The sequence below is a fragment of the Flavobacterium sp. GNP001 genome (assembly GCF_054343775.1).
Genome location: NZ_JBTGUX010000001.1, coordinates 2,652,889 through 2,768,231, shown reverse-complemented (window position 1 = coordinate 2,768,231; position 115,343 = coordinate 2,652,889). Strand labels below are relative to the sequence as shown.

The window sequence follows — 115,343 nt, the reverse complement described above, 5'->3', positions numbered from 1 at the left end:
TCAGTTCTGGCTCACTCTCTGCTTCAAGCTCAACGATTGATGGTTCTTCTTCAACTGTTTCTTCGATCGTTTTCTCGATTTCTGATTCTTGTGTCGTTGGAATTTCCTCTTCAACAGTAGTTTCAATTGCAGTGGCTTTTTCCTCAAAAATTGTTTCCAATTGCTGAGTTAATTCAGATAGACCAATAGTAGGTTTTACCTCGCTAAAGTGGTTTTCTACAAATTGTAAAACCGTTAATTTTTCATATAACTTTTGCGTTTCCAGATACAATTGATTGATGTCAGATTTATTTTTGAGCTGTAATATTCGATGCGCAATGCTGATTAAATCGGCTTCCAATTTTTTTTTCATAACAATTTCAATTATAAGAGGTTAGGCGGAAAATTTTTATTTTGATTTGATTGTATAAATGGTCTGATAATGAGGGATGTTGCTTTTGGACTTTTATTTTTTTTGAAATAAGTCTCAGCTAAACCTCGTTTTGATTTAATTTTTATACTTTTGAAACGACGTAAAAGTATAAAATTTTTAGGTCGTTTATACAGTACAAAGTAATAAAAACTATTCATTTTTTAAGTCAGAAAAATACAAAATGTTTCTCGAAAATACAGTAAATCACAAAGAGCAGTTTGGTTGGATCGAAGTCATTTGTGGCTCGATGTTTTCGGGTAAAACCGAAGAATTAATTCGTCGTTTGAAAAGGGCGCAATTTGCTAGACAACGAATCGAAATATTCAAACCAGCAATCGATACGCGTTACGACGAGGAAATGGTAGTATCACATGATTCGAGCCAAATTCGTTCTACACCCGTTCCAGCTGCTGCCAATATCTCAATTTTGGCGCAAGGTTGTGATGTAGTTGGTATTGATGAAGCGCAGTTTTTTGATGATGAAATTGTAAAAGTGTGCAACGATTTGGCCAACCAAGGCATTCGTGTTATTGTCGCAGGATTGGATATGGATTTTAAAGGAAATCCTTTTGGGCCTATGCCCGCTTTGATGGCCACGGCAGAATATGTTACAAAAGTACACGCGGTTTGTACTCGAACTGGAAATTTGGCGCATTATAGTTTTAGAAAAACTGATAATGATAAACTAGTTATGCTTGGTGAAACTCAGGAGTACGAACCTTTGAGCCGAGCGGCGTATTATCATGCGATGCGGAAAGATCAGGAGAAAAAATAAAGGTAATTATACTCTCATAAAAAAAGGGAAATTTGTACTGAAACAAATTTCCCTTTTTTATTTACTTTAATTTAAAACCTTACATCTTCTTCCTCATTCTCGCTACCGGAATATCGAGTTGTTCTCTGTATTTTGCAATGGTTCTTCTCGCAATTGGATACCCTTTTTCTTTAAGAATTTCGGCTAGTTGATCGTCTGGCAATGGTTTTTTCTTGTCTTCTTCTTCAATAGTGTTTTGTAGAATTTTCTTGATCTCCAATGTCGAAACGTCTTCTCCTTGGTCGTTCTTCATTGACTCTGAGAAAAATTCTTTAATCAATTTGGTGCCGTACGGAGTCTCTACATATTTACTGTTGGCTACGCGTGAAATGGTCGAAATATCTAAACCTACTAAATCGGCAATGTCTTTCAAAATCATTGGCTTCATTTTAGTTTCATCACCATCAAGAAAAAATTCTTCTTGGTAATGCATAATCGCATTCATGGTTACAAACAAAGTTTCTTGACGCTGACGAATGGCATCAATAAACCATTTAGCCGAATCCAGTTTTTGTTTGATGAATTGAACAGCTTCTTTTTGTTGTGTAGATTTGTCGCGAGAATCCTTATAGGTTTGCATCATTTCCTGATAATCTTTTGAAACGTGCAGTGATGGTGCGTTACGACCGTTTAGAGTCAGTTCCAATTCACCATCTATAATTCGAATGGCAAAATCAGGAACTACATTTTCGGTTACTTTATTGTTTCCTGTAAATGAGTTGCCTGGTTTTGGATTTAGTTTCTCAATCTCGTGAATGGCTTTTTTCAATTGTTCATTTGATACGCCGTACTTTTGAAGCAGTTTATCGTAATGTTTTTTTGTAAAAGAATCAAATTGATTTTCGATAATATCAATAGCCAAATCTACCGATTCCGTTGGTGTTTTGTGCTTTAGTTGTAACAACAAACATTCTTGCAAATCTTGTGCGCCTACACCTGCAGGCTCTAATTCGTGAATTACATGAAGCATTTTTTGCACCATTTTTTCGTCGGTGTAAATGCCTTGTGTAAATGCCATATCATCAACCATGTCTGGAATACTACGACGAATGTAACCCATATCATCAATACTTCCTACCAGGAATTCAGCAATTTCGCGCTCATCATCATTCAAGATAAAAGTGTTCAACTGATTGATTAAATCTTGGTGAAAACTTATTGGCGCAGCAAAAGGTGTTTCGCGATCCTCATCATCATCGCTATAATTGTTGGCCTGAGTTTTGTAATCAGGTGTTTCGTCGTTGCTCAAATACTCATCTATATTGATGTCTTCAGCGTCAATTCGCTCTGATTCGGCATCATCATAATCATCGTAATCTTCATTTTCAAACTCGTCCTTATCGTAATCATCTTCTTCTTTACCGGATTCTAGTGCCGGATTCTCGTTCATTTCTTCGAGTAAACGTTGTTCAAAAGCTTGCGTAGGCAATTGAATTAACTTCATCAGCTGGATTTGCTGTGGAGATAATTTTTGTGATAATTTTAAATTTAAGAATTGCTTTAGCATTTTATATTTTGTTGTTTTTGTTTAATGTTTAAAGTTTCAGGTTGTTGAACTTGAAACTTTAAACCTTGAACTTGAAACTTTTTTTAGAATTCTGCATTCATTGGTGTTCTTGGGAAAGGAATTACGTCACGAATATTAGTCATTCCAGTTACAAACAATACCAATCTTTCAAACCCAAGTCCAAAACCAGAGTGAACCGCTGATCCGAATCTACGAGTGTCTAAGTACCACCACAATTCTTCTTCGTCAATTCCTAAGGCTTTCATTTTTTCGACTAAAACATCAAAACGCTCCTCACGCTGAGATCCACCTACGATTTCTCCAATTCCAGGGAAAAGGATATCCATCGCGCGAACAGTTTCTTTTCCAGGTTCTGTATTGTCATTCAAACGCATGTAAAATGCTTTGATATTAGCTGGATAATCAAACAAGATTACCGGACATTTAAAGTGTTTTTCAACCAAATAACGCTCGTGCTCACTTTGTAAATCAGCACCCCATTCGTTGATGATATAGTTGAATTTTTTCTTTTTATTTGGTGTTGAATCTCTTAAAATATCAATAGCTTCTGTGTATGAAACGCGTTTGAAATTGTTCTCTAAAACAAAATTCAATTTTTCTAGCAAAGCCATTTCACTGCGTTCTGCTTGTGGTTTTGATTTTTCTTCTTCTAATAAACGACCTTCTAAGAATTTCAAATCCTCTGGACATTTGTCCAATGCATATTTAATCACGTACTGAATGAAATCTTCAGCTAAGTCCATGTTGTCATTCAAATCATTGAACGCCACTTCTGGCTCAATCATCCAAAATTCCGCCAAGTGACGCGAAGTATTTGAGTTTTCAGCTCTAAAAGTTGGTCCAAAAGTATAAATCTGACCCAAAGCCATGGCAAAAGTTTCTCCTTCTAGTTGTCCCGAAACTGTCAAGTTGGTTTCTTTACCAAAAAAATCTTCTTTGTAATTTACTTTTCCATCCTCAGTTCTTGGAGTGTTGTCAAATGGCAAAGCCGTAACTTTAAACATTTCACCAGCACCTTCAGCATCAGAACCTGTGATGATAGGCGTATTCACATACACAAAACCTTTCTCTTGAAAATAGCTATGAACAGCATAAGATAGTACAGAACGCACGCGCATAATAGCACCAAAAGCATTCGTACGTACACGCAAATGCGCATTTTCACGCAAGAATTCTAGCGAGTGTTTTTTAGGCTGCATTGGGAATTTCTCTGGATCAGAGTCGCCTAAAATCTCCAATTTAGTTACCTGAATTTCAAATTTCTGTCCAGCTCCCTTGCTTTCAACCAAAGTTCCAGTTACTGAAACCGCAGCTCCGGTTGTAATGCGTTTTAAAGTTTCGTCTGGCGTATTTTCAAAATCCACCACACATTGTATATTGGCAATGGTCGAACCATCGTTTAAGGCAATAAATTGATTGTTTCTAAAAGTTCTCACCCATCCTTTTGCATTTACTTCATGAAGCGTCGTGGTGCTGTTTAGCAAGTCTTTAACTTTTGTATGTCTCATTTTAGGTATAGAGTTGATATTAAAATTGGTATCGTAATCGAACTGCAAATATAAATCATTTGTTTGTAATTGCATTGTGACAATTCAGGGAATCAGGAGCTATTTCCCGCTATCCATTGCAATCTTATTGTTTTTGGCAAGCAAAACAATAAGGATTTCCATTTCTATCGGGACTAGGGAGCAAGTGTCAGGACTTATTTTTGTTTACAATTTCGAAGTTTCCTTTTTTTGAAGCTGTTGAAAAACTTGGCCAAACGCACAACACTTTGTACTTTTGCGGCATGAACGATAATTTTGTAACAGAGTATTTCGGTATCGGAATTCAAAATGGTAAAACCCCTGAAAATTTGGGTGTATTGTGGCGCACCGCACAAAACTTGGGTGCGAGTTATATTTTTACCATAGGGAATCGATATGCTAAGCAAGCTTGTGATACGCACAATGCTGTAAAATCTTTACCGTATTTTCATTACGAAAATTTTGAGGATTTTTACAATAACTTACCTAAAGGCGCTCGCTTAGTAGGCGTTGAATTGGATGAGCGCGCTACCGATTTAGAAACATTTGAACACCCAAGGCGCTGCGTATATTTATTAGGAGCCGAAGACAATGGCCTATCTAAAGCGGCTATGGCCAAATGCCATCATTTGGTAAAATTCAAATCAGAGAAAAGCTTAAATGTGTCGGTTGCAGGAAGCATCGTTATGTACGATCGAGCATTGCCTAAACCAAGATCATAAAACTAAAAATTCCCGCAATTAGCGGGAATTTTTATTTATAATAAGTTTAGCTATTGCTTTCCATTTCTAAAATTAAGTTTGCAATCAAAGCCGTCCAGCCCGTTTGGTGCGAGGCACCTAAACCGCGACCCGTATCTCCATCAAAAAACTCATAAAATAAATGCTGATTTTTGAACTCTTCTTCATTGGTGAACAATTGGTTATGGTTTTCTGAATGGTAGCGGAATTTACCATTATCATCACGTTCAAACAATTTGATAAGTCTTTTGGTCAACTCATTTGCAATTTGATTTAAATTCAGTTTATTACCCGATCCTGTCGGAAATTCATAACGGTATTTGTCACCATAAAAAGTGTAATATTTGCGCAACGACTGTATAATCATATAATTAAGTGGCATCCAGATAGGGCCGCGCCAATTTGAATTGCCTCCAAACATACCCGATCTGCTTTCGCCAGGTTCGTACTGAATTTTATGATGCCCATTATTGCCAAAAACAAAGGGGTTGTCTTTGTGGAATTTAGAAAGTGATCGAATACCAAAGTCGGATAAAAATTCATTTTCATCCAAAAGACGAATTAAAAGATGCTCCAATCTAAAGCCGCGCATGATCGAAAACATAAAGTTTCCGTCTTTGTTTGCTGTTTCTAAATTTGAAATTAAGGAAGCCAAATCAGGTCGTGTACGAATAATTTCATTAGCTCTTTTTTGGAAATCTTTTAGCTGTTCAAACAACTCTTTGTTCATTATTTCGACAGCAAATAGCGGAATCACTCCCACAAGCGAGCGTACTTTTAAGCGTTCGGAGCCGCCATCTGAGAGTTCAACCACATCGTAATAAAAATTGTCTTGATCATCCCAAAGCGATAGATCTCTTTTACCAATGTGGTGCATAGCCCAAGCAATATTTAAAAAATGCCTGAAAAACTTAGCCGATATGTCTTCGTAAATTTTGTTGGTTTTGGCCAGTTCTAAACTCATGCGCAACATGTTTAGCGAAAACAGCGCCATCCAGCTAGTGGCATCGGCTTGTTGCATTTTTTTGATGCCTTCGGGCATGTGGTTGCGGTCGAAAACACCAATATTATCTAGGCCAAGGAAACCGCCTTCAAATAAATCGGTGCCGCTCGTATCTTTTTGATTGACCCACCACGTAAAATTGACATTCAGTTTTTGAAAAGCCGTTTCTAAAAATTCTGTGTCGGCTATTCCGGTTCGTTTGAGGTCTTTTTCGTAAACCGTCCACACGGCCCACGAATGTACGGGCGGATTCACATCGCTAAAATTCCATTCGTAAGCAGGAATTTGTCCGTTGGAGTGCATGTAACTTTCTTGCAGTACTAAGAGTAGTTGTTGTTTGGCAAAACGCGGGTCAATTTCTACAAATGATGCCATATGAAAAGCCAAATCCCAAGCGGCATACCACGGATATTCCCATTTATCAGGCATGGAAATGACATGACGGTTGGTTAAATGTTTCCAGCTACTATTACGTTTGTCGTGACGGTTAGGTGGCGTTTCACCTGGTCCGCCGTACAACCATTTAAACACATCATAATAATAAAATTGTTTGGTCCACAATAAACCTGAGAAGGCACTTTTTGCAATGGCCTGCTGCTCTTGCGGCAAATTCGAACTAATTTTAGAGTTGTAAAACGCCTCGCATTCTTGTTTTCGAGCATTCATAACTGCGTCAAAGTCGGCCCATGGTTCGGCTTTTGGTGTTTTACTCAAACGTATTTTGATGCTTTTTTCTTCGCCTGCTGCTAAATTAAATTGTTGCCAAATAGCAGCTTTGGTTCCAAATAATTCTGGGTTTACAGTAGGTTCAGCATGAATAACGTGGTTGTTGATACCGTCTTTTACATAAGGATATTCGTTGGCAACCCCGTAAATACGTTCGTTATTGGTTTCGTTTTCACAAAAAAGTTGTGTTCCTTCCTCATGGTATAAATAATAGGTTTCAATGCGCGAGCTTGCTGTTTCGATAGTATTGTTTCCTATACTTTTCATTGATGGGCGCGGATGCCTGTCGTTGTGTTTCCAGAAATTGCGGTACCAAAGATGCGGCAAAACGTGAATTTGAGCTGTTTTTGAGCCTCGATTTACGATGGTTACTTGCATCAAAATATCATCGACATCGGCTTTGGCATATTCAATGAAACAATCAAAATAAGCATTGTCGTCAAAGCTATTGGTATCCGTAATTTCGAATTCTGTTTCTTCGCGGCTGCGTTGGTTTTTTACAATAAGTTCCTCGTACGGGAACTCGTTTTGTGGGTATTTGTACAAATATTTGTTGTACGAATGCGAAGGTGAAGCTACTTGATGAAAATAAAGTTCTTTGACATCCTCGCCGTGGTTACCTTGATTGTTGGTTAAACCAAAAAGACGTTCTTTGAGAATAGGATCTTTTCCGTTCCAAAATGCGGGAGCCAAGCAGAGTATTTCGCGAGAGTCGCAAAACCCACCGATGCCTTCTTCGCCCCAACGGTAAGCGTTACTTCGGGCTCTGTCGTGGTTGATAAAGTTCCATGCATCCCCGTTTTGGCTGTAGTCTTCGCGAACTGTTCCCCATTGTCTTTCGGCTAAATACGGCCCCCATTTTTTCCAATTGCGGTAGTTATCAGGAACGGCTAATTTTTGTTCTTCGGAAAGGTGCTGCGACATAGTAAAAAATCAAATTAGTAGTGTGTTTCAAAAAAAGTAAAGGATACTTACAAGAGATTGCGAGCATTCTTTTTTTGAAAATTGTGTTGGGTAAAAATAAGATTTATTTTGTAACCGAACGAAATCAGGGGTTTACTATTGTTTAATTGCCCGCTATTGATGGGTTTCTTTAGTTATCTCGTAAAATTAAGCCGACGAATTTATCTATTTTTATTGAAGTGCTAAAAAAAACAGAAGGACTGAAAGCGTCAGTGTTAAAAATGGTTTTACAGTAGACTTGATTCTGTTTTAGTAAACAACCTTTTCTAGCGCAAGTAGTGTACAATGCAACAGTTCCTAGCCCGGATAGCAGTGGAAATCCTTCCTGTTTTTGCTAAAAAACAGGAAGATTGCAACGTATAGCCGGAAATAGCTCCTGACTGATTTTATTTTTTTGAGGTTAAATCGTCAATTTCTTCATCGGTTGGTTCGATAATATCAATTTTTGGTTCGATAAAATCTTGCTCGTTGGCCAATGTTTTGTTGAGTGTGAGTACCAAGGCAGGCAACAACATTAAATTGGATAACATTCCGAATAACAGTGTCAACGAAATCAATCCTCCAAGGGCAATTGTCCCGCCAAAACTAGACAGCATAAATACTGAAAACCCAAAGAAAAGCACGATTGAGGTGTAGAACATACTCAGGCCTGCATCTGTAAAGGTGGCGTAAACTGATTTGCGAATTTTCCAGTTATTTTTCTTCAATTCTTCTCGATACTGAGACAAGAAACGAACGGTATCATCGACTGAAAGTCCGAACGCAATTCCAAAAACTAATATCGTTGACGGCTTAAGCGGAATATCTAAAAAGCCCATCAGTCCTGCAGTAAGCATGAGCGGCAAGAGGTTTGGAATGATAGAAACCAGTACCATTTTGAAGGAACGAAACATAAACGCAATTAAAAGCGCGGTGAGTAAAAAGGCAAAAGCTAGCGATGACAATAAGTTGTCTAGCAAATACCCGGTTCCTTTCTGAAACACAAGAGCTTTGCCGGTAACGGTGACGTTGTATTGGTTTTCAGGGAAAATTTTAGCTGCTTTTTTCTTGATTTCGGCTTCAATTTTAGCAATTTTATCGCCGCTTTCGTCTCGCATAAAGGTCGTAATTCGGGCAAATTGACCAGAATTATCTACATAACTTTTCATGAGGTTGTCCTTTGAATCTTTGGTCGCATTTTTGGCATACGATAAGATAAAGGATTGCTCTTGCGATGATGGTAATTCGTAATACGCGGGATTGCCATTGTAATACGCTTGCTTCGAATATTTAATCAAGTTTACAATAGAAATGGGTTTTGATAATTCAGGAATTTCATCAATGGCTTGTTCGAGTTCGTCCATTCTTCGCAGGGTTGAGAGTTTCATTACTCCTTTCTTGCGTTTGGTGTCAATCATGATTTCGAGTGGCATGACACCATCAAATTCTTTTTCGAAGAAAACGATGTCCTCGAAAAAGGCTTCTTTTTTAGGCATGTCTTCGATGAGGCTACCAGAAATACGCATTTCGTAAATGCCAATAATACTGATTACCAATAATGAAATAGCAACCACATAAATAGAGAAACGGTTGTACTTTACGTTGCGCAAAATCCAGCCCATGAATGATTTTACATAGTCTCGATCTAAGTGCTCGATGTGGCGCTCTTTTGGTGCGGGAATATAACTGTGAAAAATAGGAATCACAATAATACACAAAAAGAAAAGTGCCATAATGTTTATGGAAGTCACCACGCCAAACTCTAACAACAATTGATTATTTGACGCTACAAAAGTTGCAAAACCAATGGCTGTGGTAAGGTTAGTCATTAGCGTTGCCATACCTACTTTGGTCGTAACACGTTGTAAAGCCTTCGCTTTATTGTGGTGAATTTTATATTCTTGATGGTATTTATTGGTCAGGAAAATACAATTTGGGATACCAATTACGATGATTAGTGAAGGCACTAAAGCCGTTAATACAGTAATTTCATAATGCAGCAGTCCTAAAAACCCGAACGACCACATTACACCAATAATCACAATAATCATAGAGATTAAAGTGGCTCTAAAACTCCTAAAAAAGAAAAAGAAAAGCAAAGAGGTAACCAAGAGTGAAGCACCAATAAAGATGCTAATTTCGTCGGTGATCGTTTTTGCATTGAGGGTTCGAATGTATGGCATACCCGATACACGAAGGTCGATTCCAGTTTCTTTCTCGAATGTTTCAACGGCGGGAACGAGTTTGTCTAAAATAAAATCTTTTCGAGCGGCAGTATTTACAATTTTCTTATCCATGTAAATGGCAGAACGAATACTTCCAGAACGCTTGTTAAACAGTAAACCTTCGTAAAAAGGGAGGTCGTTAAATAGTTCTTTTTTTATTTTCTGGAGATAGGCTGGGTCAAGAGTTTTTGATTGCTCAACAAAGGGAATTAATTCAAAAGTTTGTAGCGAGTCGTTTTTTTGTAATTTTTTTAAATCATTCAAAGACACGACCAAATCAACGGCTTTGTCGCCTTTAAGAGTATTCATCATTTTACTCCAAGCGGCAAAAGCTTTTGGGGTAAAAATGGCTTTGTCTTGTACGCCTATGATGACAAGATTTCCTTCTTCGCCAAATTTGTTGAGAAAGGCATTGTACTCAATATTAACAATATTATCGTCAGGTAATAAATTAGCTTCGGTAAAAGTAAAATGGATGTTTTTCCATTGTGAGGCCAAAAGTGCTGTTATTACAACTATAATAGACAGCATTAAAATTCTATTTCGAAGGACTACACGGGCAATTAATTCCCAAAATCCCAAACTAAACCACTTGATCATAACTTACATTTAACGGGCGCAAAGGTAGTTAAAACCACTTTGAATCGTTAGTTTAAGGTCAAAGATTTGCTTGTTTTACCTAAACATTAAGTTTTTATTTTGTTTCTATTTTAAAAAATAGAATAAAATAATAATGATATATTTGACTTAGATGTGGGGTGGTAAAAACAAACCCATAAAACTATTTTTTTTGCTATGAAGAATTATAAAAACACTATTTTCTATCTGATTGTAACAGGTTGTTTTTCAGTACTGATGTATTGGATTATTACACAAGGAAAACTGTTAGAAGCAACAGAAGTCATTGACAAACCCGCTAGTGGTAAGGGTTCGTGGGCTGATTTTTTGATCTCGATGCAGCATAGTTTTCAGGAACCTTTGGCTATTTTATTGGCACAAATTGTAACCATCATTTTAGTAGCTCGTTTTTTTGGATGGGTTTTTAGAAAAATAGGACAACCTTCTGTGATTGGTGAAATCATTGCAGGAATTGTGTTGGGGCCGTCTTTGTTAGGAATGTATTTTCCGGAATTTTCGGCGATTTTATTCCCCGTTGCTTCTTTGGGTAACTTAAAGTTCTTGAGTCAAATTGGTTTGATTCTTTTCATGTTTGTGATTGGGATGGAACTGGATTTGAAAATATTGAAAAACAAAGCCAACGAAGCCATTGTCATTAGTCATGCGAGTATTATAATTCCTTTTGCACTCGGTATCGGATTAGCCTATTTTGTTTACAATCAGTTTGCTCCTGAGGGCGTGACCTTTTTGTCGTTTAGTTTGTTCATGGGTATTGCTTTGAGTATTACTGCTTTTCCGGTTTTGGCTAGAATTGTACAAGAACGAGGCATTCATAAAACTAGGTTAGGAGCTATAGTAATCACTTGCGCTGCCGCCGATGATATTACTGCGTGGTGTATCTTGGCAGTTGTAATTGCCATTGTGAAAGCAGGTAATTTTGTCAGTTCATTATACATCATCTCGCTTGCGGTGTTGTACGTGGTGGCAATGATTTATGTTGTAAAACCGTTTTTAAAACGTATTGGTGATTTGTACGGTTCCAAAGAAAGCATAGTAAAACCAGTTGTTGCTATTTTCTTTTTGGTACTTATTATGTCATCTTATGTTACCGAGGTTATCGGGATTCATGCCCTTTTTGGTGCTTTTATGGCGGGTGTTATTATGCCTGATGTTCCAAAATTCAGAACTATTTTTATCGAAAAAGTAGAAGACGTTGCGCTGATACTGTTGCTTCCGTTGTTCTTTGTATTTACAGGTTTAAAAACTGAAATTGGACTTATCAACGATCCTTATTTATGGAAAGTTACAGGCTTTATTATTTTGGTAGCTGTTGTTGGTAAATTTCTTGGCAGTGCTTTGGCAGCAAAGTTTGTTGGGCAATCGTGGCGTGATAGTTTTACAATTGGCGCTTTAATGAACACCAGAGGATTGATGGAGCTGATTGTTTTGAACATTGGTTTGGAACTGAAAGTGCTGACTCCAGAAGTTTTTACTATGATGGTAATTATGGCCTTGGTTACGACTTTTATGACTGGTCCAGCGCTCGATTTGATTAATTTTATTTTTAAAACTAAGGATAGCACAGAAGTTTTAGAGCCTATAAACGATAATAAATACCGCGTTTTGATATCTTTTGGTAATAACGAAAAAGGAAAATCCTTGTTGCGATTGGCCAATAGCTTAACCAAACGACAAAAAAATACCTCTAGTGTTACCGTGATGCACTTGTCTTTAAGTGATGAGGTGCATACCTTTAATATGGAAGACAAGGAAAAAAACAGTTTCCATCCTATTGTTGAGGAGTCTCAGGTGCTCAAACAAGAGATCACTACGATTTTTAAAGCCACTACAGATATTGAAACTGAAATTGCCGATGTAGCCAATCAAGGAGATTATGATTTGCTGTTGGTAGGACTTGGAAAATCTATTTTTGAAGGTACTATTTTGGGTAAAGTAATTGGTTTTACTACTCGAATTATAAATCCGGATCGCTTAATTGATAAATTTACAGGTAAGGAAGGTTTGTTCGAAAACTCTCCGTTTGATGAGCGAACGAGACAAATTATTTCTAAAACCAAAATGCCAATTGGGATTTTAATTGACAAAGATTTACAAGAAGTACAAAATGTTTTTGTGCCTGTTTTTAGCACCGAAGATGCTTTTGTACTTGATTACATTCAAAAACTGATTTACAACAACAACTCTAAAGTGATTATTTTAGATGTAAATGGTCATGTGGCTACTAATTTTGTAATGAATAGTGCCGTAGATTCTTTAGAGCAAAAACATCCAAACAATATCAGTTTGATTACTGAAAAAACCATCAAGAAAGAGTTTTTGGCTCAACAAAATTTGATGTTAATTAGTCTCGAAAGCTGGAAACAGCTGGTTGATTCGCGTAGTGTTTGGTTGAGTGGCGTACCATCAGTATTAATTGTAAAACAATAATATGAATTGGATTTTGTTGATTATTGGAGGCCTGTTCGAAGTTGGTTTTGCAACTTGTTTAGGTAAAGCCAAAGAAAGTACCGGTACGGCAGCGACATTATGGTTGCTCGGTTTTTTAGCATGTTTAACAATAAGTATGGTATTGCTTTATAAAGCTACGCAAACTTTACCAATAGGAACCGCATACGCAGTTTGGACCGGAATTGGAGCAGTGGGAACTGTGCTGGTGGGTATTTTTGTATTCAAGGAGCCGGCTGATTTTTGGCGTCTGTTTTTTATTACCACTTTAATTAGTTCTATCATTGGCTTGAAATTCGTTTCAAGTCATTAGAGATAGTTGTATTTTTATTGTTTTAAAATTGGTTTATTTTGGATAACTTATTTTAAGTACAATGTAATTTCTGCATGACACTATGACTAACCAATAATAAACCAAAACGATTATGATTCTAACCACAACTAACTCTATCGAAGATTATAAAATTCTCGAATACAATGGCATTGTCTCAGGTACTGCTATTAATATGCAAAAAATGGGTTTGACTTTTAGCATGCAAAAATACTACGATGGTATTGCTGAAAGTATTGCAGAAGTAAGAGAAAAGGCATTTGCCAACCTAAAAGTAAATGCTGAAAAAATGAATGCCAACGCAGTTGTAGGAATTCAAGTAGATGTGGAGCTCAAAAGCGGCGAAGGGTTAATCACTGTAATGATAACAGGAACTGCGGTGAGTATTGTAAAGCGTTAGAACATTGCTTTTTTTCTAAACTAGTATAGCATTAAATATGTCGAACGACTGGATACTTAAAACCACAAAAAAACCGCCTCGTTTTCTTAACAAGGCGGTTTTTAAAATATTGATATTAGCTGTGTGGGACTTTAGAAATCTTTTTAGAGTGATATTTTATTTATTTTCAATAACTCTTGCAAATTTTAACCAAGTTAATTTGTGGTAAATATCTGACTATGGCAATAATCTCTACTTTGGAAAAGCGATTTACATCAATGCATTTCATTATTCCGACACTGGACAAACGTTCATAGAATTAACTTCATATAACACAACATTCCCTTTTTTCTTTTCAGTAAAATCAATAATATAAAACACTTTCAATTGTGTAAACAGCTGACATATAATGTTATTCTGTTCGTATTTTTTTAAAAAATTTATTCCAATTGTATGTTCTTTATTTTTTTTTAAAAATGCTTTATTTACTTTTCTCACTTCAGAAATTATATTTGCATTCTTTTTTTCCCAATTTTTAAACTCTGGGTGTTGAAAGTAAAGTGCTAATTTTCCGGGTACTACAAAGCTATAAGCCCTCTCATCAAAATTATTTGGTTTAAAGTTAGTATCAATAGAGTATTTCCTTTCGTTGATTTTTCCTTTGAATTCAATATAAATAGTGTCGGACTCTTTGAGAGAATCATAGTTTTGGCTGAACAGTTTTATTGCAAAAAGCAGCAATAGGAACAAGTATTTTTTCATGTTATTATGATTTAGTTTTTAAACCAATATTTTCCGCTCGTAAACATAATCTAGATTGTTTGATGCTTTAATTTTTCAATGCTAGCTTAAATTAAGTTAAATTTTCATCCATAACAGGCATCACGAGCGGGACGCGCGCGCTTTAAGAGCAAGTTTGTTCTGCAGTTAATGTTTTGCTTTAGTAACAAAAATACTATTTTACTCTCCCATCATATATGAACTTGATATTGATACTTCATAAATAGGAATTTGTCCATTTTTCTCCTCTGATCTGTCAATTATGTATATTACTTTACATTTTTCAAACGCTTGATAATAGCTCTTGAAAACGCCATATTTTTTAAAGAAATCCACTGAGATAGTCTTTTTTTTATTTCTCCTTAAGTATGATTTTTCAACCAATCTATAATCTGATTTAATACCCATCTCTCTTCTTTTAGAGGAGGGATAATCACTTACCCAAAATTGTAAATATTCATCCTTATTTTTTTCTTTAAATTGTATAATATACCATCTTTTAAATCCTGGATTATCTTTAGGTAAAACGGTCTTAATTTGCATAGCACTTTCTTTGAAGTCTACATATGCTGTATCTAAGTTTTTGATTAAAGAGATGTTTTGGCAATAAATATTACCTGTGATAAATAATAGTATTAGGTATAAATTTTTCATATTTTTATCTGTCTAGTTCTGATTTTCCGGCGGTTATATATTGATTTAAGAGCGAACGTGCATCACTGTTTTTGGGAAAATCCTGTTTAAAACAGTTAGCTTCGTCTAATCCGCTGAAGCTTATGTATTAATAAAATTCTATCCAGCTAAAAGGAGTAGAAGGTAATGGATTGGCAGTTGGATACATTTTATACGTTTCCAAGATATTTCTTTTTGGTTCGGTCGTTACCAAATCTCTTATTTCTCCTAGCACTTTTTGCATTGTAGGAATCATTTTGTCGTACATAAAATCGTGCTGTTCGTTAGGAGTAGGATACATGGTGTTTAAAATTGTAACAAAATTTGCCCCAATGCTAAGCTTAGCAGCTTTTGAAAAAAGATACGCATGAATGCATTCATGTAATATTGTTTTTGCATTTTCAATATTGGTTTGGGATCTTGCTGTGCCTAAGATTACTATTTGTTTACTTATTTTTATTGTCAAATTTTTGGTGACTGGATCTTCACTTGTAGTGGCGTTAACTTCTGGTTTAGAAGTATCATTATCTGTAAATACTCGATCGGCTATCTCAAATTTAACGTTTATTCGGCTTTTATCTCCATCAAATAGGTCAATAAAAAGTTTTTTAAACTCTGGTGAAGTTTTTAATGCATCATATATTTTATTAAACTTTTTATCCTCTTCGGTAACATCTTTTATTGATGATCTATCAATATTGAATGGTGAATTGAAAGAAGATTCGAGATCTATATTTAATGATGGATTAAGATTGATTGCTTTTAATATCTCTGACGTAAATAGAATTTCATCGGGATTTTGAATCATAAAATTAACCACATTATTAACAACTTCAATTTTTTCTAAAGTAGTTATTTCATTCAAAAGACTTTTCTGTGTCAAAGGATCAAGTTTTGACAAAAATTCTCCATGAAAGAGTAGGAATTGAAAGGTACTGAACTTAAAATTGTTAATGGCGTTTAGTTCATAATTAGTGCCATTATATTGGTTGAATAAAGTTGGTATAGCATTATAAGTAAATGTCAATATATTTTCATTTGCAGGAGTTAAGCCCCATTTGAATTTATCCAATAATTGGTATACGCTAAAAGCCACTCTGTAGAATTAACGACATTACTTATATCGTTACTACTAATATATAAATTAGTTAAGAATTGATTTACTTTAATCCAGTTTTGCACAGCAGGGTCACTTAAATCGGCACCTTCAAAATAATTTGGGATAAAAATGTTTTGAGAAGGGTTTTCTTCGCTACCGCCAATTCCTGTGTTTCCACCATTATTGGAATTTTCCGCGTAGGGATTGTTATTTGTGTTTTGATAATTTTGCCATTGAGTAGCAAGTGGGATAAAATCAGTAGGGCCAGCGCTGGTACTACAAGCGCTTTCAATTACTTTAAAAACTTTAATTGTAGCTTTTGTTATACCGTCACTCTCATAACAGCGTGGTCTTGTATCTAGTTCGTTTTGGCACACTTCAACATCATCGTAATAGCCTACTTGTAAGCAACCCCCACCAGTTGTTGTCCTGTTGGTTTTTAAAGGATTATCTATTTTGTTAATAGTTGAACTTTTTACGGCGCGAATAAAATCAGTACTACCGCTAATTTGATTTAGCCTTTTAGTTAAATAATAGGTTATTAAGTATGCTTGAGGTTTTTCATTTTTTTTACATTCAAGAACAATATTTTGTTGAAAAGTTGCTGTAGGAACTTGAAAGATACGAAAAGAGAATGTTTCGTCATCATTTACTGTTTTTACATATTGAATATTTTGTAAATCTATATCGTAATTAGATGATGAGTTTGATGTTTTATTTTTATCATTCGATGCAACTTTTTTCAGTTTTGCAGATTCAATAAATACAAGGTTATTTATTTTTTTTAATTCTAAAAAATCTATCTTTTTAAAGCTATAATCTCTCGATTTAATCATGGATTCATTTTGTAGTATCACCTCCTCGGGACTACAGGATTGAAAATTGAACAATAAACAAACCATAATTAAAGCGACTAAATTCTTCGCTGTGTAAGGTATTTGTTTGTTTGTTTGTTTGTTTGTTTGTTTGTTTGTTTGTTTGCATATTTTTTTTGGTTAATGAATAATTATAAAAATAGCAACACTCTTTAGGTTTTACAATACCCACTTTTGGTGATATTTAACATAAAAAAACCGCCTTGTTTGAACAAGGCGGTTTTAAAATATTTGTCAGATAGGTTTACACCTTCATGATTTCGGCTTCTTTTACCACTAACAATTCATCAATTTTTTTGATAAAACTGTTGGTTAAGTTTTGTACTTCTTCTTCGGCACTTTTACAAATGTCTTCTGAGGTACCGTCTTTCTCTAATTTTTTGATTTCGGTGTTGGCATCTTTACGAGCATTACGAATTCCAATTTTAGCATCTTCAGCCTCTGCTTTGGCTTGTTTAGCCAATTCTCTACGACGATCTTCTGTCAAAGGCGGAACACTAATGATTACTACATCACCATTGTTCATTGGGTTAAAGCCCAAATTAGCTATCATAATAGCTTTTTCAATCGGGTGAAGCATGCTTTTTTCAAACGGCTGCAACGTAATTGTTCTAGCATCTGGCACACTAATTTTTGAAACTTGTGACAAAGGCGTAGCTGCACCGTAATAATCAACAAAAACACTTCCTAACATAGCAGGCGATGCTTTTCCGGCACGGATATTTAAAAATTCTTTTTCTAAATGCGCAATAGAACCCGCCATTGATTCTTGTGTGCTATCTAATATAAAATCAATTTCTTCAGTCATAATTTTAATTTTCAGTTTTTAGCAACAGTTTTCAGTTTTAGCCGCTTTGCGACTGTAAACTGTAACTGTTTACTATATATTTACTACAGTTCCTATATTTTCGCCTTGGCAAATTTTAAGTAAGTTACCCACTTTGTTCATATCAAATACTACAATAGGTAATTTGTTTTCTTGACTTAGGGTAAAAGCCGTTGTGTCCATTACATTCAGTCCTTTTTTCAATACATCTTCAAAAGAGATAAAATCAAATTTTACTGCTGATGCATTTTTTTCTGGATCAGAATCATATACACCATCAACACGCGTTCCTTTTAAAATTACATCAGCATTAATTTCAATTCCTCTTAAAACCGCTGCAGTATCTGTTGTGAAGTATGGATTTCCGGTTCCAGCACCAAAAATTACAATTCTACCTTTTTCAAGATGTCTGTCGGCTCTCCTTTTAATGTAAGGCTCAGCGATTGACTCCATTTTCAAAGCCGTCTGCAAACGGGTTTTCATTCCTTTTTCTTCAAGAGCGCCTTGCAATGCCATTCCGTTGATTACGGTAGCAAGCATTCCCATATAATCGCCTTGTACACGATCCATACCTGCACTTGCGCCTGCAACTCCTCTAAAAATATTTCCACCACCTATTACAATGGCAATTTCTACTCCTTTAGCGTGAATTTGCTTAATCTCGTCAGCATATTCAGCTAGTCTTTTAGGATCAATTCCGTATTGTAAGTCGCCCATTAAGGCTTCTCCACTTAATTTCAGTAGAATTCTTTTGTATTTCATGTGTGTGTTGCGTTGATTGGTGCAAATATAGAATTTTCTTTTTTTTTAAAATAATCTTGACTCTATTTTATAAAGCTAGTTTTTCATACGAATTTTTGGCTGCTTGATAGCCAATTTGGAACACCTGATCCATCTTTAGTTTGCTGGTTTCAAAGGTGCTATAGATACAGAGTTCTTTGGGTTCAATGACCCAATCGCACATATTAAATTTATGAATATTGGAGTTGGCCGATAACAAATCAAAGGCGCGCGTTGTCACTGCTTTGATTGAGTTTAAATCAGAAGCTTCAATTTTTTGAATTGGGCTCACATAAACTCCTATAATTGTGTCGCACTGTCCTAATAAAATGTCAGTAGGAAAGTGGTTCAGGATTCCACCATCACTATAAATATTGCCATCGATGGCATAGGGCGAAATTATTCCCGGAAAAGCAGATGAGGCTAAAACGGCATCAACGACCTTCGTACCGGGATGAAATATTTTTAATTTCCCGCGTACCATATCAGTGGCGGTTATCTGCAATGGAATGTTTAAATCGGCCAAAGTTGCTTCTTTAAAAATGGCTTTAAAATAGATTTTAAACGATTCAGAATCGATTAAACCCGCTTTTTTAAAAGTTAAATGTTTCCAGTTAAAAAGATAAATGGATTTAAAAAAAGCTAAAATTTCATCAGGTGTTTTACCACAGGCATACAATGCGCCTACTATTGATCCAGCGCTAGTACCCGCAATTATACTTGGTTTAATGCCTTTTTCTTCTAAAAATTTAATTGCACCAGCGTGAGCCAAACCTTTTGAGCCACCACCAGAAAGCACTAATCCAATCGATTTTGTGTGTAAGTCCATTTTGTTTATTTGTGCTAAAATTACTTATTTTTTTTAAGTAGGATTGTTTCCGATGAATTAAAATTCTAAATATACCTAACTTTGTATTTCAAAAATGCAGCTCATGAAACAAGAAATTGAACAAGCTTTGGCTAAAAGTTATACATACGATGGCTACAAGCAGTTGATTACTAATTTGCTATCGGATGGTAAATCAACCGGACATATACAGAGCGAAGATTTAACGCACTACAGTCAGCTCAATGAAACACGCATGAAGCGTTTGGATAAAACAATTGTGATTACTGAGTCGGTTGCGGCCCAATTGAAAAGTATTAAACAGAACTACTTATTTTTGGTTATTTCTGAGGGATGGTGCGGTGATGCAGCCCAAATACTACCAGTTATCAATAAAATGGTGAATTTGGCGCCTACCATTGATTTGAAGATTGTTTTGCGTGATGATAATGAGCCGCTCATGAACTTATTTTTAACGAATAATGCCAAATCTATTCCAATTTTGATTTGTATAAATTCTGATACAAATGAAGTGGTAAATAGTTGGGGACCAAGACCCAAACCTGCTGTGGAATTGGTTGAAAATTACAAAAAAGAGCATGGAGTTATCGATGCCACGCTAAAAACCAACTTACAAAAATGGTATCATGACGATAAGGGTCTTGCTACGCAGAGTGAAATCTTACAAATTCTGTTGAGATAAAACTATTTACAACAAATAAACAAAAGAAAATTCTGAAATAAAATACTGAATCTATCGACGAATAAACTAAAAAGTTCGCTCAAATACATCATTTTATGTTTTATATTTCTTTTAAGAAAAATTAATTTTTTAAATTTAAAAATATACGTAACTTGCTCATATATAGCCAAATCTATTAATTTATTTACTTTTTTTATACATGTTTCGCATTGTTTAACAATTAAAAAAACAGTATCATGAAAAATTTATTTGAAAGATTGTATGATTATTTGTCTCTGGTTTTATTTGGTGGAAAAAACATTCCTCATTACTAATCGTAAACTAAACCCAGAAAGAGTAAAAGTATGAAGTGAAAATTACTTTTTACCTTTAGAAAAAACACATCGCAAATTTCAGTTTGAATTTGTCATGTGTTTTTGTCTTTTATAAGGCAATCAAAACCTATAAAGTGTCTTGAATTCAGTTGTTAGTGATTTTATTTTGCAGTTAGACTTTCTTCAAAATCAAGAACATTAATTCCGTTTTTAACATTGTAATCTCCAATTTTTGTTCTTCGTAAAACGGTCAAATGAGAGCCGGATTGCATGGCTTTTCCAAAATCATATGCTAGAGAACGAATGTAAGTTCCTTTACTGCAAACTACTCTAAATTCAATTTCAGGCAATGCAATTCGGGTGATTTCAAATTCGTGTATGGTAGTTTTGCGACTAGCAATTTCGATACTTTCTCCTGCGCGAGCGTGTTCATACAAGCGAACGCCATCTTTTTTTATTGCTGAAAAAATAGGAGGTATTTGGTCAATTTCACCAAGAAATTGTTTCACGGTTTCATGAATCAAGCTTTCGTTTATGTGTTCTGTTGGGAAAGTTTGGTCAATCTCTGTTTCTAAATCATAGGAAGGTGTTGTGGCTCCAATGAAAAAGGTGCCTGTATATTCTTTGGCTTGACCTTGAAGCTCAGCAATTCTTTTGGTAAACTTTCCGGTACAAACTATTAATAAACCACTTGCTAGTGGGTCTAAGGTACCGGCGTGACCAATCTTGAATTTTTTGGGCAATCCAACTTTATTAATCAAAGCATATTTTAGCTTGTTTACAGCCTGAAAAGAACTCCAATTTAATGGTTTGTCAATAAGTAAAATTTGTCCGTTTTGGTAGTCTTCGACTGTCATCGCTGGAATTTATTTAAAGTATGAAAAGTAAATCAGTAAAAAGATCCCAACTATTATTCGGTACCAACCCCAAGGTTTAAAACCGTATTTTTTGATGATTTCAATAAAAAATTTTATTGCAATAATGGCAACTACAAAGGCTACAATGTTACCAATTATAAAGAGCTGAATGTTTTGATCTGATTTTAAAATGAGTTCATAACCCTTCATCTGTGAACTTTCGTAGGTCTTTAAGAATACAGAGTAGCAGGTAACGGCCATCATGGTTGGAACTGCTAGAAAAAATGAAAATTCGGCTGCAGCATGGCGAGATAAACCCTGTTGCATTCCTCCGATAATTGATGCGGCAGATCGACTAGTGCCAGGCATCATGGCCAAACACTGCCAGAAACCAATGGTCACGGCTTTTTTTATAGAAATATCCTCTTCTTTTAAAATGGTAGGGTTTTTAAAATAGTTGTCAATAAAAAGTAGAACAACACCGCCTAAAATAAGAACTATGGCAATAGGGATAGGATTTCCTAGAACAGCTTCTATTTTGTCATCAAATAGTTTACCTAATACGAGTGCAGGTATAACAGCGCAAAATAGTTTGAGATAAAAATTAAATTTGGAAAAATCAAAGAATTTTTTCCAATACAAAGCAACAACCGCCAAGATGGCACCAAATTGTATGGAAACTTGAAAAAGCTTAACGAAATCATCTTCTTGTATCCCGTAATACGAACTCAAAAAAACCATGTGAGCCGTTGATGAAACCGGTAGGTATTCTGTCAATCCTTCGATGATGGCAATCAAAAACGCTTGTAATGTATTCATTTATGCGTTTTTGGGATTCTTAAGAATGGCATAAATAGTAATTCCAAAACCGATTAAAACAGTTGTTGGTGCCAATCTAATTCTTCTAAAATTGAATATATCTTCGCTAAATACATTAGGGTCTTCGCTACCGCCACCAGACATTAAAATAAAGCCTAAGGCTATCACGCCAAGTCCAATCAATAGAATTTTGTAGTTTACTTTCTCAAACAAAAATTCGTTTTTTTTATCTTTTTCTTCCATTTGTAAATGCTGTTGTTTTTACTTAATGCTGTAAGTCAGGACTGATAACTAAATACTAATAAAGATCGTCTGTGCGTAAATTCAAAAATCGTTGTGTAGCAAAGTAAGTACTCAACCAAGTGATCACAATTCCTATTGCTAATACGCCTATTAATACCAATGTAATTGATCCTTTATCATTAAATATTCCCAATAGCGGAAAGTTATTGTCAATATAAAATAATACGCCAAGTAAGGCAATTACAGCTAAACCTGCACCAATCATGCCGAGTTTAATACTGCGCATGACAAATGGTTTACGGATAAAAGATTTTGTTGCTCCCACCATTTGCATGGTTTTAATTATAAATCGATTCGAATAAATAGATAATCTAAGCGAGCTGTTGATTAATAAAACAGCAATAACAGCCAAGAAACTACTCACAATTAAAATCCACATACTTACTTTATTGATATTGTCGTTTACCAGATTAACCAATTGCTTATCATATACAATATCAGATATCATTGTGTTTTTACGTAATTGTGCTTCAATTTTGATGATGCTATCATTGACTACATAATCTCCTTTAAAGTGAATATCGTACGAGTTTTGCAATGGGTTTTCGCCAAGAAAAGTCATAAAATCTTCGCCAATAATATCGGTGTGTTCTTTTGCGGCAGCTTCTTTAGTCACGTATTTATGGGAGCGTACAAAAGGACTTGTTTTTAATTGCTGGTCAAAACTTTTCACAATACTATCGTTAGCTTCATTTTTAAAAAACACAGTCATTGCAATGTTTTCTTTAAAGTCGTTGGCTAGTTTTTTAGAATTAATGATAAAAAGCCCTAAAATTCCCAGTAAAAATAACACTAAGAATACACTTAACACTACTGAAAAATAAGAGGAAATTAAACGGCGTTTTTGGAAATTATCAAAAGAAGAACTCATAGGATGATGTAATTATGGGGTAAAAATAATAAACAATTTCTTTATTTAAAGTTAATAACGTTCAAAGTTTCAACTTTCGTACAATAAACGTAAATTTGGCATCTAAAAATAGTCATCTCAATAAATCTAAGAATCGTAGAACCTTAGTTACTCAGAACTTAATAGAAATGAAATACAATCCCAACGAAATTGAAGCCAAATGGCAAAAATACTGGCAAGAAAACCAAATATTCAAAGCCGAAAACCACTCAGATAAGCCTAAATATTACGTTCTAGACATGTTTCCTTATCCATCTGGAGCGGGCTTACACGTAGGGCATCCGCTAGGGTATATTGCCTCTGATGTATTTGCTAGGTACAAAAGACACCAAGGGTTTAATGTATTGCATCCTATGGGTTACGACAGTTTTGGGTTGCCTGCTGAGCAATACGCTATTCAAACCGGTCAACGTCCGGAGGATACAACTCGTGTGAACATTGACGGTGGTGTGGACAAAGAAGGAAACCAAATTGCGGGTTACAGAAAGCAATTGGATAAAATAGGATTTTCTTTTGATTGGAGTCGTGAAGTGCGTACTTCAAATCCAGATTATTACAAGCACACACAATGGATTTTTATCCAATTATTCAACTCTTGGTACAATAAAAACAGCGACAAAGCTGAGGATATTGCAACCCTAGTTGCCTTATTTGAAAAAGAAGGAAATGCTAGTGTAAATGCGGTTTGCGATGAAAATATCGATCCTTTTTCAGCCGAAGAATGGAACGCTTTCGCAAAAGAGACTCAGGAGAAAATCCTTTTGCAATACCGATTGACGTATTTAGCGGAGACGGAAGTTAACTGGTGTCCAGGATTAGGAACGGTTTTGGCCAATGATGAAATTGTAAACGGCGTTTCGGAACGTGGCGGATTTACAGTGGTTCGCAAGAAAATGACACAATGGAGCATGCGTATTTCAGCTTATGCGGAACGTTTGTTGCAAGGTTTAAATGATATCGACTGGAGCGAAAGCATTAAAGAGAGTCAAAGAAACTGGATTGGGAAATCAGTCGGTGCAATGGTTAAATTTAAAGTCGAAAGTCAAAAGTCGAAAGTCGAAAGTGAAAAGCAAATTTCGGACTCAGAACTAGGGACTAAGGATTCTTTCATTGAAGTATTCACAACAAGACCCGATACTATCTTCGGAGTTACTTTTATGACCTTAGCACCAGAGCATCCTTTAGTTCAGGAAATCACTACTGCCGAACAAAAAGCAGAAGTAGAAGCCTATATCGAAAAAACCTCAAAACGTTCTGAGCGTGAGCGTATGGCTGATGTGAAAACCATTTCGGGAGTATTCACTGGTGCGTATGCAGAGCATCCGTTTACGAAAAAACCAATTCCGGTTTGGATTGGCGATTATGTTTTGGCGGGCTATGGAACGGGTGCAGTTATGGCGGTTCCTTGTGGAGACGAGAGAGATTATGCATTTGCGAATTTCTTCAAGGGGCAAAACGGAATGCCAGCCATCAAAAACATCTTCGATCAGGACATTTCGGAAACAGCTTATGGAGCGAAAGAAGGATTTCAATTAGTCGATTCTGATTTTTTAGATGGATTAGATTATAAAAAAGGAACTCAGAAAGTAATTGAAGAACTAGAAAAAATAAACCAAGGAAAAGGGAAAATCAATTACCGTTTGCGTGATGCGGTTTTCTCTCGCCAGCGTTATTGGGGTGAGCCTTTCCCGGTGTATTATGTAAATGGCTTGCCGCAAATGATTGATGCGCAGCATTTGCCTATCATTTTACCTGAGGTGGAGAAATATTTACCAACCGAAGACGGTTTGCCACCTTTAGGAAATGCGGCTGTTTGGGCTTGGGACAGTGTCAACAATAAGGTGGTCGAAACAAGTTTGGTTGATGATGCAACTATTTTTCCTCTTGAATTGAACACCATGCCAGGTTGGGCGGGAAGTAGCTACTACTGGATGCGTTATATGGATGCGCACAACGAAACCGAATTTGCAAGTCAAGAAGCGCTTAACTATTGGCAAAATGTTGATTTGTATATAGGGGGAAATGAGCATGCAACCGGTCACTTGTTGTACTCTCGTTTTTGGAACAAATTCCTAAAAGACAAAGGCTTTGCACCTACTGAAGAACCGTTCAAAAAATTGATCAATCAAGGAATGATTTTGGGAACGAGTGCGTTTGTGTACCGATTAGAAGGAACAAATACTTTTATTTCAAAAAATAGTATTGCAGGACAATCAGTTCAGCCAATTCATGCTGATGTTTCGATGGTCAATTCATCTGATGAATTAGATATTGAAAGATTTAAAGCTTGGAGAGAGGATTACGCTGATGCGGAATTTATTTTAGACGAAAACGGTAAATATATCGTTGGTCGCGAGGTTGAAAAAATGTCGAAATCCAAATACAATGTGGTTACTCCAGATGCTATTTGTGAAGAATACGGAGCCGATACCTTACGTTTGTATGAAATGTTCTTAGGTCCATTAGAACAAGCGAAACCTTGGAATACAGCAGGGATTTCAGGAGTTTTTGGTTTCTTAAAAAAACTGTGTCGTTTGTATTTTGATGAAAATGGTTTAATTGTGACCAACGACGCACCGACGAAAGACAACTTAAAATCATTGCACAAAACCATCAAAAAAGTAGCTGAAGATATTGAAGGATTCTCTTTCAATACTTCGGTTTCGCAGTTTATGATTTGCGTAAACGAATTGTCTGCTCAAAACTGTCATTCTCGTGAAATCTTAGAACCTTTGGCTATTGTGATTTCGCCTTACGCGCCGCACATTGCCGAAGAATTATGGTCGTTACTAGGTCATGAAGGCTCGATAGCAGCAGTTCCTTTCCCAGTTTTTGATCCAAAACATTTAGTAGAAAGTGAGAAAGAATATCCAGTTTCTTTCAACGGAAAAATGCGTTTTACCCTAGTTTTACCTTTGGATTTAACCGCAGCTCAAATCGAGGAAATCGTAATGAAAGATGAAAGAACCATCAAACAACTAGACGGTAAAACACCAAACAAGGTGATTATTGTTCCCGGGAAAATTATTAACTTGGTGGGATAAACTTTCAATTTCAATATTTAAAAATCCAAATTTTCAACTCCTGTTGGGATTTGGATTTTTTTTAGGATTATTTAACTAATGCCAATTTGACATTTTTACAAATTGGTGCAAATTTTGCTATTTCTTTACTAACTTTAAAAAAAATTAAAAAAGAATAAGATATGTTAGGATTTAGTTTACCATCAATGATATTAATGGGCGGTATTATGCTAGCAAGTTGGTTAGTTAGCTCTAGATTAAAAAGCAAATTTGAACACTATTCAAAGTTGCATTTGCAAAACGGAATGTCAGGCGCCGAAATTGCCGAGAAAATGCTAGCCGATAACGGAATTCGTGACGTACGAGTGATTTCAACTCCAGGTCGTTTAACGGATCACTATAATCCTGCTGATAAAACAGTTAATTTAAGTGAAGCAGTGTACAACCAGCGCAATGCAGCAGCTGCGGCCGTGGCAGCTCACGAATGCGGACACGCGGTACAACACGCTGTAGGGTACGAGTGGCTTACGATGCGCTCAAAGTTGGTGCCTGTTGTAAATGTGGCATCGACTTATATGCAATGGATTTTGTTAGCGGGAATTGTAATGCTAAAAACGTTTCCAGGACTTTTATTAGTGGGAATTGTGATTTTCGCTGCGACAACTTTGTTTTCAATTGTTACTTTGCCAGTGGAGTATGATGCAAGTAATCGTGCTTTGGCTTGGTTAGAAAACAAAAGAATGCTCACGCCGCAGGAACAAGCTGGTGCGAAAGATTCTCTAAAATGGGCAGCTAGAACCTATGTGGTAGCTGCATTAGGATCAATAGCAACCTTGCTTTATTATATTTCGATTTATATGGGGGGAAGAAGAGACTAATTCTCCAACTTTCACATAACTATTTATAAAATCCAAATTCCAATCTTATGGAGTTTGGATTTTTTTTATTTCAGACTTCACATTTCACAACTCACATTTCACTTCCCACACTTCACTTCCCACAACTCACTTTTCACTTTCCTCAAAGTTGAATTTGTCGATCAATTTGCTGGTCAAGCGAAATGAAGGTTTCTGTTCGTGAAACACCTTCAATAGCTTGAATTTTGGTATTGAGTAGCTGCATCAAATGTTCGTTATCGCGACAGATAATTTTAATTAAAATAGACCAATTTCCGGTAGTGTAATGGCATTCTAAAACCTCTGGAATTTTTCTTAAATCGCGCACTGCCTCTGCATTTCGGGCAGCTTTGTCGAGATAAACGCCCACAAAAGCCATGGTGTTGTACCCAAGTACTTTATTGTTTACCGTAAATTTCGATCCCGATATTACACCAGATTGCTCCAACTTACGCAGTCGTTGGTGTATTGCAGCGCCTGAAATTCCTATTTTATTGGCAATTTGAAGAATGGGTTTTCGAGCATCTTCCATAAGGTCACGAAGAATTTCTTTATCGATACCGTCAATTTCAACCATCAGCGAATTAATTTTCATAGTATGAATTTTAAACTAAAATGAGAAATTTAGTTTTAATTAAAAATCAAATTTAAGTAATTAACGCTTAAAAGAAGTGTTAGTTCTTGTTTTTGTCACATCGAGCGCAGTCGAGATGTTTATTTGATTCTCGACTGCGCTCGAACGGACAGTAGATTAGGCAGAAGCTAATACTCAATGATAGATGGTGTACTTTATTGTAATTTATAAAGCAAGCACAAAAAAAGCCATTCTAATGAGGAATGGCTTTTTGGTATGTAATGTAATATTATTTTCCTTTATTCGCTTCGGCGATATATTTTTCTAATGCCATTGTCATGGATGGTGTAGCAGGCGTAGGAGCCAAGATATCAACTCTTAAACCATGATCTAATGCTTCTTTTTGTGTAGTACTACCAAATACGGCAATTCTGGTATTGTTTTGCTCAAAGTCTGGGAAGTTTTTGAACAATGATTTGATTCCGGTTGGACTAAAGAAAGCTAAGACATCATAATATACATCTGCTAAATCAGATAAATCACTCATAACTGTTCTGTAAAAAACGGCAGGAGTCCAATCTACTTTCAAGGCGTTTAATGTAATTGGTGCATCGGCATTCAATTGGTCTGATGCAGGAAGCAAGAATTTTTCGTCTTTGTACTTTTTGATTAGTGGAGATAAATCAGCAAAATCTTTTGGACCTACGTAAATTTTACGTTTTCTGTACACAACGTACTTTTGAAGGTAAAAGGCAATTGCTTCTGATTGACAGAAATATTTTAATCCTTCTGGTACTTTGTATCTCATTTCTTCGGCTACTCTAAAAAAATGATCGACGGCATTTTTACTCGTTAAAATAATAGCGGTGTAATGATTAAGGTCGATTTTTTGTAATCGAATCTCTTTGGCGCTAACTCCTTCTACGTGAATAAAAGGTCTGAAATCAATTTTTACTTTGTGTTTTTGTTGAAGTTCAAAGTAAGGGGAATTTTCCACTTTAGGCTCGGGTTGTGACACCAAAATTGTTTTCACTTTCATATATAACGGTTTCTAAGCACTCCCTTTTGTAAACCAATAATACATAAAATAATAGGGGGCTATTTCAAGAGCGCAAAGATATAAAATAAAATAAAACAACTTACCGAATATTATGTTTTGATAATTTTTTATTGAAATCAAATACGTTAGTACGTTGGCTATCATTATTATAGCTATGGTTGCTAGTATAAAATTTCTTGAAATACTGTCGTAATAGAACAAAATGATATTGATAGGGAGCACTAATAAACCAATATAAGTTCTGTAAGTAACTTTTTGTAAATTAAATTGCTCTGAGAATTCTTCAATATTAAAAGCCGAAGCAATTATTTTTTCGATCAAATACTTTGCTAAAATAAAAAACAGTAAAAAGGTGATGATACGAATAAATAATAGCCAATCGGTTTTTGAAGCGTATCCAAATGAGTACAGCGCAATTTGAATAAAAAATGCGAGAGAAATAACTTGTACAGTAAATAAAGCGATAGTAAAACTGCTTTTTAGATGACTGCTATCGCGGTATACTTTGATGTATTTATTTGAAAATAATAAATTAGCAAATTCTCCAAATCTATTTTCAAAGACAGATTTAGTTAAGGCAATTATGGCAAATGCCAACAAAAACAGGGCGGTAGCCCAATCCTTGTTTTCAATTATTCGCGGATGCAGTACATTTTCAATCATAACGATACAAAACTACTAATTTTTATATCATTCTTTTTATTATAATTTTATTAAGGTTGAAATGGCATAAAAAGGTTACTTTTGCGGTGAAATTAGTCCAAAATATGAATGATTGTATTGTTATAATTCCAACCTATAACGAAATTGAAAATATTGAAAGTATCATTCGTGCTGTACTTTCACAAAATAAACTTTTTCACGTACTGATTATAGATGATAATTCACCAGATCATACTGCTGATAAAGTTATAGTACTTCAAGAGGAGTTTAAAGGGCGTTTGTTTTTAGAGCAAAGGCAAAAAAAATCTGGTTTAGGTACTGCCTACGTACATGGTTTTCAATGGGCTTTAGGGCGTCAATACGAGTTCATTTTTGAAATGGATGCCGATTTTTCTCATAATCCTCAAGATTTACAAAAACTATATGATGCTTGCCATCTCGGAGATGCTGACTTAGCTATAGGTTCGCGTTATGTTACGGGAGTTAATGTAGTCAATTGGCCTTTGAGTAGGGTTTTGTTATCATACTTTGCCTCTGTTTACGTTCGGTTAATTACGGGTATGAAAATTCACGATGCTACTGCAGGTTTCGTTTGTTACAAACGCAAAGTTTTAGAGGATATAAATCTAAATAAAATTCGTTTTGTGGGCTACGCTTTTCAAATTGAAATGAAGTACCGAACTTTTTGTAAAAATTTTCAAATTGTCGAAGTTCCCATTATTTTTACAGATAGAACTAAGGGGCAGTCTAAGATGAGTAATTCTATTATTGTTGAAGCCGTATTTGGTGTCATTGCACTTCGTTTAAAGAAATTAATTAACACATTATAAAGCAGCAAGAAGATGAATCGGGTTTTAATTAAAAATGCTAAAATAGTCAACGAAGGAGTTATTTTTGAAGGTGATGTACTAATTGAAAATGATACTATTGTCGAAATTGCCGACAGTATTAGTGCTAAATTTGCAGATTGCAAAATCATTGATGCCGAAGGTAATTATTTGATGCCCGGCGCTATTGACGATCAAGTACACTTTAGAGAACCTGGTTTAACGCATAAAGGAGATATCGAATCAGAGTCGCGCGCTGCTGTAGCAGGCGGAATCACGACTTATATTGAGCAACCCAATACAGTACCAAATGCGGTGACGCAAGAAATTTTGGAGCAGAAATACCAATTGGCAGCACAAAAATCCTATGCGAATTATTCGTTTATGATGGGTGCTACTAACGATAATTTAGAAGAAGTTTTAAAAACAGATCCAAAGAATGTTGCTGGTATTAAAATATTTTTAGGATCGTCAACAGGAAACATGTTGGTTGATAATGAGGCTACACTCGAAAAAATATTTTCAAGCACCTCTTTGTTAATTGCAGTGCATTGTGAAGATGAAACTACTATACGCAACAACTTAGCGACTTACAAAGAGGAATTTGGCGATGCTATTCCGGTAACGGCGCATCATTTAATTCGAAGCGAAGAAGCTTGCTATATTTCGAGCTCAAAAGCAGTGGCTTTGGCCAAAAAAACTGGCGCTCGTTTGCATATTTTTCATCTTTCGACAGCTAAAGAAATGGAGTTGTTTACCAATAAAATTCCATTAGAAGAAAAGAAAATCACTGCCGAAGTGTGCGTACATCATTTATGGTTTACCAATGATGATTATGCTACAAAAGGAAATATGATTAAGTGGAATCCCGCAGTAAAGACAGCTAAAGACAGAGATGCGCTTTGGGCAGCTTTACTAGATGATCGTATTGATGTTATTGCAACAGATCATGCGCCACATACCATTGAAGAGAAAAGTAAAAATTATCTTGAGGCACCTTCAGGCGGACCATTAGTACAACATGCTGTTGTGGCTCTTTTTGAGGCTTTTCATCAAGGTAAAATAAGCGTTGAGAAAATTGTAGAAAAAATGTGTCACAATCCGGCTAAAATTTTCAAGATTGAAAAACGTGGATTTATCAAAGTTGGGTATTTCGCTGATTTGGTAATTGTCAATCCAGGCTTACCTTGGAGTGTGAAAAAAGAAAATATTTTAGCTAAATGCGGTTGGTCTCCCTTTGAAGGATTTACTTTTAAGTCCCGAATTACACATACATTTGTAAACGGACAATTAGTTTATAACGCATTCAAAGTAAAAGATATCAAAGCTGGAAAACGTTTGTCATTTGAACGATAATATTTAGAATATGAAACAAATCATCACCATAGTAGTACTTTGTTTTCTTTTTACGAGCTGTAAAAACGAAGTGCTTCAAGAACCTAAAAAACCGATTAGCAAAGAGGTTATGGCAGATATTATGTATGATTTGGCCATTCTTGAGGCTATAAAGTTCCAAAATCCGGTGTCATTGGATACCTTAAAAATAAACTCAAGAGATTTTATCTTCAAAAAATACAAGGTAGATAGTTTGCAATTCGTTGAAAACAATGCCTATTATGCTGCTAATTACGAAGAGTATAAACTAATGTTTGATCAAGTTACAACACGCTTAGAGCAAAAATTAAAAGCGACTGATGTGCTTATTGCCAACAAACAGAAAAAAATTAGAGCAGAAAAATTAAAAAAACTACGCGCTAAGAAAAAAGTAGATAGCACCGCTGCAAAACTATAAATTACAGTTGGCTAATTTTTTTGATATACGCCTTGACGTCAGTAAAATCGATAGTCAAGGCGTTTTTTATTTTTTGATTAGCATACAAATTACTGTTGTAGGATGCCATTGCGGATGCTCTTGAAATGCGTCTTTTTTGTCCAAAAATTGTTGCTGAAACCCAATCGAGTCTCCAAATAATTTTCATGATAAAAGGTGTAGCATGCCAGCGTGGTTTTCTTGCATTTAAACTTTCGGCCATGGTGTCGAGCACTTCTTTAAAAGTGATGTTGCTCGCAATCAAAGTAAAACGCTCGTTTGTGATATCGCTTTCTGTAAGTTTTTGTGCAATCTGTACCACATCTGTTACAGCAATAAAGCCGCTGCTGCCAAGGGTGTAAAAAGGTAATCCTCTTTTTACTTTGGTAAGCAATTGACCACTACCATTTTCCCAATCTTTGAAAGGAAGAACCGGACCAAGAATAACTCCAGGGTTTATAATGATAACAGACAAGCCTTCTTGTTGTCCTCTCCAAACTTCCATTTCGGCACCGTATTTAGATATGGCGTAGTCGCTGTGGTAGTTTTCTTGATTCCATTCGGTAGTTTCAGTAATGAAAGTTTCGTGCGGAAGTGGGTCTCCAAGTGTAGCAATCGAACTTACATAACACAATTTTTGTACCCCATAGGCAATACTAAAATTGACAATATTCGCCGTGCCCTCAATATTAATTTTGCGTAGTTGCGCTTCTTCTTTTGGGTCAAATGATATCAAAGCAGCACAATGGTAAACGGTTGTAATCCCCGGAAAAGCAAGTTCTAGTGACGGTATATCAGTAATGTCAGCTTGAATCCATTCAATTTGTGTAAAGAAAGTCGCCTTATTGTAAAGATCGAAAAGTGCTTTGGTTTTTTGTATTGCATCTTCTTTTCGGTAAATAGCGCGTACTTTTTCACTGCCAATACTTTTGGATTCAATTAATTGAAGCAATAAATGCGCGCCTACTAAACCGGTTCCTCCTGTTACTAATATCATGTTACGAAAATACAAATTATTTTTCTCGAATAACCTATTAAACAAATAACGGAATCCGCAATAAATTTTATCTTTGTGGCACAGCGCCTTTAAGGCGAAAGACCAAAGTAAATAGCATAAAAAGATGAAGAATTTTATTGAAGAAGTAACTTGGAGAGGAATGCTCCACGATGTTATGCCTGGCACAGAAGAACATTTGATGGAACAAATGCGTGTGGCATATGTGGGAATTGACCCAACTGCCGATTCATTGCATATAGGACATTTAGTGGGTGTAATGTTGTTGAAACATTTTCAGCTAGCAGGACATAAACCCTTAGCGCTTGTGGGTGGAGCAACAGGTATGATTGGTGATCCATCGGGTAAATCTAATGAACGTAATTTGTTAGATGAAGCTACCTTGCGCCATAATCAAGAAGCCATAAAAGGACAATTGGCTCGTTTTTTAGACTTTACCTCAGATGCTGACAATGCAGCTGAATTAGTAAATAATTACGATTGGATGAAGAATTTTTCATTTCTAGATTTCATTCGTGACGTGGGTAAACATATTACCGTTAATTATATGATGGCAAAAGATTCTGTAAAGAAACGTTTGTCATCCGAAGCAGCCGAAGGAATGTCATTCACGGAGTTTACCTACCAATTGGTTCAAGGGTATGACTTTTTGCATTTGTACAGAGAAAAGAGCTGTACGTTACAAATGGGCGGAAGCGACCAATGGGGAAATATTACTACTGGAACTGAATTGGTTCGCAGAATTGCCAGCGGTAAAGCGTATGCTTTGACTTGTCCGTTGATTACTAAAGCGGATGGAACTAAGTTTGGAAAATCTGAAGGAGGTAACATTTGGTTGGATTCGGCTAGAACGTCTCCATATAAATTTTACCAATATTGGTTGAATACCTCAGATGTGGATGCCGAGAAATACATCAAAATTTTTACTTTTTTATCCAAAGAAGAAATTGAAGATTTAACTGTAAAACACAGAGAGGCACCGCATTTGCGCTTGTTGCAAAAACGCTTAGCAGAAGAAATTACAATACTTGTTCATTCTACAGCCGACTTAGAAAACGCCATTAAAGCTTCTTCTATCTTGTTCGGAAATTCATCTGCGGATGATTTAAAGCAATTGGATGTAGCAACTTTTTTAGATGTTTTTGATGGCGTTCCGCAAGCAGAAATTGCTAGAAATGAGGTTGAAGCTGGACTCAATATTGTTGACGTTTTAAACGAAAAAACAGGTTTTATGAAATCTAACGGCGAAGCTCGTCGTGCTTTAACAGCGAATTCTATTTCAGTAAACAAAGAAAAAGTTACGGAAGAATTTATGGTTTCAACCAAAGATTTAATCAACAATCAATTTGTTTTGTTACAAAGCGGAAAGAAAAATTATTTTGTGGTAAGAGTGCTATAAATTATGCGGCGTTTTAACTACGCTTCATGATAATTTAAAGATCCCAATGACTCCAAAGAGCTATTGGGATTTTTTATTTCAATCCTTAAAATTGATTGGGAATTTATTAGAAGTAATCCAGCCTGAAATAAGGTTGGGAGTTTCAAGTATGTTTTTTAAATCTTCAGCGGGCAAGCTACTAGCTAATTCGTGTTTGTTGAAATACAAAAACAAGTCTAGAAAATGAACATCGTCATTGTTTAAATAATATTCGTTGTCTTCAAATTTATGGTAGCGGTTTTTGTCCCAACTCAAATTGGCTGTAAATTTTTTAGTTTCATTCCCTTGAAATTGTAGAACGCTTTCTAAAATTTCCTTACGGGTTTTTTGTTTTAAGGCATCTGTCTGTTTTGCTAAAAAATCAGCTAAATCTTTACGGTTATTTTCTAGGTCTTGCATTATTTTTTTAAGTACCGCATCACTTTTTTTAGAATCGAATATAGTATTCGTTTCTATCATGTTTTTTTCTTGAAACAGCCTGTACGAGGGTATCCAAGACGAATTGTTGTACATGTTAGATCGTAACTCCTTAGTATTTAAAACTAATGAAATAAGACTTTTTGTTTTGTTCGTAATACTATAATGAACGGTAAATAGTCGCTCATTTGGGGAAGGATCTATATGAGTAATCGAGTCTATTTGAACTCCTACCTCAGTGGTTTGCGCGCCGCTATTCCATCCAAAAAACAATAAAAGAATCAAAGAAAGAATTCGCATTTATACTTTTTAAAAGGGTTAAAGTACCATCAAATTGCACCCACGAATATCCGAATTGTCAAAGCGCCCCAAAACCTCGAAAGAGTTGTTTGGATTTTTTTTACCCAAATCCTGAGTAGCTATAAACGAACACGAATTAATGTTGGCCAAATCGATTACATTGATTCCGCCTGTTTTTCCGTTTTCTATATAAGTCAAGGCATCTTCTGTATCGCGAACCAGTATTTGCATCCAAGCAGGACACTCAAATACGCCATCTCCCAGTGAATAAGCTTGCGAAAGAAGTTCTGTCATGCCGTATTCTGAGTGTATGGCTGATACGCCAAAACCTTGGCATAATTGCTCGTGAAGCTCCTCGCGAATCATTTCTTTGCGACGCCCTTTCATGCCGCCAGTTTCCATGATAATGGTATGTTGCAATTGAAACGGAAGTTTTTCTATTAAGTCTAATAAAGCAAACGTCACACCAAACAGAATAACATTTTGCCCTTGATTATCTAGTTCTACAAGTTTAGTGATTAAGGCGTCGTGATCGTTCAAATAAAAGCCGCTATCCGCTTGGTTTGAAAGTTCAATTAAATTCTTAACCATATAAATTAACGAAGAGCCTTCGCGTTCTAAATAGGATGGGAGCAGGGCTAAAACTACATAATCTTCGATATTGCCATAAAATTCAGCAAAACCTCTGCGGTAGCTTTCTTCATAAAGGCTAACATCAGTTACCAAATGTTTGCTAGTAATCATGCCTGTTGTGCCACTACTAGTAAACGTTTCTTGAATTGGGTTGGAATTGGAAACTACAGCATGACTTTTAAAAAATTGTATGGGTAAAAAAGGAATTTGCTGTAGCGACTTTACCTTGTGTGGATCGGTTTTTAGAAATTGGCAAAATTCTTTATACACCAGATTGTTTTCGTATTGAAAACGAAATACTTTTAAAGCTGTTTTTTCAAATTGTTTTTGGCTTGAAATCGTAAAAATATCTGTTGCTGTGATCACCAATTTTTTTTACAAAAGTAATAAAAATTGTCAGGACTAGCTATGCAATTAGAGCGGAGTAGGAAAGGAAACTTTTTTATAAAAAACAAGCTCCAATTGGTATTGGAGCTTGTGTATAGATTTTTATTTGATAATTAATTTTCTAGTGGCTGACGATTCTTTCTCATTAATCCTGATGATGTATACACCAGAACTCAATGCAGAAACATTCAGCTCTTTTGAGTTCATCATGGTATGCAGTACTTTTTTACCAAGCACATCAAAGATGATAATTTCTTTATCAAGATCGTTTTTGGTGGTAATGAAAACTTTACCATTACTCACAGGGTTTGGATACAAACTCAAGCCTTCAATGCTTGTTTCTTGTACTCTTGGTGCTTGTTTTGTTTCTTGTGCAACAGCACTAAAAGAACAAAAGAAAACCAATGCAATAAGTGTATAAAAGTAGTTTTTTGCCATCATTTCAATTTTGATTAGTAAAGATACAAAAAATATTTCAAAAAGTATACCAAAAAAAATGCCTTTCAAAGTTGAAAGGCATTTTATCTATTTTAGAACTTGAATTACAATCCTACTGACCATCCAGCTGCCCATCCAGGAGCTCCAGCACCGTTTCCAGCGCCAGTTGCAGTTGCAGATTCAGATGCAATTGCTAGTGAAGCATCAGCACTAACACCAGCTGTTGCAGGTGCAACTACAGTTTTAGTACCTCTAGTTTTAGTAGGAACATCAGCTACGAAGTTAACGCTTGTAAGTTTTAAAGCAGTACCAATAAAACTTAACGTTTCGTCATGCTCGATGTCAATTCCTCTTGCCCAACCGCTCAATGCTACGTTAGTGAAAATTGCTTTAGTACCTCTTCTTAATTTGATTGCTTGGTTTTCTCCAAATGTACCAGATGGAGGAACGCTACCAGGACCTACTAAAGTGATATTTGTGATCGTTGGGTTTGCAATTGGTGTATTAGCAAAACCAAACTCAAAGTTGTCAGCTTCGATACCTCTGTTTCCTTTTCCAAATGATAATTTTCCATACCAGTTGGTGTTAGTTCCATTCCATCCTTCTGTCCAATCGTATTGGTCGTCTTCGTTACCAAATGAAATCAAATTTGAAGTGTTTACAGATCCTCCAAAAAATTCGAAACCATCATCTGCACCTTGGTAAGCCTCTACATATTCAAAAGTAGTTCCTGAACCTACTCCAAATAATGAAACTCCATTAAATTCTTTTTCACTGTTAAATGCAGCTCCAGCATATTCTACTCTCAAGTAACGAATAGATCCTGAGTTATCATTTGATGCAGTTCCACCATAAGTTAAATCTGCAACTTCTGATTGTGCTGTACTTGCTCCACCAGTTACACGGTTGATTGGTGCTTTACCACAAATTACTAATCCACCCCAGTCTCCAGCTTTTTTAGTAGCTAAACCACTTGTCATTACCACTGGATTGCTAGCTGTTCCGTTTACGTTTAATTTTCCACCTTGTGCTACCGCAATGTATGATGCAGTTCCACCAGTTCCTTCAATTTTTGTTCCTGCAGGAATGTTTAAGGTTGCTCCTGAATTTACTTGTAGTTTACCAGTAAGCTTGTATGTTTTAGATGCGTCAAGAGTTACTTCACCCTCATTGATATTTCCTTGAAAATTGTTGGCATCAACTACGAAATTAGATGAAGGCTTTTCGTTTTCTTCCGTTGTTGAACAACTGCTCACCACGGCTGCACTTACTGTTAAAATTCCAATTAGTTGTAAAAATTTTGTTTTCATGTTGTAATAGTTAATTGTTTTGTTTCTGATACAAAGGTGTAGCAATTTGCTCAAGTCTAGGTTAAGCCAATGTGAATGTTAATTTAATAAATGCTTACAATAGTATTAACTTAATGTTATGTAGGTTAAGCTAGGATCATAATAAACAAAAAGCAGCCTGGTCGGGCTGCTTTTATAATACTTATGTTGGTTTGGTATTAGAATTGGTAATTTAAACTCAATCCTAAATTGATTCCTTTTTTGTATGAAAGAACATTAATGTCTCCAGACTTGTTTTCTTGCGTTCTATTAAGTGTAGCGTCTAAAATGTTTTTTGCTATAAAGTCAATTCCCATTTTTTTGTTTAACTTCAACTTAGTTATTAAGTCAAGAGATCCATAGGCTTTGTCTACTAAATTTCCTCTGTCATTGGTTCCTAATGCATATACTCTATCCGAAAAGTAAGTGTAAGCTAACGTTGTTGTTAAATTACTTTCTTTATTATTCCAATCAGTATAGAATGAAAGATCAGCGTTTAGTAATAAATCTGATGCTCCTGTAAATTTGCTTTCTGCATCAGTGAAAACAACATTATAATCTGTTTCTCTGATAACTTTATTGCTATCTAATTCTTGATTACTGTATAAATAAGATGCATTTAAACCTCCTGTTAATTTTTTTGATTTAGACTCGTCAAAGTTAAAAATTGTTTTTCTGTACTCTAATTCAGCTCCAGCTACATATCCAAAATCACCTGTGTTGATAAAAGAAATATCATTTGTTGAAGAAGCGATTGTTACTTCGTTCATTGGATTTAAAATGTATTTACCAAATCCAGTTACAGAGATTAACTCGTCAGCACTAGGGAAAACTTCCCATTTTAGGTCAAAGTTGTAATCATCAGAAGCATATAAATCAGGGTTACCAACTTTTACTTCGTTTACTTCCTCGTATACAAATAAAGCTCTTTCTTTAAATTGTGGTAAAGTGTAAGTTTTACTGAAACCAAAACGCAAGTTTTGTTTTTCGTTTACTGTATATTTTAATGTTAAACTAGGTAAAAAAGCTATTTTTTCTAATTCATCAAAATCTCCTGCAGGATCTAATTGAGTTTCCCAAGCAATTTTTTGAAAAACATACTCTCCTCTTAATCCTAAAACTCCTGATAGTTTACCAAAATTATATTCAGTGTTCAAGAAACCTCCGTTAATAAATTGTTCACCATTATAAATTTGTGGATCTAAGGCATTTGGAACTTGGCTATTACCTCTAAAAGTAGTAATCTCAAATACGTTGCTATCTAAATTTTGTTGGTTGTAAAACAAATCTAGGTTGTTAGGGTCTACACTAATTGTTGAATTGGCAGCTGTTGTTTTGAAGTTGAATTGTCTTGCTTCAAAATCTCTATTTTTAGCTCGTCCGCTGTATCCTGCTGTAAATTTACCTTTGTATTCTCCTTCAAAATCTTTGTTGAATTTGTAGTCAACAGCTAGATTCGCAGCTACCTCAGTTTCTTGTAGTTCTTGAAAATACCTGTGGTTGTCTGGTGCAGAAATATTCGATAATTTGAAACCATCAGCCTCTTTTCTAAAAATATTTTGGTTACGGTCTGGCATCTGTCCGTCAATACTGTTCAATGAAGTTCCCCATCTTACGGCAGTACGCTCGCTTAAAGTATGTTCTCCTAAAAGTTGGTTAATCCATAAGGCGTTTTTCTTGAATTCATTACGACGAATTAATCCGTTACCATCATTTGCAATATCAACTATCAGTCCTGAAAATTCCTCTTTAGTTAAAGATGAAGTATTGATGAATACAGAGTTGAAATTAATTTTGTTGGCCTTATTTATTTTGTAACCAAGGTTTAACATTCCTGTTAAGTTTGTACTGTAAGAGTCTGATGTATATTCTTCGAAGTTTTTATTGATAACGCCGTTCCCGTTAATTGACCCCTTTGCGCTTCCATCTGCTCGAGAAGAATAATTGGTACTGTAGTTGATTGTTGCAAAAACATTCAATTTACTTTGGTTACCAATATCAAATGAATTCCCTGTTGAAATTCCAAATGAACCAGCAATAGGATTTTTTGTTTCTAAATTTAAAGAGTTGTAGTTGTATGCCGTTAAAGGGCTGCTTGGAATTTGACTTGCTTTTAAACCAAAATCATTGATACCAGTTTGTAATGAAAAGTTGTCATTGCTTACTGCATTTGTATTTACTTTTGAACCAATATCTACTTTTACAAAACCTTTTCCTTTGTAGTCTTTAGAAATAATATCAACATTTCCTCCTGCAAAGTCTCCATAAATACTTCCATTATAAACTTTGTCGATAGAAATGTACTCTACAATGTCAGTTGAAAAAATATCAAGATTTAAGTTTTTCTTTTCCGGGTCGTTTGAAGGAATTGGTAAACCATTCATCGTCGTAGAGTTGTAACGGTCTCCTAATCCACGAACAAAAATAGTTCCAGAACCTTCTTGTTTTGTAATTCCAGTTGTTTTGGTAACAGCTGTTGCTACATCGCTAACTCCTTTACGAGCTAATTCTTGTGAACCAATACTTTGTTTGATAGATACTGCATTTTTTTGATCCAGAAGCAAAGCCGTTTCTTTTTGTCTACTAACAGTTGATTTTACGACCACATCTTCAAGTTTGTAGCTACCAGAGCCTAATGCTTGATTAACTGTCACCGTTTGGTCTGCAACTACTGTCACAGATACTTCAACTGATTCGTATCCTACAAAGCTAAATTGCAATGTGTATTTTCCTGGTGCTACTTTAAGTGTGTATTTACCATCAATATCAGTATTGGTACCAATAGTTGTACCTTTGATAATTGCGTTGGCAAATGGCAATGATTGATTGTTAGCATCTTTGTCTGTTAACGTTCCTGTAATAGTTCCTTTGCTTTGTGCGAAAGAAAAAGCAGTAATTAATAACGTAAGTAATAGTAACTTGAATTTCATCGGGTTTAATTTTTGTGCAAATTAACGGCCATAATGCAAATCAGGAGTTACTGACTTGTTAACCTTATGTTGTCTTTATGTTGGCAAAAACTGTTCAATATTAAATTACGGTTAACTGCTTTTGATTACTTCAATAATGTTTACATTTACATTTCAAAAATAATTTTTGACACTCCATGAAGAAAAAACACACCAAAATTTTATTAGTCGATGACGAGCCAGATATCTTAGAAATAGTTGGTTACAATCTATCTCAAGAAGGATATCAAATTTTTACTGCAGTAAACGGTAAGGAGGCTATTGCAAAAGCTAAGAAGGAAATCCCAGACCTTATTATAATGGATGTAATGATGCCAGAAATGGACGGAATGGAAGCTTGCGAGCACATCAGGAAAATTCCAGAATTAAATAATGTTTTGATTACTTTTCTAACCGCTAGAAGCGAAGATTACTCACAAGTAGCCGGTTTTGATGCGGGTGCTGATGATTATATTACCAAACCAATCAAACCTAAATTATTGGTTAGTAAAGTAAAAGCTTTGCTACGTCGTTTAAAGGAAAAAGAATCCGAAAGCGAAACCTTAAATGTTGGTGGTATTGAAATCAATAGAGAAGAATACAAAATTATAAAAGACAATATTGAGATTGCGCTTCCGCGAAAAGAATTCGAATTGTTTTACCTTTTGGCTTCAAAACCAGGAAAAGTATTCAAACGTGACGAAATTCTCGATAAGGTTTGGGGTAACGAAGTAGTTGTTGGAGGAAGAACAATTGATGTGCATATTAGAAAACTGCGCGAAAAAATTGGAGAAGATTTGTTTAAAACCATCAAAGGAGTTGGTTATAAGTTTGAAGTGTAAATGACAATAAATTTTAAAAAAACTTACCGATTTGCAGTCAAATCGTCCTTGTATATAACCTTGTTCTCTACTTTATTAGTGAGTTTTTTAACGCACTATTTTTTTGAATTTTCCCTTAATTTCATTCTTATTTTTGCGGTTTGCATCGCCTCTTTTTCATTTTTAGTGGTGCAATATCGTGTAGAGCGTTTTATTTATAAAAAAGTAAAAAAGATTTACGATGACGTTTCCTTGTTAGAATCAAGTACGTTTAGAAATCAGCCTATTACCACTGATATGGCTACGCTTACGCGCGAAGTGAAAAAGTTCGCTACCGATAAAAAACTTGAAATTGAAACGCTAAAAGTGCGTGAAGAATACCGAAGAGAATTTTTGGGTAACGTTTCGCACGAATTGAAAACACCTTTATTTACCGTTCAAGGATATCTTTCTACTTTGTTGGATGGCGCTATGAACGATAAAACTATTCGAAAAAAATACTTAGAACGTGCTGAAAAAGGGGTAGAGCGTCTTATTTATATTGTACAAGACTTAGATATGATCTCTAAATTAGAAACAGGCGATCTAAATCTTGAAATTGCTGAGTTTGACATCGTAAAATTAGTGCAAAACGTTTTTGATTTACTCGAAATGAAAGCCTCTAAAAAGGATATTCTTTTGATGTTTGACATGCGCTACCACAAACCAATTATGGTGTTGGGTGACCAAGAAAAAATTCAACAAGTAGTCATGAACTTGGTTGTAAACTCTATCAAATACGGTAAACTAAAAGGGACAACCGAGGTAAGTATTGAAGAGTTAACATCAGATAAAGTAATTGTTCGCTTTACGGATAATGGCGAAGGAATCGAAAAGAAAAATATTCCGCGTTTATTTGAACGTTTTTACCGAGTTGATCAAAGTGGTGCACGAACCGAAGGAGGTTCTGGACTCGGCCTTTCAATTGTCAAGCACATTATTGAAGCGCACGACGAAAAAATTTATGTAGATAGTAACTTTGGCGTAGGATCGGAGTTTTCATTTACGTTAACAACATCCAAAAACGAAGCTTCTTTTGGGGTTAAAAAATAATTATTTACAAGAGCTCCAAATCATTTTATTCTTCGAATAAACCAAACAATTTCTCCCAGGCTACTTTTGAATCCGCTTTTGGCAAACCTTTATAATGATTGGCATCTTGCAAATTGGTGATACAAAATTCATCCTGAGTTACATAAGGTACTAGGCCCTCTTTTTCTAGTTTTTCGGCTAAATATTCTTGTTCAAATTGCCCAGGTGTGGGAATAAAAAATGCTTTTTTTCGCAAAACCGAAAGATCCATAATCGAGGTGTAACCAGAGCGACAAAGCACCATTTCACTTTCGTTGATGGCCTGCTCCAGTTGGGAAGTGGTCATAAAATTATAATATTCGACCTTTTCGGTTTGACTTATTTTTTGTTGCGCAACAACAGTTCCTGCAACAAAAAGAACGGTTCCTTCAAACCCTTGCAATTCTTTTAGTAAATGCGTTTCGAGCATGCTTCGTTGTGGTTCTGGACCCGAGAGTAAAACGAGTAAATCGTATTTTTTTGGCACTAACTTTTTTTGTAAGCGACTTATTGGTCCTATGTATTTTAGCTTATGATCAAAATCGTCAATATGACCTAAAATACCTGATAAATTGTTGCTGCTGGCATAATCAGGTATCCAACATTCGTTATGTTGAAAGGCAAAGTACTGATGAATTTTGCTGCTGATCCATGTTGTTTGTCCGCTTAAAACCTGAATTTGATGCGTAAGGTAGGCGCTAGGGATATTTTTATTGAATACGCCCAAGCGGTTATCCGAAATGATTCCATCAATGCCATAGGTTGTAATCCATTTTTTCACCAATGCTTTTTCTTCTCGAATTGCTTTTAAGGTTTTCCAACTGTTTTTTAACAAATGCCATTTGAAATTTTTGCCTTTGATGGCATATTCTATTTCATACGATGGAAGTTCAAGCGTTTTTAAATCTGGAAATTCCCTTTGCAGTAACAACAAAGCAGCACCGTCAGAGGCAATGATAGGTTGGTAGTTTAGCTCTAAAAGTGCTTTGATAATTGGTATGCAACGCGTAGCATGGCCTAAACCCCAGTTTAAAGGGGCAACTAAAATGGTTTTAGATTTTGAAGTCGCAATTGGTTCTGTAGGCATAAACTTGGGTTTAATGCTGGAAAGATACACAAGTTCAGTGCTTTTTTGTATTTACAAAAGTTTACCAAACTATTAATTTAATGAATTGTGTGCTCGTTGTATTTTAAAAAAAAACGAAGACTATCGGTGTTAAGATAGTCTTCGTTCTACTATTGTTTTTTGTGATTTACTCTTGAATGTAAGTCTTATTCCCGTTTGCATTGATATAGTATTTACCGCCTCTTGGACCTGTATATACTTTTTTACCATTGTATTCACCAGTTACTTTATCGGCAACTTTTGGCGCTTTTTCATTGGTTTCTTTTACTGTTTTAGTAGCTTTTGCTTTTGTTGCAATTGCTTTTTCTTTTACTGATTTTGATTTTTCAGCGACAACATCTGCTTTAGATTTGGTTAATTTGTCTTTGGCAGCAGTTGCTTTTTCTTTTTTGGCAGTAGCCTTTTCTTTAATAGCATTTGCTTTTTCTGCTTTTGCTTCAACGACTGCTGCTTTTGCTTTTGAGGCTTTCTCTTTTGTAGCTGTAGCTTTTTCTTTAGTAGCAGTTGTTTTCTCTTTTACTGTTTTAGCTTTTTCTTTTGCAGTAGCGGCTTTTTCTTCGGCTGCCTCGGCTTTGGCTTTTGTTATTTTTTCTTTGGCCTTTGCGGTTTTTTCAGTTGCCGCTTTCGTGGTTTTTTTGGCTGCAGCCGTAGTTTGAGCATTACCCATAAAAGATAGGAGTAAAGCGAAAAGAAGTAACATCGATTTTTTCATAGGTTTGATTTTTATGTTAGTAGTTTTAAAAATACAAAAAAATGTGATTGGCAATCTGTTACTTGTACATTTATTTAAAAGTAAGCTCTTAGCTGCACATTACCAGTATGAATAGTTGCATTGCGTTCGCTTTTTCGACCTTGATAATTGAAGTTAATGTCTAAGAATGAAGTAATACTTTTTTGTAACAAAGCACGCCAAGTAACGTTTTGTCCTGTTTGTAATCCTTCGAGCATTTGAAAGCCAACGGCTGAGAATTCATTGCCATTAAATTTATTTTGGTACAATGATAATTCGCCATTAAAAGTAAATTTTTTAGATCCCGCATACGAGAACGATGTTCCTAATCGATTTTGTGATAATAGTTCACCATTACCTATTTGGTTTTGTTTTTTCTGATACTCATAAAACAGCTCCCAACTGGTACTTTTCGAAAACAAATAACTGATTTTTGGAGCGACTTGATAACCCGTGATATTGAAGTTTTTCTCAATGAAATCTTCGGAGTTAACTTTGTTTTGAATGGTTTTGGTAAAAAAGCCTAAAAGCCAACTTTTTTGGTACAAATGGTTGTATTGTAGTTGATGGGAACCATTATCAGCCTCCTGTGAACCAATAGAGAGTAAACTTTTGGTTTTGTTAAGCAAGTAGGTGTAGGTAACAGAATGCTTTTGCTTGCCTCGGTTGTAATAAAGCGTATTTCTTAAACTCGAAGTTAAGCCTAACACTTCATCCGAAATGGGACTGAACGGGTTCCATTCAAAATTAGAGCCGTTATTCCTTATTTTTCGATCCAATAAAAAAACAGTTTGATTGTAAAAATAAGAAGCGAATTTTTTAAAACCTTTCTCGTTTTGCCATTGCGTAGGATTAAAAGTAAGGGCTTGCGAAAATTTATTTTGGTGGGTTTTTATAAAAATGCGGTTGGGTAAAAATACACGTATAAATTTGGCTTGATCGATAAATGGTGCTACCTCAAACTCTTGTAGTTCCTGAATACCATTGCTGTTATAGTCGTTCCAAGTATACACACCTTGACCAACAGCTACTTCGAGATATGTAAATTCTTGTTGCGGAATGCTTCCTGAGGTGGTTTCATACACTGTGTTGCTCAAAAATAGCGAGTTGAAAAATCGGTCCGAGTAGATTATGCGAGAGTTTAAAGTGCTCTCTCTTTTTCTATTATTGGCTTCAAAGTCAAGTGTTCTGTAATTAGCAACCACACTCAAATCACTAGTTTTGGTTTGGATTAATCTCGATTTTAAAATAAAGGTGTTTGATTGATTCACGCGTTGCACCATTCCGTTTTGCAAACTGTCATTGATTCTTTTTAAATATCCTAATTCAAAAAATACTTTGGTGCTATCTCCACGACCGATATGTGCGCCGTATTCAATAAATTTTTGACTTAAAATTGAAAGTTGTTGTGTGTTTTTGTTGCGTTCGCTATTGTTTTCAAGTCGTATAGAGGTACCAATCCAGTTTTTTTTGAAACGATAACGCACTTGCGATTGGTTTCGCAAAAAAGAAGAATTCAAAACGTCACTCTCACTTTGCAAGTAACTGCCTTGCTGACGGATACTCCAATTTTTTTGTTGCAAAAATCCATTAATCACGTGACGATTCCCAGTGAAATTCCCAGTAAAATCTAATTTTTCTAATTGGTAGCTTGCATTTCCTGTACTAGTGGATTTCGGATTTTGTTTTTTTTGTAGCTGCAAGCCAGTGACCAACAAACTTTGATTGCCTGTGGTTAAAGGTTCTAAATTCCAATCGCGATTGAATTCAATGTTGTTCAATCGTTCCACAGTTTTAAAGGTACTTTCAATAAATTGGTAATTGACAAATGCATTCATGTTCCAACCTTTCGAAAAGAAGCGTTGCTTACTTTTTATCTTGGCTGCTAATCCTTTATTATTGGCATCATCTAGCGCTGAAAATAAATTTTGATCGTTGTTACTTACTCCAATTTCAACATCAATATTCGTTTTTTCAGTAGGATGAAATTGACCCACGAAACTGGCTACTTGAACTTTATTTGGCGCAATTAATTGAATGATTGGTTCGTAATTTCCTTGCGGAACGCCATTAATCGGTGATACATAAGTAAAAACTCTATTAATGGTATTGGTATTGGATAAAATGTAATTTCCTGCATTGGCACCAACAAAAGAGAAGCTCACATTATATAAATCGCCATCTACGTCGGTGGTATATTCGTACACAAGCATACCGTTCACAAGAATTTGTTTGTAGAGTACTTTATTGTCGCTGTATGAGTCAAGATAGGCAGATGGTGCAGTCATTTGGCGCGTATCATTGCCGGCATTTTTAATAATTTGAACTTGTTCTTGAGAGAGATTTTGCTGAACAGGTTGATTTTTTAAATCGTTTTCAGAGTATAAATAGCCGCCAAATCGCCACTTTTTAGATTTGTGTGTTCCTCCAGCATAAGTTACAAATCGGCTGTAATTCCGGTCGGTATATTGGTATTCAATCGCAATTCGCATTTCAGAGGTTATTGTAAACAGCGGTGTAAAAATGATTTCTCCAGCATTGTAATCAATCGTATAATCTTTGTTTTCGCCACGCTCCAACAAATTGCCGTTTACAAACACGCGCTCTGATCCTGATACAATAAGCACGTACAACTCGCCATTTTGACCACGTAATTTATAGGGTCCTTGATTTCCTTCCTGACCTATGATATCACTTTTGGCGTATTGCCCTCTAACTAATGCTGCTGCGGCAAATACATTGCTCTTGTTGTTTTTTCCCTCCCAATTAAAGTTAGTAGCTATACCTTGTACTTTTTTATTAAAGTTTAAAAATTGGGTTTCTTTATTTTCTAGAAACAAGTCGCCTGCACGTATGCTCCAATTTGTGCTAAAAAGTTCCATAAAAACAGAATCAAATTGGTCTAGCTGCTGCGAGTAACCCCCATCTTGCAGTGGTATATTACTGTCTTGTAGTGAGGCTCTGATGCTTACCTTATCAGATAATTTTCCGGTGATTTGTAAATCGAGATTCGAGTTTAAAACAGCGTTTTGGTTGTTACCAATCGTGACGCCTCGTGTTATACTCCCAGAAGTGCTCAACCCGTCAAAGGGAATGTTTTTTTTGATGTTGGTGTCGGTTACGCTATATAAATTTCCTTTCCCTGCTGCATTTGAAACTACTTTACTCGGATCGTAAATGTAGTAGGTTTTGGTTAGTTCCTCAGGGTATTGCAGGTACGATACTGTGATTGAATCTCTGGGATTGCTAAAATCAGAAAGTAATAATAAAGTACTTTTTGAAAAATCAATACGGTATAAAGTACTGTCAATTGCTTTTCCTTTGGAATCTAAAATTTTAAAGAAACTGGAGTTGATACTGTTCTTTTCAAGCCGAATGGTATCTTTAGTAGGAGCTATTTTTTTGGTTTGGTAGAGCGTGCTTTTTTCCTGAGCCCAAAGTCCAGAACAATAGCATAAAACAATCCAAAAAAATATTTTTTTCCACATAAATAAGGATAACTCCAAAGTATCAAAAGTAGTATATATTAATTGAATATTTCGTTTGCCAGAAATAGGTGAGTAGTTGGTGTAGAATCAAAAAAAATGGGAATCAAAATTTTAGTTTTTGATTCCCATTGGTATGAATGTTTGGTGTTTTTAAACTTCTTTAGTGACTACTTGCATGGTTTCGCGGCTCACTTGTTTTAATAAAACGGTCTTGTTTGCTTCAACCGTCTGTGCAGCGCCGTCGTTAAAATGTCTGATGGTGTATAAAGTTACATTTTCATCAAAATCTACTTTGAATTTTTTAGATAAAATGGCATTCAAAGCAGCAAAGTTATTGAACTTATCTTCTACACAAACAGAAAAACTGATAGCTGAATTTTGAATCAAATTCACTTTAATTTTAAACTGATGGAAAAGGGCAAAAATTTCGCTGATATTTTCCTCCATGATAAAAGAGAAATCAATTGATGAAAGCGAAATCAATAACTGGTTTCTTTTCACGATAAAACAAGGAAGGTACGGCTCTAAATCGACACCTTTTGAAACACTTGTACCTTGTAAAAGTGGATTGATAAATGATTTTACATACAAAGGAATTTCCTTTTTTTGCAAAGGTTGTAACGTTTTTGGGTGAATTACAGTGGCACCATAAAAGGCTAACTCGATGGCCTCACGGTAGGAAATTTGATTTAACAAACTTGCATTTTCAAAATAACGCGGATCGGCGTTCATAACTCCCGGAACATCTTTCCAAATGGTTACGCTTTCAGCATTTAAGCAATACGCAAAAATAGCCGCAGTGTAATCAGATCCTTCACGGCCCAGAGTGGTAGTGAAATTGTTTGGATCAGACCCCAAAAATCCTTGTGTGATGTTAAGGGTTTTGCGTTTTACATTTTTAGAAATGTTGGCTTGCGTTAATTCCCAATCCACTTCAGCATCTCTATAATTGGCATCTGTTTTTACAAAATTACGTACATCTAACCATTGTGTAGCCATGCCCATAAAGTTCATGTAGTGGCTTAAGATTGTGGTTGAAATTAATTCGCCATAACTTACCACTTGATCGTACACAAAATTATAATTAGGGGATTTGTTGTGTGCTAAAAAATATTCTAAATCAGCAAACTGCTCATTTACGGCTGTAAATACTGCATTGTTTTCATCTTCGAATAAGTCTAAAAGAATTTGGATGTGGTATTTTTTTACTTCTTGTACCGCCGCATTGAGCTCAGCTGATTTATCAAAATAATGTTTGATTACTAATTCTAATGCATTGGTTGTTTTTCCCATTGCTGACACTACTAGCAACACATCTTCATAACCCACGGTTTGTAACACATGCTGCACATTTTTGATTCCTGCAGCGTCTTTAACAGAGGCACCTCCAAATTTAAATACTCTCATTTTATTGTTGTATTATGCATCTAGTTGCGTACTAACAACTAAAAAGCAATTATTATTTTATTTATTTTCGCAAAAAGTTGCGATTCCTTGCTCATCCATTTGTACCACGTACCAATCGCGCAATACTTTCGCACCTGATTTTTCATAAAAGTCAATGGCAGGAGTATTCCAATCTAATACATTCCACTCTACGCGTCGTACTTGATCTTTTTTTCCTTGTTGTAAAACGGCTGCGTACAATGCTGAACCTAATCCGGTGCCGCGCATACTTTCTTTAACTACCAAATCTTCAAGGTGAATGGTTTTACCTTTCCAAGTTGAAAAACGATAGTACCAAAGCGCTATACCTACGATTTCTTTTTCATGGGTAGCGTTTGTAATTTCGGCTACAAAGACATGAAAAAGTGGATTGGCTCCAAAACCATCTCGCACTAGATCGTCAACTGTAATTTGTACCGCATCGGGTTCTTTTTCAAAAATAGCTAATTCTTTGATGAGTCCTAAAACGGATTCCATGTCTGCTGCTGTTCCTTGTCGTATGATCATGATTGATTAAGTTTTGTTGAAATCGAGTAATTGTCACTTTGCTTTATAGCGTGAACAAGCTCGAAATAAAGTTAATTATAAACTTCGATTATCGCAAAAAATGCGGCTTCTGAGTACTCAAAATTGAACTTTTTACAGCAAATATACAATAGAGCTAAACTAAGTGCGTATTATTCAATTCATTTTCACAAAAAAAACGATATTTGTGACTTCAAAATAACTACAACGATTTCGTAATGGAAGAACGCAACAAAACACTAGGAGAATTTATTATTGAAAATCAAAATGCTTTTCAGTATTCGTCAGGAGAATTGTCCCGAATTATCAACTCAATTCGATTGGCAGCCAAAGTTGTCAATTATAAAGTTAACAAAGCAGGATTGGTTGACATTGTAGGTGCTGCTGGTGAGCAAAATATACAAGGAGAAGACCAGCAAAAACTCGATGTTTATGCCAATGAGGTTTTTATTCAAACTTTAATTAACCGCGAAATTGTATGCGGTATAGCCTCTGAAGAAAATGATGATTTTATTACCGTAGAAGGTAGTGATAATAGCCACAATAACAAATATGTGGTTTTGATGGATCCGCTTGATGGCTCTTCGAATATCGATGTAAATGTTTCGGTTGGAACTATTTTTTCAGTGTACCGTCGTGTAACTCCTATTGGCACTCCAGTTACCATTGAAGATTTTTTACAGCCAGGAATTAATCAGGTGGCAGCAGGATATGTAATTTATGGTACATCAACTATGCTTGTTTATACTACCGGACACGGAGTTAATGGCTTTACTTTAAACCCTGCCATTGGTACTTTCTATTTGTCGCACCCTAACATGCAGTTTTCACAGGATGGTTCTATTTATTCAATCAATGAGGGCAACTACATTCATTTCCCGCAAGGAGTAAAAGATTATATCAAATATTGTCAAACCGAAGAAGAAGACAGACCTTATACTTCAAGATACATCGGAAGTTTAGTTTCTGATATTCATAGAAATATGATTAAAGGTGGCATTTATATTTATCCTACCAGTTCAAAAGCACCAAACGGTAAACTGCGTTTGCTTTACGAGTGCAATCCAATGGCTTTTATAGTAGAGCAAGCAGGAGGAAAAGCTTCAGATGGATTTAGCCGAATAATGGAAATTACGCCAACAGAATTGCACCAACGTGTTCCTTTTTTCTGCGGAAGCTACAACATGGTCGAAAAAGCGGAAGATTTTATGCTTAAAGCAAAGCTGAGTAAATATTAAGACGCACCATTCAACATAAAAAATGCCCCAAATAGTGAACTACTTTTTGGGGCATTTTTATAGAACAAAAGTTTATTTATTCATGTTTTGCATTTCTTCGAAGAAGGTGTCAAAATCAACTTCTTTATCTACAAGAACCAGGGCTTTGTGTACGATGTAATTGACGTTATCAATATTAAAGCCTAAACCTACACCAATTTTGCGAAGCATTAATTCTTGCTGATCTCCTAAATGCTGGTCTACATGTACAATTCGCGCCAAATCGTACAAGCGTTCTAAACGTTGCTCGTGCAAGTAAGGCGGATTGATTGGGTAGTTCATTGGGTTTTCTAGAATTTCTTCATACTCAGCCGCCGAAATTTCAAGACGAACGGCTAACTTGTTTAAAAATTCTTTTTCTTCTGGCGAAAACTTGCCGTCAGTAAGTGCAACACGTGCAATAGAAGCAAAATGGCCTTTGTTTCTTTGCTTGAATTCGCTATCAAATAAATCTGAAAATGACATAATTATGAGTTTTATATCTAACAAAGATAAGGCTATTTTTAAAATCAGCGGCTTGTTTGATCTGGCTTTTTCAGTACTATTTGATATATAAAACTACAGTATTTGATGCTGAGTTTGTATTTAAATCAAGCAATCATTAGTTTTTATTTACTATCCGAAAGTGTTTTCATAAAGGCAACGAGCGCTTTCTGTTCTTTGTCGGTCAAATTGAGTTTGTCTGTAGGTAAGGTTTGGTTGTCAACCGCAATTCCGGTACCTGCGCCTCCACCTTCATTATAAAAAACTACCACTTCTTCTAATGATTTAAATACGCCATTGTGCATGTAAGGAGCTGTTAATGCTACATTTCTTAGTGTTGGTGTTTTAAAAGCGTGCAGTAATTGTGGCATTTTGTATTGGGCATAACGTCCTAAATCAGGATCTATTTTTTTTCCGTTTTTGATCTGCGGTGTTCCAATAACTTCTTGTTCCGTTTTTTTATAAGCAGGCGGTACCGTGCCATTAAGCAGCGGAATAAAATGGCAGGTAGCACATTTTCCTTTTCCTGCAAAAACGTTAAATCCTAATTGTTCCTCTGCAGACAAAGCAGTTGCTGGTTCTGTAAAGTGTTGATCAAATTTGGAGTTGAATTTATTTAAAGAGCGCACATAACTTGCAAGTGCGTTTTGCAGTTGCCATTCTTCTAGTTTTTTGCTCTTCGGGAATGCTTTTTGAATTAATTTTTGATAGCTAGGATTGTTGCTAATTTTGTTGATATTATCCCGAATATTGCCATGCATTTCATCTTTATTCTGAATCACATCCAAACTTTGTTTTTCTAAATCGGTTTGACGCATATCCCAAAATTGCGCATTTTGAAGTCCGGCGTAGGTTAATGTAGGTGTGTTTCTAAGTAGTTGACTTCCGTTTAATGACAAGTTGGTTTTTAGTCCGTCAGTAAAAGCCAATTCAGGATTATGGCATGAGGCACAGCTGCGGGTTCCTTCTTTTGAAAATGAGGTGTCATAAAACAACTCTTTGCCAAGTTGCGCTTTCGCGGAAGTGTATGCGTATTCTTGTGACGGAATGAACGCATCAACATTGAACACTTTTGATCCAAATAACGAACTAGCTGTTTGTAAAATAGCATTAGTTTTATCAACGTTCGCAATTTTATAATGCTGCTGAAACTCTTGTAAATTTTTTGAAATCGGGTTGAGGTAGTTTTTAATAAAAAGCGTACGATCAAAACTATTAAAATCTTTTGCGCTGTTGCAAAAAGCGGCAGCTTTACGAATGCGCTCTAATAAACTGTTTTGAATTTGCGATGGTTCTTGATGCAGCTTTTCAATTACAGAGGGTAGGGCTAACAAACTAGCTTGTGCTTCTGGGATAGAATTGTTGGCAATAGGCGAGTCAAACCCTGTAATTCCGAGCGTGATGATGCGATACATTTGCATTTTTACAGCATCAACAACATAATCTGGGCTGATAGTAATTGCTGAAACATGTTCTTTTACTTGCATGATCAATCCTTTCAAAACAGCAATTTCTCGCTGTAAAGTAGCTTTCTCTTTGGTTGAAAATGTTGGGTAAATCAGCTCTTCGATAACTTGAAAACCACTTGGATTCAAAAATTTATTTTCTTCTACCTCTAGTTCATCGAGTGCTGGACCATTTATAAATCGCGCAGGTTCAGGGGTAAAGTATTCTACAGCCCATTCAATTTTTTTGTAAGCAAGGCGGCTTTTTTCAAAACTTTGTTGTAGCTGTTTGTTGCTAACATTTTTTTCTGCCATTTGCTCAAATGCTTCTATTTCCTGATTCAATTGGGCAATCTGCTGTAATAGTTCTTCCTTTGGTCCTAAGGTTTCATATTCTTTCTGACAAGAGAAAAAAAGTAATGTAAATAAGGGAAGAATTTTTAGTAAGGATTTCATAATAAACCGAGTTGTAATAAACCACAACAACCCAAAGTGAATTTGGGTTGTTATAGTTTGGATTTTAAAGGTGTTATCTCTGTACGTTTCTAATGATAATAGTTTGACCGCCTTCTTTATTAGTGTTTAAACCGCTTCCGTCAGCATTCGAGAAAGCATCTTTTTGCCAAGTATGCGGGTGAATATTCACTAAAAAGGTGTTTGGTACTCCAATTACATCTGAGATATCTTCCATGGCACCGTACTCCCAGCTACCAAAACGCATTTCATTAGTTTGGTTGTAAGTTGTATTCCAAGCAGCGTCAGTTCTTTTGTGGTTCATTGTCAACCAAGGTTTGTTTACCTTAGATGCGATGTTGTATTGCCAGATGTAAGAATCGTGCTGAGCAGCAGTATAGTAAGAATCTCCATCCTCTTGTGTGTACACATAATTCTCAGTTACTGTAATATTATCTGGATTGATAATTCCTGTTCCTGGAGTTGAGTCACCTTCAATTACCAACTCTAATTTTCCTTTTAACGGATTAGCATCGTCTAATATCAATTTGTAAACGCGTCCCCACATAGTATAACCTGCAACTGGAGCATTAGCGCTAGCTTGTCCGGTAGCTGTAAAATACAATTCACGGTTATTTTTTGCTGATCCTTTGCGGTAATCAACATCTTCTACTCTTGAAAAACGAATGGCTCCCAAGTTGTTTACAGTAGTGTTGATTACTGCGCCAGTTAAATTTTTAGCATTCGGAATTTCAACAAATGAAACGTCAAATGAGGATCCCATTCCCATACTCATTTCGGTTTGGTTTCCGTCGTTTCTTTTCAAGGCATATAATTTTCCGTTGTTTAAATCTCCAACAGTTTCGCTCATGTACATGATCACTTGTCCTGCACTAGCGTGAGAGGTAGAGTACGACTGATCTTCGCCAATTACGATTACAGTTTTTCCAGGATAAGCTTGCTTCGTCAATGGTACTGCATTTTCCATACTTGCTTTTCCTAAAGCTGGTAAAACACGATCAGTTCTTTTTTTCATGCTGCTTAGCCCAAGCGGATCAATTCCGTGTACCATACTTTCTTCACCACTTTCTCCAGCAGTCAAAAATAATGGTCCAAAACCGTGAATAGCCGGCACAGCTAGTGTAGCCGAGCACAGACGAGTCATTCCGCCTACTGCATCAACAATATAATCTCCTTTTACTGGTTTTAAGGTTTTGTCAAAATATACTCTTGAAACTGATTTTAATATTTCGTGGTTGGTAATCATAATGTAACCGTCTCCAGCAGGATCTTTCATGAATCCAGCCCCGTCAGGTTGTGCCCCGTAAATAAAGCCTGGTGATTGTGCCAATACATCTGGGCTACTCAATAAAGAAGTAATTTGTAAGTTTTCGAATCCTTCTTTGGCAACAGCCAATGGTGGAACACTTGAAGTTGCCGCAAAATTAATAGCAGTATTTAAAGCAGGAGCTTCATTGTTGTCATCTTGACAAGCTACAACAGCAGTAAGTAATACTGATGTTAAAGCTATTTTTTTTAATAATTGTTTTTTCATGGTCATAGTGTGTTTTTGTTTGTTCGAATGCAAATCTAGACCATGAATCAAAATCTTTGTTTAGGGTAATATTGTCGAATAATCATTAAAATGTTGCCTTAGTTTTACCGAATTGTAAAGTTGTAAGGTTAAAGTAAATTTAAGATTAGCTAAAAAATTTAAGGCTTCTACAAGGTATTTCGAGTAAATACAAACCAGATGAATTTGTGCTTTTAAGCGTTTTTCTGGTGAAAAATTGTTAAGATATTGAGCTGCATTTTGCCAATCGCCAATTACTATGTTTTAGGAAGTCAATCGTGCGTGTTAGCATACATATTTGCCCTTTTAGCAGATAAATTTTCAAAAATAATCGTATGTTTACAACCCTTTATCCACCTTAAATGAATTTTGATGAATGAATTTTGGATCTACTTTCAAATAGGTTTAAAACACGTTTTAGACCTCAATGCTTACGATCACGTTTTGTTTTTAATGGCGCTTGCCGTTCCATACGCGTTTAAAGATTGGAAACGAGTAGTTTTACTTGTTACTTTGTTTACTCTTGGTCATACCATGGCTTTGGTACTGTCCGTTTTTGAAATCATTGTTATTAAAGCGAACGTGGTGGAGTTTTTAATTCCAATAACGATTCTAATCACCGCACTTTTTAACTTATTTACCGCCGGAAAAAACAATAAAAAAGAAAGTATTAATCTGGTAGTTTTTATAACCTTATTTTTCGGTATTATTCACGGTTTGGGATTTTCGAATTATTTTAAATCTATTTTGGGCGGAGATGCCGCTTCAAAAGTGTTGCCATTGGCAGAGTTTGCACTTGGTATTGAAGCCGCACAAATGATTGTTGTTTTTGTACTTTTGGTACTGTCTTACATCGTGCAAACTGTTTTTAGATTTTCTAAACGAGATTGGACTTTAGTAATGTCTGCTTTTATAATAGGTGTGGTTATTCCGATGATAATTGCAAGTGAAATTTGGAACCGATAAAATGAGCGAAAAAAAATTAAATAAATACGATAAAGCCTATTTGCGCATAGCAAAAGAGTGGAGTTTACTCTCTTATTGCAAACGCAAGCAGGTAGGTGCTATTATTGTGCGTGACCGAATGATTATTTCGGATGGTTACAACGGTACTCCGAGTGGTTTTGATAATTGTTGCGAAGACGATGAAGGTATAACCCGTTGGGATGTCTTGCATGCCGAGGCCAATGCAATTTTAAAAGTAGCGCGTTCTACACAATCTTGTGAAGGAGCTACTTTGTACATTACGCTTTCGCCCTGCAAAGAATGCAGTAAACTCATTCACCAATCAGGAATAAAAAGGGTAGTGTATCATAATGGGTATCGGGATGACTCGGGCATACAATTTTTGATTAAAGCAGGAGTAGAAGTAGAGCATATTCCAATTCTTGAAGAATAAATGAAGGTTAATTTTAAATATTTACCACTTATTTTAGGCGCAACACTTGCGGCGGGCGTACTATTGGGGAGTGTGATTCAATTGCCAGGATCGAGCAATTTGTTATCTAAAAACAATTCTAAAACTAAACTCAATAAACTAATTGATTTTATTGATGCCGAATATGTAGATGAAATCAATACCGATTCGATTGTAAATTTGACAGTAGATAAAATTTTGGCGCAACTAGATCCGCATTCTGTTTACATGCCACCAACCGAACAACAAGAGGTGGCAGAGAGTATGCAAGGAAATTTTGTGGGTATTGGAGTTAATTTTTATATGTACAAAGACTCTGTTGCTGTTATTAAACCTGTTGAAAATGGACCTTCGGCAAAAGCAGGATTGTTACCAGGTGATCGTATTTTGTATGCAGACAAAACCAAACTTTTTGGTCGAAAATTGCCAACAGACAGTTTATTTAACAAATTGAAAGGCGAGGTAGGCTCAAGCATCGAGTTGACTATTTTTAGAAAATCCATTCAAAAAAAGTTAAAGGTTAAAATCAAACGTGATATCATTCCGATCAAAAGTGTGGATGTAGCCTTACTCCTCAACCCAACAACGGGTTACATTAAAATCAATCGTTTTGCTGAGACCACTTACGAGGAGTTTATGACAGGACTCAACATGCTCAAGAAAAAGGGAGCTACGTCACTTGTTATTGACGTACGTGATAACGGCGGTGGTTATATGGAAGAAGCCATTGCCATAGCCGATGAATTTTTGCCTGATGAGCAACTGATTGTATTTACGAAAGCCAAAAACGGCACTACAACTAAAACGTATGCTACAGCAAAAGGTAGTTTCGAAAAAGGAAAAGTATTTGTTTTGGTAAATGAAAACAGTGCCTCAGCGAGTGAAATTCTAGCAGGAGCTATTCAAGATAACGATAGAGGAACTATTGTAGGTCGACGAACTTTTGGAAAAGGGCTAGTGCAACGCGAAATGAATTTTGCAGATGGTTCAGCCGTTCGATTGACAATTGCACGCTATTATACGCCAACCGGCCGTTCCATCCAAAAACCGTATTCGAAAGGGAATGAAGCTTATTTTAAGGAATCGGAAGGACGCATAGCCAATGGTGAGCTGTACTCCAAAGACAGTATAAAAGTGGCAGATACACTTAAATTTAAAACCAAAAAAGGTAAAATTGTCTACGGCGGCGGCGGGATTGTACCTGATGTTTTTGTTCCTATTGTGGCTGAACACGGTCAAGAAGAAACTGCTTATTTCCTGCAATCGGGTATTGTGGGTAATTTTGTTTTTGAACAACTTGACAATAAGAAAACAAGCTTAAAAGGATTGACTTTTGAAAAATTACAAGCCAAAATACAATCGACCACTGCTTATGTGAAAGCTTTTGAGGAGTTTGTGTTTAAAAACGGATTGGATTTAGATTTCTCGAAAAGTAAAGATTTGGTAAAAAAATACCTCACCGCTGAATTTGCCAAGCAATTATTTGGCGAGCAGCGCTATTATGAAATGCTTGTTCGTGACGACGCCATGTTGAAAAAAGTACTTCCCGTTAAAAAATAAAAAATTTTATCGAATGCTGTCGTGTGCATGTGTTTGTATGCCATCGTTCCAAAGTGTCAGAATATCTGTAGCTACAGCAGCACCACTTCCTGCAGCAATGGCTAATTGGCTTCTCCAGCCTGCCAAAGTACCAACAACATAAATGCCTTTTGTTACAAGATGGTCGTTGTTTTTTAGTTGTATGCGTTGCTTGGATTCTAATGATTTTTGGTGCGGAATTACATATTCCATCAAGCCATCAATAGCAAAAGTATTCGCTGATCCAATTCCTACTACAATTAGTTTGCTGCTGTAGGTTGCTTTGTTGGTGTGCACAATAAAATGCGGTGCAGCTCCTTGAATACACAGCACTTTTTCATTGGGAATAGTGGTAATGTGTGGGTAGGAGTTTTGCAGTTGGGTTACGCTATCTGCTAAGAGCGTAGCGCCAAGTGTACCTGCGGGAATTCCGTAAGCATTATTAAAAAGCGCCTCTTGTAAAGCGCTACTTTTTTGATGTGTAAAAATGCCGATTTTTTTATCAGTGGTAAAGGGTTTGTTTTTTGCAGATCCTAAAACAAGTGCACAAGACATCCCTGAAGCACCACCGCCAATGATCAAAACATCAAACATGCTTACAAGTTTTCTTTTGTTTTTTCTTCTATTTTTTTAGAAACTCTAAAAATTAATAAAATAAGCACAGCGCACAATGAAGCTCCAATGCCAATAAAGGCAACTACGCTATCTCCTTTAAAAGGATTGTTGAAGTCCAATAAAGTAACATTAAAGACGATTAGCGCTAGAGCTAAAAATACCAGTATGTTAGTAAAGATTTTCATAAAAAATTTTGATTTTTAAAGCATAAATAGCAATATAGCTATCTCTATCAATGATTTTGGTATTGTTTGAGTGTGTAAACTTATAAAAAAAATAGTTAAGCAAATAGACCTTTAACATTAGCAGCGAATAATTTAACAGCAATAGCTAATAATACCACCCCAAAAGTCTTTCTGATTACGCCAAGTCCGTTTTCACCTAACATTTTTTCAATTTTAGAAGACGATTTTAGAACGACGTAAACCAATATAATATTTAAAATAATTGCAATAACAATGTTGAGCGTATTGTACTGTGAGCGTAATGAAAGCAAGGTAGTCATAGTTCCTGCACCTGCAATTAGCGGAAACGCAAGAGGAACGATAGAGGCAGAGCTTGCTTCCTCGTCACGATAAATGCGGATTCCTAAAATCATTTCAAGTGCCAAGAAAAACAACACAAATGATCCTGCTACAGCAAATGAATTCACATCAATACCGATGAGGTTCAGTAATTCTTCACCTGCAAAAAGAAACACAATCATGATTATACCCGCAACGATGGAAGCTTTCTCCGATTCGATAATGCCATGTTTAGCTCGTAAATCCACAATAATTGGAATAGATCCAACAATATCAATAACGGCAAAAAGCACCATGCTTACAGTTATTATTTCTCTTAAATCTAGTCCCATATCGATGTGTTTTAAGGTGCAAAAGTATTCATTTTTGGTTATCAATAAAGGAGTTGTGGCTTTTTTTTACTGCTTGAAAATAAATTTGATTAAGTTTTTTTGAATCTCGCATTTTGATTTTCATACATTTCTTTTTTTGTTTTTGTGGGCTACTTTTTCGATTTGTTTGAATACCTTTGCGGCATGTTTCAACTAGGAAAAACCATCGTCTCTGAGGACTTACTCGAAAAAGAATTTGTATGCAACTTATCAGCTTGCAAAGGAGCTTGCTGTGTAGATGGGGATGCTGGTGCGCCTTTAAGTGAGGAAGAAACTAAAATTTTAGAGGCCATTTATCCAAAAGTGAAGCCTTTTTTGCGCAAGCAAGGCATAGCAGCTATCGAGGCACAAGGAACTTGGGTAACTGGAACGGATGGGGAACTAGAAACTCCTTTAATTGATAATAAAGATTGTGCTTACGTAATTTTTGATGGCAAGACCGCATTATGTGGTATCGAACAAGCCTACAATCAAGGAATAATCGACTGGAAAAAACCTGTTTCTTGTCATTTATATCCGGTCCGTGTTAAAGATTTTAGTGAGTTTGCAGCGGTAAATTATGATAAATGGGACATCTGTGACGCGGCTTGTTCCCTTGGTCAAGAACTTGAAGTACCGGTGTACAAATTTGTCAAAGAAGCTTTGGTTAGAAAGTTTGGCGAAGACTGGTATGCTGAGCTGGAAACTGTGGCAGAAGAACACAAAAACAACCCAAAGCGCTAACTGATAAACTGCTTTTCTTCTTTTTAAAAATCCTATATTTTACGGTGCTTAGCGCCATTTTTGGAATTACAAAAAACTGATTTACAGCGTTTTGTAATTTGAATGAATTTGCCTTTGTTTTTCTGTGGTTTGTTAAAAACTAGGTCCGATTGTGAATAAGTTTGACTTTTTATTGAAGCAATATTTCACAATCTTTGTACTCCGCAGAAAGCAATTTTTTTCGATAAAATCACAAAATAAACACAACATACAATGACACAAGTGGAGCCAATTTTACAAGAAAACAAAAATCGTTTCGTAATTTTTCCGATTAAACATCATGATATTTGGGAGTGGTATAAAAAAATGGAAGCTAGTTTTTGGACTGCTGAAGAAATCGATTTGTCTCAGGATTTAAATGACTGGAATAATAAACTTTCTGATGATGAGCGGTACTTTGTAAAACATATTTTGGCATTTTTTGCTGCTTCAGATGGAATTGTAAATGAAAACTTGGCAGAGAATTTTGTGAATGAAGTACAATATGCTGAGGCGAAGTTTTTCTATGGTTTTCAAATCATGATGGAAAATATTCACAGCGAAACCTACTCTTTGTTGATTGATACTTACGTGAAAGACGAAGCGGAGAAAGATGAATTGTTCAATGCGCTTGATGTATTTCCTGCAATCAAGAAAAAAGCAGATTGGGCTCTGAAATGGATTGAATCAGATTCGTTTGCAGAGCGTTTGATTGCTTTTGCAGCCGTTGAAGGAATCTTTTTCTCAGGTGCATTTTGCTCTATTTACTGGTTGAAAAAACGTGGCTTAATGCCAGGACTTACCTTTTCGAACGAGTTGATTTCTCGTGACGAAGGAGTTCACTGTGATTTTGCGGTTCACTTACACAATCACCATTTAATCAATAAAGTACCTACAGAAAGAATTAGAGAAATCATTGTAGATGCTTTGAATATTGAAAGAGAGTTTATTACCGAGTCGTTACCAGTATCATTAATTGGAATGAATGCAGGATTGATGACACAGTACTTGGAGTTTGTTGCAGATCGTTTGTTAGTAGAATTAGGTTGTGATAGAGAATACAATACGGCTAATCCTTTTGATTTTATGGATATGATTTCATTGCAAGGAAAAACCAACTTCTTCGAGAAAAAAGTAGCTGAATACCAAAAAGCAGGTGTGATGAACACCGATGAAGAAGCACAAAAAATTACCTTCGACGCTGATTTTTAATCGGTTTTGAATATACCTACTACCTTCCTAGCCCCGATGGAAGGGAAAATCCTTTTTAGTCCTGATTTTTCTCAGGACTAAAAAGATTGGAATGACAGCGGGATAAGCTCCCGAAAATAAAGAAACTGAACTTTATTCTAAATCAGTAACCACCAAAAGTAGTTGCTGCCACAAGAGTTGTGGTGGTCATGCTACGAAATAATCAACAAATAACTTAAAACAGAGAAGGGATTTTCTGTTTTTTAAAACCACTTTGCATATGTATGTAGTAAAAAGAGACGGGCACAAAGAGCCTGTAATGTTTGACAAAATCACGGATAGAATTAAAAAACTATGCTATGGTTTGAATGATTTAGTAGACGCTGTAAAAGTGGCGATGCGTGTTATTGAAGGACTTTATGATGGGGTAACTACCTCAGAATTGGATAATCTTGCGGCTGAAACTGCTGCCTCAATGACCATTGCACACCCGGATTATGCACAATTGGCTGCTCGTATTGCAATTTCGAATTTGCATAAGAACACTAAAAAATCTTTCTCAGAAACGATGAATGATATGTTCAATTATGTAAATCCTAGAAACGGTCAGTACGCACCTTTGTTGTCAGAGGAAGTGCACAAAGTGATTATGGATAATGCGGAGTATTTAGATTCGCACATTATATACAATAGAGATTTCAATTACGATTATTTTGGTTTTAAAACGCTAGAAAGATCGTATTTGCTTAAGATAAACGGTAAAATTGTAGAGCGTCCGCAGCACATGTTGATGCGTGTATCTGTGGGGATTCACTTAGGTGATTTGAAATCGGTTATTGAAACCTACGACTTAATGTCGAAAAAATTCTTTACCCATGCTACGCCTACCTTATTTAACGCGGGTACGCCAAAACCTCAGATGTCGAGCTGTTTCCTATTGGCTATGCAAGATGATAGTATTGATGGGATATATGATACGTTGAAACAAACGGCTAAAATTTCGCAATCAGCAGGTGGAATTGGACTTTCTATTCACAACGTGAGAGCTACAGGATCGTACATTCGTGGAACAAACGGAACTTCAAACGGAATTGTACCGATGTTGCGTGTGTTCAATGATACGGCTCGTTATGTAGATCAAGGTGGCGGAAAACGTAAAGGAAGTTTTGCAATTTATATAGAAACCTGGCATGCTGATATCTTTGACTTCCTAGACTTGAAAAAGAATACAGGAAAAGAAGAAATGCGTGCAAGAGATTTGTTTTTTGCAATGTGGACTTCGGATTTGTTCATGAAACGTGTGCAAGAAGATGGATTATGGACCCTAATGTGTCCGAACGAATGTCCGGGCTTGTATGATGTGCATGGAGAAGAGTTCGAAAAAATGTACACTGATTATGAAAAAGCAGGTAAAGGTAGAAAAACCATCAAAGCGCATGAATTGTGGGAGAAAATCCTAGAGTCGCAAATTGAGACTGGAACGCCTTACATGTTGTACAAAGATGCAGCCAACCGCAAATCGAACCAAAAAAATCTAGGTACTATTCGTTCGTCGAATTTGTGTACTGAGATTATGGAGTTTACTTCAAAAGACGAAATTGCTGTATGTAACTTGGCTTCGTTGTCATTGCCAATGTTTGTTGAGAACGGAGCATTCAATCACGATTTGTTTTATACCGTAACTAAGCGCGTAACGCGCAACTTAAATAAAGTAATTGACAGGAATTATTATCCGGTTAAAGAAGGAGAAAACTCTAATAAACGCCACCGTCCAATTGGTTTAGGAGTGCAAGGACTAGCAGACGCATTTATCATGTTGCGTTTGCCGTTTACAAGTGAAAAGGCTAAAAAACTGAATCAAGAAATTTTTGAAACGATGTACTTTGCGGCCGTAACAGCATCAATGGAAATGGCTAAAGAAGAAGGACCGTATTCAAGTTTTGCGGGATCGCCTATTTCGCAAGGAGAATTTCAATACAATTTATGGGGATTAACCGATGGTGATTTGTCAGGTCGTTGGGATTGGGCTTCGCTTCGTAAAGAAGTTATGGAGCACGGTGTTCGTAACTCCTTATTGGTAGCGCCAATGCCTACAGCTTCAACTTCTCAAATTTTGGGTAACAACGAAGCATTCGAACCGTACACTTCAAATATTTATACCAGACGTGTACTTTCGGGTGAGTTTATTGTAGTAAACAAACACTTGCTTCACGATTTAGTAGAGCGTGGCTTGTGGAACGAAACCCTGAAACAAGAGTTAATGCGTAACAACGGATCGGTGCAGGCGCTTGATATCCCTCAGGATTTGAAAGACCTTTACAAAACCGTTTGGGAAATGTCTATGAAAGATATTATCGATATGTCACGCCAACGTGGGTATTTTGTAGATCAGTCACAATCATTGAACTTGTTCATGCAAAATGCTAATTATGCAAAATTAACTTCAATGCACTTTTACGCTTGGCAATCAGGTCTTAAAACCGGAATGTATTATTTAAGAACAAAAGCTGCCGTTGATGCAATTAAATTTACCTTAAACAACGATAAAAAAGCAGAACCTATTGTTATTAAAGAACAACCCATTGCAATTCCGGTTGTAGCCGAACCTGTAGAAATGACTACAGCTGAATACAGAGCCATGATCGAACTAGCCAAAAATGCTGGTCCAGAAGATTGTGAAATGTGTGGATCGTAAATAAAGATTAAAAAACAGTCAAATAAACAGCTATCATTTTTGGTAGCTGTTTTTTAGTTTTAGAAAAAAAATGGAAAATAATTATATCGTACCTAGATTTATTTTAGCATCCAAGAATATTCGGATGGTTAATTTTGTAATTGATTTACTTTTTTTGCAGTTGATTAAGTTTTTGATTTATCTCGTTGCGGTTTTTATTCCGTTTGGTGACGCTTCCCTATTCAATTGGTTTTCATCGTTCAGTACAGCTGAGAATTATATCTTTTTTTCTATTTTGATGTTCGTTTATTATTCGGCTTTTGAAAGTTTAACATCTAAAACTTTAGCAAAGTTTATCACCAAAACAGTAGTTGTTCTCGAAGATGGTTCAAAGCCAGAGTTACTTACAATTTTAGGTAGAAGTATACTGCGACTAGTTCCATTTGAATATTTCACATTTCTAAGAGGAAGAAGTTTAGGAATGCACGATAACTATTCAAATACTTTTGTAGTTACTGAAAAAAAATTACTCGAAAGTAAAGAACAATTTTTTCGATTATAAAAACTAAGCCTTCTGTTTTAGTTTCGTTCTTTTTCTGGAGCTATTTCCTGCTATTCGTTACAATCTTTTTAAGGCTTCTAGCCTTTAACAGGCTAGAAGCCTTAAAAAGGATTTCCACTGCTATCAGGGCTAGGAATTGCCCGGAATACTTGATATAACTCACTATTAGAACACTTCCATTTGAAGCAGTCAACACTCAAAAAGACCTTGCGCTAAAACCCGAGTACGCATTATTCGTACGCTCAAATCTTTTTCTTTATATTCGCTCCTTTAAAACTAGAAAATTAGATTAGCAATGATGAACTGGGAACAACTTTTATCACTTAAACGTCAAGGCGACAAAGGCAAACGATTGCGTGTAGAACAAGATGACACTCGTTTAGGTTTTGAAGTAGATTATGATCGTATCATTTTTTCTTCGGCGTTCAGAAGTTTACAAGATAAAACACAAGTTATTCCATTATCCAAAACTGATTTTGTGCATACCAGATTAACACATAGTCTGGAAGTATCAGTCGTTGGACGTTCTTTGGGGCGTTTGGTAGGAAAAAAAATCATCGCAAAATACCCGCATTTAAAAGAAGTACACGGTTATCATATAAATGATTTTGGGGCAATTGTGGCTGCAGCATCATTGGCGCACGATATTGGGAATCCGCCTTTTGGACATTCGGGTGAAAAAGCTATTGGAGAGTATTTTTCGATTGGAAACGGACAAAAATACAAAGATCAGCTTACCGCAAAAGAGTGGCAAGATTTAATTGATTTTGAAGGTAATGCTAATGGTTTTTCGGTACTTACTGCAAGCCGTCCTGGAATTGAAGGAGGACTTCGTATTTCGTATGCAACTCTTGGTGCTTTTATGAAATATCCAAAAGAGAGTTTGCCTAAAAAACCTACTAAAAATATCGCGGACAAAAAATATGGTTTTTTTCAAACAGACAAAGCTTTTTTTAAAGAAGTAGCCCAAGACATGGGTTTGATTCCGAATAAATCTGGAGAAGATGTTGGGTTTGAACGCCATCCCTTGGCGTATCTCGTTGAGGCTGCCGATGATATTTGTTATACCATCATCGATTTTGAGGACGGAATGAATCTTGGTTTGGTTTCGGAGGATTTCGCATTGGAATACCTTATAAAATTAGTAAAAGACAGTATTGACACTTCTAAATACAAAACCCTTGAAACCAAAGAAGATCGCATTAGCTATTTGCGTGCGTTAGCAATAGGAAGTTTAATTAGCGATGCTGTAAAGGTTTTTGTTGAAAACGAAGAGCTTATTTTGCAAGGAAAATTTCCTTATGCCCTGATGGATAAAAGCAAATACAAAGCCCAGATGGATGATATTATCAAGATTAGTGTCGAGAAAATTTATCAAAGTCGTGAGGTAATAGAGAAAGAAGTGGTTGGTTATCAAATTATTCAAACCTTGTTAGATAAATTCATAATCGCTTTCAATAACAAATACAATGGTATACCATCAAACTACGATGCACTACTTTTAAAAATGCTACCCGAGAAACACCACCTCCAAAAAGAGGATTTGTACGGGCGTTTGTTACATATTTGTCATTTTATTTCGTTGTTAACTGACGGAAATGCATTATTATACTACAAAACCATCACAGCCTCAAAAAGTTAAAATTTATTAGTTTTTAAAAATACACTTTCAATATTGTAAATATTGGTTATTTTTGCTTCACCAAACAGCCAATATTTATGAAAAAATTTTTACTATTCGTTATTTTATCTTTTCCTTACTTTGCCTTTTGTCAGAGTAATAGTGAAATTATTAAGAATTACTTAAAAAGTCCATCTGCTAGGGCAATGGCCTCTAGTCAATCATTGCAAGATTGGGTAATTCAAAGTGAATCCCCTTCAGAAACTACAGGCATTACCAATTGTTTTGTAGTGCAACGTTACCAAGGCATAGAGATTTTTAGATCTATTTCCAATTTTTCTATTAAAAACGGAAAGGTTATAGGTCATCAGGAGCGTGTTTTATCTGATTTAAATAAAAAAATCAATGCTACAAAACCTTCTTTGTCAGCTACTGAAGCTGCAGCTAAAGTTTATTTTCAATTAGGCTTACCATTGGCCGGTAATTTTCAAACTAAATCGCATCCACAACCTAATACATATACTATTAGTACCGGGGTAAGTAACGAAGAACCTATTGAAGCCAATTTAGTTTACCATCAGAGCAAAACTGGTGATTTAAAATTGGCTTGGGATATGACAATACCAACCGCTGATCATGATAAGATTTGGAGTGTTAGAGTAGATGCATTGAACGGTAAAATTTTGGAAAAAATCAATACCGTTATTAGTTGTAGTTTCGATCATAAAGGCGTTATTTCAAGCCATGATCATTTGAGTAGCCCAGAATCAATATCATACAAGCAAATTTTCACTCCTTTTAAAGCTCAAGTTCAAGCCGGGACTTATCGAGTGTTACCATTTCAAATAGAAAGTCCTATTCATGGTAATTTTCAACTATTAAGTAATCCAGCTAATTCTAATGCATCACCTTTCGGATGGCATGATACAGATGGAAATACTGGAGCTGAATTTACTACTACAAGAGGAAATAATGTATGGGCAAAAGAAGATTTTATGTCTGATAACTCCTTGACCGCTTATAGTCCAGAGGGAGGTTCTTCGCTTTTATTTGATTACCGTTATGGAGGTACAAGTGTTAGTGCATCTAGTTATATTGATGCGGCTTGTACTAATTTGTTTTACATGAACAATGTAATGCATGATGTTTGGTATCAGTATGGATTTGATGAGGCTAGTGGAAATTTTCAGCAAAATAACTACGGAAAAGGAGGCACTGCCGCTGATTATGTTTTTGCTGATGCTCAGGATGGTTCATCGGCTTCACCGCAACGCTTAAATAATGCTAATTTTGCAACTCCAGCTGATGGAGGCAGACCCCGCATGCAAATGTTTTTATGGAACACCGAACCTTCAATAAGTCCGGTAATTATAACCGCTCCAAGTATTTTAGCAGGTACTTATGGTGCTAGACAAAACGCCTTTAATCCCGGAAAAATAGATTTGCCAGTTGCACCTGCATTTTTACAATCAGATTTAGCGCTGTACATTGATAATTCTGGTGCTGGATCGCTAGGTTGTTCAGGTCCAAGTAATGCTGCGGCTTTGAGTGGTAAAATTGTAATATTATACCGTGGATCTTGTAATTTTGCTGTCAAGGCTAAATTTGCACAAGATGCTGGCGCTATTGCTGTTATAGTTGTAAATAATGTTGCAGGTGAAATAACTATGTCTGGTGCCGATGCAAATATTGCAATTCCAGTAATCAGTATCACTAAGGTTCTAGGAGATAGAATAGTGGCTCAAATGCAAAATAGTCCTGTTAACGTTAAATTACAAGTAGAATCGTCCCCTTTTATTAATTCAGATGGTGATTTTGATAATGGAATTATAGCACACGAATACGGTCACGGAATTTCTACTCGTTTAGCAGGAGGAAGAAATAACTCCCGATGTTTAGATAATACGGATCAAATGGGAGAAGGATGGTCAGATTGGTTTGCCTTGATGATGCAATTAAAACCGGGAGATGTTGGTACTGCGAAAAGAGGAATTGGAACTTTTGTTTCTTCTCAAAAAACTGATGGTGTGGGTATTCGTAGTTTTCCATACTCGACTGACACTTCGGTAAATCCAATGACATATGGTACTACAAACTCTTTTCAGTTTTTAAATGCCGATAATGTTGAGGAGACTTCTGTACACGGTGTAGGGTCAGTTTGGGCAACGATGCTATGGGATTTAGCATGGGCTTACATTACTAAATATGGATATGATGACAACAAATATACAGGAAAAGGAGGCAATAATAAAGTCATGCAGTTAGTGTTAGACGGATTGAAGTTACAGCCTTGTAGTCCTACTTTTGTAGACGGAAGAGACGCACTTATTGCTGCTGACCAAGCTACAACCGGTGGTAAAGACTTTTGTCTGATTTGGGAAGTTTTTGCAGCGAGAGGTTTAGGAGTGAACGCTTCTGCAGGCTCTAACAATATAGGAAACGATCAAGTCGAAGATTTTACAAGACCAGCAGCTAACGCAAATTGTACGCTAGGGACGGCAAGCATCGATGAAGAAAATGTAATGCGAGTGTATCCAAATCCATCTCAGGGTAATATTACTGTTCGCATCAATAACTATGATGGTTTAGTAAATATTAAAATCAGTGATATAACAGGACGCGTTGTTTTTCAAAAAGACAAAGAATCGTTCAATGGCGAAAAATCATTTAACGTTAGTCCTATTGCTGCTGGAGTTTATATTCTAGCTGTTGAAGGCGAAGGTTTGCGTTATGTAGATAAATTAATTATCAAATAAATAGATTGACACATCATAAAAAAGCCCCAACAGTTTTGCTGTTGGGGCTTTTTTTTTGAGGAGTAATAAATTTAAAAGATGTATTCAATTCCAACTCCTATCGCTTGACGCAATTGAGTTTTAGGTCCTTCGGTTACCTGTACGCCTTCAATTTCTCGTTTCGATTTAATATCGTCATCATAAATTACATGTGCACCAATGTTGGCTTTAACATATTGGTTCACTACGAGCTCAACTTGTAAGTCGCAATCAACATCGACATTACCAAAACGGTTGATGTAATCAGAATATAAAGTCAATCGATTTTCAAGCGTTATGTTTTTTGCAAGCTCCTTTCTGTATTTACTAGTAGCCAAAAATCCAAGTTCAACCTTTGCCATTTCACCCGGAGTTATAATGTTTCCTTCGGCATCAACCGTGGCTTTTACTACTCCAAAAGCACCTTGGTTTGCTAATCTCTGATCCAAAACTAAAGTAGTTTTAAATGTAAAAGGTGAAATATAAAAGGTTCTTTTTTTGTCTTTATCTACGTTTTCAGCACCTACTCCCATGAAAATGTACGCTGGTGCAAAAGGCTTTGAGATGGCTTTGTCGGTATTAGGATATGCGTATCCGTTGGTAAACTGAGTGTTGAAATTAAATTTAGCAGAGTGAAACCAATTTGTCAATGTATCTCTACGGTAGCCAAAGGTGGAGTTAAATTGCAAGGCATCCTCCGTTTTCCTAACTTCAATTCCATCTTGTTTGTTTAAACCATAACGCACTAGCAATTCATTACTCCAATTAAAGTTTTTTCGATTATAATTTCTATGAAATTTACCTTTTAACAATCCTGAAATAGAGCTAGTTCCACCGGCAGACCAATTGACAAAAGCTACTTCAGAAATATCAAAACCAATACTGTTTTTTTTGGTCCAATGCGAAAGTGGTAAATAGTGTGTTTTAGTCTGGATTTTTAATGGAATTCGTAATGAGCTGATATTGTTCATTGGTACTGAAACCATTTTTATTTGGCTCGGACTAAAAACAGAGTCTCTTTTTTGAGCAAAAATGTGATGAGGTAAGATTAAAATGAGAGCAAAAAATACATTTTTTAAATAGTTCATGTTGTAGAATAGTAGTTTTAGTTGTGCAAAGTAAACATTTTTACAAACCCGAAAAGAGCTCTTTTAGGCTTTTAACGTCAATTTTGCAAAATTGTTGTAACTCGTTTACAGTTCCATGTTCGATAAATTCGTCAGAAATTCCTAAAATTGTTATGTTTGACGTGTAATGATGTGCTGCAGCAAATTCGGTTATTGCACTTCCAAAACCACCAACAACAGTTCCATCTTCAATGGTAATGATGGTTGAAAACGTTTTGAAAATAGTATGTAAGGCATTTTCGTCTAAAGGCTTTACAAACGGAAAATCGTAATGTGCAATCTTGTTTTCATTTTTGTTTTGGTCAAGTGCCAAAGATACATTTTGAGCAATTGTTCCTGTTGATAAAACAGCCACTTTATCACCAGTTACTAAACGCGAGCTGGCCCCGATTGATATTTTTTGGTAATTCCCTCTGTAGTCTTGTTCCCAGTTCTTAATAACTCCCCGACCTCTCGGATACCGAATAGCAATCGGGTTTGCAAGTCCTAATTGCGCGGTGTATAAAATATTTTGAAGTTCAATTTCATTTCTTGGAGCATAAACAATTAGGTTAGGAATGCAACGCAGGTAAGCCAAGTCAAAAACACCGTGATGGGTAGCGCCATCTTCGCCCACTAAGCCAGCTCTGTCCAAACAAAAAATTACAGGGAGATTTTGCAATGCCACATCATGAATGATTTGGTCATAAGCTCTTTGTAAAAATGTCGAGTAAATATTGCAATAAACAATCATGCCTTGTGTTGCCATTCCGGCAGCTAAAGTCACAGCGTGTTGCTCTGCAATACCAACGTCAAAAGCACGTTCTGGAAATGCCTCCATCATGAATTTCAACGAACTACCAGAGGGCATCGCAGGGGTGATTCCTATTATTTTTTCATTTTTTCGAGCCAAGTCTAAAACGGTCAAGCCAAAAACATCTTGGTATTTTGGAGGTAAATTTTCTTCTTGTTTTGTAATGATTTCGCCAGTTGCGGCATCAAATTTTCCTGGTGCGTGGTATTTTACTTGATCCTCTTCGGCTTGTTGCAAGCCTTTTCCTTTTGTAGTAATTAAATGTAGAAATTTAGGCCCCTTTATTTTTTGTAATCGCTTCAATTCTTTGATTACAGCAAAAATATCATGACCGTCAATAGGCCCCGAATAATCAAAATTCAAGGACTTTATCATGTTGTTTTGCCTTGGGTTTTTCCCCTCTTTTACAGCAGTGAGGTATTGTTTTAAGGCACCCACGCTAGGATCAATCCCAATAGCGTTATCATTGAGAATTACAAGTAAATTGGCATCAGTAACACCCGCATGGTTCAACCCTTCAAAAGCCATCCCTGATGCAATTGAAGCGTCACCAATAATAGCGATGTGTTGTTTGTTGAAATCGCCTTTCAAATTAGAAGCAATTGCCATTCCGAGTGCTGCTGAAATAGAAGTGGAAGAATGGCCTACGCCAAAGGTATCGTAGCTGCTCTCACTTCTTTTTGGGAAACCAGAAATACCGCCGAGTTGACGATTGGTATGAAAATTTTCTCTTCGGCCGGTAAGGATTTTATGTCCGTAGGCTTGATGACCCACATCCCAAATCAATAAATCATTCGGGGTGTCAAAAACATAGTGCAAGGCAATTGTCAATTCAATAACACCTAAGCTTGCGCCAAGATGACCCTCTTTTACGGCCACAATATCGATGATAAAATCACGTAATTCTTGTGCAACTTGAGGAAGTTGCGCTTCGTCAAGCAAGCGTAAATCGGTTGGGTTATTGATGTTTGAAAGTAAATTATCTGACATGAAGCAAAGGTACGATTTGAAATTGTATTTTTACAGTCGATAAAAAAAGTTGTCTCACAAAGAATTTAAATTTGCGAATTTGCGGTCTGTATTATGATAAACCCATTCACCGACGAATATTTCATGAAAAAAGCTTTGCAGGAAGCTGAAATGGCTTTTGAAAAAGGCGAGATTCCTGTTGGAGCCCTAATTGTCATTGATAATAAAGTCATTGCTCGAAGTCATAATTTAACCGAATTACTTCATGATGTGACAGCGCATGCCGAAATGCAATCCATTACTGCTGCTGCAAATTATCTAGGTGGAAAATATTTAACAGGTTGTACACTTTATGTAACACTGGAGCCTTGCCAGATGTGCGCTGGCGCTTTGTATTGGAGCCAAATTTCTAAAATTGTTTTTGGCGCTCGTGATGAACAGCGCGGTTTTATCACTCTAGGAACAAAACTGCATCCTAAAACTACTGTGGTACAAGGAATCATGGCCAATGAAGCCGCTGATTTGATGAAACGATTTTTTGCTGAGAGAAGGAAATAGAGTAGTCTAGATACTCCCTAGCCCAGATAGCAGTGAAAATCCTTATGTGCCAATCCCGAAACTTCGGGACGGCACATAAGATTGTAACGAATAGCTGGATTAGCTCCTAAAAAATACCTTTAAAAAATAATTTCCTCTCAAAGAATTTTCTTCTTAAAACAATAAATTAATTATTCTACATTTACTACAATATTACGGTAACTATCTAGTTATTGTGTTACTTGTGAGATGTTGCAATAATTTAATTTATAACCCATTAACTCTAGCTAAAAGTGAAAACAAAAGGATTAATTTGCGTTTTTTGTGTGTTTTTTTTGTTTCAAGCGTGTGGTAGAAAATCTGCCGCCGATTTTAATTCAGATTTCTCACTATTCAAAGAGTTTATTGTCAGTTTTACGGGAGGAATTGTCTCTTCAGAATCGGATATTAGGGTAGTTTTGGCTTTTGATAAAAAAGAATGGAAAGTCAATGAGGTTTTAGATAACGATTTGTTCACCATTTCTCCAAGTGTAGACGGAAAAATAATTGCGCTTTCGAGCAATACGATTGCTTTTATTCCTGAAAAAAAGCTGGAATCAGGTACGGAATATCAAGTGACTTTGCATTTGGATCAACTGAATCCAAAGGTTGCCGAAAACGATAAAATACTATCCAATTTTAACTTTACGGTAAAAACGATTAAGCAAGATTTTGTGGTCAATACGTTGGATTTGCAGTCCTACAGCCCAGAATATCAATACTTGAATGTGGTACTGAAAACTGCCGACAATATTGATTTGGAAACCGCTAAAAAATTGATTGAAGCCGAGCATAACGGAGATGATTTGAAAATTGTTTTCGAAAAAACCACTGCAGTTGGAAAAGAATTCAAGTTCAGAATTGACAGCATTCAACGATTAGATTCTAAAAGCAATTTGGAGATAAAATACGACGGAAGTGATTTTGATATCGATCAAAAAGGGACTATCGATTTCCCGATCACGGCATTGAAAGAGTTTAAAGTAGTTAAGACCGAAATTCAAGAAGGAGATAATCAAACCTTGTCTATTAATTTTTCGGAACCCTTAGAAAAAGGACAAGATTTTAAAGGATTAGTCGCCATTCAAAACACCAATAATTTAAAGTTTTCTGCACAAGGAAATGTGTTGAAAGTTTATTTTAGCAATGAAGTACCCGTTCAACAACCAGTTGAAGTGGCTCCCGAGCCAGTGGAAGCGGTTGTAAATGTTGATACTTCGGCCGTGGCTGTTGATAGTGCTGTGGTTGAAGAACCTGAGGAAGTTGCTATTGTTGAGCCTGAACCAGTTATGGATTTCCAAAAACTTACTGGAGAACTGTTGTTAGAAGTTTTTCAGGGAATAGAAAGTGAATACGGTAGAAAGTTAAATGAGAATTACACCGAGAAAATATCCTTTGATGAAATAAAGCCAAGTGTTCGGTTTATCAAAAACGGAACAATTCTGCCAAGTTCTAACAACTTAAAACTCAATTTTGAAGCGGTAAACCTGAGTGCTGTTGATGTAAAAGTGTATAAGATTTACAAAAACAACATCATGCAATTTTTGCAATACAACGAACTCAATGGTAGTCAAAACCTGAAAAGAGTGGCGCAGCCTATTGCCAAATCAACTCTGAATTTAAAAGAAAATACATTGCTAAATCTAAGTAAGTGGAACACTTTTGCTTTGGATTTATCTAAAATAATTACTCCTGAACCGGGCGCGATTTATCGAGTAGAGTTTGTTTACAAGAAAAAATATTCTTTGTACAAATGCGAAACTGCGGCTGAAGATACAACCGTAGAGGAAGAAGAGGTTGATGAGAATGATGTTAATTACAGCGGAAACTCTTACGATGATTATTACTACGATGATTACGAATGGCGAGAAAGTCAGGATCCTTGCTCGAGTTCTTATTTTTATAATGCCAAAATAGCAACTAATATTCTGGCTACTGATTTAGGTGTAATTGCCAAAAGAGGCGAAAACAAATCGTATTTGTTTGCCGTAAACAATATTGTCACCACAGAGCCAGTTACAAATGCGAGAGTAGATTTATATACTTTTCAGCAGCAAAAAATAACTACAGGAACCACCAACAGCGATGGAATCGCGACTTTTCAGTTGGATAAATTTGCCTATTTTGCTATTATAACGCAAGGTACGGAGTCTACTTATGTTAAATTAGACGACGGGAATTCATTGTCAGTAAGTAATTTTAATGTGTCGGGCGAGACTTTACAGAAAGGACTTAAAGGGTTCATTTATGGAGAAAGAGGCGTTTGGCGTCCCGGCGATAATTTGTATTTGTCTTTCATTTTGAATGATGCTTCGAATAAAATTCCACTAGGACATCCTATAAAATTCAGACTATCCGATCCAAATGGAAAAGTTACGTATCAAACGGTTCAAAAATCGAATGAATGGAATCATTATGCGTTTACAGTTCCAACAACAAATGATGCACCTACAGGAAATTGGGAAGCAATGGTTAGCGTGGGTGGTGCGAAGTTTTATAAAAGTATCAAAATTGAAACGATTAAACCCAATCGTTTAAAAATCAAAAATACTTTCAAACGAGCTATACTTTCTTCAGCTTATCCAAACACTAGCAACCTTGAAGTGGCTTGGCTTCACGGGGCTGTAGCCAAAAATTTGAATGTAGAAATGCAAGCTAAATTTTCGCAACAAACTACAGCTTTTAAGAATTATGACAAGTATATTTTTGATGATTTGGTTCGAAAATTCAGCACCGAAGAAGTTACCGTTTTCTCAGGTAAATTAGATGCCACTGGAAAAGCGAATGCTACGATAGACCCGAAAATACAAGGAGAAGCACCTGGAATGTTGAAAGCGTCGTTTATTACCAAAGTGTATGAAGAAGGTGGTGATTTTAGTACGGATGTCATTGCGACGACCTATTCTCCGTACGCTACTTATGTGGGGATTAAGTCACCTGAGCCGAACAAATACGGAATGCTAGAAACTCGTACCATGAACCAATTTGATGTTGTTACGGTCGATGAAAACGGACGACCAAAGTCGGTTAAAAACCTGGAAGTAAAAGTGTATAAAGTAGAATGGCGTTGGTGGTGGGATGCTTCTAGTGATAATTTATCGAATTACAACGCTGATAATGCCACGACTTCATATAAAACTTTTATAATTAATACTGATGCTAGTGGAAGAGGAAATGTCCGTTTTGCCTTGACGGATGAAGAGTGGGGACGTTATATTATTCGGGTTTCTGATGCTGTTGGCGGACACGCAACGGCTTTAACGGTAAATATCGATTGGCCAATGTGGTCTGGAAAAACTAGAAATACAGATGCTGCTACGGCGAATATGTTAGTGTTTTCAACCGATAAGGAGAAGTATGCTGTGGGTGAAAATGCTCAAATTTCGTTCCCATCTAGTGCAGGAGGGCGCGCTTTTATTTCTATCGAAAATGGTTCGAAAGTAGTACAAACACTTTGGGCAAAGACCCAAAAAGGAGAAACCAAGGTTACTATTCCGATTACGGCTGCTATGGCGCCGAATGTGTACTTTAATATTACGCTGTTGCAACCACACGCTTCAACCAAAAATGATTCGCCAATTCGTATGTATGGAATTGTGCCTATTGAAGTAGTTGATAAAAACACCATTCTTGCGCCCAAATTAGTAATGCCTGATGTGTTGCGTCCAGAGCAATCATTCGCTGTAAAAGTGAGTGAACAATCTGGAAAAGCAATGACCTATACCATTGCTATTGTTGATGAAGGATTATTGGATTTAACCCGTTTCAAGGCGCCAAATGCTTGGGATAGTTTTTATGTTCGTGAAGCTTTGGGCGTAAAAACATGGGATATTTATGATGATGTGATTGGAGCGTATGGCGGAAAAGTAAATCAGATTTTCAGTATTGGTGGTGACCAAGATTTGGGTGGTGGAAAAGCCAAAAAAGCCAATCGTTTCAAACCGGTTGTAATTTATATGGGACCTTTTAAATTAGAAAAAGGACAAACCAAAACCCATCAAGTAAAATTACCGAAGTACATTGGCTCCGTAAAAACAATGATCGTGGCTGGCGATGCAACTACAAGTGCGTATGGAAGTGTAGAAAAAGCAACTCCGGTTCGCAGTCCTTTGATGGTTTTGGCTTCGTTGCCAAGAAAAATTTCTCCATCCGAGAAAGTGACGATTCCAGTGACCATTTTTGCAATGGAAAAAAATATCAAGAACGTTACGGTTCAGATTAAAACGAACAACGGATTAAAAGTTATAGGAAGTGCCACTCAAAAATTGTCATTTGCTCAGCCAGACGAAAAAATGGCTTATTTTAATTTGGCCGTGGGTTCTGCAACAGGAATTGGAAAAGTGCAAATCGTCGCAACTTCGGGCAAGGAAAAATCAGTGTATGATGTAGAGATTGATATGACCAATCCGAATCCAGTGACCAATACATTCACTGATGTGATTTTAGAGCCGAATAGTACTAAAACTATCTCTTGGAAAACGTTTGGTGTTGCGGGAAGTAATAAAGCAAAATTGGAGGTTTCCTCAATGCCAACCATCAATTTGAATGGACGATTACAGTATCTGATTCAGTATCCTCACGGTTGTGTGGAGCAAACGACCTCGTCGGTTTTTCCACAATTGTATCTGAATGAGATTGTCGATTTGGATGCTACACGTCAGCAATTAATTCAAAAAAATGTAACCGCTGGAATCACGCGTTTAGGAGGTTTTCAATTGTCGAATGGTGGAATGGCATACTGGCAAGGAGGAACCGTTGCTGATGATTGGAGCACTTCGTATGCAGGACATTTTATGATTGAAGCAGAGAAAAAAGGGTATTTATTGCCGATCAATTTCAAAACCAAATGGATTTCGTATCAGCAAAAAGAAGCCAAACAGTGGCGATTTATGCCGAGTTACGGAAATGATTTGGCACAATCGTATCGTTTGTACACATTAGCATTGGCAGGTGTACCCGATTTGTCTTCGATGAACAGATTGCGTGAAACCAAAGGAATTTCGAACGAAAGTAAATTGCGTTTGGCCTCGGCTTACGTAGTGGCGGGACAAAAATCGGCAGGTTTATCGTTGTTGCTGAATACTTCAATTGATGATAATTCGAATTATAATTATTACTATTACGGTTCTGCTGATAGAAATCGTGCCATGGCTCTAGAAACATTGTTATTGCTTGGGCAAAAGCAAAAAGCATTTGCAATGGCAACAAAATTGGCCAAAGATATGTCAAGTGACCAATGGATGAGTACGCAAACTACGGCGTATGGTTTGTATGCTATGGCTAAATTTTCTGTAAGCAATGGTCCAAAAGGAATCGATGTTCAGTTTAGTAAAGACGGAAAAGCACAATCAATTAAAACAACAAAAACCATCGCAGACCGAAGTTTGGTTGTTAAAAAGGGTTCGAATAGTGTGACTCTAAAAAACAACAGAAAGAATAGATTGTATGTTCGTGTGCTGAACACTGGAATTCTTCCAATTGGACAAGAAAAAGCGATTCAGAGTAATGTTTCGGCTTCGATTGTTTTCAAAAACAGAAAAGGAAGTGTTATCAATGTGTCTAAAATCAATCAAGGAACTGAATTTGTTGCTGAGGTAACGGTTAAAAACCTAAAAAATGAACGTGTAGAAAATGTGGCGTTATCACAAATTTTACCTTCTGGTTTCGAAATTGTAAATACTCGTTTCACGGATTATGGAGACGCCACCAATAATGTAGCTGATTATATTGATATTCGGGACGATAGAACTAATTTCTATTTTGGATTGAAATCTGGAGAAGTAAAAACGTTCAGAATATTGCTGAATGCCTCTTATCTTGGAACATATTATCTGCCTGGCTTGCAATGCGAAGCCATGTATGACAATACATTTTTGGCCAGAAGGAAAGGGTTTTGGGTTCAAGTGGTGAAATAGCAAGCATCCTAACAGGTTTCCAAAACCTGTTAGGTGTTTATTTGGAGCGAGTTAAATTAATTTTCTTTTAGGGATAAAATAGATACCTAACAGGTTAAAAGAAACCTGTTAGGATAGTAAAAAGAAATAAAATAATGGAGAAAGATATTTTCGAATCAGGTCAATATTATCACATATACAATAGAGGAAATAACAAGGAGAATATTTTTATTGAGGAGAAAAACTATAATTATTTTCTTGAGAAAATGAAGAAATATCTTTTACCAATTGCAGATGTTTATGCTTACTGTTTACTCAAGAATCATTTTCATATTGTGTTAAGAATTAAAGACAAGGAGGAGTTGCCAGAAAAATTTAAAGCAAAAATTCATTTGCCTTTTTCTAACTTTTTTAATTCGTATGCCAAAAGTATAAATACTGCTTATAGTCGAACAGGAAGTTTATTTCAAGAACATTTACAAAGAAACAGAATTGAAAATGAAGCGTATTTGAAACAATTGATAGTGTATGTTCATTTAAATCCTGTAAAACATAAATTTACTGAATCATTCGAAACGTATTTACATTCATCCTACCGCACTTATTTTTCAAATAAAGAAACAAATATTGATAGAGATTTCATTCTCGAACTATTTGGAGGTTTGGAGAATTTTAAGGTTTATCACAATGAAAGAAGATTGGTTTATGAAGGGGTAATTGATATGATTGATAAAATGGATACTTAGGTTGTTTATCCTAATAGGTTTCTAAAACCTGTTATTTATTAGTTAGAACTGTAAATTCATATTCCAGCACAGCTAAATGGATAAATTAGTCATGTCAGTATGAATGAGTTCTATATATCCTAACAGGTTTTCAAAACCTGTTAGGTGTTCAACAGTATGGTTTATGTAAATATAATTTTCTTTTAGAGGGGGGAAATATACCTAACAGGTTTTGAAAACCTGTTAGGATAAAACAAACAAATTTCATTTTGAAAAACAAACTAATAGCGCTCCTAGAACGCATCATTAATTGGATAAAAAGAAATAAAATTAAATCATCAATAGCCTTTTTGTTGTTGGTGGTTTATTATTTTTCGTTGCCACGAACTTTGTTTCAAGAACCTTATTCTACGGTGATTGAAAGCAAAGAAGGAGAATTGCTTGGCGCCAAAATTGCTCTTGACGGGCAATGGCGATTTCCTGCACAAGACAGCGTCCCGGATAAATTCAAGAAATGTATTGTCTATTTTGAAGACGAATATTTCTTCAAACATCCCGGATTCAATCCTGTGGCGATGGTCAATGCTTTTCAGCAAAACCGAAAAGCGGGTAAAGTCGTTCGTGGTGGAAGTACTTTGACACAACAAGTCATTCGGTTGTCCAGAAACGGGAAAGGGCGAACCTATTTCGAGAAAATAATCGAGCTCATTCTCGCCACCCGATTAGAATTGGGCTATTCTAAAAACGAAATATTAGAATTGTATGCGGCTCACGCCCCTTTTGGCGGAAATGTGGTGGGTCTCGAAATGGCTTCTTGGCGGTATTTTGGCGTGCAATCCCATCAATTGTCGTGGGCCGAGAGTGCAACATTGGCCGTTTTACCCAATGCGCCTAGTTTGATTTATCCGGGAAAAAACCAAATCAAATTATTGAGCAAGCGCAACCGACTTTTATTGAAATTAAACCAAGAAGGAGTCATTGATCAACAGACTTACGAACTTTCTATAGACGAACCTTTGCCGCAAAAACCGTATGATTTGCCTCAAATTGCACCTCATTTATTGCAAAGAGTAGCTAAGAATCAAGAGGGAACTCGCGTGAAAACAACAGTAGAAATTGGGTTGCAAAACCGAGTCAATCAAATTGCAAAGTATTATTACAATCAGTACAAGCAAAACGAGGTTCATAATTTGGCGATCTTGGTTATCGATGTGTCCAATAGAAAAGTGATGAGCTACGTGGGTAACTCGCCTACGGATGGCAATCATCAAAAAGATGTCGATATTATTGATGCGCCAAGAAGTACAGGAAGTATTCTGAAACCGCTTTTATACGCCGGTATGCTCGATGATGGTGAGTTGTTGCCGAATACGCTAGTTGCCGATATCCCAACGCAGATTGCGGGTTATACGCCTCAGAATTTCAACCTCACATTTGATGGAGCCGTTCCTGCCCATCGGGCATTGGCGCGATCTTTGAACATTCCTTCTGTATTGATGTTGCAGGATTTTGGAGTGAATAAATTTTATGAAGAAATGCAACGTTTCAAATTGAGGGATATTTCAAAACCGCCGGATCATTATGGATTGTCACTTATTTTGGGTGGTGCTGAAAGTAATTTATGGGATTTGTGCCGAACTTACGCGGGTTTGTCTTCGACTTTGAATTATTTTAATAAAAATCAAGGGCAATACCGCACTAATGAATTTGCTGAACTGAATTACGATGATGATTTTCAAGTTGATTTTGGCGATGAAACCAAGCAAAAGAACGTTTTGGGCGCAGGATCAATTTGGCTCACGTATAACGCAATGGAACAAGTCAATCGACCTGAAGGTGACGAGGCTTGGAAATTTTATGACAGTTCACTAAAAATAGCTTGGAAAACGGGAACAAGTTTTGGGAATCGGGATGCGTGGGCGATAGGAACTAATTCAAGATACGTTGTAGGTGTGTGGGTAGGTAATGCGACAGGTGAGGGAAGACCAACTTTGACGGGAGTTACTAGCGCGGCACCCATTTTGTTTGATGTCTTTAATTTATTGCCTAGACAACGATGGTTTGATATACCAATTAAAGATTTAGCAGAAGTTGAGGTGTGTAGTTTGAGTGGTCATTTGGCTAAAGACGGTTGTCCGAAAATAAAACAACTGGTTCCGAAGAAAGGCAAAAACACTTCAATTTGTCCGTATCATAAAACGGTGCATTTGGATAAATCATTGCAATTTCAAGTGAACAGCAGTTGCGAAAACATAGAAAATATAGTGACTAAAAACTGGTTCATTTTGCCACCTGTAATGGCTTGGTATTACAAAAGTCAGCATATCGAATACTTGCCTTTGCCACCGTTCAGGAATGATTGTATGGGAACACAAACGGCTACAATGGATTTTATTTATCCGAAAACAAACAGCAAAATTTATCTTACCAAGAATTTTAATAGCGAAGTTCAGCCTGTGATTTTAAAAGTAGCGCATTCGCAAAGGGATAGTAAACTTTTTTGGTATGTTGACCAAGTGTTTAAAGGTAGTACGAAAACCTTTCATGAAATGCCAATCTCGGCAACAACAGGGCTTCATTACATTACTGTGGTGGATGAATTTGGAAATGAAATTCGGAGGAAGATTGAGATTGTAAGGGAATAGCTTTTTAAATTCTGAATATCATTTTAATAGAGAATCTTCTTTTGAAATTGATTCTCCTAGCCCAGATAGCAGCGGCATCTCCCGATTTTATAAAAACAAGGCTTTTTGGCCGTAGTTTTTTTGATCGGGAATATAGCGGATAGCTGGAAAAAGCTCCTAAAAAAAGAGCAAAAAAAAACTCCCCAATTTCTTGAGGAGTTTGTTTTATTCTATGACAGCATTTTCTTTTTTGTCATAAAAATGATATTCTAGGTACGTGTAAGCATCACGAGGTATAATTTTCACCCATTTTTTGTGTTCAAGAAACCATCTTGAACGCAATGATGGAAAACCTTTGGTAAGGTATGCGGCCACAAACGGATGAACGTTAAGAACAACTTGATTGTGGGTTTTTAATACTCTTTCTAGATCAAAAGAAATTTTATCAATGATTTGAATTGGCGCTTCAATTTCGCCTACTACATTGTTTGGATCTTCTTCTCTGGTTTTAATATTAACTTCTGGTCTTACTCTTTGACGTGTAATTTGAACTAATCCAAATTTGCTAGGAGGTAAGATTTTGTGCTTGGCTTTATCATCACTCATTTCTTCTTTCAAGAAATCGAACAAGACTTTGCGATTTTCAGGATTAGACATATCGATAAAATCAACTACAATGATACCGCCCATATCTCGCAGACGCAATTGTCTAGCGATTTCGGCAGCAGCAATCATGTTGACTTCCATGGCAGTATCTTCTTGGTTGGTGGCTTTGTTAGAACGGTTTCCGCTGTTTACGTCAATAACGTGCAAGGCTTCGGTATGTTCTATAATTAGGTAAGCTCCTTTGCTCATGGAAACTGTTTTTCCAAATGAAGTCTTGATTTGTCGCTCTATGTTGTATTTCTCAAAAATAGGTGTGTCTTTTGATTGATAGAACTTTACAATTGATTGTTTGGATGGTGCAATTTCTTGCAAGTAATCCTTTGTTTGGTTGTACAACTCTTCATCATCTATTTGAATACCGCTAAAGGTATCATTAAACACGTCTCGAAGTATTGATGAAGCTCTGTTGAGCTCTCCAAGTACTTTTGACGGATGATGAGCAGTTGGTAATTTTTTACACATTGCAGTCCATCTGCTTAGCAGGTTCTGCAAATCTTTTTCTAATACTACTGTGCTTTTGCCTTCGGCTACTGTGCGAACAATAACACCAAATCCTTTTGGTTTGACGGATTGCACTAATCGTTTCAAGCGTTCCTTTTCTTTTTTGTCTTCTATTTTTTGTGAAATAGAAACGCGGTCAGAAAACGGAACCAAAACTATAAATCTTCCTGCAAGAGAGAGCTCAGCGCTAATTCTTGGTCCTTTGGTTGATATAGGTTCTTTGACGACTTGTACTAATACAGATTGATTGGCATTCAAAACATCGGTAATGGTGCCATCTTTATCAATCTCTTTTTCAAACTGAAAGTTTTTTAGGGAGAAATCTTTTAATTTACCTGCGCTTACAAGTTTTATGAATTTCAGTTGAGAAGCAAGATTAGGTCCTAAGTCATGATAGTGTAAAAAGGCATCTTTTTCGAAGCCTACATTTACAAAAGCAGCGTTAAGTCCGGCAACTGGTTTCCTGATTTTGGCAATAAAAATATCACCTACTTGGAAATTGCTTTTTTCTTCTTCTTTGTGTAATTCAATTAGTTTTCCATCTTTTAATAAGGCAAAATCTACAGCTTCAGAACTAGATCTAATGATTAATTCTTTATTCATTTGTAAATTTTTATCCTGACTTTAAGTCGAAAGTCAAAAGTCGAAAGTCAAAAGTATTGCAACTCATAACTCATAACTCATAACTTATAACTGGCTGTAAGGATGGATTAAACAATAATTTTACAGGTATTGTACCCGGGGAAAATTAGCTAGCGATTTTCAGTTTAAGTTCACAGTTGAGCTGCTTACTGAGACTGAATACTGCTGGCTGGATTTTCGATTTCAATGAACGTTTAAAAAGAAAAAAGTAGTTTAAAACTACTTTTTCTTCTTGTGACGGTTAGCTCTCGCTCTTTTTTTACGTTTGTGCGTTGCTACCTTATGTCTCTTTCTTTTTTTACCACTTGGCATGTCTTGTCGATTTTATGATTAATATTATTATTTTGCTTCGTTGTTCGTTTTTACACCTTCTACAAATACTTTAGCTGGTTTGAAAGCAGGAATATTGTGTGCAGGAATTTTTATAGTTGTATTTTTAGAAATATTTCTACCTGTTTTCTCAGCTCTAGTCTTCACTATAAAACTGCCAAAACCTCTTAAATAAACATTGTCTCCAGTTTCTAATGAATTTTTCACTTCATTCATGAAAGTCTCCACAGTTGCCTGAACATCTCCTTTTTCAAGACCTAATTTTTCTGAAATTTTCGCTACGATATCTGCTTTCGTCATTTTCTTTCCTATTTATAATGTTGTACTATTTTTTTGAGTTTGCAAATATAGGAATTTAAAAAACAATTATTCAAGCTAATTCATTAAATTTTAATTACATAAACTTTTACTTTTGCTAACAAATAATTAATTAATGGTTTTTTCTAAAACACTGATAAATTGGTACTTACAAAATAAACGTGATTTGCCATGGCGTCATACAACTAATCCGTACGCTATTTGGCTCTCTGAAATTATGTTGCAACAAACGCGTGTAGCGCAAGGTTTGCCGTATTTTTTGTCGTTTACGACTGCATTTCCAACCGTTTTTGACCTCGCAAAGGCTAATGAAGAGCAAGTTTTAAAGCTATGGCAGGGTTTAGGATATTATTCTAGAGCGCGAAACTTGCATCAAACGGCACAATACATTGCCCAAGAGTTGTCAGGTGTTTTTCCGGGAACGTACAAAGAGTTGTTACAATTAAAAGGAGTAGGCGAGTACACCGCTGCTGCTATTGCCTCATTTGCTTACAATGAAGCCGTTCCTGTTGTGGATGGAAATGTATTCCGAGTATTGTCACGTTATTTTGATGTGGAGACTGATATTGCTCAGGCTGCTGCCAAAAAAGAATTTGCAGCACTTGCGTCCGAGTTAATGCCTAAAGATGATCCTGCAATTTTTAACCAAGCCATAATGGAGTTTGGTGCTTTGCAATGCGTACCAAAAAATCCAGATTGTGCTAATTGTGTTTTTAATGATAGCTGCGCAGCTTTGCAGAAAAAGAAAGTGGATCAACTGCCTGTAAAGTCAAAAAAAATTAAAGTACGAAATCGCTACTTTAATTACTTGGTGTTTGAGGACCTTCAAGGTAATACTTTGGTTCAAAAACGAACTGACAAAGGAATTTGGCACAATTTATACGAGTTTCCTGTTTATGAAACCGATAAAGAGGAAGATTGGAACCACGTAAACGAGCAGGTTCAAGAGGAGTACGGTAATGCGAAATCAAATCCTATTATATATGAGTACAATGCTAAAAGTATCGTGCACAAATTGTCTCACCAACATTTACATATTAAGTTTTGGAAAGTTCAAGTTGCTGAGACTTTAGATTCAGCTATCGATATCGAAACTTTGCGCGCTTTTCCTTTTCCTATTGTCATTCATAATTTTATTGAAAAGGAACTTTAGAATTTCCAAAAAAATGTACCTTTGGTAAATACCACAAATTAAAATGAACGGAACCTTAAATAAAGTTATGCTCATAGGTTATCTTGGTGATGCAATAAAGATGCACTATTTTGATGGTGGCAACTGTATTGGTCGCTTTCAGTTGGCCACTCATGAAGTGTACATCAATAAAACGACCAACGAAAAAATCACTTCTACCGAATGGCACAATTTGGTAGTACGCAATAAAGCCGCTGAACTTTGTGAAAAGTATTTGTCTAAAGGAGATAAAATTTTTGTAGAAGGCAGAATAAAATCACGTCAATGGCAAGCTGAAGACGGAAGTATAAAGTTTGCTAATGAAATTCAAGTAACTGAATTCACCTTTTTGTCTACCAAAAAAGATACTGAAAACAGCAAATCGGTTACTAGTGCTGATACTTCAAAAAATAGTAATTTTGACAGCGATACACCACGCACATTGCCTATCAATGATTTGCCATTTTGATTGTTTAACTAACACCCTTTGATTTGGACCCAGAGCCCAGTTTACTTTTTTTTACTTTTGCGCCTACTAGCCAGCTATTTGTAGGTCTGTTAATTTTTATACTAGTTTTTTGTGCGGCTGTTGTAGCTGCGGCCGAAGTAGCTTTTTTTTCGCTTTCGGCAAAAGATGTAGCGCTGTTTCATGCTTTCCCTTCAATTGAAAAAAAGTTGAGTCGTTTACTCAGTAAACCCAATAAACTTAGAGCCAGTTTAACTATTGCTAACAAAACTTTCTATTTGGCAATCATAATCCTCTTTTTGCAAGAGCTTAAAATGGGGTTTATTTTTTCTGAAAATTCTTCTGTCGTTACCATTCTTGGAATCGTTTTTTTGATTGTAGTGTTGTTGTTTTTTGCAGATGTTTTGCCCAAAGTACTCGCTAGCCGAAATAACTATTTTTTTGTAAAGAAGTTAACACTGCCTGTTTATTGGTTAGATGCGTTGCTATCGCCAATAAGCGCTCCGATGCGAAAGTTGACTTTGTATTTGCACCATAAGTTCACCAAACAAAAAACTAATTTATCCGTAGATCAACTCTCGCAAGCATTAGAGCTAACCGCCGAAGATGCTACCTCAAGCGAAGAGCAAAAAATACTAGAGGGAATTGTCAGTTTCGGAAATACCGATACAAGGCAGGTAATGAGTCCGAGAATTGATATTTTTGCAATCGAAATTTCAGATTCGTTTGAAACCATTTATCCGCAAATAATCGAAAAAGGATACTCAAGGATTCCTGTTTATAAGGACAATATTGATCAAATTGTTGGCGTTTTGTTTGTAAAAGATTTGTTGCCTTACATTCATACACTTGATTTTGATTGGAAATTACTTTTACGCGAGCCCTTTTTTATACCCGAAAATAAAAAACTTGATGATTTACTGAAAGATTTTCAAGGTATGAAAAGTCACTTGGCTATTGTGGTTGATGAATACGGAGGAACTTCGGGATTGGTTTCGTTAGAAGATGTTATCGAAGAAATTGTAGGCGATATTAGCGATGAGTTCGATGATGATAAAATCAATTATTCGCAAATTGATAGCAAGAATTTTCTTTTTGAAGGGAAGATAAATCTAAAGGATTTTTATCGCATCGTTCCTGTTGATGATGAATTGTTTGAGGCCAACAAAGGTGAGGCTGAAACATTAGCGGGATTTATATTAGAAATAGAAGGTGGTTTTCCTAAAAAAAATCAATAATTGGTTTTTGAAAATTGTCAGTTTACCATTGAGGCAGTCGACTCCAAAAGAATAAAACAAATTAAAGTAACGATTTTGTAATTATAAACTAGTTTTGCAGCTATTGTTTATTGCAGTTTTAAAATGAAAGCTAAGATGTTAAAAAAAATACCTGTTTTTGCGGTTTTATTGGTTAGTTCAATAAGTTTTATGTCTTGCAAAGACGAAATTTTACCAAAACCTAAGAGTTATTTGCGTTTGGATTATCCAGAGGCCAAGTACGTTAATTTTGAAAATGAATGTCCATTTGTTTTCGAAATGAATGAAGATGCCGTTATAAAAAAAGATAAAGACTGTGGTTTGAGTATTACATATCCTAAAATGAAGGCGACTATTTTTTTGACCTACCAGCCAGTCAATAATAACATCAATAACTTGCTACGCGAAGCACAAACATTGACGTATAAGCACGTAATCAAGGCAGATGATATTTTGGAGCAACCGTATTTAAATGCTGAAAAAAAAGTGTATGGCATGTTTTATCAAGTAAATGGTAATGCAGCTACTAATTCACAGTTTTACGCCACCGATAGTACACGTCATTTTGTAACAGGATCTGTTTATTTTTATGCAAAACCTAATTTCGATTCTATTATGCCTGCGGCTAGTTACATTAAAAACGACATGCAGCGCCTAATGGAAACCATGAAGTGGAAGTAATTCCATTGTTCTGAAATTCCAAAAAAAAAGCATTCCCGCTAAGAGAATGCTTTTTTCGTTTAATGATAAATCAATTTACGATTTCATATTCGAAACCTTGTATGTTTTACCGTCGGCAACAGCCTCAACCGTTTGAGTTAATTTTGCTGGCGATTGTGCAGTTTTGTCGTAAACCACTGTTGCTAGTTTGGTTTCAAAGTCTACGGTAGCTTTTGATACTCCTTCTAATTCAGTCAATTCTTCTTGAATTGTTTTGGCACAACCTACAGCACATGTCATACCTTCTACAGCAAAAGTTGCGGTTTTTAAATTAGCGGCAGCAATTGGTTTTTTTGTTTTTGGCGCTGCGGTTAAGGCAAGCTCCGCTTTTGTTTTTTCTCTAGTATTTTCTTTGCAAGCTACCAATAAAGTACTTGCTAGTGTTAGAACGAGTATTGCTTTTAGTAGTTTCATAATGTGTTTGTTTTTAAAGGAAATTCGAATTAAATTGTATGCAAAATTAACTAAAAAAAGCAGTGCTAATTCATAAAATAATTACAATTTTGAACCCAAATTACAAGTATGGAAGCAAAGCAATTAAAATGGGTTTACTTAACGGTATTGGCCCTTGTGTGGGGAAGTTCGTTTATTTTGATAAAAAAAGGTCTTGTTGGTCTCACGCCACTGCAATTAGGGTCTTTGCGCATTTTATTTGCAGCGCTATTTTTGGTGCTGATAGGTTTTAAAAGCATTTCTAAAATCCCTAGTTTCAAATGGAAATATATTGCGTTAACCTCTTTGTTTGGAACATTTATTCCGGCTTATTTATTTGCAATTGCGCAAACAGAAATAGATAGTTCTGTTAGTTCCATCTTAAATTCGCTGACGCCTTTGAATACATTAATCTTAGGAGCTGTTTTTTTTGGGTTGCATTTTAAGCGAACGCAAATTATTGGGATTGTCATTGGCTTGGCAGGAAGCGCTTTGCTTATTTTAAATGGTGCTATGCATCATCCAGAGCAAAATTACTGGTATGCTATTTTAGTTTTAATTGCCTCTATTTGTTATGCCTTAAATGTCAATTTAATCAAAAAGTATTTGCATGATTTGAGTCCGCTGAGCATTACCACGGGTAATTTTATGGTATTAAGTCTGCCTGCTTTGGCGGTTTTGTTTGCATCTGGTTTTTTTGATGTGGTACAACAGGAACAAGTGCAGCAATCAGTACTTTATATCATAGTATTGGGCGTAGTAGGAACTGGTATTGCTAATATTTTATTTTTTAAACTGATTCAAATGTCGTCGCCAGTATTTGCAACATCAGTAACGTATTTAATCCCGGTGGTGGCATTTTGTTGGGGTTTACTAGATCAAGAAATGCTAACTCCTGTTCAGTTTTTAGGTGCTTTCATTGTATTGATCGGTGTGTATTTATCAGCTAAGAAATAAATGCGTTGTCATAATTTTTCACGAAAGTATTTAGTTTTAAGTTAACGTTTTCAGTAGTTTAGTGAGTTTCGTTTGAAGAAAATTTGCTACCAAATAATATCGAAGTAGCGCTTATCCGGTAATTATCAGAAGCAAAAAAGGCTGCCTATTTCTAGACAGCCTTTTGTATTATATGGTGTTTTGATTATTGAAAATCAGCATCAGTTACACCTTCGTTTACTTTTACTTCAGATAATTTAATATCTAAATCAAAACCAACATTTTGGATAATGTTAAACGAAACTTTTACTCCTTTTACGTCTCTGTAATCCGAATAGTTAGTTGTTTTGGTCATACTTTGTCCGCCTTGTTCCATTAAAATAGATTCAGCAATTTTAAGACCTGAAGTTACATCAAAATACAAAGTAGTTTTTCCGTTTTTCACAGCGTAAGCTTCTTTTCCGTTGATGATTTCGATAGATTCTAATTTTAGATCTTGTTGTTTAGCAAGTGATAATTCTGGTATTGGCATAGCAACTGCTCTCATTTCAGCAAGTGCAGCTCCTTCAATATTCTGACGCTGTCCTTGTTGCATCACGTAGCCGCCTTTTTCGTTAACTACTTGTTTCATTAAACTCATGGTTCCCATTGCTAACTCTACCATGATTTTTCCTTTTACATCAGATTTTGAGGTAAAACTCAATGGTGATGGTGCTTGTGGAATTGTTGTAGAACCTATCATCTTAACTGTTTTTACAGCCATTGCAGCTTTTTCGCCACCAATAGCTTTAATGTAATTGTCAAGAACTGTTTTTGCAGTAACACCTGCTGGCACTGCTTTTTTCATTTCTGGTTTTGAAGTAGGATTACCGTATTTGTCAAAATAGTAAATAGGGTATTTTAGTTTTTCTAATCCAGAAACCACATCAGTCGCTTTTCCAACAATGATAATACGGCTGTTGTCAGCTAAGAAGTATTTATTAGCAACTCTCATTACATCATCTGCAGTTACAGCACTGATGTTTTTGATGTAGTTCTCGTAAAAATCAGCTGGCAAACCTTGTGTTTTTGTTCTTAATGCATAACCAGCAACGGTTTGTGGTTTTTCAATTTGCATTACAAAACGACCTATATAACCTGCTTTTACATTAGCCAACATTTCATCGGTAACTTTTTCGGTTCTGATTTTTTTGTATTCTTTGAAAATTTCAACAACGGTACTGTCAGTTACTGCGTTACGTACTTGAGTCGAAGCGCTGAAAGTAGAGATTCTTTTGTCGCCATAAATTCCTGTGCGCGCACCGTAAGTCCATCCGTGAGCTTCTCTTAAGTTCATGTTGATGTAGCTATTAAAGTCGCCACCTAAGATTTGATTCGCAATTAAAACCGCAAAATAATCTGGATCAGTCATTTTTAAATTAGACATGTTCACCACATTTACCTCAGATTGTACAGCATTTGGCATGTCTACAAAGTTAATTTGTGTTTGCGCTACGTCTTTTGGGTCAGCAAATACGAGTTTTGGTGCGGCAGCTTTTTTCCAAGAACCAAAGAATTTTTCAACCATTTTCTTAGTCTCAGTTACTTTTACATCACCTACTATAATAAGGTAAGCGTTGCTTGGTACGAAGTAGGTATTGTAGTTGTTTTGAACATCAGCAAGTGTTACATTTTTCAATGTAGCTTCGCTTACATATTCTCCTGCAGGATGGTTTTTTCCGTATGTTAAAACATCAACCACGCGCGCTGAAACAGCTGATACACTTTTTTCATTCGACTTTAAGCCTTCTATCAATTTAGCTTTTTCTTTATCGAATTCCTCTTGAGTGAATTTAGGATTCAAAGCACCGTCTGCCATTAATTCTAAAACACGACCTGCGTATTTAGATAGTGAACTTGCAGAGGCTCCGTTAGAACTAAAATTAATGTTAGCTCCTAAAAAATCTACCTCTTCATTAAAGGCAGTTTTAGAGATTTTGGTAGTGCCGCTTCCCATAAGGCTGCTGGTCATATCAGATACTCCTTTTTTGTCACCTTCAGTATACGGATCGTTGTCTAGTGTAAGACTAAAAGATACACGTGGAAGTTTGTGATTTTCAACCACTAGTACTTTTAAACCGTTTTTTAATTCAAAAGTAACTGGTTTTCCAATTTTTATAGTTGGAGCTGCTCCTGGTTTTGGCTGAGGTATGATCTGTCCTTGCATAATAACTGTTAAGAACAAGCTGGATATAATTAATATTGATTTTTTCATGATGAGATATCTTATTTTTGAGCTTTGTCTTTAGATGGCACATAATCCAAAACTAATCTTTGGTTCGGATTTAAATATTTTTTAGCAACCTCTCTAATCTCTTCACGAGTTATAGAGCGGTAAATGTCGATTTCAGTATTGATTAGGTTAATATCCCCGTACAACAAATGGTAAGTTGCTAAGTTGTCAGCAATACCGTCGATGGTTGAGTTGCTGTTTACGTATTGATTCTCAAATTTGTTTTGTAATTTTTGCAAATCGTTTTCTGATAATAATTCAGTTTGAAGTTTCGCAATTTCAGCATCAATTTCAGCTAAAATACCTTCAGCTGTGTTAGGAGCCTGCGGCAAGCCGTAAATGATGTAGCTTCCGTAGTCCTCTTGGTTGTTGCTAAAAGCACCAATTTGCAAAGCCATTTTCTTATCGTCTACAATTTTTTTGTACAATCTTGAGCTTTTTCCATCGCTTAAAAGAGAAGAAATCATATCCAAAACTCTAGCATCTCTAGTTTTCATTGATGGAGTTCTGTAAGCGGCTACGATTGCTGGAATTTGAATATTAGGATCTTCAAATGTAGCTTTAATTGTTTGTGTAATTGGTTCCTCTACAAAAGTTTCTCTCTTAACTGCAGCTCCTTTTTTAATTGGTCCAAAATATTTTTGAATCCATTCTTTGGCTTGCTCTGGTTTAAAGTCACCTGCTACAACAAGAACGGCATTATTTGGTACATAGAATTTCTTGTTGAACGCTTGAAATTCTTCTAAAGTAGCAGCATCAAGGTGATCCATTGAACCAATAGTTGCCCAACGGTAAGGGTGTTTTTTAAAGATATTCTTTTTTACTTCTGCTAAGAAATTCCCGTAAGGTTGATTGTCAACACGCAATCTTTTTTCTTCTTTAACTACTTCATTTTGAGTGTCAACTCCAATTTGGTTAATTACCGGGTGTAGCATTCTTTCTGCCTCCATCCACAATCCTAGCTCTAGGTTATTTGATGGAAATACTTCGTAATAATAAGTTCTATCGTCAGTAGTGTTGGCATTGTTCACACCACCATTTCCAGTTACAATTTTAAACCATTCGCCACGTTTTATATTCTCTGTTCCTTCAAATAATAAGTGTTCAAAAAAGTGTGCAAAACCAGTTCTTTCTGGGTTTTCGTCTTTGGCACCTACATGGTACATTACAGAGGTAATTACAGTTGGAGCCGATGGGTCATTGTGTAAAATGACGTGTAAGCCATTGTCAAGTTTGTATTCCTCAAAAGCTACTTTTTGTGCAGAAGCTACTCCTCCTAGCATAAATAAAGCACCTAAAGCCATTAATGAATTTTTCATAAGGTTAATAATTTTGTTAAGTATGATAATTTGTAATACTATGAGGGGTTTTGTTACAGTCGAAATCGATATAATTTAAACTTTAACAACTGTTTGGGTTGAGGTTGATAAAAGGGTAGATAAATATCAAGAAAATCAAGGTTTTATAGGTTTTGAATAAATTTTATAGTTGTAATTGCAGGTTAAAAATATAATTGTATATTTGCAACCTTAAAAATTATTAAAACAATTCAGTATGTATGCAATCGTAGAGATAGCAGGGCAACAATTTAAAGTAAGCAAAGACTTAAAGGTTTATGTAAACCGTTTGTCTAACGAAGAAGGTTCAAAAGTTACTTTTGACAAAGTTCTTTTAGTAGATGACAACGGAGCAATCACTTTAGGCGCCCCAGCTATAGAAGGTGCTTCAGTAGAAGCTAAAGTGTTACAACACTTAAAAGGAGATAAAGTTATCGTTTTCAAAAAGAAAAGAAGAAAAGGATACAAAAAGAGAAACGGTCACAGACAATATCTTACTCAAATTGTAATTGAAGGTATTACTGGTGTTGGTGCTAAAAAAGCAGCTCCTAAAAAAGCAGCAGCTGAGGCAACTACAGAAGAAGTAGAGGCTCCTAAGAAAAAAGCAGCTAAAGCTAAAAAAGAAGATACTCAAGAATAATAACAAAATAAAACTAATACGTCATGGCTCACAAGAAAGGTGTCGGTAGTTCGAAGAATGGTAGAGAATCAGAATCAAAACGTTTAGGCGTTAAGATTTTTGGTGGTCAAGCTGCTATTGCTGGGAACATCATCGTAAGACAAAGAGGTTCAAAACATAATCCAGGTGCTAATGTTTACATCAGTAAAGATCACACACTACACGCAAGAGTAGATGGAGTTGTTTTATTCCAAAAGAAAAGAGATAACAAATCTTATGTTTCTATCCTTCCATTTGAAGTTGAAGCATAATTGATTTTCTCAAGTCATTAAAAAACCCATTTCGAAAGAAATGGGTTTTTTTGTTTTATTGTGATATTTAAATCTAGAAAAATTTAAAAATGGTGTTTTTGCTTTACGTCTAGATGATTTGTTTATCTGAATCTAAAAAGAAATCAATTCTCGTAGATTTTATATTTGTTGTCTTCTGCTGCTGCTTCTAATTCTTTTAATTTTTGGGTGCTATATTCGACTTTGAGTATGGCTAGAGCAAGCTTTTTTTGGAGTTGATCTATCTTTCTTTTGTAAACTTTAAATTTGGGACTATTATCGTTAGTTTCTAATAATTTTAATTGTTCCAAATTGTTTTTTAACTCTTCGTCTATTTCCCATCTTTTAGCGGCTAGCTTGACTAGTTTTTTTTCTTGAGCAATTATTCTGTTATTTTCAAGTTGTTTTTGAGTATAGGATTTTGGTTTTACCGTTTCTAATTGCGGGATTTTTGCATACTTTTCTTCCCTCGGATACATTAAAGGTAATGTAGGTGTTTGAGCGTAAACCACCGCAGATAGCAGTAATAGTAAGGTAATTATTGTTTGTTTCATTTAGCTTATTTTGTGTCGCCAAAAATATATAAATAAATTTTATTTTTAACTTTTGTCAAAATATAGTTCTGTACGTTGATGCAATGTACTGAGCATCAATTTAGATTAAGCGGAATTTAATAGAGTAATTTTTAAAGTTTCTAGCCTTCAAAAGGCTAGAAGCTTTTTTGAAAACAGTTTCGCATGAGGGATGGTAGCGGCATCCTTTTATGGAGCGCAGCGCAATAAAAGATATAGCGAAAAGCCCGACCCGCAGTTTTTACGGAGGGTCATGCCCAAAAGCAAAAAACCCTCGCATTACTGCAAGGGTTTCTCTATTTTAATTTAGCTAGTCACTAAGGACTAATTTCTAGTATCTGTAGTATTCAGGTTTGAATGGTCCAGCTACTTCAACACCAATATATTCTGCTTGATCTTGACGTAAAGTTTCAAGTTCTACCCCTAATTTAGCAAGGTGCAACATAGCTACTTTTTCATCAAGGTGTTTTGGTAACATGTACACTTCATTGTTGTAAGCAGCACTGTTTTTCCACAATTCAATTTGAGCCAAAGTTTGGTTTGTAAATGAGTTACTCATTACAAAACTAGGGTGACCTGTAGCACAACCTAAGTTTACCAAACGACCTTCAGCAAGAACGATAATATCGTTTCCAGCAATGGTATATTTGTCAACTTGTGGTTTGATTTCGATTTTTGAAGCGCCGTGGTTTTTGTTTAACCAAGCCATGTCAATTTCGTTATCAAAGTGTCCGATGTTACAAACGATAGTTTTGTCTTTCATTTTCTCGAAGTGAGAACCTAAAACGATGTCTTTATTACCTGTTGTTGTAATAATGATATCAGCGGTAGCAATTACAGTATCTAGTTTTTTAACTTCAAAACCGTCCATTGCAGCTTGTAAAGCACAAATTGGGTCAATTTCAGTAACAGTTACAATAGATCCAGCACCTCTAAAAGAAGCAGCAGTTCCTTTTCCTACGTCACCGTAACCACAAACAACTACTCTTTTACCTGCCAACATGATGTCAGTTGCACGACGTACCGCATCAACTGCAGACTCTTTACAACCGTATTTGTTGTCAAATTTAGATTTAGTAACCGAGTCGTTTACGTTAATAGCCGGCATTGGTAATGTTCCCGCTTTTACTCTTTCGTACAATCTGTGAACTCCAGTTGTAGTTTCTTCAGATAAACCTTTGATACCAGCAACTAAATGTGGGTAACGGTCAATAACCATGTTTGTTAAATCTCCACCGTCATCAAGAATCATGTTCAATGGTTGTCTGTCTTCACCAAAGAACAAAGTTTGTTCAATACACCAGTCAAAATCCTCTTCGTTCAAACCTTTCCAAGCGTAAACTTGAATGCCAGCAGCAGCAATAGCAGCAGCAGCTTGATCTTGAGTAGAGAAAATGTTACAAGAAGACCAAGTTACCTCAGCTCCAAGTGCAATTAAAGTCTCAATTAATACGGCAGTTTGAATCGTCATGTGCAAGCATCCTGCAATACGAGCGCCTTTCAAAGGTTGTTCGTCTTTGTATTCTGCTCTAAGCGCCATTAAACCTGGCATCTCAGCTTCAGCTAATTCAATTTCTTTTCGTCCCCAAGCTGCAAGGGAAATGTCTTTAACCTTGAAAGCCACGTATGGCATAGTTGCTGTACTCATTTATTGTATATTTGTATTTATTTTGACTGTTGGCCTGACAAATTCGGGCTAATTTTTTGCAAAATTACACAATATCTTAGGATTATAAAAACATTCACTTCTATTTATGAAATGTTTAGCGGTGTAAACTTTTAAAAATCAATAAAATAAAAAGTTTTCAAGCGTTCTTTTTCGTTTTTAGGAGCTATTTCCCGCTTTTCACTGCAATCTTTTTTCCTGCTAAAGAAGCGGATAAAAAAGGATTTCCGTTGCAATCGGGGCTATAAATCAAGTTACTAACATGCCTTTATATCAAGATACACGCCCGCAATTGGGTACTCGAATGCTTATTTGGAAAGTCACTGAGTCGCTTACAGACTTGCAAAGCCAAATTCAATTAAGACCCGAAAGCCAAGCTCGGTTAGAGTCTATGAAGTCGGATTTGCACCAGTGTGCTTTTTTAAGTGTTCGTATGCTGTTGCACGAGGCTGGTTACACGGATTTTGATTTGTATTACGACGCTTTTGGAAAACCGCACTTACAGGATGGTCAGCATATTTCTATTACACATTCGCATGAATTTGCAGCTATTATTATCAGCGATCAAAAAGTAGGGATTGATATCGAATTGCAGCGCGAAAAAATAAAAAGTATCGCCTCTAAATTTTGTGATGCTGAACTAAGTTTCCTCGTTGAACAAAGCCAAGATTACATTCCGAAATTAACCGTTATTTGGGGTGCAAAAGAGGCCATTTTTAAAATCAGAAACGAAAAAGGTATTAGTTTCAAGAATCATATTCGCGTTCATCAATTTCATTTGAAAGATCAATTTGCCAACGCCGAATTACTATTTGATGAGGTGCCACAAAACTATGACTTGTATTTTCAAGAAATTGAAAACTTTAGTTTGGTATATGCTTTTGAACAAAATCGCATTCAAAACCTTTAATGTCGATATCTGCATGATAACTATTTACAGCGAGATTTTAAAAGCAAAAGAAAAGGGAAGCAAGTTGTTGGCTATTTTGCTTGATCCTGATAAAATTACTATAGCGCAAATGAGTGTTTTGATTCCAAAAATCAATCAATCACCAGCAACTCATATCTTCATTGGCGGAAGCCTTGTACATAATAATATCATTGATGAATTGATAGTTAGGATTAAACAAGATTGTACCCTTCCAATTGTTCTTTTCCCTGGCAATCCCTCGCAGATTTCAGATAAAGCCGATGCTATTTTGTTTCTATCCTTACTATCGGGTCGCAATCCGGATTATTTGATAGGACATCAAGTAACTGCAGCACCAATTTTGAAACAAACCCAACTAGAAATTATTTCTACGGGTTATATTTTAATTGAAAGTGGAAATGAAACAGCAGTAGAAAGCGTTAGTAAAACCAAGCCTTTAAAACGTCATGATTTAGATCTAGCAGTGAATACCGCTCTAGCAGGTGAAATGCTTGGTAGTAAACTCATTTATCTAGAGGCCGGAAGCGGAGCACAACTTCCCGTGCCGATAGAAATGATAAAAAAAGTAGCACATAAGATTGAAATTCCATTGCTAGTTGGAGGAGGAATTATAGATTTGCAGGGAATTCAACGTGCTTACAATGCTGGTGCAGATTTGGTGGTTATTGGGACTGCTTTTGAAAATGATTTGAATTTTTTTAATCCTTAATCAATGGTAGATTATTTTTTTTCTCAGTACAATGAATACCCAGCATTAGATATTTTTCTAGAAATTGTTGCTGTTATTTTTGGCTTATTGAGTGTGTGGTATGCTAAGAAAGACAATATTTGGGTTTTTCCAACAGGTTTAGTAAGCACTTCGATTTTTGTCTATTTACTTTGGAAATGGGTTTTGTGGGGCGATATGATGATCAATGCCTATTATTTTATAATGAGTATTTACGGTTGGTATCATTGGACCCGCAAAAAAGGAGACGAAGTGGCTTTTCCTATTTCTACAATTTCTTCGGCAGAAAAACGAATTGCCATATTTCTTTTTATATTTACGGTTGCATTTGTTGTGGCAGTGTACCATTTTTTTGATAAATTCACCACTTGGTACGCTTACGTAGACACATTTATCACAGGAATTTTCTTTGTGGGAATGTGGCTTATGGCCAAGCGAAAAGTAGAAAACTGGATTTTTTGGATCATCGGAGATGCCATTTCGATTCCTTTGTATTTTTTTAAAGGATATACCTTTACCAGTTTTCAATATTTAGTATTTACAATAGTTGCCATATTTGGCTATTTAGAATGGAAGAAAATCTCAAACAGCGCTCTAGTGGCGAAAACAGAGTAGTAAAAATAACCTTATTTGGTCCTGAAAGTACCGGTAAAACAACATTAGCCAAGCAACTTGCGGCACACTATCAAACAGAGTGGGTGCCCGAATTTGCTCGTGATTATTTGCAACAAAAATGGGATTCGAATCAGCAATTGTGCACACTAGATGATATGTTGCCTATTGCTGAAGGACAAATGCGACTTGAAAATGAAAGTGTTTTAAAAGCAAAAGAGCTACTGTTTTGTGATACCAATTTAATGGTTACCAAGGTCTTCTCCGATTTGTATTATGGTACTTGCCCAGATGCTTTACAAGAGGCAGCAGTTGTACATGATTATGACTTGTTTTTTTTAACGTCTATTGATATACCTTGGGAAAAAGATGATATCCGAGATACTCCGCAAGGGAGAGAGGCTATTTTTACTGAGTTTAAGCAGGCACTAATTGATCATAATAAACCGTTTCTCACTCTTAGTGGAGATCAAGAAATGCGTTTTAAAACGGCCGTTACAATTATAGATGAATTGGTTTTGGCCAACAAGTTAGGCTTTTCTACCGCCGATTTTTTACAAGTAAAAGAACACGGAATTGCCCTTAAAAATATTGAACAGCAATTGCATTTTTTTAAAAATGGAATAGCACCAGCACAACTGTTGCGTCCAGCAAAATTATCAGATGGTATTTTGAAATTATCTGAGACAGACTTCGAAATGCATGCCTCATTTTTTGATGCGCACAAAGACGAATTTAAACTCTCAAAGTTTGTACCCGCCTCAGGAGCAGCTAGTAGGATGTTTAAATTTCTAGCCGAATTTCTTAATGATTTTGATTTTGAAAACGAATCAATAAATGCCTATATCAATCGTAAGAAAGCAAGTGAGTTGTCTATTTTTATTGTAGGAATGGATAAATTTCCATTTTTTGAAATGGTTTACGAAACACTAAAAAAAGAATTCGAAAATTTTGATAGTCTTGATCGTAACCTTAAGAATTATTACTTCATAAAGTTACTTTTAGCTCCTACTTATTTTAATTTTGCAAATAAACCAAAAGGGGTTTTACCTTTTCACAAATACGAAACTCGTCTGGCAACTCCGGTGGCTGAGCATTTGCTAGAATGTGTGCAATATGCCACAGCACAAGAGCAATCTAATTTGCATTTTACGGTTTCGCAGTCTCATCAAGCGTACTTTGAGCAAGTGGTATTAGGCGATTTGGCCCAGGTTCAGGAGAACAATAATGTTACGATTAATATAACCTACTCTTACCAAAATCAAAGTACAGATACCATTGCTGTTACGCCAAGTAACCAGCCGTTCAGGGATGCTGCAGGTCAATTGTTATTTCGACCAGGAGGACACGGCGCTTTAATCGAGAACTTAAATCAAATTGAGGCTGATATCGTTTTTATTAAAAATATAGACAATGTAGTTCAAAACGATTTAGATAAGGTGGCTTTGTATAAAAGAGCATTAGGAGGAATTTTAATTGCTTTGCAAAAGCAAGTTTTTAATTATTTACAAGGCTTAGACGCAGCAAAAGTACCTTCTACTTACATCAATCAGATTGTTGTTTTTTTGAAAGATAAATTTCATATTACACTTTCAGACGATTTTCAAACTGGAACACAAAAATATAAAGTGGCGACTTTGCACGCTATTTTAAACAGACCTATACGCGTATGCGGTATGGTAAAAAATGAGGGCGAACCTGGCGGAGGACCTTTCTGGGTTCGACAACAAAATGGCGCCGTTTCGCTACAAATTGTAGAGAGTTCTCAAGTAGATATTAACGATTCACAACAAAAAGAGATTTTGCAAGCAGCCACTCATTTTAATCCAGTAGATTTGGTTTGCGGTTTAAAAGATTATAAGAATCAAAAATTTAATTTACCTGACTATGTTGACTGCAATAGTGGTTTTATAGTTGAAAAAAATAGCGCAGGTCAGCCTATTAAAGGATATGAACTACCTGGTTTATGGAATGGCGCCATGGCCGATTGGTTGACTATTTTTGTACAAGTGCCGTTGGTTACTTTTAATCCTGTGAAAACGGTAAACGATTTGTTAAAGCCAACGCATCAATCGTATAACTAATGTTGACTCACTTCTAAAAATGGATAAAACACAATTACAATCAGAGATACAATATAAAGCGGTTAGGAGTAGTGGAGCTGGCGGTCAAAATGTGAACAAAGTATCTTCAAAAGTAGTGTTGAGTTTTGATTTGAAAAATACACAAGGCTTGAGCGAAGAACAAAAGCAGTTGGTCGCGACGCAATTGCAAACACGTTTAACGGCGGATGGGATTTTAAATTTAAGTTGTGACGAAGACCGAAGTCAGCTTCGAAATAAGGAATTGGTAACAAAACGATTCTTTGAATTGGTAAAAAAAGCACTGATTGTACCCAAAGAACGAAAACCTACCAAGATTCCTAAAGGTGTCATTCGCAAACGAATAAAGGATAAAAAGAGCGCTTCCGAAGTGAAAAAAAACCGTCAAAAACCCGATTTTTAAAATTTATTTCAATTCATAATTTGTAATTCACTTTTTATAATTAGTTTTGCACTGTCTCAAAGGGGTGCTCTAAATAACGAGCTGAGATCATACCCAAAGAACGGGAACAGGTAATGCTGTTTACGGAAAATTGACAAAATAGTAGAGTGCACGCTAGTGTCTTGTCATAGTAACAAATCATTTTATTAATTAAAACAAAAAAGAATAATTCCCCCTTTTATTCGTAATCTTTTTACGGATGAAAACTTTATTTTTCAAAAATGACCAAGTGCCAATGGCCGAGCGTCAAACAAAATTAATGCGAGTATTTTTTATACTTCTCACATTTTACACTTCACTTTTCACATTTGCACAGGTAAAAGATACTACTAACGTCAACAAGCTTGATGCGGTTTTAGTATCGGCAGTACGTGTTACTACAAAAACACCAGTTAGTTTTAGCAATCTCACTAAAAAAGAAATTAAATTCAGAAATCTAGGTCAAGACATTCCTATTTTAATGAACTATTTACCATCTGTTGTCACTACATCTGATGCAGGAAATGGTGTGGGCTATACAGGTATACGAGTGCGTGGTAGTGATGCTACACGTGTAAACGTAACCATCAACGGAATTCCTTATAACGACTCCGAAAGTCATGGCACTTATTGGGTGAATATGCCTGATTTTGCTTCATCTGTCGAAAGTTTACAATTGCAGCGTGGAGTAGGAACCTCTACGAATGGAGCGGGTGCTTTTGGCGCAAGCCTTAACATGCTTACCGATAATTTTGCCAATAAAAGTACTGGCGAAATTTCCAATTCGTTTGGAAGTTTCAATACACGTAAACATACCGTGAAATTCAGCACCGGATTGATGAACGATCATTTTGAAATTGCAGGCCGTTTGTCAGCTCTAAATTCGGATGGGTTTATTGACAGAGGTGCTTCGGACTTGAAATTGTATTTTTTGCAAGGAACGTATGTTGGTAAAACTACATTAATCAAAGCCTTGGTTTTTGGAGGAAATGAAAAAACATATCAGTCTTGGAACGGAATTGATGGCGAAACTTTGAATGCCAATCGCAGATTCAACTCGGCAGGTGCTTTTACAGACGAACAAGGCAATATGCGTTTTTATGATAATGAAACCGATAATTACCAACAAGATCATTCGCAGTTGCATTGGAACGAAAAATTTTCGGATAAATGGAGTACTAACTTTGCTTTGCATTACACCAAAGGAAAAGGGTATTACGAAAATTACAAAGAAGATGCTGACTTTGCAGAATATGGATTACAGCCTTTTGGTACAGTAACGACAACCGATTTAGTACGTCAAAAATGGTTGGATAATGATTTTTATGGAACCACTTTTTCAGCTAATTACAAAGACGAGTCAGTAGATGTCATTTTTGGTGGAGGCTGGAACAAGTACGAAGGCAATCATTTTGGAGAAGTTATTTGGGCTCGTTTTGCTTCGCAAAGTGAATTGGGCGACAAGTATTACGATGATGATGCCATTAAAACCGATGGAAATATTTTTGCGAAAGCCATTTATCAAATTTCTAGTCAGTTGAGTTTATTTGGAGACCTTCAATTTCGATCTGTAAATTACAAAGCCGACGGTGTGCAGGCGCTTCCTGTAAATGATACTTTTAACTTTTTTAACCCAAAAGCAGGTTTGACATACACGGTAAATGCAAGCAATGCCTTGTATGCCTCGTACGCAAGAGCCAATAGAGAACCAAACAGAAGTGATTATGTAGGTGGCAATGTAAAACCAGAAAAGTTGAACGACTTTGAATTGGGTTGGAGGTATACTGCTGAAAAAACACTAATTAATACCAATGTGTATTATATGGCTTATAAAGATCAATTAATATTGACTGGAAACCTGGATGATGTTGGCGCACCAATTCGTTCTAACAGTGAAAAAAGTTACCGATTGGGATTAGAAGTAGATGCGACAATTGCATTCAACGATCAGTGGATTATTCGTCCTAATTTTACCTTGAGTGCCAATAAAAACAGAGACTTAGCTGTGGAAGGACAAAACTATGGAACTACAGATATTGCGTATTCTCCATCTATAATTGCAGGAAATATTATAGTGTATTCGCCTATCAAAAACCTGCATCTTTCATGGTTGCAAAAATTTGTGGGTGAGCAGTATATGAACAATATTGAGTTGCCAGCAGCACGATTAGCTGATTATTTTGTTAATGATCTAAACGTTGCATACACTTTTAAACCAAAAACCATATTTAACGAAATAGTCTTAACGGGCTTAGTGAACAACTTTTTAGATAAAAAATACGTTTCAAATGGCTACATGTACGATATCTATCCGTACTACTATCCGCAAGCAGGAACTAATTTCTTGCTGGGTTTGACCTTGAAGTTTTAAAAGAAGAGTTTGTAATTGGAGTAAATCCTGATGGTTCGCTGTCAGGATTTTTTATTTATAGATAGGAGGGAATATCACCAAAAGTGGGTATTGTAGGAGCTTTAAAAAAGAGGTATCCTTGTGTTTGGTAGTTTTAAACTAGCATTTGGTATAATCGTCAAAACGAAATTGGAGGATTCTAGTTTTAATATAATATTTGGAGGTACTAATAATTATTTGTGCGATCATTTTTAAGCAACTTTTTTGTAAAAAAGAATTTAAAATTGAGTAGTCAATAGGTAAAACAATTACTGATGAACAATAAACCAAAAACGTACTTTCAAATTAGTATTTTTACTATCGTTGCCTTTTTCATTTTGTAAAGTTTGGTCTCCATATTCTATTTTTTGTAAAGTATTCAATTTGTATAAGTTATTAAATTTATTAAAAGTATAAACTTGTTAAATTATAGTTAATATTTAAAGAAAATTCTTTTAAATAGTTTTTTTTTTTTGATATTTGACTCGGTTAGCCAAAAAACTATTAATAATTTTAAAAATTTTAAGAATGAAGAAATTAGTATTTACCGCTCTGGCAGTGGTAGCATTTAGTGGAGCTGCAATAGCGAAGACTGAGGAAGTTAAAGAAGTCAAGGAAGAGACATTGTTTACAAATTGCTCTACGGTAGCTCAAGATAAACTTGAGAAATATGAGAAAGACAATGGTTGTTTATCAGGCGCTGGAGCAACATTGATGTATAAGCTTTTTTACGATAGATGCGTTTCAGATAATAAGGAGGCTCATATTTCTGAGAACTGATAAAATCAGGAACTGAAAAGTTTGTTTGATTTAAGTATTTTTTAAAAGTATAGAGAGGTAATGAATTTTGTTTTAAAAGGCATTACCTTTCTAATTTTAATTAAAAAGTTTTATTGATCATTTTTTAAGTTGTAAATTAAATTTAAAAATAATTCTAAATGTATAAATAATTAACAATGATATTAAATTACAAAATGTTGAATTTGCTCTTTCTGCTTTGCAATTTTACTTTAAACAATTCATCAAATTTAAATGTAAATACGGTCAACGCTGTCTATTATAAAATTGACAGATATGATTCTGGTAAAAAAGAGGAAAAATCTGTCGATCCTTCTTACGAAGCATTAAAAGAAGTGGAGTTAGCTTTGTATTTTACAAAAGATGTCGCTGTTTTTAAGCAAATCAATAAAATAAGTTTGGCGGATGATTTGTTTAGTAAAATGGCAAATATAATTGCCGGTGGAGAACGGTATTGCAACCTTGTTACCAAACAAAAATTGGAGCATATGGATACTATGGGAGAAGAGTTTAATCTTGTTCACCCGTTCGAAGAATACACTTGGGAGATAACTTCAGAAACAAAAAAGATAAATGGCTATACGTGTTATAAAGCTATTTCACATACAAGTGAATATTCAAAGTTGAGGAAAAAAAGCATATCAATGGATCCAGTTGTTTGGTTTACACCTGCAATGCCATTTTCATTTGGTCCAGCAGGTTTAGATGGCTTGCCAGGTTTGGTGTTAGAAGGAAGCATAAATGGGAGATTGTATTTTTACGCAACTAAAATAGAATTTGATATCAAAGCTGATAACGTAGATTTTTCAAAACCTAAAAAAGGTAAATTTATTACCCCTGCTGAGTTTGAAGATATCTTACTGCGCGATATGAACTAATTAATTTAAACTGTAAATTCTTTAAAGATAAAGTTGTAAGTTAGTTGAAGTTAATGTTTGACGAATGAAAATATAAAAATTAGTTGTTATCATTTTAGCCGTGGTGATTTTTAGTTGAGTTGTAATGGTGAAACCTCTTAAGGTAAAAAGACAAAACTGTCAGCCAAGATAAATACACAATAAAAACGCAGTCACAAATTAGTTATTTTATCGCTTGTTAAGTTTCTCATTATGTTAAGTTTGCTCTCTGAATTCTATTTATTGTAAAACATTTATTTGTGTCTAGTTATTAAATTTATTAAAAGTATAAACTTGTTAAAATTTAGTTAATATCTAAAGTAAATTCTTCTAAATAGTTTTTTTTTTTGATATTTGACTTGGTTAACCAAAAAAACTATTAATAAATTTAAAAATTTTAATAATGAAGAAATTATTATTTACCGCTCTAGCAGTGGTAGCATTTAGTGGAGCTGCAATGGCGAAGAATTTTGAAGTAAAAGAAAGCATTAAAAAAACGTCAAAGAAAATAACATTTGCGTCCACGGATTGTAATACAGCAAAGTTTGTAGCTTACGTTGATGCGAAAGCTGCTGGATTTAGTCACGAAGCTGCCGTTGGTATGTCCTATTCTGTTTATTTTATGTGTTTGGGATTAAACGATGCCACAATATCGCAATAAACAAGAAACTAAATTTAATTAAAATGTAATGACGCACCAATTTCGATGATTTTGGTGTGTTATTGATATATATAAGATGAATAAAATCATTGTTATTTTAATTTTATATGCAGCTGTAGGTTACAGCCAAGGTAAAAATGTTACGGTGGCTTACGGATTAATAATAGAAAAGGAAGCAGGATTATTTGATAATAACGCCGTGTTAAAAAACATGCTTGAAAAATCCATACTTGAGTCTAAAAAACTAACGTTTCAATTAATCATAACAGAAAATGGTTCTAAATTTTATAGCGAAGCAAATTTAGAGAATGACAGTGCTCCCGGTTTAAAAGGATTTATCTATGGCATGGCACATTATGCAGGCACCGTTTACACCTTAAAAGAAAAACTATTATTTCAAAAGGATTTGTTAGGAAAAAACATTTACACACAAGAGGATTTGAAAGATAATTGGCTTTTGACTAATGAGACCAAATTAATAGATAATTATTTATGTTACAAAGCCACTAATATCTATACAGTAATTAACGGATCTAAAATTTTTAGCCATCCTGTAATTGCATGGTATTGTCCAAAATTACCGTTTCCGCACGGTCCCGTCGGTTATGGAAATTTGCCTGGGTTGATTTTAGAACTTCGGGTACGAAATACTGTGTACGGAGCAAAAAATATAAAACTAGATAGTGATTCAAATTTTGATATCAAAGCTTTTGCAAAAATAAAAATCTTAAATCAGAAACAATTAGAAGAAGCCTATGATAAACTGAATGGTTTTATTGAATAACCATATTTACAAGAAAACTAATCTCCGGAATTTTTTTGTTTAATCGTAATTTAAAAATCAAAAAAAAATTAAGAATGAAGAAAATGATTTTTACCGCTCTAGCAGTGGTAGCATTTAGTGGCGCTGCAATAGCGAACACGGGAGAAGACAAGACTAAAAAAGTTGTAGCAGATGATTGTCAGACTAAGGCAATGAACTATATTGACAATGATTTTGATAAAGACGGAACACATACCGCTACAGAAGTTCATGACGCTTATCAAGCCTATTTAGCTGGATGCTACAGTAAGCCTAAAGAGGCAGCAATAGCAGCAAACTAAATTAATCTTAGGCTTACAAAACGCAAATGTTTTTTGTAAGCCTACTTATTTATAAAAGTATGAAAAATATCAAACAGATTATTTTTGGCTTGTCCATAATTTTTGCTTTTAATTGTCACGCACAAAACTCTTCGGGAAAAATTGCATATAAAATTCAATTGAATGGTTTTGGGACTGATATTAAAAATACAGAAAACAAAGAATTAAATAATGCCATTGTTGAAATTGCAAATAAAAAAACTGCTACACTAGCATTCAATAGCAAGCAAGCAAGTTTTATTCTGGACAATCAAGTCTTGGGCGAAAGTAGTAATAATGCATTACGTATTATGGCTGAGAAAATAGCTTTCATTGAAGTTAATGGTCAAAATTATTTTTTCGATAAAATCAAAAACAAAACAATCATGCAGAATATGGACGGTTTATTGGTTGAAAAAGATAGTGAAAAACTTGATTGGGAGATTACAGCTGAACAAAAACACATTGATGGGTATTTGTGTTACAAAGCAATATATTTAATGAAGTTTTTAAATAGGCGTGGCATCCCAACATCAATACCAATTGAAGCTTGGTTTGCTCCAACTTTACCATATTCCTTTGGCCCCAAAAATTTTTATGGTTTACCAGGTCTCATTTTAGAGCTAACCGATAGAAAAGTTACTTTCTTGGTATCTTCGATTACGATTGTAAAAGACAAGGAGCTTGAAATAGACTTTCCAAAAGGCAAAACAGTAAGCCAAGAGGACTATAATAAAAAAGTACTTTCAAATTAATTTAAATGCATAAAATACTCTTCTGTTTTCTTTTATTTACAACCCTAAGTTTCTCTCAATCCCGCTCCATTACTGGCGTGGTGGCTGAGGAGAACAACAAACCATTAGAGTCTGCAAACGTTATTGCAAAACCCTTACAAGAAAAAGCAAGCTTAAAATTTGCTATTGCTGATAATAAAGGACGCTACCGCTTAGAGCTGGAAAAAGCAGTGAAGTATGAAATTACGGTTTCGTACATTGGGTTTGAAGAGGAGGTATTTGTCCTTGAGGCAGATGCTGTGGTGACTACTCACGATTTTACTTTAAAGTCTACCGGAGTTCAACTCAAAGAAATCGTTATCAAACACGAGTTCAAACCCATCGAAATTAAAAAGGATACCATGACGTTTAACGTTAAAAGTTTTGCCAACGGCAACGAACGCAAAATGAAAGAAGTCCTTGAAAAACTTCCTGGCGTTGAAGTCGATAAAAACGGAGGCGTTACCGTACAAGGTAAAAAAGTTACTAAAATGCTGGTAGAGGGCAAGTCTTTTTTTGGAGGAGGCTCTAAACTTGCGGTTGAAAATATTCCGGCGGATGCACTGGATAAAATTGAAGTCATTGACCACTTTAACGAAGTGGGTTTTATGAAGCAGGTTTCGGATAGTGATGAACTGGCTATGAATGTAAAGCTCAAAGCCGATAAAAAGAAATTTGTTTTTGGTGATGTTGAAGCCGGTGCCGAGGTTGGTAATGCTGACAATGGTTTTTATCTTGGCCACGCCGCTTTGTTTTACTACGCTCCTAAAACGAACTTAAGCTTTATAGGCGATTTAAACAACATTGGTAAACGCACTTTTACTTTTGATGATTTAATGCGTTTTGGTGGTGGAATGAGCACCTTTTTATCAGGTCGAAAATCACTTACGAATTTGTATTCCTTTGCCAATGACAACCAAGATGTGGTGCAGAATACGTCCCAATTTGGCGCGTTTAATTTTAGCCACGATACTTCATCAAAACTGTCTATTTCTGGATTTTCTATTTTTTCAAAAGTGTTGACGGCATCACAAACCGAAAGTAAAAATGAGTATTTGCAAAACAGTGCCATTGCTTTTGAAAACCGACTGCAAGAAGGTACAAATCGGTCTGTTTTAGGAATTGGCAACATCAAACTTGATTATTCGCCTAGCGCTAAAGAAAAATGGTACTACAACGGCCAATACCAGTCGAGTAATAATACCATTTCAAATACCATTAACTCAATTACCAATGTTAATGCGAGTATTTTTGAAACACTCAACAAAGCTGATAATACCGCCATAAAACAATACATCGAGTGGCACAAAAGTTACAATCTAAAACACACCACCACTTTAGTAATCAATCAGGCATACGATTACAACACGCCACGAACCAACTGGTTTACTGATCAGCCTTTTTTGGCAGGATTAATTCCGTTGCAAGAGGATAGCGCGTACCGCATTGAACAAGTTAAAAAAGTAAAAACCAATAGCGTTGATGCACTTTTTAAACATTACTGGATTATCAATAATTTCAATCACTTGTACACCAATGTGGGGAATAATTACGGTAATTCTCGTTTAGAAACCACAGAGCAGCAATTATTAACTAACGGGAATGTCAATGATTTTGCTTTGTCTGGTTTTGGGAACGCGATAAAATACCAATTGAATGATGCCTATGTAGGTTTAGAATATAAGTTCAGAATAGGAAAATGGACTAATAAACCCGGCTTGTATGCGCATTGGTATCATCTAACTACAGAGCAAAAGTCAGGAGAGCGAGCACTTACTAAAACACTTTTGCAACCACAATGGAACAGCGATTACGAGTTCAATAAGTCAGAATCTTTGAATTTTGTATATAGACTAGAAAATAGTTTTGCGCAAGCCACGCAACTGGCCGAACAGTTTACGTTGCAAAATTATAACTTGGTTTACAAAGGAAATGCCTTATTGCAAAACGAGCGTTTTCATAATGCCAACCTGCGTTACACTAAAACGAACTTGTATCGTGGGATCACTTGGAACGCAATGGCGAGTTGGAATCAAAAAGTAAGAACGATTCGTAACGAAATTCAACTTGATGGTATCAATCAGTTTAATACCCCAATTTTAAGCGATAATCCCGAAACGAATTACAATGTTAATGGCTCTTTTAGTAAAAAAATATACCGTTTTAACTTGAGGTTCAATACTAATTTTAGTTGGTTTACGTATTTCCAAACACTAAACAATACCGAAACTTTAAACAATAGGAATAATCAAAGGTTGGGCGTAGTACTGCGTACGGCACACAAAAAATGGCCGGGCTTTAGTATAGGATACAACAAAGGATTTAGTCAGTTTTCGGGCTTGACCCAATCTCAGTTTCAAACCGATGTGATTACCTCTGATTTTGACATTAGCATCGCAAAATTTTGGACGTTCAAATGCAGTTACGAAAATCTTAAAAATACCAATAGTAACAAGCAGAGTAATTTTTACGACATCGCCAATACATCGTTGCGTTATCAAAAAAAGAACAGTCCTTTTGGATTTGAGTTAATAGCAAACAACCTTTTTGATAACAAGGTAAAAAATGATTTTTCCTTCTCGGATTATCTTATCAGTCAACGCACCACTTTTGTCTTACCAAGAGTTTTTATGCTATCTGTAAGTTATAAGCTGTAATTAATTAAAAACTCTCAAAATATCTCCGTTCACTTGTACGCGGTATTGTTTCATAGGATATTGCAAATTGCTCCGTCCTGTAAACAAGCTATAACTCACATTATCGCATCCACAAATAGCATTAATTCCGTTAATGGTCATAGTCGAACAACCGCTAATGGCTTGATTAGGGCAAGCAGCATCAAAGGCATTGTAGCCACTACCCGTGTTAAAAACAATGACACCTCGCGCGCCAATATTGGGTACATAAACGGCATTACTCACAAATTTTAGGTTGGAGTAGGTTGGTAAATTTAAGTTGAGGTCTAGGGTAAAAGTATAATTGGGAACAAAAGGATTGTTGTTGTTTACATTAGATTCACTGCAGGAAAACAGCAGGGATGCAATCACAATCAAGGAGATATATTTTTTCATTTTAAAATAGTGGTAAAGTATTAGCGAAACAAATTTAATTTATTTAACTTTGACTTATATATGATTAACATATAATTATAGTCGAAAAAAAAATTTTACAATTTTGTGGAAAGAAATCCCGTCCTGATGGGATTTTTTCTATTTATATAAATAATGAAGTTATGAGCACAGTATCCTATTACACCGCAGACGGATTAAAGAAATTAAGGGAAGAATTAGATTATTTAAAAAGTGTGATGCGTCCAAAAGCATCTGCAGATATTGCTGAGGCAAGAGACAAAGGTGACTTGTCTGAAAATGCAGAATATGATGCGGCCAAAGAAGCGCAAGGAATGCTAGAAATGCGAATTGCAAAACTAGAAGAAGTGCATGCCAATGCCCGATTAATTGACGAAAGCAACTTGGACTTGTCTAAAGTTTTGGTGTTATCAAACGTAAAGATTAAGAATCAAAACAACGGTATGGAAATGAAATACACCTTGGTAGCAGAAAGCGAAGCCGATCTTAAAACTGGAAAAATTTCGGTAACCTCGCCAATTGGTAAAGGTTTACTAGGAAAATCAGTAGGCGAAGTTGCTGAAATTACAGTACCAAACGGTGTGTTGAAATTTGAAATTCTTGAAATCACTAGAGACTAATTTTGAGATAAAAGTTGAGGTTCAACAAATAAAATTGTAAGTATGTCAAGTATTTTTACCAAAATTATTCAAGGAGAAATTCCGTGTTACAAAATTGCCGAAGACGATCGTTTCCTGGCGTTTTTAGATGTAAATCCAAACGCAAAAGGTCACACACTTTGTATTCCAAAACAAGAAATCAATAAGATTTTTGACATGGATGACGATTTGTATTTGGGGTTGATGCAGTTTTCTAAAAAAATAGCAATTGCACTTGAAAAAACCGTTTCTTGTAAACGCGTCGGGATGGCAGTTGTAGGACTCGAAGTGCCTCATGCGCACGTGCATTTGATTCCGCTAAACGAAATGGACGAAATGCGTTTTCAAAATAAAGTAAGTCTTACCACTGAAGAATTTACTTCACTGGCAGCAGCAATTGCAGCCAACTTGTAAAAATTAAAACATAAAAAATTAGAAAAGGAATACGACAAAAACGTATTCCTTTTTTTATGAATTAGAAGTAGAGTCTTGTTTGATTTTTAGCAGTACCTGCATGGTAGTTCCTTTACCAATTTCAGACTGTAAAACTTTAATTGTGCCTTTGTGATATTCTTCTACAATTCGTTTGGTTAACGAAAGTCCCAATCCCCAACCACGCTTTTTTGTAGTAAAACCGGGCTCAAAAATAGTTTGAAACTGCTTTTTTTGAATGCCGCTGCCTGAATCTGTAACGTTAATTTTTACCGTGTCAGCGTCGGCAACAATAGCCAGTTGGAGTTTTCCTTTTCCCTTCATGGCGTCAATGGCATTTTTAACCAAATTTTCTATCGTCCAGCTGTGCAAAATAGGATTAAGTTGTACCCAAACTGGATGTTTTGGAGCGCTAAAAGTAAAGTCAATTTGTTTCGAAAACCGAGATTGTAAGTAATCATAAGCCTGTTGTGTTTCGTGAACAATATCAGTGCGTTCTAGCTTGGGTTCCGAACCAATTTTTGAAAATCGGTCGGTTATTGTTTGCAGGCGTTCAATATCTTTTTCTATTTCTTGCGTGATCGAGGCATCCACGTCATCTGCTTTCAAAATTTCGACCCAACCAATTAATGAGGAGAGCGGCGTACCTATTTGATGCGCAGTTTCCTTTGCCATTCCGGCCCACAATTTATTTTGAGTCGCCATTTTGGTACTACGGTAAAAATTATAAACCAAACCGCCAAAAAGCACAATTATTAACACCAACGCAAGTGGATAATACTTCAGTTTGTTTAGTAAAGAGGAGTTACCATAATACAGTTTTTGAAATTTTCCGGGTACATATTCAATGACAATAGGATCATTTTCTGATTTTAAATTTTGTAAAAATGCTTGGGCTTTTATTTTGTTTTTTACAATTTCTTCATCAATGTTAACAGTATTGATAATGCTATCTTTTTCGGTTAAAATAATTGGAATGGAGGTGTTGTTGCTAAATATTTGTAAAGGCAGTTCTACCTCAGTATTCTCGTTAGCGTTGATCAGTGTTTTTTGCGCCTGTGCCCATAAATTCATTTTTAATCGTTCTTCATTTTTAAAAATTTGAAAAAACGAATACGTATTCCATAAAATCAAAGAAATGATTAAAAACGAAGCAAAAATGATTACCCAACGGGTGGTGTTTCTACGTTCAGAAAACTGCATAAGGAAAATTTTGAATGATAAATATAACGAAATAAATGGCGTTCTATTTTAGTTTTTGATAAAGAATTTTTAACGGCATCTCCAGCAAGATAATTTTGTTTAAAATGTAGCAAGCCATTCTAAAAACCAAATTCATTTACTTACTTTTGTATGCTACAGTAAAAAAATGTCTTTATGCTAACGATAGATCCTAAAAGTATTTCTACAGCTCAATTACAAGGTTATTTGCAAGGTTCAGTGGGTCCAAGACCTATTGCATTTGCCAGTACAATGGATGCCGATGGCAATGCCAATGTATCACCGTTTAGTTTTTTTAATGTGTTTAGTGCCAATCCGCCTATCCTAATTTTTTCGCCAGCACGCCGTGTTCGAGACAATACCATTAAACATACGCTTATTAATGCTGAGGCAACCAAAGAGGTGGTAATTAATGTAGTAAATTATGACATTGTACAGCAAATCTCGTTGGCCAGCACAGAATATGCTGATGGTGTTGATGAATTTGTTAAATCAGGATTAACGCCTGTTGCTTCTGATATTGTAAAACCGTATCGAGTAAAAGAATCACCGGTACAATTTGAATGTAAAGTCAATCAAATCATTGCTTTGGGTTCTGAGGGTGGTGCAGGTAACTTAGTCGTGTGCGAAGTAGTAAAAATTCATATTGACGAGGCCGTTTTAGACAGTAACGGCGCTATCGATCAACATAAAATTGACTTAGTGTCGCGTTTGGGTGGCAATTGGTATTCTAGATCCAATCAAGGACTTTTTGAAGTGCCAAAACCACTCGCTACCTTAGGAATTGGAGTAGATGCAATACCAGATTTTATCAAGCAAAGCCCCGTGTTTAACGGAAACGATTTAGGAATTTTAGGAAATGTTGAAGCCTTGCCTACAACCGAAGAAGTTAGTATATTTGTACAACAAAATTTTGCAGTAAAAGCCGTTTTGAGCTCCGATGATCCTGAAAAAGTACAGCTCGAGGCCAAAAGATACTTAAACGAAAATGATGTTGATTCAGCATGGAAAGTTCTTCTGGCTGAGCCTATTAAACAGAGCAAAAACAATTAATATAGAGAAGATGGAAGTAACAGGAAAAATTAAAATGATTGATCAAACTAAAGAAGTTGGATCAGGCGGTTTCAAAAAAAGAGACGTTGTAGTAACAACTGATGAGCAATATCCGCAACACATTTCGGTACAATTTGTACAAGATAAATGTGATTTGTTGAATAACTTTCAAGTAGGAGAATCAGTAAAAATTGATATCAATTTAAGAGGTAGAGAGTGGACTAACGCACAAGGCGAAACGGTTTATTTCAACACTATTCAAGGTTGGAGAATAGGGAAATTGCAAGAAGGCGCTGCTGCAGCTCCTCAAATGCCACCTATGCCTGCTGCACAAGCTTTTGCACCAGCAACCAACTTAAACGAAGAAGAAGCAGACGATTTACCGTTCTAAGATAAACTTCCAAATTATTGAAATTCCAAATTCCAACTTGAACCTATTTTCATTTCGGAATTTGGTTTTTTTTTTGAGCCAATTGCGCCGTTTTTTCAATTGATCTAATCATGCATTACCTTTCTGAAACACTTTATTTCCCTGACGTTAACCAAGCCAATCGCGATGGAATTCTTGCTATTGGTGGCGATTTGTCTCCTGAGCGCTTGCAGTTAGCCTACAAAAGTGGCATTTTTCCGTGGTTTGAAACTGGTGATCCTATCCTTTGGTGGTCGCCTAATCCAAGAATGGTTTTATTTCTTGAGGAGTTAAAAATCTCCAAAAGCATGCGTAACGTTCTTAACAAAGGCGAATTATCGGTTACCTTCAA

100 protein-coding genes (2 of these 100 only partly in view) are annotated in these 115,343 nt (G+C 35.8%); 53 read left to right on the top strand and 47 right to left on the bottom strand.

Going from position 1 to position 115,343, the window contains the following annotated elements:
• Positions 1–352, bottom strand: partial view of a DUF8457 domain-containing protein gene (locus ACXX8U_RS11805; protein ID WP_458566008.1) — the start only. 695 nt of this gene lie to the left of the window's left edge; only the first 352 of its 1,047 coding nucleotides appear in the window; it begins with the start codon at positions 350–352; its stop codon lies off the left edge, out of view.
• A gap of 241 nt (positions 353–593) precedes the next feature.
• Here ACXX8U_RS11805 and ACXX8U_RS11800 point away from each other — a divergent pair, with 241 nt between their 5' ends.
• Positions 594–1,187 carry a thymidine kinase gene (locus tag ACXX8U_RS11800; RefSeq protein ID WP_458566007.1) on the top strand — a complete coding sequence of 198 codons (594 nt, stop codon included), beginning with the start codon at positions 594–596 and terminating at the stop codon, positions 1,185–1,187.
• A gap of 79 nt (positions 1,188–1,266) precedes the next feature.
• On the opposite strand, the gene rpoN is transcribed toward ACXX8U_RS11800, so the two are convergent.
• Together rpoN and asnS are read right to left on the bottom strand one after the other, a co-directional pair.
• Positions 1,267–2,733: an RNA polymerase factor sigma-54 gene (gene rpoN, locus ACXX8U_RS11795; RefSeq protein ID WP_458566006.1), complete on the bottom strand. Its 1,467-nt coding sequence runs from the start codon at positions 2,731–2,733 to the stop codon at positions 1,267–1,269.
• An 83-nt stretch (positions 2,734–2,816) separates the two neighbouring features.
• The gene (gene asnS, locus ACXX8U_RS11790; protein WP_458566407.1) at positions 2,817–4,262 is read right to left on the bottom strand and encodes an asparagine--tRNA ligase; all 1,446 of its coding nucleotides are present in this window, start codon (positions 4,260–4,262) and stop codon (positions 2,817–2,819) included.
• 281 nt (positions 4,263–4,543) lie between these two features.
• On the opposite strand from asnS, the gene ACXX8U_RS11785 reads away from it, so the two are divergent.
• A complete protein-coding gene (locus tag ACXX8U_RS11785; RefSeq protein ID WP_166132866.1) occupies positions 4,544–5,002 on the top strand; it encodes an RNA methyltransferase in 459 nt (152 codons plus the stop codon).
• Between the two features lie 46 nt (positions 5,003–5,048).
• Here ACXX8U_RS11785 and ACXX8U_RS11780 read toward each other — a convergent pair whose 3' ends face one another.
• Together ACXX8U_RS11780 and ACXX8U_RS11775 are read right to left on the bottom strand one after the other, a co-directional pair.
• Positions 5,049–7,673 (bottom strand): MGH1-like glycoside hydrolase domain-containing protein, encoded by a 2,625-nt coding sequence (locus ACXX8U_RS11780; protein WP_458566005.1) that lies wholly within the window; start codon positions 7,671–7,673, stop codon positions 5,049–5,051.
• Positions 7,674–8,098: 425 nt separating this feature from the next.
• The gene (locus tag ACXX8U_RS11775) at positions 8,099–10,516 is read right to left on the bottom strand and encodes an efflux RND transporter permease subunit (protein WP_458566004.1); all 2,418 of its coding nucleotides are present in this window, start codon (positions 10,514–10,516) and stop codon (positions 8,099–8,101) included.
• Between the two features lie 195 nt (positions 10,517–10,711).
• On the opposite strand from ACXX8U_RS11775, the gene ACXX8U_RS11770 reads away from it, so the two are divergent.
• From ACXX8U_RS11770 to ACXX8U_RS11760, 3 genes are all read left to right on the top strand, one after another.
• A complete protein-coding gene (locus ACXX8U_RS11770) occupies positions 10,712–12,982 on the top strand; it encodes a cation:proton antiporter (protein ID WP_458566003.1) in 2,271 nt (756 codons plus the stop codon).
• A gap of 1 nt (position 12,983) precedes the next feature.
• The gene (locus tag ACXX8U_RS11765) at positions 12,984–13,313 is read left to right on the top strand and encodes a DMT family transporter (protein ID WP_166132870.1); all 330 of its coding nucleotides are present in this window, start codon (positions 12,984–12,986) and stop codon (positions 13,311–13,313) included.
• A 112-nt stretch (positions 13,314–13,425) separates the two neighbouring features.
• A complete protein-coding gene (locus tag ACXX8U_RS11760) occupies positions 13,426–13,731 on the top strand; it encodes a YbjQ family protein (protein ID WP_458566002.1) in 306 nt (101 codons plus the stop codon).
• 267 nt (positions 13,732–13,998) lie between these two features.
• Here the strand turns inward: ACXX8U_RS11760 and ACXX8U_RS11755 are convergent, their stop codons facing one another.
• The 7 genes from ACXX8U_RS11755 to ACXX8U_RS11725 all read right to left on the bottom strand — a co-directional run bounded on the left by ACXX8U_RS11755 (position 13,999) and on the right by ACXX8U_RS11725 (position 19,571).
• Entirely contained in the window at positions 13,999–14,472 is a 474-nt protein-coding gene (locus ACXX8U_RS11755; protein ID WP_458566001.1) for a hypothetical protein, read from the bottom strand.
• 198 nt (positions 14,473–14,670) lie between these two features.
• A complete protein-coding gene (locus ACXX8U_RS11750; protein WP_458566000.1) occupies positions 14,671–15,144 on the bottom strand; it encodes a hypothetical protein in 474 nt (157 codons plus the stop codon).
• A 127-nt stretch (positions 15,145–15,271) separates the two neighbouring features.
• Positions 15,272–16,258, bottom strand: coding sequence for a hypothetical protein (locus ACXX8U_RS11745; RefSeq protein ID WP_458565999.1), 987 nt, complete (start codon positions 16,256–16,258; stop codon positions 15,272–15,274).
• A complete protein-coding gene (locus ACXX8U_RS11740) occupies positions 16,210–17,097 on the bottom strand; it encodes a hypothetical protein (protein ID WP_458565998.1) in 888 nt (295 codons plus the stop codon). Before ACXX8U_RS11740 ends, ACXX8U_RS11745 begins: the two co-directional genes overlap by 49 nt.
• Before the next feature lie 283 nt (positions 17,098–17,380).
• On the bottom strand, positions 17,381–17,944 hold the full coding sequence (frr, locus tag ACXX8U_RS11735) for a ribosome recycling factor (protein WP_166132873.1): 564 nt from the start codon (positions 17,942–17,944) through the stop codon (positions 17,381–17,383).
• Between the two features lie 72 nt (positions 17,945–18,016).
• Positions 18,017–18,724, bottom strand: coding sequence for a UMP kinase (gene pyrH, locus ACXX8U_RS11730; protein ID WP_166132874.1), 708 nt, complete (start codon positions 18,722–18,724; stop codon positions 18,017–18,019).
• 67 nt (positions 18,725–18,791) lie between these two features.
• Entirely contained in the window at positions 18,792–19,571 is a 780-nt protein-coding gene (locus tag ACXX8U_RS11725; RefSeq protein WP_458565997.1) for a patatin-like phospholipase family protein, read from the bottom strand.
• Between the two features lie 103 nt (positions 19,572–19,674).
• Between ACXX8U_RS11725 and ACXX8U_RS11720 the strand changes: the two genes are divergently transcribed.
• Complete coding sequence (locus tag ACXX8U_RS11720) at positions 19,675–20,271, top strand: thioredoxin family protein (protein ID WP_458565996.1); 597 nt, start codon at positions 19,675–19,677, stop codon at positions 20,269–20,271.
• Between the two features lie 475 nt (positions 20,272–20,746).
• Here the strand turns inward: ACXX8U_RS11720 and truB are convergent, their stop codons facing one another.
• The 4 genes from truB to ACXX8U_RS11700 are packed head-to-tail and all read right to left on the bottom strand — an operon-like array spanning position 20,747 to position 23,435.
• Positions 20,747–21,442, bottom strand: coding sequence for a tRNA pseudouridine(55) synthase TruB (gene truB, locus ACXX8U_RS11715; protein ID WP_458565995.1), 696 nt, complete (start codon positions 21,440–21,442; stop codon positions 20,747–20,749).
• 9 nt (positions 21,443–21,451) lie between these two features.
• On the bottom strand, positions 21,452–22,261 hold the full coding sequence (locus tag ACXX8U_RS11710; RefSeq protein WP_458565994.1) for an undecaprenyl-diphosphate phosphatase: 810 nt from the start codon (positions 22,259–22,261) through the stop codon (positions 21,452–21,454).
• Positions 22,262–22,504, bottom strand: a complete 243-nt coding sequence (locus ACXX8U_RS11705) for a DUF3098 domain-containing protein (protein ID WP_458565993.1) — start codon at positions 22,502–22,504, stop codon at positions 22,262–22,264.
• A gap of 55 nt (positions 22,505–22,559) precedes the next feature.
• Positions 22,560–23,435, bottom strand: coding sequence for a cell division protein FtsX (locus tag ACXX8U_RS11700; protein WP_458565992.1), 876 nt, complete (start codon positions 23,433–23,435; stop codon positions 22,560–22,562).
• A gap of 167 nt (positions 23,436–23,602) precedes the next feature.
• On the opposite strand from ACXX8U_RS11700, the gene leuS reads away from it, so the two are divergent.
• The gene (gene leuS / locus ACXX8U_RS11695; RefSeq protein ID WP_458565991.1) at positions 23,603–26,518 is read left to right on the top strand and encodes a leucine--tRNA ligase; all 2,916 of its coding nucleotides are present in this window, start codon (positions 23,603–23,605) and stop codon (positions 26,516–26,518) included.
• 161 nt (positions 26,519–26,679) lie between these two features.
• On the top strand, positions 26,680–27,375 hold the full coding sequence (locus ACXX8U_RS11690) for a zinc metallopeptidase (RefSeq protein ID WP_236362477.1): 696 nt from the start codon (positions 26,680–26,682) through the stop codon (positions 27,373–27,375).
• Positions 27,376–27,517: 142 nt separating this feature from the next.
• On the opposite strand, the gene ACXX8U_RS11685 is transcribed toward ACXX8U_RS11690, so the two are convergent.
• From ACXX8U_RS11685 to ACXX8U_RS11675, 3 genes are all read right to left on the bottom strand, one after another.
• Complete coding sequence (locus ACXX8U_RS11685; RefSeq protein ID WP_458565990.1) at positions 27,518–27,988, bottom strand: Lrp/AsnC family transcriptional regulator; 471 nt, start codon at positions 27,986–27,988, stop codon at positions 27,518–27,520.
• A gap of 268 nt (positions 27,989–28,256) precedes the next feature.
• On the bottom strand, positions 28,257–29,006 hold the full coding sequence (locus tag ACXX8U_RS11680; protein WP_166132883.1) for a uroporphyrinogen-III synthase: 750 nt from the start codon (positions 29,004–29,006) through the stop codon (positions 28,257–28,259).
• A gap of 12 nt (positions 29,007–29,018) precedes the next feature.
• A complete protein-coding gene (locus ACXX8U_RS11675; RefSeq protein WP_458565989.1) occupies positions 29,019–29,690 on the bottom strand; it encodes a DUF4271 domain-containing protein in 672 nt (223 codons plus the stop codon).
• Between the two features lie 104 nt (positions 29,691–29,794).
• On the opposite strand from ACXX8U_RS11675, the gene ACXX8U_RS11670 reads away from it, so the two are divergent.
• From ACXX8U_RS11670 to ACXX8U_RS11660, 3 genes are read left to right on the top strand one after another with little or no spacing between them, the layout of a single operon-like run.
• Entirely contained in the window at positions 29,795–30,520 is a 726-nt protein-coding gene (locus ACXX8U_RS11670) for a polyprenol monophosphomannose synthase (protein WP_458565988.1), read from the top strand.
• A 12-nt stretch (positions 30,521–30,532) separates the two neighbouring features.
• Positions 30,533–31,873 carry a dihydroorotase gene (locus ACXX8U_RS11665; protein ID WP_458565987.1) on the top strand — a complete coding sequence of 447 codons (1,341 nt, stop codon included), beginning with the start codon at positions 30,533–30,535 and terminating at the stop codon, positions 31,871–31,873.
• Positions 31,874–31,883: 10 nt separating this feature from the next.
• The gene (locus ACXX8U_RS11660) at positions 31,884–32,309 is read left to right on the top strand and encodes a DUF4296 domain-containing protein (RefSeq protein ID WP_458565986.1); all 426 of its coding nucleotides are present in this window, start codon (positions 31,884–31,886) and stop codon (positions 32,307–32,309) included.
• A 1-nt stretch (position 32,310) separates the two neighbouring features.
• Here ACXX8U_RS11660 and ACXX8U_RS11655 read toward each other — a convergent pair whose 3' ends face one another.
• Positions 32,311–33,324, bottom strand: coding sequence for an NAD-dependent epimerase/dehydratase family protein (locus ACXX8U_RS11655; protein WP_458565985.1), 1,014 nt, complete (start codon positions 33,322–33,324; stop codon positions 32,311–32,313).
• A gap of 124 nt (positions 33,325–33,448) precedes the next feature.
• Here ACXX8U_RS11655 and tyrS point away from each other — a divergent pair, with 124 nt between their 5' ends.
• Positions 33,449–34,741, top strand: a complete 1,293-nt coding sequence (tyrS, locus tag ACXX8U_RS11650; protein WP_458565984.1) for a tyrosine--tRNA ligase — start codon at positions 33,449–33,451, stop codon at positions 34,739–34,741.
• A 78-nt stretch (positions 34,742–34,819) separates the two neighbouring features.
• Here tyrS and ACXX8U_RS11645 read toward each other — a convergent pair whose 3' ends face one another.
• The 5 genes from ACXX8U_RS11645 to ACXX8U_RS11625 form a co-directional block, all read right to left on the bottom strand.
• The gene (locus tag ACXX8U_RS11645; protein WP_458565983.1) at positions 34,820–35,497 is read right to left on the bottom strand and encodes a hypothetical protein; all 678 of its coding nucleotides are present in this window, start codon (positions 35,495–35,497) and stop codon (positions 34,820–34,822) included.
• A gap of 18 nt (positions 35,498–35,515) precedes the next feature.
• Positions 35,516–36,496: a LuxE/PaaK family acyltransferase gene (locus ACXX8U_RS11640; RefSeq protein WP_458565982.1), complete on the bottom strand. Its 981-nt coding sequence runs from the start codon at positions 36,494–36,496 to the stop codon at positions 35,516–35,518.
• 123 nt (positions 36,497–36,619) lie between these two features.
• Complete coding sequence (locus ACXX8U_RS11635) at positions 36,620–36,955, bottom strand: T9SS type A sorting domain-containing protein (protein ID WP_210787971.1); 336 nt, start codon at positions 36,953–36,955, stop codon at positions 36,620–36,622.
• A 104-nt stretch (positions 36,956–37,059) separates the two neighbouring features.
• Positions 37,060–38,265 (bottom strand): beta-helix domain-containing protein, encoded by a 1,206-nt coding sequence (locus ACXX8U_RS11630; RefSeq protein ID WP_458565981.1) that lies wholly within the window; start codon positions 38,263–38,265, stop codon positions 37,060–37,062.
• A gap of 197 nt (positions 38,266–38,462) precedes the next feature.
• Positions 38,463–41,213, bottom strand: coding sequence for a TonB-dependent receptor (locus ACXX8U_RS11625; protein WP_458565980.1), 2,751 nt, complete (start codon positions 41,211–41,213; stop codon positions 38,463–38,465).
• Between the two features lie 176 nt (positions 41,214–41,389).
• Between ACXX8U_RS11625 and ACXX8U_RS11620 the strand changes: the two genes are divergently transcribed.
• Both ACXX8U_RS11620 and ACXX8U_RS11615 read left to right on the top strand, forming a co-directional pair.
• A complete protein-coding gene (locus ACXX8U_RS11620; RefSeq protein WP_166132894.1) occupies positions 41,390–42,073 on the top strand; it encodes a response regulator transcription factor in 684 nt (227 codons plus the stop codon).
• Entirely contained in the window at positions 42,074–43,144 is a 1,071-nt protein-coding gene (locus tag ACXX8U_RS11615; protein WP_458565979.1) for a sensor histidine kinase, read from the top strand. It begins immediately after the preceding gene.
• Positions 43,145–43,169: 25 nt separating this feature from the next.
• Here the strand turns inward: ACXX8U_RS11615 and ACXX8U_RS11610 are convergent, their stop codons facing one another.
• The 5 genes from ACXX8U_RS11610 to ACXX8U_RS11590 form a co-directional block, all read right to left on the bottom strand.
• On the bottom strand, positions 43,170–44,249 hold the full coding sequence (locus tag ACXX8U_RS11610) for a glycosyltransferase (RefSeq protein WP_458565978.1): 1,080 nt from the start codon (positions 44,247–44,249) through the stop codon (positions 43,170–43,172).
• A gap of 166 nt (positions 44,250–44,415) precedes the next feature.
• Positions 44,416–45,000 carry a hypothetical protein gene (locus tag ACXX8U_RS11605; RefSeq protein WP_458565977.1) on the bottom strand — a complete coding sequence of 195 codons (585 nt, stop codon included), beginning with the start codon at positions 44,998–45,000 and terminating at the stop codon, positions 44,416–44,418.
• A gap of 74 nt (positions 45,001–45,074) precedes the next feature.
• Positions 45,075–48,506 (bottom strand): DUF8818 domain-containing protein, encoded by a 3,432-nt coding sequence (locus ACXX8U_RS11600; protein ID WP_458565976.1) that lies wholly within the window; start codon positions 48,504–48,506, stop codon positions 45,075–45,077.
• Between the two features lie 150 nt (positions 48,507–48,656).
• Positions 48,657–49,913 (bottom strand): aspartate kinase, encoded by a 1,257-nt coding sequence (locus tag ACXX8U_RS11595; RefSeq protein WP_458565975.1) that lies wholly within the window; start codon positions 49,911–49,913, stop codon positions 48,657–48,659.
• A 57-nt stretch (positions 49,914–49,970) separates the two neighbouring features.
• Positions 49,971–50,459: a GNAT family N-acetyltransferase gene (locus ACXX8U_RS11590; RefSeq protein WP_458565974.1), complete on the bottom strand. Its 489-nt coding sequence runs from the start codon at positions 50,457–50,459 to the stop codon at positions 49,971–49,973.
• Between the two features lie 236 nt (positions 50,460–50,695).
• On the opposite strand from ACXX8U_RS11590, the gene fbp reads away from it, so the two are divergent.
• Positions 50,696–51,715 (top strand): class 1 fructose-bisphosphatase, encoded by a 1,020-nt coding sequence (gene fbp / locus ACXX8U_RS11585; protein WP_458565973.1) that lies wholly within the window; start codon positions 50,696–50,698, stop codon positions 51,713–51,715.
• 72 nt (positions 51,716–51,787) lie between these two features.
• Here the strand turns inward: fbp and ACXX8U_RS11580 are convergent, their stop codons facing one another.
• From ACXX8U_RS11580 to ACXX8U_RS11570, 3 genes are all read right to left on the bottom strand, one after another.
• Entirely contained in the window at positions 51,788–52,219 is a 432-nt protein-coding gene (locus ACXX8U_RS11580) for a tellurite resistance TerB family protein (protein WP_458565972.1), read from the bottom strand.
• A gap of 143 nt (positions 52,220–52,362) precedes the next feature.
• On the bottom strand, positions 52,363–54,138 hold the full coding sequence (locus tag ACXX8U_RS11575; RefSeq protein WP_458565971.1) for a cytochrome-c peroxidase: 1,776 nt from the start codon (positions 54,136–54,138) through the stop codon (positions 52,363–52,365).
• A 73-nt stretch (positions 54,139–54,211) separates the two neighbouring features.
• Entirely contained in the window at positions 54,212–55,696 is a 1,485-nt protein-coding gene (locus ACXX8U_RS11570) for a PhoX family protein (protein ID WP_458565970.1), read from the bottom strand.
• 384 nt (positions 55,697–56,080) lie between these two features.
• Between ACXX8U_RS11570 and ACXX8U_RS11565 the strand changes: the two genes are divergently transcribed.
• The 3 genes from ACXX8U_RS11565 to ACXX8U_RS11555 are packed head-to-tail and all read left to right on the top strand — an operon-like array spanning position 56,081 to position 58,685.
• Positions 56,081–56,674 (top strand): HupE/UreJ family protein, encoded by a 594-nt coding sequence (locus ACXX8U_RS11565; protein WP_210787954.1) that lies wholly within the window; start codon positions 56,081–56,083, stop codon positions 56,672–56,674.
• 1 nt (position 56,675) lies between these two features.
• Positions 56,676–57,107, top strand: coding sequence for a deoxycytidylate deaminase (locus tag ACXX8U_RS11560; protein WP_166132914.1), 432 nt, complete (start codon positions 56,676–56,678; stop codon positions 57,105–57,107).
• On the top strand, positions 57,108–58,685 hold the full coding sequence (locus ACXX8U_RS11555; RefSeq protein WP_458565969.1) for a S41 family peptidase: 1,578 nt from the start codon (positions 57,108–57,110) through the stop codon (positions 58,683–58,685). It begins immediately after the preceding gene.
• A gap of 6 nt (positions 58,686–58,691) precedes the next feature.
• Here ACXX8U_RS11555 and ACXX8U_RS11550 read toward each other — a convergent pair whose 3' ends face one another.
• The 3 genes from ACXX8U_RS11550 to ACXX8U_RS11540 all read right to left on the bottom strand — a co-directional run bounded on the left by ACXX8U_RS11550 (position 58,692) and on the right by ACXX8U_RS11540 (position 60,174).
• Entirely contained in the window at positions 58,692–59,297 is a 606-nt protein-coding gene (locus ACXX8U_RS11550) for an FAD-dependent oxidoreductase (RefSeq protein WP_458565968.1), read from the bottom strand.
• Positions 59,298–59,299: 2 nt separating this feature from the next.
• Complete coding sequence (locus tag ACXX8U_RS11545) at positions 59,300–59,503, bottom strand: hypothetical protein (RefSeq protein WP_166132920.1); 204 nt, start codon at positions 59,501–59,503, stop codon at positions 59,300–59,302.
• A gap of 95 nt (positions 59,504–59,598) precedes the next feature.
• A complete protein-coding gene (locus tag ACXX8U_RS11540) occupies positions 59,599–60,174 on the bottom strand; it encodes a MarC family protein (protein WP_458565967.1) in 576 nt (191 codons plus the stop codon).
• Between the two features lie 183 nt (positions 60,175–60,357).
• Here ACXX8U_RS11540 and ACXX8U_RS11535 point away from each other — a divergent pair, with 183 nt between their 5' ends.
• The 6 genes from ACXX8U_RS11535 to ACXX8U_RS11510 all read left to right on the top strand — a co-directional run bounded on the left by ACXX8U_RS11535 (position 60,358) and on the right by ACXX8U_RS11510 (position 69,758).
• Entirely contained in the window at positions 60,358–60,936 is a 579-nt protein-coding gene (locus ACXX8U_RS11535) for a DUF3109 family protein (protein WP_210787950.1), read from the top strand.
• Positions 60,937–61,188: 252 nt separating this feature from the next.
• Positions 61,189–62,166 (top strand): ribonucleotide-diphosphate reductase subunit beta, encoded by a 978-nt coding sequence (locus ACXX8U_RS11530; protein ID WP_458565966.1) that lies wholly within the window; start codon positions 61,189–61,191, stop codon positions 62,164–62,166.
• 259 nt (positions 62,167–62,425) lie between these two features.
• On the top strand, positions 62,426–64,840 hold the full coding sequence (locus ACXX8U_RS11525) for a ribonucleoside-diphosphate reductase subunit alpha (RefSeq protein ID WP_458565965.1): 2,415 nt from the start codon (positions 62,426–62,428) through the stop codon (positions 64,838–64,840).
• 70 nt (positions 64,841–64,910) lie between these two features.
• A complete protein-coding gene (locus ACXX8U_RS11520; protein ID WP_458565964.1) occupies positions 64,911–65,381 on the top strand; it encodes an RDD family protein in 471 nt (156 codons plus the stop codon).
• Positions 65,382–65,679: 298 nt separating this feature from the next.
• Positions 65,680–67,023 carry a dGTP triphosphohydrolase gene (gene dgt, locus ACXX8U_RS11515; protein ID WP_458566406.1) on the top strand — a complete coding sequence of 448 codons (1,344 nt, stop codon included), beginning with the start codon at positions 65,680–65,682 and terminating at the stop codon, positions 67,021–67,023.
• A gap of 77 nt (positions 67,024–67,100) precedes the next feature.
• A complete protein-coding gene (locus tag ACXX8U_RS11510; protein WP_458565963.1) occupies positions 67,101–69,758 on the top strand; it encodes a T9SS-dependent M36 family metallopeptidase in 2,658 nt (885 codons plus the stop codon).
• 71 nt (positions 69,759–69,829) lie between these two features.
• Here ACXX8U_RS11510 and ACXX8U_RS11505 read toward each other — a convergent pair whose 3' ends face one another.
• Both ACXX8U_RS11505 and ACXX8U_RS11500 read right to left on the bottom strand, forming a co-directional pair.
• Entirely contained in the window at positions 69,830–70,762 is a 933-nt protein-coding gene (locus tag ACXX8U_RS11505; RefSeq protein ID WP_458565962.1) for a DUF3078 domain-containing protein, read from the bottom strand.
• A 142-nt stretch (positions 70,763–70,904) separates the two neighbouring features.
• Positions 70,905–72,686 (bottom strand): 1-deoxy-D-xylulose-5-phosphate synthase, encoded by a 1,782-nt coding sequence (locus ACXX8U_RS11500; protein WP_458565961.1) that lies wholly within the window; start codon positions 72,684–72,686, stop codon positions 70,905–70,907.
• Positions 72,687–72,779: 93 nt separating this feature from the next.
• On the opposite strand from ACXX8U_RS11500, the gene ACXX8U_RS11495 reads away from it, so the two are divergent.
• The 4 genes from ACXX8U_RS11495 (at position 72,780) to pbpC (ending at position 82,505) form a co-directional block, all read left to right on the top strand.
• A complete protein-coding gene (locus ACXX8U_RS11495; protein ID WP_158728759.1) occupies positions 72,780–73,223 on the top strand; it encodes a nucleoside deaminase in 444 nt (147 codons plus the stop codon).
• Between the two features lie 272 nt (positions 73,224–73,495).
• Complete coding sequence (locus tag ACXX8U_RS11490) at positions 73,496–79,156, top strand: alpha-2-macroglobulin family protein (protein ID WP_458565960.1); 5,661 nt, start codon at positions 73,496–73,498, stop codon at positions 79,154–79,156.
• A 134-nt stretch (positions 79,157–79,290) separates the two neighbouring features.
• A complete protein-coding gene (locus ACXX8U_RS11485) occupies positions 79,291–79,881 on the top strand; it encodes a transposase (protein ID WP_458565959.1) in 591 nt (196 codons plus the stop codon).
• A 248-nt stretch (positions 79,882–80,129) separates the two neighbouring features.
• A complete protein-coding gene (gene pbpC, locus ACXX8U_RS11480) occupies positions 80,130–82,505 on the top strand; it encodes a penicillin-binding protein 1C (protein WP_458565958.1) in 2,376 nt (791 codons plus the stop codon).
• Positions 82,506–82,709: 204 nt separating this feature from the next.
• On the opposite strand, the gene ACXX8U_RS11475 is transcribed toward pbpC, so the two are convergent.
• Together ACXX8U_RS11475 and ACXX8U_RS11470 are read right to left on the bottom strand one after the other, a co-directional pair.
• The gene (locus ACXX8U_RS11475) at positions 82,710–84,254 is read right to left on the bottom strand and encodes an Rne/Rng family ribonuclease (RefSeq protein ID WP_458565957.1); all 1,545 of its coding nucleotides are present in this window, start codon (positions 84,252–84,254) and stop codon (positions 82,710–82,712) included.
• 378 nt (positions 84,255–84,632) lie between these two features.
• Positions 84,633–84,923, bottom strand: coding sequence for an HU family DNA-binding protein (locus tag ACXX8U_RS11470; protein WP_066080765.1), 291 nt, complete (start codon positions 84,921–84,923; stop codon positions 84,633–84,635).
• A gap of 133 nt (positions 84,924–85,056) precedes the next feature.
• Here ACXX8U_RS11470 and mutY point away from each other — a divergent pair, with 133 nt between their 5' ends.
• From mutY to gldD, 4 genes are all read left to right on the top strand, one after another.
• Positions 85,057–86,094, top strand: a complete 1,038-nt coding sequence (mutY, locus tag ACXX8U_RS11465; RefSeq protein WP_458565956.1) for an A/G-specific adenine glycosylase — start codon at positions 85,057–85,059, stop codon at positions 86,092–86,094.
• 43 nt (positions 86,095–86,137) lie between these two features.
• Positions 86,138–86,581, top strand: a complete 444-nt coding sequence (locus tag ACXX8U_RS11460; protein ID WP_458565955.1) for a single-stranded DNA-binding protein — start codon at positions 86,138–86,140, stop codon at positions 86,579–86,581.
• 23 nt (positions 86,582–86,604) lie between these two features.
• A complete protein-coding gene (gene gldE / locus ACXX8U_RS11455; RefSeq protein WP_458565954.1) occupies positions 86,605–87,816 on the top strand; it encodes a gliding motility-associated protein GldE in 1,212 nt (403 codons plus the stop codon).
• A 135-nt stretch (positions 87,817–87,951) separates the two neighbouring features.
• The gene (gene gldD / locus ACXX8U_RS11450; protein ID WP_458565953.1) at positions 87,952–88,515 is read left to right on the top strand and encodes a gliding motility lipoprotein GldD; all 564 of its coding nucleotides are present in this window, start codon (positions 87,952–87,954) and stop codon (positions 88,513–88,515) included.
• A gap of 75 nt (positions 88,516–88,590) precedes the next feature.
• Here the strand turns inward: gldD and ACXX8U_RS11445 are convergent, their stop codons facing one another.
• Positions 88,591–88,968: a heavy-metal-associated domain-containing protein gene (locus ACXX8U_RS11445; protein WP_458565952.1), complete on the bottom strand. Its 378-nt coding sequence runs from the start codon at positions 88,966–88,968 to the stop codon at positions 88,591–88,593.
• Positions 88,969–89,076: 108 nt separating this feature from the next.
• On the opposite strand from ACXX8U_RS11445, the gene ACXX8U_RS11440 reads away from it, so the two are divergent.
• Positions 89,077–89,943, top strand: coding sequence for a DMT family transporter (locus ACXX8U_RS11440; RefSeq protein WP_236362547.1), 867 nt, complete (start codon positions 89,077–89,079; stop codon positions 89,941–89,943).
• A 184-nt stretch (positions 89,944–90,127) separates the two neighbouring features.
• On the opposite strand, the gene ACXX8U_RS11435 is transcribed toward ACXX8U_RS11440, so the two are convergent.
• Together ACXX8U_RS11435 and ACXX8U_RS11430 are read right to left on the bottom strand one after the other, a co-directional pair.
• Complete coding sequence (locus ACXX8U_RS11435) at positions 90,128–92,176, bottom strand: M16 family metallopeptidase (RefSeq protein ID WP_458565951.1); 2,049 nt, start codon at positions 92,174–92,176, stop codon at positions 90,128–90,130.
• A gap of 11 nt (positions 92,177–92,187) precedes the next feature.
• Positions 92,188–93,513 carry a M16 family metallopeptidase gene (locus ACXX8U_RS11430; RefSeq protein WP_166132958.1) on the bottom strand — a complete coding sequence of 442 codons (1,326 nt, stop codon included), beginning with the start codon at positions 93,511–93,513 and terminating at the stop codon, positions 92,188–92,190.
• A 235-nt stretch (positions 93,514–93,748) separates the two neighbouring features.
• Between ACXX8U_RS11430 and rplU the strand changes: the two genes are divergently transcribed.
• Both rplU and rpmA read left to right on the top strand, forming a co-directional pair.
• On the top strand, positions 93,749–94,171 hold the full coding sequence (gene rplU / locus ACXX8U_RS11425; protein ID WP_166132960.1) for a 50S ribosomal protein L21: 423 nt from the start codon (positions 93,749–93,751) through the stop codon (positions 94,169–94,171).
• A gap of 23 nt (positions 94,172–94,194) precedes the next feature.
• Positions 94,195–94,461, top strand: a complete 267-nt coding sequence (gene rpmA / locus ACXX8U_RS11420; protein WP_166132962.1) for a 50S ribosomal protein L27 — start codon at positions 94,195–94,197, stop codon at positions 94,459–94,461.
• 143 nt (positions 94,462–94,604) lie between these two features.
• Here rpmA and ACXX8U_RS11415 read toward each other — a convergent pair whose 3' ends face one another.
• Positions 94,605–95,033, bottom strand: a complete 429-nt coding sequence (locus ACXX8U_RS11415; RefSeq protein ID WP_458565950.1) for a hypothetical protein — start codon at positions 95,031–95,033, stop codon at positions 94,605–94,607.
• 349 nt (positions 95,034–95,382) lie between these two features.
• Positions 95,383–96,699: an adenosylhomocysteinase gene (ahcY, locus tag ACXX8U_RS11410; RefSeq protein WP_166132966.1), complete on the bottom strand. Its 1,317-nt coding sequence runs from the start codon at positions 96,697–96,699 to the stop codon at positions 95,383–95,385.
• A gap of 280 nt (positions 96,700–96,979) precedes the next feature.
• On the opposite strand from ahcY, the gene ACXX8U_RS11405 reads away from it, so the two are divergent.
• From ACXX8U_RS11405 to ACXX8U_RS11345, 13 genes are all read left to right on the top strand, one after another.
• Positions 96,980–97,627 carry a 4'-phosphopantetheinyl transferase family protein gene (locus ACXX8U_RS11405; RefSeq protein WP_458565949.1) on the top strand — a complete coding sequence of 216 codons (648 nt, stop codon included), beginning with the start codon at positions 96,980–96,982 and terminating at the stop codon, positions 97,625–97,627.
• A gap of 13 nt (positions 97,628–97,640) precedes the next feature.
• Positions 97,641–98,357, top strand: coding sequence for a phosphoglycerol geranylgeranyltransferase (locus ACXX8U_RS11400; RefSeq protein ID WP_458565948.1), 717 nt, complete (start codon positions 97,641–97,643; stop codon positions 98,355–98,357).
• Positions 98,358–98,360: 3 nt separating this feature from the next.
• Positions 98,361–98,990 (top strand): nicotinamide riboside transporter PnuC, encoded by a 630-nt coding sequence (gene pnuC, locus ACXX8U_RS11395; RefSeq protein WP_458565947.1) that lies wholly within the window; start codon positions 98,361–98,363, stop codon positions 98,988–98,990.
• The gene (locus ACXX8U_RS11390; RefSeq protein ID WP_458565946.1) at positions 98,945–101,071 is read left to right on the top strand and encodes a DUF4301 family protein; all 2,127 of its coding nucleotides are present in this window, start codon (positions 98,945–98,947) and stop codon (positions 101,069–101,071) included. Before pnuC ends, ACXX8U_RS11390 begins: the two co-directional genes overlap by 46 nt.
• A gap of 19 nt (positions 101,072–101,090) precedes the next feature.
• A complete protein-coding gene (gene arfB, locus ACXX8U_RS11385) occupies positions 101,091–101,492 on the top strand; it encodes an alternative ribosome rescue aminoacyl-tRNA hydrolase ArfB (protein WP_458565945.1) in 402 nt (133 codons plus the stop codon).
• 238 nt (positions 101,493–101,730) lie between these two features.
• Positions 101,731–103,881, top strand: a complete 2,151-nt coding sequence (locus tag ACXX8U_RS11380; RefSeq protein WP_458565944.1) for a TonB-dependent receptor — start codon at positions 101,731–101,733, stop codon at positions 103,879–103,881.
• Positions 103,882–104,427: 546 nt separating this feature from the next.
• Positions 104,428–104,679 carry a hypothetical protein gene (locus ACXX8U_RS11375; protein WP_458565943.1) on the top strand — a complete coding sequence of 84 codons (252 nt, stop codon included), beginning with the start codon at positions 104,428–104,430 and terminating at the stop codon, positions 104,677–104,679.
• 176 nt (positions 104,680–104,855) lie between these two features.
• Positions 104,856–105,575, top strand: a complete 720-nt coding sequence (locus ACXX8U_RS11370) for a GLPGLI family protein (protein ID WP_458565942.1) — start codon at positions 104,856–104,858, stop codon at positions 105,573–105,575.
• 421 nt (positions 105,576–105,996) lie between these two features.
• Positions 105,997–106,254 (top strand): hypothetical protein, encoded by a 258-nt coding sequence (locus ACXX8U_RS11365; protein WP_458565941.1) that lies wholly within the window; start codon positions 105,997–105,999, stop codon positions 106,252–106,254.
• A 76-nt stretch (positions 106,255–106,330) separates the two neighbouring features.
• Complete coding sequence (locus ACXX8U_RS11360; RefSeq protein WP_458565940.1) at positions 106,331–107,038, top strand: GLPGLI family protein; 708 nt, start codon at positions 106,331–106,333, stop codon at positions 107,036–107,038.
• A 74-nt stretch (positions 107,039–107,112) separates the two neighbouring features.
• Positions 107,113–107,358 carry a hypothetical protein gene (locus tag ACXX8U_RS11355; protein ID WP_458565939.1) on the top strand — a complete coding sequence of 82 codons (246 nt, stop codon included), beginning with the start codon at positions 107,113–107,115 and terminating at the stop codon, positions 107,356–107,358.
• Positions 107,359–107,417: 59 nt separating this feature from the next.
• Positions 107,418–108,131: a GLPGLI family protein gene (locus tag ACXX8U_RS11350; protein WP_458565938.1), complete on the top strand. Its 714-nt coding sequence runs from the start codon at positions 107,418–107,420 to the stop codon at positions 108,129–108,131.
• 5 nt (positions 108,132–108,136) lie between these two features.
• On the top strand, positions 108,137–110,806 hold the full coding sequence (locus tag ACXX8U_RS11345; protein ID WP_458565937.1) for a carboxypeptidase regulatory-like domain-containing protein: 2,670 nt from the start codon (positions 108,137–108,139) through the stop codon (positions 110,804–110,806).
• Here the strand turns inward: ACXX8U_RS11345 and ACXX8U_RS11340 are convergent, their stop codons facing one another.
• Entirely contained in the window at positions 110,807–111,220 is a 414-nt protein-coding gene (locus ACXX8U_RS11340) for a Rieske (2Fe-2S) protein (RefSeq protein WP_458565936.1), read from the bottom strand.
• A gap of 161 nt (positions 111,221–111,381) precedes the next feature.
• Here ACXX8U_RS11340 and greA point away from each other — a divergent pair, with 161 nt between their 5' ends.
• Complete coding sequence (gene greA / locus ACXX8U_RS11335) at positions 111,382–111,858, top strand: transcription elongation factor GreA (RefSeq protein ID WP_236362585.1); 477 nt, start codon at positions 111,382–111,384, stop codon at positions 111,856–111,858.
• 42 nt (positions 111,859–111,900) lie between these two features.
• Positions 111,901–112,290, top strand: coding sequence for an HIT family protein (locus tag ACXX8U_RS11330; RefSeq protein WP_458565935.1), 390 nt, complete (start codon positions 111,901–111,903; stop codon positions 112,288–112,290).
• 54 nt (positions 112,291–112,344) lie between these two features.
• On the opposite strand, the gene ACXX8U_RS11325 is transcribed toward ACXX8U_RS11330, so the two are convergent.
• Positions 112,345–113,511 (bottom strand): sensor histidine kinase, encoded by a 1,167-nt coding sequence (locus ACXX8U_RS11325; RefSeq protein ID WP_458565934.1) that lies wholly within the window; start codon positions 113,509–113,511, stop codon positions 112,345–112,347.
• Between the two features lie 174 nt (positions 113,512–113,685).
• On the opposite strand from ACXX8U_RS11325, the gene ACXX8U_RS11320 reads away from it, so the two are divergent.
• The 3 genes from ACXX8U_RS11320 to aat form a co-directional block, all read left to right on the top strand.
• Positions 113,686–114,582: a flavin reductase family protein gene (locus ACXX8U_RS11320; RefSeq protein ID WP_458565933.1), complete on the top strand. Its 897-nt coding sequence runs from the start codon at positions 113,686–113,688 to the stop codon at positions 114,580–114,582.
• A gap of 10 nt (positions 114,583–114,592) precedes the next feature.
• A complete protein-coding gene (locus ACXX8U_RS11315) occupies positions 114,593–114,973 on the top strand; it encodes a DUF3127 domain-containing protein (RefSeq protein WP_458565932.1) in 381 nt (126 codons plus the stop codon).
• Positions 114,974–115,083: 110 nt separating this feature from the next.
• Positions 115,084–115,343 carry the 5' portion of a leucyl/phenylalanyl-tRNA--protein transferase gene (gene aat / locus ACXX8U_RS11310; RefSeq protein ID WP_458565931.1) on the top strand. It continues 379 nt past the right edge of the window, so the window shows 260 of its 639 coding nt (coding positions 1–260); the start codon lies at positions 115,084–115,086; the stop codon falls past the right edge of the window.

Coding starts and splice junctions, on each gene's coding strand:
- ACXX8U_RS11800 (WP_458566007.1), top strand. CDS start 594: ATGTTTCTCGAAAATACAGTAAATCACAAAGAGCAGTTTGGTTGGATC.
- rpoN (WP_458566006.1), bottom strand. CDS start 2,733: ATGCTAAAGCAATTCTTAAATTTAAAATTATCACAAAAATTATCTCCA.
- asnS (WP_458566407.1), bottom strand. CDS start 4,262: ATGAGACATACAAAAGTTAAAGACTTGCTAAACAGCACCACGACGCTT.
- ACXX8U_RS11785 (WP_166132866.1), top strand. CDS start 4,544: ATGAACGATAATTTTGTAACAGAGTATTTCGGTATCGGAATTCAAAAT.
- ACXX8U_RS11780 (WP_458566005.1), bottom strand. CDS start 7,673: ATGTCGCAGCACCTTTCCGAAGAACAAAAATTAGCCGTTCCTGATAAC.
- ACXX8U_RS11775 (WP_458566004.1), bottom strand. CDS start 10,516: ATGATCAAGTGGTTTAGTTTGGGATTTTGGGAATTAATTGCCCGTGTA.
- ACXX8U_RS11770 (WP_458566003.1), top strand. CDS start 10,712: ATGAAGAATTATAAAAACACTATTTTCTATCTGATTGTAACAGGTTGT.
- ACXX8U_RS11765 (WP_166132870.1), top strand. CDS start 12,984: ATGAATTGGATTTTGTTGATTATTGGAGGCCTGTTCGAAGTTGGTTTT.
- ACXX8U_RS11760 (WP_458566002.1), top strand. CDS start 13,426: ATGATTCTAACCACAACTAACTCTATCGAAGATTATAAAATTCTCGAA.
- ACXX8U_RS11755 (WP_458566001.1), bottom strand. CDS start 14,472: ATGAAAAAATACTTGTTCCTATTGCTGCTTTTTGCAATAAAACTGTTC.
- ACXX8U_RS11750 (WP_458566000.1), bottom strand. CDS start 15,144: ATGAAAAATTTATACCTAATACTATTATTTATCACAGGTAATATTTAT.
- ACXX8U_RS11740 (WP_458565998.1), bottom strand. CDS start 17,097: ATGATTAAATCGAGAGATTATAGCTTTAAAAAGATAGATTTTTTAGAA.
- frr (WP_166132873.1), bottom strand. CDS start 17,944: ATGACTGAAGAAATTGATTTTATATTAGATAGCACACAAGAATCAATG.
- pyrH (WP_166132874.1), bottom strand. CDS start 18,724: ATGAAATACAAAAGAATTCTACTGAAATTAAGTGGAGAAGCCTTAATG.
- ACXX8U_RS11725 (WP_458565997.1), bottom strand. CDS start 19,571: ATGGACTTACACACAAAATCGATTGGATTAGTGCTTTCTGGTGGTGGC.
- ACXX8U_RS11720 (WP_458565996.1), top strand. CDS start 19,675: ATGAAACAAGAAATTGAACAAGCTTTGGCTAAAAGTTATACATACGAT.
- truB (WP_458565995.1), bottom strand. CDS start 21,442: ATGACAGTCGAAGACTACCAAAACGGACAAATTTTACTTATTGACAAA.
- ACXX8U_RS11710 (WP_458565994.1), bottom strand. CDS start 22,261: ATGAATACATTACAAGCGTTTTTGATTGCCATCATCGAAGGATTGACA.
- ACXX8U_RS11705 (WP_458565993.1), bottom strand. CDS start 22,504: ATGGAAGAAAAAGATAAAAAAAACGAATTTTTGTTTGAGAAAGTAAAC.
- ACXX8U_RS11700 (WP_458565992.1), bottom strand. CDS start 23,435: ATGAGTTCTTCTTTTGATAATTTCCAAAAACGCCGTTTAATTTCCTCT.
- leuS (WP_458565991.1), top strand. CDS start 23,603: ATGAAATACAATCCCAACGAAATTGAAGCCAAATGGCAAAAATACTGG.
- ACXX8U_RS11690 (WP_236362477.1), top strand. CDS start 26,680: ATGTTAGGATTTAGTTTACCATCAATGATATTAATGGGCGGTATTATG.
- ACXX8U_RS11685 (WP_458565990.1), bottom strand. CDS start 27,988: ATGAAAATTAATTCGCTGATGGTTGAAATTGACGGTATCGATAAAGAA.
- ACXX8U_RS11680 (WP_166132883.1), bottom strand. CDS start 29,006: ATGAAAGTGAAAACAATTTTGGTGTCACAACCCGAGCCTAAAGTGGAA.
- ACXX8U_RS11675 (WP_458565989.1), bottom strand. CDS start 29,690: ATGATTGAAAATGTACTGCATCCGCGAATAATTGAAAACAAGGATTGG.
- ACXX8U_RS11670 (WP_458565988.1), top strand. CDS start 29,795: ATGAATGATTGTATTGTTATAATTCCAACCTATAACGAAATTGAAAAT.
- ACXX8U_RS11665 (WP_458565987.1), top strand. CDS start 30,533: ATGAATCGGGTTTTAATTAAAAATGCTAAAATAGTCAACGAAGGAGTT.
- ACXX8U_RS11660 (WP_458565986.1), top strand. CDS start 31,884: ATGAAACAAATCATCACCATAGTAGTACTTTGTTTTCTTTTTACGAGC.
- ACXX8U_RS11655 (WP_458565985.1), bottom strand. CDS start 33,324: ATGATATTAGTAACAGGAGGAACCGGTTTAGTAGGCGCGCATTTATTG.
- tyrS (WP_458565984.1), top strand. CDS start 33,449: ATGAAGAATTTTATTGAAGAAGTAACTTGGAGAGGAATGCTCCACGAT.
- ACXX8U_RS11645 (WP_458565983.1), bottom strand. CDS start 35,497: ATGCGAATTCTTTCTTTGATTCTTTTATTGTTTTTTGGATGGAATAGC.
- ACXX8U_RS11635 (WP_210787971.1), bottom strand. CDS start 36,955: ATGGCAAAAAACTACTTTTATACACTTATTGCATTGGTTTTCTTTTGT.
- ACXX8U_RS11630 (WP_458565981.1), bottom strand. CDS start 38,265: ATGAAAACAAAATTTTTACAACTAATTGGAATTTTAACAGTAAGTGCA.
- ACXX8U_RS11625 (WP_458565980.1), bottom strand. CDS start 41,213: ATGAAATTCAAGTTACTATTACTTACGTTATTAATTACTGCTTTTTCT.
- ACXX8U_RS11620 (WP_166132894.1), top strand. CDS start 41,390: ATGAAGAAAAAACACACCAAAATTTTATTAGTCGATGACGAGCCAGAT.
- ACXX8U_RS11615 (WP_458565979.1), top strand. CDS start 42,074: ATGACAATAAATTTTAAAAAAACTTACCGATTTGCAGTCAAATCGTCC.
- ACXX8U_RS11610 (WP_458565978.1), bottom strand. CDS start 44,249: ATGCCTACAGAACCAATTGCGACTTCAAAATCTAAAACCATTTTAGTT.
- ACXX8U_RS11605 (WP_458565977.1), bottom strand. CDS start 45,000: ATGAAAAAATCGATGTTACTTCTTTTCGCTTTACTCCTATCTTTTATG.
- ACXX8U_RS11600 (WP_458565976.1), bottom strand. CDS start 48,506: ATGTGGAAAAAAATATTTTTTTGGATTGTTTTATGCTATTGTTCTGGA.
- ACXX8U_RS11595 (WP_458565975.1), bottom strand. CDS start 49,913: ATGAGAGTATTTAAATTTGGAGGTGCCTCTGTTAAAGACGCTGCAGGA.
- ACXX8U_RS11590 (WP_458565974.1), bottom strand. CDS start 50,459: ATGATCATACGACAAGGAACAGCAGCAGACATGGAATCCGTTTTAGGA.
- fbp (WP_458565973.1), top strand. CDS start 50,696: ATGGAAGAACGCAACAAAACACTAGGAGAATTTATTATTGAAAATCAA.
- ACXX8U_RS11580 (WP_458565972.1), bottom strand. CDS start 52,219: ATGTCATTTTCAGATTTATTTGATAGCGAATTCAAGCAAAGAAACAAA.
- ACXX8U_RS11575 (WP_458565971.1), bottom strand. CDS start 54,138: ATGAAATCCTTACTAAAAATTCTTCCCTTATTTACATTACTTTTTTTC.
- ACXX8U_RS11570 (WP_458565970.1), bottom strand. CDS start 55,696: ATGACCATGAAAAAACAATTATTAAAAAAAATAGCTTTAACATCAGTA.
- ACXX8U_RS11565 (WP_210787954.1), top strand. CDS start 56,081: ATGAATGAATTTTGGATCTACTTTCAAATAGGTTTAAAACACGTTTTA.
- ACXX8U_RS11560 (WP_166132914.1), top strand. CDS start 56,676: ATGAGCGAAAAAAAATTAAATAAATACGATAAAGCCTATTTGCGCATA.
- ACXX8U_RS11555 (WP_458565969.1), top strand. CDS start 57,108: ATGAAGGTTAATTTTAAATATTTACCACTTATTTTAGGCGCAACACTT.
- ACXX8U_RS11550 (WP_458565968.1), bottom strand. CDS start 59,297: ATGTTTGATGTTTTGATCATTGGCGGTGGTGCTTCAGGGATGTCTTGT.
- ACXX8U_RS11545 (WP_166132920.1), bottom strand. CDS start 59,503: ATGAAAATCTTTACTAACATACTGGTATTTTTAGCTCTAGCGCTAATC.
- ACXX8U_RS11540 (WP_458565967.1), bottom strand. CDS start 60,174: ATGGGACTAGATTTAAGAGAAATAATAACTGTAAGCATGGTGCTTTTT.
- ACXX8U_RS11535 (WP_210787950.1), top strand. CDS start 60,358: ATGTTTCAACTAGGAAAAACCATCGTCTCTGAGGACTTACTCGAAAAA.
- ACXX8U_RS11530 (WP_458565966.1), top strand. CDS start 61,189: ATGACACAAGTGGAGCCAATTTTACAAGAAAACAAAAATCGTTTCGTA.
- ACXX8U_RS11525 (WP_458565965.1), top strand. CDS start 62,426: ATGTATGTAGTAAAAAGAGACGGGCACAAAGAGCCTGTAATGTTTGAC.
- ACXX8U_RS11520 (WP_458565964.1), top strand. CDS start 64,911: ATGGAAAATAATTATATCGTACCTAGATTTATTTTAGCATCCAAGAAT.
- dgt (WP_458566406.1), top strand. CDS start 65,680: ATGAACTGGGAACAACTTTTATCACTTAAACGTCAAGGCGACAAAGGC.
- ACXX8U_RS11510 (WP_458565963.1), top strand. CDS start 67,101: ATGAAAAAATTTTTACTATTCGTTATTTTATCTTTTCCTTACTTTGCC.
- ACXX8U_RS11505 (WP_458565962.1), bottom strand. CDS start 70,762: ATGGTTTCAGTACCAATGAACAATATCAGCTCATTACGAATTCCATTA.
- ACXX8U_RS11500 (WP_458565961.1), bottom strand. CDS start 72,686: ATGTCAGATAATTTACTTTCAAACATCAATAACCCAACCGATTTACGC.
- ACXX8U_RS11495 (WP_158728759.1), top strand. CDS start 72,780: ATGATAAACCCATTCACCGACGAATATTTCATGAAAAAAGCTTTGCAG.
- ACXX8U_RS11485 (WP_458565959.1), top strand. CDS start 79,291: ATGGAGAAAGATATTTTCGAATCAGGTCAATATTATCACATATACAAT.
- ACXX8U_RS11475 (WP_458565957.1), bottom strand. CDS start 84,254: ATGAATAAAGAATTAATCATTAGATCTAGTTCTGAAGCTGTAGATTTT.
- ACXX8U_RS11470 (WP_066080765.1), bottom strand. CDS start 84,923: ATGACGAAAGCAGATATCGTAGCGAAAATTTCAGAAAAATTAGGTCTT.
- mutY (WP_458565956.1), top strand. CDS start 85,057: ATGGTTTTTTCTAAAACACTGATAAATTGGTACTTACAAAATAAACGT.
- ACXX8U_RS11460 (WP_458565955.1), top strand. CDS start 86,138: ATGAACGGAACCTTAAATAAAGTTATGCTCATAGGTTATCTTGGTGAT.
- gldD (WP_458565953.1), top strand. CDS start 87,952: ATGTTAAAAAAAATACCTGTTTTTGCGGTTTTATTGGTTAGTTCAATA.
- ACXX8U_RS11445 (WP_458565952.1), bottom strand. CDS start 88,968: ATGAAACTACTAAAAGCAATACTCGTTCTAACACTAGCAAGTACTTTA.
- ACXX8U_RS11440 (WP_236362547.1), top strand. CDS start 89,077: ATGGAAGCAAAGCAATTAAAATGGGTTTACTTAACGGTATTGGCCCTT.
- ACXX8U_RS11435 (WP_458565951.1), bottom strand. CDS start 92,176: ATGAAAAAATCAATATTAATTATATCCAGCTTGTTCTTAACAGTTATT.
- ACXX8U_RS11430 (WP_166132958.1), bottom strand. CDS start 93,513: ATGAAAAATTCATTAATGGCTTTAGGTGCTTTATTTATGCTAGGAGGA.
- rplU (WP_166132960.1), top strand. CDS start 93,749: ATGTATGCAATCGTAGAGATAGCAGGGCAACAATTTAAAGTAAGCAAA.
- rpmA (WP_166132962.1), top strand. CDS start 94,195: ATGGCTCACAAGAAAGGTGTCGGTAGTTCGAAGAATGGTAGAGAATCA.
- ACXX8U_RS11415 (WP_458565950.1), bottom strand. CDS start 95,033: ATGAAACAAACAATAATTACCTTACTATTACTGCTATCTGCGGTGGTT.
- ahcY (WP_166132966.1), bottom strand. CDS start 96,699: ATGAGTACAGCAACTATGCCATACGTGGCTTTCAAGGTTAAAGACATT.
- ACXX8U_RS11405 (WP_458565949.1), top strand. CDS start 96,980: ATGCCTTTATATCAAGATACACGCCCGCAATTGGGTACTCGAATGCTT.
- ACXX8U_RS11400 (WP_458565948.1), top strand. CDS start 97,641: ATGATAACTATTTACAGCGAGATTTTAAAAGCAAAAGAAAAGGGAAGC.
- pnuC (WP_458565947.1), top strand. CDS start 98,361: ATGGTAGATTATTTTTTTTCTCAGTACAATGAATACCCAGCATTAGAT.
- ACXX8U_RS11390 (WP_458565946.1), top strand. CDS start 98,945: ATGGAAGAAAATCTCAAACAGCGCTCTAGTGGCGAAAACAGAGTAGTA.
- arfB (WP_458565945.1), top strand. CDS start 101,091: ATGGATAAAACACAATTACAATCAGAGATACAATATAAAGCGGTTAGG.
- ACXX8U_RS11380 (WP_458565944.1), top strand. CDS start 101,731: ATGAAAACTTTATTTTTCAAAAATGACCAAGTGCCAATGGCCGAGCGT.
- ACXX8U_RS11375 (WP_458565943.1), top strand. CDS start 104,428: ATGAAGAAATTAGTATTTACCGCTCTGGCAGTGGTAGCATTTAGTGGA.
- ACXX8U_RS11370 (WP_458565942.1), top strand. CDS start 104,856: ATGATATTAAATTACAAAATGTTGAATTTGCTCTTTCTGCTTTGCAAT.
- ACXX8U_RS11365 (WP_458565941.1), top strand. CDS start 105,997: ATGAAGAAATTATTATTTACCGCTCTAGCAGTGGTAGCATTTAGTGGA.
- ACXX8U_RS11360 (WP_458565940.1), top strand. CDS start 106,331: ATGAATAAAATCATTGTTATTTTAATTTTATATGCAGCTGTAGGTTAC.
- ACXX8U_RS11355 (WP_458565939.1), top strand. CDS start 107,113: ATGAAGAAAATGATTTTTACCGCTCTAGCAGTGGTAGCATTTAGTGGC.
- ACXX8U_RS11350 (WP_458565938.1), top strand. CDS start 107,418: ATGAAAAATATCAAACAGATTATTTTTGGCTTGTCCATAATTTTTGCT.
- ACXX8U_RS11345 (WP_458565937.1), top strand. CDS start 108,137: ATGCATAAAATACTCTTCTGTTTTCTTTTATTTACAACCCTAAGTTTC.
- ACXX8U_RS11340 (WP_458565936.1), bottom strand. CDS start 111,220: ATGAAAAAATATATCTCCTTGATTGTGATTGCATCCCTGCTGTTTTCC.
- greA (WP_236362585.1), top strand. CDS start 111,382: ATGAGCACAGTATCCTATTACACCGCAGACGGATTAAAGAAATTAAGG.
- ACXX8U_RS11330 (WP_458565935.1), top strand. CDS start 111,901: ATGTCAAGTATTTTTACCAAAATTATTCAAGGAGAAATTCCGTGTTAC.
- ACXX8U_RS11325 (WP_458565934.1), bottom strand. CDS start 113,511: ATGCAGTTTTCTGAACGTAGAAACACCACCCGTTGGGTAATCATTTTT.
- ACXX8U_RS11320 (WP_458565933.1), top strand. CDS start 113,686: ATGCTAACGATAGATCCTAAAAGTATTTCTACAGCTCAATTACAAGGT.
- ACXX8U_RS11315 (WP_458565932.1), top strand. CDS start 114,593: ATGGAAGTAACAGGAAAAATTAAAATGATTGATCAAACTAAAGAAGTT.